104 protein-coding genes, 2 tRNA genes and 1 pseudogene (1 of these 107 only partly in view) are annotated in these 115059 nt (G+C 66.8%); 55 read left to right on the top strand and 52 right to left on the bottom strand.

Features of this window, described 5'->3' with window-relative positions; genetic code table 11:
- Positions 1 to 270: 270 nt before the first annotated feature.
- The 6 genes from ORI27_RS11290 to ORI27_RS11315 form a co-directional block, all read right to left on the bottom strand.
- Positions 271 to 990 carry a hypothetical protein gene (locus ORI27_RS11290; RefSeq protein ID WP_265996927.1) on the bottom strand — a complete coding sequence of 240 codons (720 nt, stop codon included), beginning with the start codon at positions 988 to 990 and terminating at the stop codon, positions 271 to 273.
- 68 nt (positions 991 to 1058) lie between these two features.
- Positions 1059 to 1538, bottom strand: coding sequence for a hypothetical protein (locus ORI27_RS11295; RefSeq protein WP_265996928.1), 480 nt, complete (start codon positions 1536 to 1538; stop codon positions 1059 to 1061).
- A 657-nt stretch (positions 1539 to 2195) separates the two neighbouring features.
- A tRNA-Val gene (locus ORI27_RS11300) sits at positions 2196 to 2270 on the bottom strand.
- Positions 2271 to 2317: 47 nt separating this feature from the next.
- Positions 2318 to 2776 (bottom strand): peroxiredoxin, encoded by a 459-nt coding sequence (locus ORI27_RS11305; protein WP_265997135.1) that lies wholly within the window; start codon positions 2774 to 2776, stop codon positions 2318 to 2320.
- A 2-nt stretch (positions 2777 to 2778) separates the two neighbouring features.
- The gene (locus ORI27_RS11310) at positions 2779 to 3207 is read right to left on the bottom strand and encodes a DUF3052 domain-containing protein (RefSeq protein WP_265996929.1); all 429 of its coding nucleotides are present in this window, start codon (positions 3205 to 3207) and stop codon (positions 2779 to 2781) included.
- A gap of 81 nt (positions 3208 to 3288) precedes the next feature.
- A complete protein-coding gene (locus tag ORI27_RS11315) occupies positions 3289 to 3858 on the bottom strand; it encodes a hypothetical protein (RefSeq protein ID WP_265996930.1) in 570 nt (189 codons plus the stop codon).
- Between the two features lie 152 nt (positions 3859 to 4010).
- Between ORI27_RS11315 and aceE the strand changes: the two genes are divergently transcribed.
- The 7 genes from aceE to ORI27_RS11350 all read left to right on the top strand — a co-directional run bounded on the left by aceE (position 4011) and on the right by ORI27_RS11350 (position 13740).
- On the top strand, positions 4011 to 6800 hold the full coding sequence (gene aceE, locus ORI27_RS11320; RefSeq protein WP_265996931.1) for a pyruvate dehydrogenase (acetyl-transferring), homodimeric type: 2790 nt from the start codon (positions 4011 to 4013) through the stop codon (positions 6798 to 6800).
- A gap of 153 nt (positions 6801 to 6953) precedes the next feature.
- Positions 6954 to 8234: a PucR family transcriptional regulator gene (locus ORI27_RS11325; protein WP_265996932.1), complete on the top strand. Its 1281-nt coding sequence runs from the start codon at positions 6954 to 6956 to the stop codon at positions 8232 to 8234.
- A 151-nt stretch (positions 8235 to 8385) separates the two neighbouring features.
- Positions 8386 to 9342 (top strand): ACP S-malonyltransferase, encoded by a 957-nt coding sequence (locus tag ORI27_RS11330; RefSeq protein WP_265997136.1) that lies wholly within the window; start codon positions 8386 to 8388, stop codon positions 9340 to 9342.
- Between the two features lie 78 nt (positions 9343 to 9420).
- Complete coding sequence (gene acpM, locus ORI27_RS11335; protein WP_071943413.1) at positions 9421 to 9717, top strand: meromycolate extension acyl carrier protein AcpM; 297 nt, start codon at positions 9421 to 9423, stop codon at positions 9715 to 9717.
- Complete coding sequence (gene kasA / locus ORI27_RS11340; protein ID WP_265996933.1) at positions 9714 to 10964, top strand: 3-oxoacyl-ACP synthase KasA; 1251 nt, start codon at positions 9714 to 9716, stop codon at positions 10962 to 10964. Before acpM ends, kasA begins: the two co-directional genes overlap by 4 nt.
- Before the next feature lie 36 nt (positions 10965 to 11000).
- Entirely contained in the window at positions 11001 to 12263 is a 1263-nt protein-coding gene (gene kasB, locus ORI27_RS11345; protein ID WP_323055596.1) for a 3-oxoacyl-ACP synthase KasB, read from the top strand.
- Positions 12264 to 12318: 55 nt separating this feature from the next.
- The gene (locus ORI27_RS11350; RefSeq protein WP_265996935.1) at positions 12319 to 13740 is read left to right on the top strand and encodes an acyl-CoA carboxylase subunit beta; all 1422 of its coding nucleotides are present in this window, start codon (positions 12319 to 12321) and stop codon (positions 13738 to 13740) included.
- Between the two features lie 74 nt (positions 13741 to 13814).
- Here ORI27_RS11350 and ORI27_RS11355 read toward each other — a convergent pair whose 3' ends face one another.
- On the bottom strand, positions 13815 to 14732 hold the full coding sequence (locus ORI27_RS11355) for an AraC family transcriptional regulator (protein WP_265996936.1): 918 nt from the start codon (positions 14730 to 14732) through the stop codon (positions 13815 to 13817).
- 117 nt (positions 14733 to 14849) lie between these two features.
- Between ORI27_RS11355 and ORI27_RS11360 the strand changes: the two genes are divergently transcribed.
- The gene (locus ORI27_RS11360) at positions 14850 to 15932 is read left to right on the top strand and encodes an aldo/keto reductase (protein ID WP_265996937.1); all 1083 of its coding nucleotides are present in this window, start codon (positions 14850 to 14852) and stop codon (positions 15930 to 15932) included.
- A 2-nt stretch (positions 15933 to 15934) separates the two neighbouring features.
- Here the strand turns inward: ORI27_RS11360 and ORI27_RS11365 are convergent, their stop codons facing one another.
- Positions 15935 to 17506 (bottom strand): glycerol-3-phosphate dehydrogenase/oxidase, encoded by a 1572-nt coding sequence (locus ORI27_RS11365; RefSeq protein WP_265996938.1) that lies wholly within the window; start codon positions 17504 to 17506, stop codon positions 15935 to 15937.
- Complete coding sequence (locus ORI27_RS11370) at positions 17503 to 18084, bottom strand: TetR/AcrR family transcriptional regulator (RefSeq protein ID WP_265996939.1); 582 nt, start codon at positions 18082 to 18084, stop codon at positions 17503 to 17505. The genes ORI27_RS11365 and ORI27_RS11370 overlap by 4 nt, the downstream gene beginning before the upstream one ends.
- Positions 18085 to 18134: 50 nt before the next feature.
- On the opposite strand from ORI27_RS11370, the gene ORI27_RS11375 reads away from it, so the two are divergent.
- The gene (locus ORI27_RS11375; RefSeq protein WP_265997138.1) at positions 18135 to 19712 is read left to right on the top strand and encodes an FAD-binding oxidoreductase; all 1578 of its coding nucleotides are present in this window, start codon (positions 18135 to 18137) and stop codon (positions 19710 to 19712) included.
- A complete protein-coding gene (locus ORI27_RS11380; RefSeq protein WP_265996940.1) occupies positions 19709 to 20611 on the top strand; it encodes a diacylglycerol kinase in 903 nt (300 codons plus the stop codon). The genes ORI27_RS11375 and ORI27_RS11380 overlap by 4 nt, the downstream gene beginning before the upstream one ends.
- Here ORI27_RS11380 and ORI27_RS11385 read toward each other — a convergent pair.
- Both ORI27_RS11385 and ORI27_RS11390 read right to left on the bottom strand, forming a co-directional pair.
- Positions 20608 to 21045 (bottom strand): SRPBCC family protein, encoded by a 438-nt coding sequence (locus ORI27_RS11385; RefSeq protein ID WP_265996941.1) that lies wholly within the window; start codon positions 21043 to 21045, stop codon positions 20608 to 20610. The two genes, ORI27_RS11380 and ORI27_RS11385, sit on opposite strands and share 4 nt — an antisense overlap.
- Before the next feature lie 17 nt (positions 21046 to 21062).
- Positions 21063 to 21635, bottom strand: a complete 573-nt coding sequence (locus ORI27_RS11390) for a TetR/AcrR family transcriptional regulator (RefSeq protein WP_265996942.1) — start codon at positions 21633 to 21635, stop codon at positions 21063 to 21065.
- A gap of 96 nt (positions 21636 to 21731) precedes the next feature.
- On the opposite strand from ORI27_RS11390, the gene ORI27_RS11395 reads away from it, so the two are divergent.
- Positions 21732 to 22607 (top strand): LLM class flavin-dependent oxidoreductase, encoded by an 876-nt coding sequence (locus ORI27_RS11395; protein ID WP_265996943.1) that lies wholly within the window; start codon positions 21732 to 21734, stop codon positions 22605 to 22607.
- A 36-nt stretch (positions 22608 to 22643) separates the two neighbouring features.
- On the opposite strand, the gene ORI27_RS11400 is transcribed toward ORI27_RS11395, so the two are convergent.
- From ORI27_RS11400 to ORI27_RS11425, 6 genes are all read right to left on the bottom strand, one after another.
- Entirely contained in the window at positions 22644 to 27725 is a 5082-nt protein-coding gene (locus tag ORI27_RS11400; RefSeq protein ID WP_266073944.1) for a beta strand repeat-containing protein, read from the bottom strand.
- A gap of 186 nt (positions 27726 to 27911) precedes the next feature.
- Positions 27912 to 28631 (bottom strand): hypothetical protein, encoded by a 720-nt coding sequence (locus tag ORI27_RS11405; RefSeq protein ID WP_265996946.1) that lies wholly within the window; start codon positions 28629 to 28631, stop codon positions 27912 to 27914.
- Positions 28632 to 28818: 187 nt separating this feature from the next.
- Positions 28819 to 29331, bottom strand: coding sequence for a DUF3145 domain-containing protein (locus tag ORI27_RS11410; RefSeq protein WP_265996947.1), 513 nt, complete (start codon positions 29329 to 29331; stop codon positions 28819 to 28821).
- Positions 29332 to 29439: 108 nt separating this feature from the next.
- On the bottom strand, positions 29440 to 30267 hold the full coding sequence (locus ORI27_RS11415; protein ID WP_265996949.1) for a serine hydrolase domain-containing protein: 828 nt from the start codon (positions 30265 to 30267) through the stop codon (positions 29440 to 29442).
- Positions 30268 to 30305: 38 nt separating this feature from the next.
- Positions 30306 to 31400, bottom strand: a complete 1095-nt coding sequence (locus ORI27_RS11420; protein WP_265996950.1) for a class I SAM-dependent methyltransferase — start codon at positions 31398 to 31400, stop codon at positions 30306 to 30308.
- 102 nt (positions 31401 to 31502) lie between these two features.
- Positions 31503 to 33125 carry a LuxR C-terminal-related transcriptional regulator gene (locus ORI27_RS11425; RefSeq protein WP_265996952.1) on the bottom strand — a complete coding sequence of 541 codons (1623 nt, stop codon included), beginning with the start codon at positions 33123 to 33125 and terminating at the stop codon, positions 31503 to 31505.
- 99 nt (positions 33126 to 33224) lie between these two features.
- On the opposite strand from ORI27_RS11425, the gene ORI27_RS11430 reads away from it, so the two are divergent.
- Together ORI27_RS11430 and ORI27_RS11435 are read left to right on the top strand one after the other, a co-directional pair.
- Entirely contained in the window at positions 33225 to 34310 is a 1086-nt protein-coding gene (locus ORI27_RS11430; RefSeq protein WP_265996953.1) for an S-(hydroxymethyl)mycothiol dehydrogenase, read from the top strand.
- Positions 34307 to 34930: an MBL fold metallo-hydrolase gene (locus tag ORI27_RS11435; protein WP_265996954.1), complete on the top strand. Its 624-nt coding sequence runs from the start codon at positions 34307 to 34309 to the stop codon at positions 34928 to 34930. The genes ORI27_RS11430 and ORI27_RS11435 overlap by 4 nt, the downstream gene beginning before the upstream one ends.
- 73 nt (positions 34931 to 35003) lie before the next feature.
- Here the strand turns inward: ORI27_RS11435 and ORI27_RS11440 are convergent, their stop codons facing one another.
- Positions 35004 to 35720 (bottom strand): SHOCT domain-containing protein, encoded by a 717-nt coding sequence (locus ORI27_RS11440; protein ID WP_265996955.1) that lies wholly within the window; start codon positions 35718 to 35720, stop codon positions 35004 to 35006.
- A gap of 14 nt (positions 35721 to 35734) precedes the next feature.
- Entirely contained in the window at positions 35735 to 36409 is a 675-nt protein-coding gene (locus ORI27_RS11445) for a TetR/AcrR family transcriptional regulator (protein ID WP_265996956.1), read from the bottom strand.
- Between the two features lie 65 nt (positions 36410 to 36474).
- Between ORI27_RS11445 and ORI27_RS11450 the strand changes: the two genes are divergently transcribed.
- The 3 genes from ORI27_RS11450 to ORI27_RS11460 are packed head-to-tail and all read left to right on the top strand — an operon-like array spanning position 36475 to position 38792.
- Positions 36475 to 37422, top strand: coding sequence for an SDR family oxidoreductase (locus ORI27_RS11450; RefSeq protein ID WP_265996957.1), 948 nt, complete (start codon positions 36475 to 36477; stop codon positions 37420 to 37422).
- Positions 37423 to 37471: 49 nt separating this feature from the next.
- Positions 37472 to 37708, top strand: a complete 237-nt coding sequence (locus ORI27_RS11455) for a DUF1049 domain-containing protein (RefSeq protein WP_265996958.1) — start codon at positions 37472 to 37474, stop codon at positions 37706 to 37708.
- Position 37709: 1 nt separating this feature from the next.
- Positions 37710 to 38792, top strand: coding sequence for a class I SAM-dependent methyltransferase (locus ORI27_RS11460; protein ID WP_265996959.1), 1083 nt, complete (start codon positions 37710 to 37712; stop codon positions 38790 to 38792).
- Here ORI27_RS11460 and ORI27_RS11465 read toward each other — a convergent pair.
- The 9 genes from ORI27_RS11465 to crtI all read right to left on the bottom strand — a co-directional run bounded on the left by ORI27_RS11465 (position 38784) and on the right by crtI (position 48193).
- Positions 38784 to 40595: an Hsp70 family protein gene (locus tag ORI27_RS11465; RefSeq protein WP_265996960.1), complete on the bottom strand. Its 1812-nt coding sequence runs from the start codon at positions 40593 to 40595 to the stop codon at positions 38784 to 38786. The genes ORI27_RS11460 and ORI27_RS11465 overlap by 9 nt on opposite strands.
- Before the next feature lie 103 nt (positions 40596 to 40698).
- Positions 40699 to 41769, bottom strand: coding sequence for an NAD(P)H-dependent amine dehydrogenase family protein (locus ORI27_RS11470; protein ID WP_265996961.1), 1071 nt, complete (start codon positions 41767 to 41769; stop codon positions 40699 to 40701).
- Positions 41770 to 41839: 70 nt separating this feature from the next.
- On the bottom strand, positions 41840 to 42820 hold the full coding sequence (locus ORI27_RS11475) for a DUF5914 domain-containing protein (protein ID WP_265997139.1): 981 nt from the start codon (positions 42818 to 42820) through the stop codon (positions 41840 to 41842).
- 14 nt (positions 42821 to 42834) lie between these two features.
- Entirely contained in the window at positions 42835 to 44370 is a 1536-nt protein-coding gene (locus ORI27_RS11480; RefSeq protein ID WP_265996962.1) for an FAD-dependent oxidoreductase, read from the bottom strand.
- Positions 44367 to 45095 (bottom strand): class I SAM-dependent methyltransferase, encoded by a 729-nt coding sequence (locus ORI27_RS11485; protein WP_265996963.1) that lies wholly within the window; start codon positions 45093 to 45095, stop codon positions 44367 to 44369. The genes ORI27_RS11480 and ORI27_RS11485 overlap by 4 nt, the downstream gene beginning before the upstream one ends.
- Positions 45095 to 45424: a lycopene cyclase domain-containing protein gene (locus ORI27_RS11490; protein ID WP_265996964.1), complete on the bottom strand. Its 330-nt coding sequence runs from the start codon at positions 45422 to 45424 to the stop codon at positions 45095 to 45097. Before ORI27_RS11490 ends, ORI27_RS11485 begins: the two co-directional genes overlap by 1 nt.
- On the bottom strand, positions 45421 to 45744 hold the full coding sequence (locus tag ORI27_RS11495; protein ID WP_265996965.1) for a lycopene cyclase domain-containing protein: 324 nt from the start codon (positions 45742 to 45744) through the stop codon (positions 45421 to 45423). The genes ORI27_RS11490 and ORI27_RS11495 overlap by 4 nt, the downstream gene beginning before the upstream one ends.
- Complete coding sequence (locus ORI27_RS11500) at positions 45744 to 46676, bottom strand: phytoene/squalene synthase family protein (protein WP_265996966.1); 933 nt, start codon at positions 46674 to 46676, stop codon at positions 45744 to 45746. The genes ORI27_RS11495 and ORI27_RS11500 overlap by 1 nt, the downstream gene beginning before the upstream one ends.
- Before the next feature lie 2 nt (positions 46677 to 46678).
- Positions 46679 to 48193, bottom strand: coding sequence for a phytoene desaturase family protein (gene crtI / locus ORI27_RS11505; protein WP_265996968.1), 1515 nt, complete (start codon positions 48191 to 48193; stop codon positions 46679 to 46681).
- A gap of 301 nt (positions 48194 to 48494) precedes the next feature.
- Between crtI and ORI27_RS11510 the strand changes: the two genes are divergently transcribed.
- From ORI27_RS11510 to ORI27_RS11535, 6 genes are read left to right on the top strand one after another with little or no spacing between them, the layout of a single operon-like run.
- Positions 48495 to 50021 (top strand): ABC transporter substrate-binding protein, encoded by a 1527-nt coding sequence (locus tag ORI27_RS11510; RefSeq protein ID WP_265996970.1) that lies wholly within the window; start codon positions 48495 to 48497, stop codon positions 50019 to 50021.
- The gene (locus ORI27_RS11515) at positions 50021 to 50962 is read left to right on the top strand and encodes an ABC transporter permease (protein ID WP_265997140.1); all 942 of its coding nucleotides are present in this window, start codon (positions 50021 to 50023) and stop codon (positions 50960 to 50962) included. The genes ORI27_RS11510 and ORI27_RS11515 overlap by 1 nt, the downstream gene beginning before the upstream one ends.
- The gene (locus ORI27_RS11520) at positions 50959 to 51843 is read left to right on the top strand and encodes an ABC transporter permease (RefSeq protein ID WP_265996971.1); all 885 of its coding nucleotides are present in this window, start codon (positions 50959 to 50961) and stop codon (positions 51841 to 51843) included. The genes ORI27_RS11515 and ORI27_RS11520 overlap by 4 nt, the downstream gene beginning before the upstream one ends.
- Positions 51840 to 53432 (top strand): dipeptide ABC transporter ATP-binding protein, encoded by a 1593-nt coding sequence (locus ORI27_RS11525; RefSeq protein WP_265996972.1) that lies wholly within the window; start codon positions 51840 to 51842, stop codon positions 53430 to 53432. Before ORI27_RS11520 ends, ORI27_RS11525 begins: the two co-directional genes overlap by 4 nt.
- 30 nt (positions 53433 to 53462) lie before the next feature.
- Complete coding sequence (locus tag ORI27_RS11530; protein WP_265997141.1) at positions 53463 to 53894, top strand: hypothetical protein; 432 nt, start codon at positions 53463 to 53465, stop codon at positions 53892 to 53894.
- A 36-nt stretch (positions 53895 to 53930) separates the two neighbouring features.
- Entirely contained in the window at positions 53931 to 54671 is a 741-nt protein-coding gene (locus tag ORI27_RS11535; protein ID WP_265996973.1) for an SDR family NAD(P)-dependent oxidoreductase, read from the top strand.
- 33 nt (positions 54672 to 54704) lie between these two features.
- Here ORI27_RS11535 and ORI27_RS11540 read toward each other — a convergent pair whose 3' ends face one another.
- Both ORI27_RS11540 and ORI27_RS11545 read right to left on the bottom strand, forming a co-directional pair.
- Positions 54705 to 55160, bottom strand: a complete 456-nt coding sequence (locus ORI27_RS11540) for an SRPBCC family protein (RefSeq protein WP_265996974.1) — start codon at positions 55158 to 55160, stop codon at positions 54705 to 54707.
- Between the two features lie 6 nt (positions 55161 to 55166).
- Entirely contained in the window at positions 55167 to 55505 is a 339-nt protein-coding gene (locus tag ORI27_RS11545; RefSeq protein WP_265996975.1) for a DUF732 domain-containing protein, read from the bottom strand.
- A 308-nt stretch (positions 55506 to 55813) separates the two neighbouring features.
- On the opposite strand from ORI27_RS11545, the gene ORI27_RS11550 reads away from it, so the two are divergent.
- Positions 55814 to 56245: an MmpS family transport accessory protein gene (locus ORI27_RS11550; protein ID WP_265996976.1), complete on the top strand. Its 432-nt coding sequence runs from the start codon at positions 55814 to 55816 to the stop codon at positions 56243 to 56245.
- Positions 56242 to 59124 carry an MMPL/RND family transporter gene (locus tag ORI27_RS11555; RefSeq protein WP_265996977.1) on the top strand — a complete coding sequence of 961 codons (2883 nt, stop codon included), beginning with the start codon at positions 56242 to 56244 and terminating at the stop codon, positions 59122 to 59124. Before ORI27_RS11550 ends, ORI27_RS11555 begins: the two co-directional genes overlap by 4 nt.
- Positions 59125 to 59145: 21 nt before the next feature.
- On the opposite strand, the gene ORI27_RS11560 is transcribed toward ORI27_RS11555, so the two are convergent.
- Entirely contained in the window at positions 59146 to 60273 is a 1128-nt protein-coding gene (locus ORI27_RS11560; RefSeq protein WP_407666284.1) for a phosphotransferase family protein, read from the bottom strand.
- An 88-nt stretch (positions 60274 to 60361) separates the two neighbouring features.
- Here ORI27_RS11560 and ORI27_RS11565 point away from each other — a divergent pair, with 88 nt between their 5' ends.
- Together ORI27_RS11565 and ORI27_RS33000 are read left to right on the top strand one after the other, a co-directional pair.
- Positions 60362 to 60835 carry an SRPBCC family protein gene (locus ORI27_RS11565; RefSeq protein ID WP_265996979.1) on the top strand — a complete coding sequence of 158 codons (474 nt, stop codon included), beginning with the start codon at positions 60362 to 60364 and terminating at the stop codon, positions 60833 to 60835.
- A 47-nt stretch (positions 60836 to 60882) separates the two neighbouring features.
- Positions 60883 to 61137: a hypothetical protein gene (locus ORI27_RS33000; RefSeq protein WP_323055597.1), complete on the top strand. Its 255-nt coding sequence runs from the start codon at positions 60883 to 60885 to the stop codon at positions 61135 to 61137.
- Positions 61138 to 61371: 234 nt separating this feature from the next.
- Here ORI27_RS33000 and ORI27_RS11575 read toward each other — a convergent pair whose 3' ends face one another.
- On the bottom strand, positions 61372 to 61977 hold the full coding sequence (locus ORI27_RS11575) for a hypothetical protein (protein ID WP_265996981.1): 606 nt from the start codon (positions 61975 to 61977) through the stop codon (positions 61372 to 61374).
- Here ORI27_RS11575 and ORI27_RS11580 point away from each other — a divergent pair.
- The 6 genes from ORI27_RS11580 (at position 61967) to ORI27_RS11605 (ending at position 68750) form a co-directional block, all read left to right on the top strand.
- Positions 61967 to 63205, top strand: coding sequence for a DUF4185 domain-containing protein (locus ORI27_RS11580; protein WP_265996982.1), 1239 nt, complete (start codon positions 61967 to 61969; stop codon positions 63203 to 63205). The genes ORI27_RS11575 and ORI27_RS11580 overlap by 11 nt on opposite strands.
- Positions 63206 to 63282: 77 nt before the next feature.
- Positions 63283 to 63774 (top strand): winged helix-turn-helix transcriptional regulator, encoded by a 492-nt coding sequence (locus ORI27_RS11585; RefSeq protein ID WP_265996983.1) that lies wholly within the window; start codon positions 63283 to 63285, stop codon positions 63772 to 63774.
- The gene (locus ORI27_RS11590; protein ID WP_265996984.1) at positions 63771 to 64577 is read left to right on the top strand and encodes an acyl-CoA thioesterase; all 807 of its coding nucleotides are present in this window, start codon (positions 63771 to 63773) and stop codon (positions 64575 to 64577) included. Before ORI27_RS11585 ends, ORI27_RS11590 begins: the two co-directional genes overlap by 4 nt.
- A 37-nt stretch (positions 64578 to 64614) precedes the next feature.
- Positions 64615 to 65304, top strand: a complete 690-nt coding sequence (locus ORI27_RS11595) for a TVP38/TMEM64 family protein (protein ID WP_407666295.1) — start codon at positions 64615 to 64617, stop codon at positions 65302 to 65304.
- A 79-nt stretch (positions 65305 to 65383) separates the two neighbouring features.
- Entirely contained in the window at positions 65384 to 65770 is a 387-nt protein-coding gene (locus tag ORI27_RS11600) for a DUF2237 family protein (protein WP_265996986.1), read from the top strand.
- A 118-nt stretch (positions 65771 to 65888) separates the two neighbouring features.
- Entirely contained in the window at positions 65889 to 68750 is a 2862-nt protein-coding gene (locus ORI27_RS11605; protein ID WP_265996987.1) for an MMPL/RND family transporter, read from the top strand.
- A 169-nt stretch (positions 68751 to 68919) separates the two neighbouring features.
- Here the strand turns inward: ORI27_RS11605 and ORI27_RS11610 are convergent, their stop codons facing one another.
- The 4 genes from ORI27_RS11610 to ORI27_RS11625 form a co-directional block, all read right to left on the bottom strand.
- On the bottom strand, positions 68920 to 70317 hold the full coding sequence (locus tag ORI27_RS11610) for an IS1380 family transposase (RefSeq protein ID WP_265996988.1): 1398 nt from the start codon (positions 70315 to 70317) through the stop codon (positions 68920 to 68922).
- A 202-nt stretch (positions 70318 to 70519) separates the two neighbouring features.
- The gene (locus ORI27_RS11615; RefSeq protein ID WP_265996989.1) at positions 70520 to 70903 is read right to left on the bottom strand and encodes a type II toxin-antitoxin system VapC family toxin; all 384 of its coding nucleotides are present in this window, start codon (positions 70901 to 70903) and stop codon (positions 70520 to 70522) included.
- Positions 70900 to 71115 (bottom strand): antitoxin, encoded by a 216-nt coding sequence (locus tag ORI27_RS11620; protein ID WP_265996991.1) that lies wholly within the window; start codon positions 71113 to 71115, stop codon positions 70900 to 70902. Before ORI27_RS11620 ends, ORI27_RS11615 begins: the two co-directional genes overlap by 4 nt.
- 262 nt (positions 71116 to 71377) lie before the next feature.
- Positions 71378 to 71944 (bottom strand): TetR/AcrR family transcriptional regulator, encoded by a 567-nt coding sequence (locus ORI27_RS11625; RefSeq protein ID WP_265996992.1) that lies wholly within the window; start codon positions 71942 to 71944, stop codon positions 71378 to 71380.
- Between the two features lie 94 nt (positions 71945 to 72038).
- Between ORI27_RS11625 and ORI27_RS11630 the strand changes: the two genes are divergently transcribed.
- The 4 genes from ORI27_RS11630 to ORI27_RS11645 all read left to right on the top strand — a co-directional run bounded on the left by ORI27_RS11630 (position 72039) and on the right by ORI27_RS11645 (position 78382).
- Complete coding sequence (locus tag ORI27_RS11630; RefSeq protein ID WP_265996993.1) at positions 72039 to 72473, top strand: nitroreductase/quinone reductase family protein; 435 nt, start codon at positions 72039 to 72041, stop codon at positions 72471 to 72473.
- Positions 72474 to 72699: 226 nt separating this feature from the next.
- Positions 72700 to 74190, top strand: coding sequence for a DUF3375 domain-containing protein (locus ORI27_RS11635; RefSeq protein ID WP_265996994.1), 1491 nt, complete (start codon positions 72700 to 72702; stop codon positions 74188 to 74190).
- Between the two features lie 96 nt (positions 74191 to 74286).
- On the top strand, positions 74287 to 74991 hold the full coding sequence (locus ORI27_RS11640; RefSeq protein ID WP_265996996.1) for a DUF4194 domain-containing protein: 705 nt from the start codon (positions 74287 to 74289) through the stop codon (positions 74989 to 74991).
- On the top strand, positions 74984 to 78382 hold the full coding sequence (locus ORI27_RS11645) for an ATP-binding protein (RefSeq protein ID WP_265996997.1): 3399 nt from the start codon (positions 74984 to 74986) through the stop codon (positions 78380 to 78382). The genes ORI27_RS11640 and ORI27_RS11645 overlap by 8 nt, the downstream gene beginning before the upstream one ends.
- Here the strand turns inward: ORI27_RS11645 and ORI27_RS11650 are convergent, their stop codons facing one another.
- Positions 78383 to 79795, bottom strand: a complete 1413-nt coding sequence (locus ORI27_RS11650) for a PE-PPE domain-containing protein (protein ID WP_265996999.1) — start codon at positions 79793 to 79795, stop codon at positions 78383 to 78385.
- A 156-nt stretch (positions 79796 to 79951) separates the two neighbouring features.
- Positions 79952 to 80608: a hypothetical protein gene (locus ORI27_RS11655; RefSeq protein WP_265997000.1), complete on the bottom strand. Its 657-nt coding sequence runs from the start codon at positions 80606 to 80608 to the stop codon at positions 79952 to 79954.
- A gap of 210 nt (positions 80609 to 80818) precedes the next feature.
- On the opposite strand from ORI27_RS11655, the gene ORI27_RS11660 reads away from it, so the two are divergent.
- Positions 80819 to 81214 carry a hypothetical protein gene (locus ORI27_RS11660; protein ID WP_265997001.1) on the top strand — a complete coding sequence of 132 codons (396 nt, stop codon included), beginning with the start codon at positions 80819 to 80821 and terminating at the stop codon, positions 81212 to 81214.
- A gap of 118 nt (positions 81215 to 81332) precedes the next feature.
- Positions 81333 to 81878, top strand: coding sequence for a DUF5666 domain-containing protein (locus tag ORI27_RS11665; RefSeq protein ID WP_265997003.1), 546 nt, complete (start codon positions 81333 to 81335; stop codon positions 81876 to 81878).
- A 57-nt stretch (positions 81879 to 81935) separates the two neighbouring features.
- On the opposite strand, the gene ORI27_RS11670 is transcribed toward ORI27_RS11665, so the two are convergent.
- Together ORI27_RS11670 and ORI27_RS11675 are read right to left on the bottom strand one after the other, a co-directional pair.
- Positions 81936 to 83447, bottom strand: coding sequence for a SulP family inorganic anion transporter (locus tag ORI27_RS11670; protein ID WP_407666285.1), 1512 nt, complete (start codon positions 83445 to 83447; stop codon positions 81936 to 81938).
- A gap of 336 nt (positions 83448 to 83783) precedes the next feature.
- Positions 83784 to 83857, bottom strand: a tRNA-Ile gene (locus ORI27_RS11675).
- Positions 83858 to 83931: 74 nt separating this feature from the next.
- On the opposite strand from ORI27_RS11675, the gene ORI27_RS11680 reads away from it, so the two are divergent.
- Both ORI27_RS11680 and ORI27_RS11685 read left to right on the top strand, forming a co-directional pair.
- The gene (locus tag ORI27_RS11680; protein ID WP_265997142.1) at positions 83932 to 84963 is read left to right on the top strand and encodes a threonine aldolase family protein; all 1032 of its coding nucleotides are present in this window, start codon (positions 83932 to 83934) and stop codon (positions 84961 to 84963) included.
- Positions 84960 to 85547 (top strand): histidine phosphatase family protein, encoded by a 588-nt coding sequence (locus tag ORI27_RS11685; RefSeq protein ID WP_265997005.1) that lies wholly within the window; start codon positions 84960 to 84962, stop codon positions 85545 to 85547. The genes ORI27_RS11680 and ORI27_RS11685 overlap by 4 nt, the downstream gene beginning before the upstream one ends.
- A gap of 3 nt (positions 85548 to 85550) precedes the next feature.
- Here the strand turns inward: ORI27_RS11685 and ORI27_RS11690 are convergent, their stop codons facing one another.
- The 3 genes from ORI27_RS11690 to ORI27_RS11700 form a co-directional block, all read right to left on the bottom strand.
- A complete protein-coding gene (locus ORI27_RS11690; protein WP_265997006.1) occupies positions 85551 to 86390 on the bottom strand; it encodes a carboxymuconolactone decarboxylase family protein in 840 nt (279 codons plus the stop codon).
- Positions 86391 to 86397: 7 nt separating this feature from the next.
- Positions 86398 to 87759, bottom strand: a complete 1362-nt coding sequence (locus ORI27_RS11695; RefSeq protein WP_265997007.1) for a metallopeptidase TldD-related protein — start codon at positions 87757 to 87759, stop codon at positions 86398 to 86400.
- Positions 87760 to 87831: 72 nt separating this feature from the next.
- Positions 87832 to 89346: a TldD/PmbA family protein gene (locus tag ORI27_RS11700; RefSeq protein WP_265997008.1), complete on the bottom strand. Its 1515-nt coding sequence runs from the start codon at positions 89344 to 89346 to the stop codon at positions 87832 to 87834.
- 39 nt (positions 89347 to 89385) lie between these two features.
- Between ORI27_RS11700 and ORI27_RS11705 the strand changes: the two genes are divergently transcribed.
- Genes ORI27_RS11705 through ORI27_RS11715 form a run of 3 tightly spaced genes read left to right on the top strand, consistent with a single transcriptional unit; the run spans position 89386 to position 92337 of the window.
- Entirely contained in the window at positions 89386 to 90267 is an 882-nt protein-coding gene (locus ORI27_RS11705; RefSeq protein ID WP_265997009.1) for a carbohydrate ABC transporter permease, read from the top strand.
- Positions 90254 to 91066, top strand: a complete 813-nt coding sequence (locus ORI27_RS11710) for a carbohydrate ABC transporter permease (protein ID WP_265997011.1) — start codon at positions 90254 to 90256, stop codon at positions 91064 to 91066. The genes ORI27_RS11705 and ORI27_RS11710 overlap by 14 nt, the downstream gene beginning before the upstream one ends.
- Positions 91063 to 92337, top strand: a complete 1275-nt coding sequence (locus ORI27_RS11715) for an ABC transporter substrate-binding protein (protein ID WP_265997013.1) — start codon at positions 91063 to 91065, stop codon at positions 92335 to 92337. The genes ORI27_RS11710 and ORI27_RS11715 overlap by 4 nt, the downstream gene beginning before the upstream one ends.
- On the opposite strand, the gene ORI27_RS11720 is transcribed toward ORI27_RS11715, so the two are convergent.
- Entirely contained in the window at positions 92334 to 93164 is an 831-nt protein-coding gene (locus ORI27_RS11720) for a CbiQ family ECF transporter T component (RefSeq protein WP_265997014.1), read from the bottom strand. The two genes, ORI27_RS11715 and ORI27_RS11720, sit on opposite strands and share 4 nt — an antisense overlap.
- A complete protein-coding gene (locus tag ORI27_RS11725) occupies positions 93161 to 95215 on the bottom strand; it encodes a DUF2232 domain-containing protein (protein ID WP_265997015.1) in 2055 nt (684 codons plus the stop codon). The genes ORI27_RS11720 and ORI27_RS11725 overlap by 4 nt, the downstream gene beginning before the upstream one ends.
- 128 nt (positions 95216 to 95343) lie before the next feature.
- Between ORI27_RS11725 and ORI27_RS11730 the strand changes: the two genes are divergently transcribed.
- Genes ORI27_RS11730 through ORI27_RS11740 form a run of 3 tightly spaced genes read left to right on the top strand, consistent with a single transcriptional unit; the run spans position 95344 to position 97961 of the window.
- On the top strand, positions 95344 to 95802 hold the full coding sequence (locus ORI27_RS11730; protein WP_265997016.1) for a MarR family winged helix-turn-helix transcriptional regulator: 459 nt from the start codon (positions 95344 to 95346) through the stop codon (positions 95800 to 95802).
- 13 nt (positions 95803 to 95815) lie between these two features.
- Positions 95816 to 97063, top strand: a complete 1248-nt coding sequence (locus ORI27_RS11735; protein WP_265997017.1) for an MFS transporter — start codon at positions 95816 to 95818, stop codon at positions 97061 to 97063.
- A gap of 25 nt (positions 97064 to 97088) precedes the next feature.
- A complete protein-coding gene (locus ORI27_RS11740) occupies positions 97089 to 97961 on the top strand; it encodes a TIGR03619 family F420-dependent LLM class oxidoreductase (protein ID WP_265997018.1) in 873 nt (290 codons plus the stop codon).
- Between the two features lie 4 nt (positions 97962 to 97965).
- Here the strand turns inward: ORI27_RS11740 and ORI27_RS11745 are convergent, their stop codons facing one another.
- Positions 97966 to 98853, bottom strand: coding sequence for a bestrophin family protein (locus ORI27_RS11745; protein WP_265997019.1), 888 nt, complete (start codon positions 98851 to 98853; stop codon positions 97966 to 97968).
- A gap of 99 nt (positions 98854 to 98952) precedes the next feature.
- Here ORI27_RS11745 and ORI27_RS11750 point away from each other — a divergent pair, with 99 nt between their 5' ends.
- Entirely contained in the window at positions 98953 to 100863 is a 1911-nt protein-coding gene (locus ORI27_RS11750; RefSeq protein WP_265997020.1) for an acyl-CoA dehydrogenase family protein, read from the top strand.
- A gap of 13 nt (positions 100864 to 100876) precedes the next feature.
- Here ORI27_RS11750 and ORI27_RS11755 read toward each other — a convergent pair whose 3' ends face one another.
- Genes ORI27_RS11755 through ORI27_RS11765 form a run of 3 tightly spaced genes read right to left on the bottom strand, consistent with a single transcriptional unit; the run spans position 100877 to position 105826 of the window.
- On the bottom strand, positions 100877 to 101302 hold the full coding sequence (locus ORI27_RS11755; RefSeq protein ID WP_265997021.1) for an SRPBCC family protein: 426 nt from the start codon (positions 101300 to 101302) through the stop codon (positions 100877 to 100879).
- Entirely contained in the window at positions 101303 to 104551 is a 3249-nt protein-coding gene (locus ORI27_RS11760) for a bifunctional cytochrome P450/NADPH--P450 reductase (protein ID WP_265997022.1), read from the bottom strand.
- 42 nt (positions 104552 to 104593) lie between these two features.
- Positions 104594 to 105826, bottom strand: a complete 1233-nt coding sequence (locus tag ORI27_RS11765; protein ID WP_265997023.1) for an MFS transporter — start codon at positions 105824 to 105826, stop codon at positions 104594 to 104596.
- 408 nt (positions 105827 to 106234) lie between these two features.
- Between ORI27_RS11765 and ORI27_RS11770 the strand changes: the two genes are divergently transcribed.
- From ORI27_RS11770 to ORI27_RS11780, 3 genes are read left to right on the top strand one after another with little or no spacing between them, the layout of a single operon-like run.
- Entirely contained in the window at positions 106235 to 106891 is a 657-nt protein-coding gene (locus ORI27_RS11770; protein WP_265997144.1) for a hypothetical protein, read from the top strand.
- Positions 106888 to 107475 carry a cytochrome c oxidase subunit 3 gene (locus ORI27_RS11775; protein WP_265997024.1) on the top strand — a complete coding sequence of 196 codons (588 nt, stop codon included), beginning with the start codon at positions 106888 to 106890 and terminating at the stop codon, positions 107473 to 107475. Before ORI27_RS11770 ends, ORI27_RS11775 begins: the two co-directional genes overlap by 4 nt.
- Positions 107475 to 107738, top strand: a complete 264-nt coding sequence (locus tag ORI27_RS11780) for a cytochrome C oxidase subunit IV family protein (protein WP_265997025.1) — start codon at positions 107475 to 107477, stop codon at positions 107736 to 107738. The genes ORI27_RS11775 and ORI27_RS11780 overlap by 1 nt, the downstream gene beginning before the upstream one ends.
- 11 nt (positions 107739 to 107749) lie before the next feature.
- Here ORI27_RS11780 and ORI27_RS11785 read toward each other — a convergent pair whose 3' ends face one another.
- Positions 107750 to 108403 carry a TetR/AcrR family transcriptional regulator gene (locus ORI27_RS11785; protein WP_265997026.1) on the bottom strand — a complete coding sequence of 218 codons (654 nt, stop codon included), beginning with the start codon at positions 108401 to 108403 and terminating at the stop codon, positions 107750 to 107752.
- A 29-nt stretch (positions 108404 to 108432) separates the two neighbouring features.
- Between ORI27_RS11785 and ORI27_RS11790 the strand changes: the two genes are divergently transcribed.
- Positions 108433 to 109227, top strand: coding sequence for a Coq4 family protein (locus ORI27_RS11790; RefSeq protein WP_265997027.1), 795 nt, complete (start codon positions 108433 to 108435; stop codon positions 109225 to 109227).
- A 96-nt stretch (positions 109228 to 109323) separates the two neighbouring features.
- Here the strand turns inward: ORI27_RS11790 and ORI27_RS11795 are convergent, their stop codons facing one another.
- Positions 109324 to 110736 carry a phenylacetate--CoA ligase family protein gene (locus ORI27_RS11795; RefSeq protein ID WP_265997028.1) on the bottom strand — a complete coding sequence of 471 codons (1413 nt, stop codon included), beginning with the start codon at positions 110734 to 110736 and terminating at the stop codon, positions 109324 to 109326.
- A gap of 183 nt (positions 110737 to 110919) precedes the next feature.
- On the opposite strand from ORI27_RS11795, the pseudogene ORI27_RS11800 reads away from it, so the two are divergent.
- Positions 110920 to 111303, top strand: a pseudogene (locus ORI27_RS11800) (LLM class flavin-dependent oxidoreductase); the annotation flags it as partial.
- 140 nt (positions 111304 to 111443) lie between these two features.
- Positions 111444 to 111938: an LLM class flavin-dependent oxidoreductase gene (locus ORI27_RS11805; protein WP_265997029.1), complete on the top strand. Its 495-nt coding sequence runs from the start codon at positions 111444 to 111446 to the stop codon at positions 111936 to 111938.
- Here ORI27_RS11805 and ORI27_RS11810 read toward each other — a convergent pair.
- Positions 111935 to 112843 carry an alpha/beta fold hydrolase gene (locus tag ORI27_RS11810; protein ID WP_265997030.1) on the bottom strand — a complete coding sequence of 303 codons (909 nt, stop codon included), beginning with the start codon at positions 112841 to 112843 and terminating at the stop codon, positions 111935 to 111937. The two genes, ORI27_RS11805 and ORI27_RS11810, sit on opposite strands and share 4 nt — an antisense overlap.
- Positions 112844 to 113010: 167 nt before the next feature.
- Between ORI27_RS11810 and ORI27_RS11815 the strand changes: the two genes are divergently transcribed.
- Together ORI27_RS11815 and ORI27_RS11820 are read left to right on the top strand one after the other, a co-directional pair.
- The gene (locus ORI27_RS11815; protein ID WP_265997031.1) at positions 113011 to 114405 is read left to right on the top strand and encodes an MBL fold metallo-hydrolase RNA specificity domain-containing protein; all 1395 of its coding nucleotides are present in this window, start codon (positions 113011 to 113013) and stop codon (positions 114403 to 114405) included.
- A gap of 361 nt (positions 114406 to 114766) precedes the next feature.
- Positions 114767 to 115059, top strand: partial view of an APC family permease gene (locus tag ORI27_RS11820; RefSeq protein ID WP_265997032.1) — the 5' end (the start) only. 928 nt of this gene lie beyond the right edge of the window; only the first 293 of its 1221 coding nucleotides appear in the window; its start codon is at positions 114767 to 114769; the stop codon falls past the right edge of the window.

A 115059-nucleotide genomic window follows, 5' to 3' on the forward strand; every position in this document is an offset into this window, starting at 1 on the left:
CGTCGAGGTCTTTCGGATGGCTGGCGTAGGAACCTCCATCCTCGGAAGACCTCGACCCCTATCCCGGCAACGACGCGCCGACCACCGCTACACCCTCAACTGCGAAGAGCCCGTTTACGTAGGGCATGTACTTCCACATCGTCCTCCCATGTGAGCATGAGAAAGCGGGCCTCCTTCGACTGGAGCTGTTGGCGTCAGACACCAGCAGCAGCATCGAGGGAGGCCCGCCCTTCTCGGCGGAGCCACACGGGTGGGGAATTTCGATGAGCGTCAGTGGGGAATTTCAGTGAGCGCGGTCAGTCCCGCGTAACTTGCGAAGCAATCCACTGCCTCGTCTTCCGTCATTTCGCCAACCTCAATGATTGGCGTGTTTGGCCACCAGTTCAAGCTGTTGTTAGAAGTGACGAGAACCGAACCATTACCCATGGATGGGATGTACTCGTCAATATCTTCGCGATTCTGAATTCCGTCGAAGACGAGCAGCCACGGACCGCTGCGGCGGCCAAGTACGCCAGCGAATATCGCCCCAGCGGCTGCATCACGCTCGACTTCAATTTCCCCTCGGGACAGTTGCGCAATGAGGTTGCGGACTTGGGCATCGATAAAACCGATGTCCCGACAATCTATCCAGCAAATGAACTCGTAAGAAACCGCTTCGACGTGGCAATAGTCGGACGCCAGGACCGTCTTGCCGTTTCCGGTTTGGCCAACCATCACAACTCTGGATGGCGTGCTCGCTTCTTCATTCGGGGCAAGGTGCTCTTGAATTTGTTCCAGGTAGTCGAGTCGAGGCACGGTCGACATGTAGTTAGGGATGTTGGTGATCGGGACACCCCAATCGAACGCACCAGCAACGTGGGCGATGCGTGCATCCGGCATAGCCAGCATTTCAAGCAGGTCGAGGGCGCTGATCCTGCTCGGCTGTTGCCCCGCAGCAGCAGAGAATATGTGGTCGAGCAGTATGGGAACGAGAAGCCGGGCAGAGACCACGCCTTGGCGTAGTTTCCGTTGGCCGCGAAAGAATCTAACGAGTTCGGCGATCGAGTTGCGGATGTCGACTAGCTGTCGAGAGTCGACGACGATGCTCGGCTGCGCCCCTGCTCATCGGGTTGCCTTTGCGGCCCTTTCGCCCAGGTGTAGGCGGTCGTTGAATCTGCGCTTTCCTCGGCGACTTCGACCTCGTCGAGTAAGCCCGGCGAAATCGGCTTATTAGTCAAGAGGAGTGTGTTCGAGGCCGGGTAGGCGACCAACCTCTCCAAAGCATCGCGTGCCGGAGCAGGTTGGAGCGGATAATCGTCAGGCTGCGACGAGGACTTCACCTGAACGCTGTACATCACCTCGCTGTCAACCTCAATTGCGAAATCGACTACGTCGTCGTCCTTGCCATCAGCTTTCTTGTGAAGAGGCTCGACCACTAGCGTCGCGCGAGAGATCAGCTCGGGGTTCTCACGCAGCAACTTGAGAAGAACGTCAGCGGTCTGCAGGTACTGATAGCTGAATCCGAAAGCCGCAACACCCCCGCCGCCGAGATCAGTCACGACGCGCTGCTTTTCGCAGGAAAAGACAGCAATGCCGCGCGCGCTCCGACAAGAAAATCCCCCGTGTTGTTGGCCAGGTAGCTAGACCGTTTCATCCCCGGGTCGGGTTGTCTACGGCTCCTACGCCGTCAATTTTCTTTTCGACGGTCGCGGGCCCGTGTCGCACCGCTGGCGATCAGCGCCAGCTGTGGGCTGCGGGGTCTCCCGCCTTCGGTGACGCCGAGGGCGGCCAAGCGGCCAAGACGTCGGCGTGACCGATCTCGTTGCCGGCGAACATCTGTGCCGCGAGCGCGGTGATCGGGCGCCAGCACCAAGTACGATCGGCAGAGTGGCGGCCAGCTTCTGCTAGTAATTCTCGGGGCTGTGGAACGTGGCCAGTCGAAGCTCCTCGCCATCGGCGTCGCCCGAGGTGTGCCTCGAGCCGGTGCATCGACGGCATATCGCCGTGGGAGAAGATCGCCGAGGGCACTGGCTCGGCAGCGGCGACCAGGGCGCGGTGGAGGCGCGTCGCGAACGACAGCGATGGGCTCACGGGTTGGGTTGGAGTCTCCGCCGACGCGACCAGCGCCTTGGGACGCTCTTGGGACACTAGCCCCCGATCGGGCTTCCGACCGGCACCCCGTCGCCGCACAAAATTGCCTTGAACTGGCCCAACGTTGGTGGGCGCGGACGGTATCGAACCGCCGACCGCTGGTGTGTAAAACCAGAGCTCTACCACTGAGCTACGCGCCCGTGCCCGGGCAGGTTACACGGCTGGCGCCGGTGCAGGGAAATCCTGGTCAGGCGCCCAGCGCGGCCAACGCCTGGGTCCACAGCGACTGATCGCGCGCCTCGCCAGGCTGCTTGCACTCGGCGAACCGGACGATGCCGGCGCGGTCGATCACGAAGGTGCCGCGGTTCGCAACGCCGGCGTCGGCGTTGAACACCCCGTACGCCTGTGCCACCGCGCCGTGCGGCCAGAAGTCGGAGAGCACCGGGAACAGGAATCCGCTCTGCGTCGCCCAGACCTTGTGCGTCGGCGGCGGGCCGACGGAGATCGCCAGCGTGGCGGTGTCGTCGTTTTCATAGACCAGCAGATGATCGCGAATCGCGTCGAGCTCGCCCTGACAGATCCCGGTGAACGCCAGCGGGAAGAACACCAGCAGCACGTTCTTGGCGCCGCGGAAGGCACCGAGCGTGACGGGCTGACCGTTCTGGTCCTTCAGCGTGAAGTCAGGGGCAACTGAACCGACCCCCATCGTCACGAGTGCCTCCCGGCCGCCTTCGATTTCGGCTGCACCAATCGGCTCGCACTCCAGTCCCCCAGATTGGCCGACGAGGTCTGCATCAAGCCCGCGGTAGGCGCCGACTCGGCGATCTCCGCGGGCAGCACGTGGCCGGGCTTTCCGGTCTTGGGTGTGAGCACCCAGATGATGCCGTCGTCGGCCAGCGGCGCGATCGCGTCCATCAGCCGGTCCACCAGGTCACCGTCACCGTCACGCCACCACAGCAGCACCACATCGACGACGTCGTCGGCATCCTCGTCGAGCATTTCCGAACCGCTGGCATCCTCGACGTCGGCACGGATGTCGTCGTCGGTGTCCTCGTCCCAGCCCAGTTCCTGCACGACCTGATCTTTATCGATACCCAGCTTCTGGGCGTAGCTCGGGGGTCCACCCTCCGCGACCACCGTCGGAACCTCCTTCAATCAGGGTCGGCTGTCAGGCCTATCGTCGCACGACAGCGACGATTACTCGCCGTGCGGTGGGAATCAGTACGTCGCGTCGCACAAGCTCAGCGCATTCGACCTGGTGTCGTTGAGGCTTTCGATGGTGTTGTTGAACTCGCCGGGCCCGGCATGTCCGGTGATCGCCTCGGCCGTGGCGTGGGCGCCGTCGACCCAGTCCCGGAACGCGGACTTCAACTCGTCGGGGATGGCTTCGGTGATGCTGGCGGCGACGGCGTCGGCGCTCTGGTTCAGGGAATCCACCGCCGGCCCCTCGGTGGCCGCCAAGTCGGCGGAGCCCTGGTTGAAGGCACTCACATAGGCGTTGACGGCGTCGATCGCGTCGGCGCTGGTGGTGGACAGGGTCTCGCAGGTGTCGTGCATGGCCTGCGTGGTCAGCAACGCCTGCCGCTCGGACTCCCGCGCGCTCGACGAGGCCGCCGACTCCGAGAGCGACACCGACACCGAGGTCCGATATGCGGGTGCGTCGCCGGCGTTGACCCCGGGCTTGCCCCCGGTGACGGTGGTGCAGCCGACCACGCCGGCGATCACCGCCGCGGCTCCGCCGACCAGCAGACCGCCGATCCGCAGCCCGCGGGCAGTTCTGATCAGCACAGCCCGGAAGATTACCGGGTGACGGCCCCGCTCGGCGCAGTGCAAGAAATTCACCGGTCCCCCGACTTTCTCTACTCGTCGGTATCGCCCCAAGTGCGGCACGATAGGAGGCAGAGGGCGCAAAACCTGCGCCAGCTACTAAGGAGCTGAAGTTGACCACCGAGTTCGCGCGCCACGATCTGGCTCAAAACTCAAGCAGCCCAAATGAATCCGATCGAGTCCGGGTGATCCGCGACGGCGTCGCGTCGTATCTGCCCGACATCGACGCCGAGGAAACCGGGGAGTGGCTGGAGTCGTTCGACCAACTTCTGGCCCGCTCGGGGCCCGCCCGCGCGCGCTATCTGATGCTGCGCCTGCTGGAGCGCGCCGGCGAACAGCGCGTCGCGATCCCCGCGCTGACCTCGACCGACTACGTCAACACCATCCCGACCGAGTTGGAACCGTGGTTCCCCGGTGACGAGGACGTCGAGCGCCGCTTCCGGCGCTGGATCCGGTGGAACGCCGCGATCATGGTGCACCGCGCGCAACGCCCGGGCGTCGGAGTGGGCGGGCACATCTCGACCTACGCCTCCTCAGCGTCGCTCTACGAGGTCGGCTTCAACCACTTCTTCCGCGGCAAGGCGCACCCGGGCGGTGGCGACCAGGTGTTCATCCAGGGCCACGCCTCTCCCGGTATCTACGCCCGCGCCTTCCTCGAGGGCCGGCTCACCGCCGATCAACTCGACGGCTTCCGCCAGGAGCACAGCCATCCCGGCGGTGGGCTGCCGTCCTACCCGCACCCGCGACTGATGCCCGACTTCTGGGAGTTCCCGACGGTGTCGATGGGGCTGGGTCCGATGAACGCGATCTACCAGGCCCGGTTCAACCACTATCTGCACGATCGCGGGATCAAAGACACCTCCGACCAGCACGTGTGGGCGTTCCTCGGCGACGGCGAGATGGACGAGCCGGAAAGCCGCGGGCTCATCCAGGTGGCCGCCAACGAGGCGCTGGACAACCTCACCTTCGTGGTGAACTGCAACCTGCAGCGCCTGGACGGGCCGGTGCGCGGCAACGGCAAGATCATTCAGGAGCTGGAGTCGTTCTTCCGCGGCGCCGGCTGGAATGTCATCAAGGTGGTCTGGGGCCGCGAGTGGGATGCCCTGCTGCACGCCGACAAGGACGGCGCGCTGGTGAACCTGATGAACACCACACCCGATGGTGACTACCAGACCTACAAGGCCAACGACGGCGCCTACGTGCGCGACCACTTCTTCGGCCGCGACCCGCGCACCAAGGCCCTCGTCGCCGACATGACCGACAACGAGATCTGGAACCTCAAGCGCGGCGGGCACGACTACCGCAAGGTCTACGCCGCCTACCGGGCTGCCATGGAGCACAAGGGCCAGCCGACGGTCATCCTGGCCAAGACCATCAAGGGTTACCAGCTCGGGTCACACTTCGAGGGCCGCAACGCCACCCACCAGATGAAGAAACTCGCACTGGCCGACCTCAAGGACTTCCGCGACGCCATCCGGATCCCGGTCAGCGACGCCCAGCTCGAGGAGGACCCCTACCTGCCGCCGTACTTCCATCCCGGTCCGGAGGCGCCCGAGATCCGCTACCTGCTCGACCGGCGCCGCGCCCTGGGCGGCTTCCTGCCCGAGCGGCGCACCAAGTCCAAGGTGTTGACGCTGCCGTCGCGGGATATCTACAAGCCGCTGAAGAAGGGGTCCGGCGCCCAGCATGTGGCCACCACGATGGCGACGGTGCGCACCTTCAAGGAACTGTTGCGCGACAAAAACATTGGCCCGCGGATCGTGCCCATCATTCCCGACGAGGCGCGCACCTTCGGCATGGACTCGTGGTTCCCGAGCCTGAAGATCTACAACCGCAACGGCCAGCTCTACACCGCCGTCGACGCCGAGCTGATGCTGGCCTACAAGGAGAGTGAAGTCGGCCAGATCCTGCACGAGGGCATCAACGAGGCCGGGTCGACGGCGTCGTTCGCCGCCGTGGGCACCTCCTACTCGACGCACAACGAGCCGATGATCCCGATCTACATCTTCTATTCGATGTTCGGGTTCCAGCGCACCGGAGACGGATTCTGGGCGGCCGGTGACCAGATGGCCCGCGGGTTCGTGCTCGGCGCGACCGCCGGGCGCACCACGCTGACCGGCGAGGGACTGCAGCACGCCGACGGCCACTCGCTGCTGCTGGCCTCGACCAACCCGGCGGTCGTCGCCTATGACCCGGCGTTCGCCTACGAGATCGCCTACATCGTGGAAAGCGGGTTGTCGCGGATGTACGGCGAGAACCCGGAGAACATCTTCTTCTACGTCACCATCTACAACGAGCCGTACGCGCAACCGGCCGAACCGGCCGATTTCGACCCCGAGGGGCTGTTGCGGGGTATCTACCGTTATCGGGCGGCCGAGCAGAAGCGCACGAACGTCGCGCAGATCCTGTCCTCCGGGGTGGCGATGCCCGAGGCGCTGCGGGCGGCCGATCTGCTGGCCGAGCGCTGGGACGTCGCCGCCGACGTCTGGTCGGTGACCAGCTGGGGCGAGCTCAACCGCGACGGGGTGTCCGTGGAGAAGGAGCTGCTGCGCCACCCCGACCATCCGGCCCGGGTCCCCTACGTGACGCAGGTGCTCGGCGAGACCGCCGGCCCGGCCGTCGCGGTGTCGGACTGGATGCGCGCGGTACCCGAGCAGATCCGGCCGTGGGTGCCCAACACGTACGTCACGCTGGGCACCGACGGGTTCGGCTTCTCCGACACCCGGCCGGCAGCGCGCCGCTACTTCAACACCGACGCCGAGTCGGTGGTGGTGGCCGTACTCGAGGCGCTGGCCCGCGACGGGGAGATCGACCCGTCGGTGGCGATCGCCGCGGCCCGGGAGTACCAGATCGACGATGTGATGGCGGCGCAGATCTCCTACGCCGACACCGGCAGCGCCTGAGCCGACGGCCTTCGCCGACCGTGGGGGCTATCGGTGCGATCCGAGGGGCGGATCCACCGACAAGGCCCACGGTCGATGCGCCGTGCCGGCACCGGCAGCGCCTGAGCCTGCACATTTGGCGGAACATCCAGAAAACCGGCGTAGATTTTAGGAGTGAGCGACAACCCGCTTCTTGATTCGCCGCGTTCTCCCCTGGAACTGCTCGAGAACGTGCCGGAGTCCACGCTGCGCCGGCTCAAGCAGTATTCCGGCCAGCTGGCCACCCAGGCGGTGCAGGCCATGCACGAGCACCTGCCGTTCTTCGGCGAGCTGGAGGCCTCCCAGCGGGCCAGCGTGCAATTGGTGCTGCAGACCGCGGTGGTCAACTTCGCCGAGTGGATGCGCAACCCGCTCAGCAACGTCGGGTACACCGCGGAAGCGTTCGCACTGGTACCGCAGGAGCTCACCCGTCACATCGCGCTGGCCCAGACCGTCGACATGGTGCGGGTCAGCATGGAGTACTTCGAAGCCGCCGTGCCCGCACTGGCCCGCAACGAGCAGCAGCGGGTCGCCCTGTCCGTCGGCATCCTGCGCTACAGCCGAGACCTGGCCTTCGCCGCGGCGTCCTCCTATGCCGACGCGGCCGAGGCCCGCGGCTCCTGGGACAGCCGGATCGAGGCCAGCGTCGTCGACGCCGTCGTCCGCGGTGACACCGGACCCGAACTGCTGTCCCGGGCCGCCGCGCTGAACTGGGACACCACCGCCCCGGCCACCGTGGTCGTCGGCACCCCGCCGCCCGGCCGGGAGGAACTCGCCGGCGAGGACGTTCGCGAGATCGCCGCACGGCACGGCCGGGCCGCCCTGGCCGACGTGCACGGCACCTGGCTGATCGGGATCATCTCCGGCCCATTGGCACCCACCGACCGGTTCTTCAACGACCTGCTGGCTGCCTTCGCCGATCAACCGGTGGTGATCGGGCCGACCGCCCCGATGCTCACCGCGGCCTATCACAGTGCCAGTGAGGCGATATCGGGGATGAACGCCGTCGTCGGCTGGACCGGCGCACCGCGGCCGGTCTTGGCCCGCGAACTGTTGCCCGAGCGCGCACTGCTGGGCGACACCTCGGCGGTCACCGCGCTGCACACCGAGATCATGCGGCCGCTGGCCGATGCCGGGCCGGCGCTGACCGAAACTTTGGACGCCTACCTCGACAGCGGCGGGGCGATCGAAGCTTGCGCACGAAAACTGTTCGTTCATCCAAATACGGTCCGCTACCGGCTGAAGCGGATCGCCGATTTCACCGGCCGCGATCCCACGCTGCCGCGAGATGCCTATGTGCTGCGAGTGGCGTCGACCGTGGGTCGCCTCGGTTACCCGGCGCCCTTCCACACCACGGCAAACAGTTCTGTTGCACAGCTCACACCCCCGCTGGTCGGCTCCACTGGGGCCAATTAAGGCCGTAGGTAGATCGCGGCACGATATCGGTGGAGTCGCATCACATGCACTTTTGTGGAGTCTCCACAAAAACATAAGACCAGGTTCATAATCTCTTACACCGCGCAAATCCGGTTTCACAATGTTTTCTTAATGAGTGCCTCAAGAACCCGTGATCGCACTGCTGGCTCCTGGCCAGGGGTCGCAGACGCCCGGAATGCTCGCCGAATGGCTCGAGCTTCCCGGCGCCGCCGATCAGATCAAAACCTGGTCGGAGATCGCCGGCCTGGACCTGGCCGGGCTGGGCACCACGGCGACCGCCGACGAAATCACCGACACCGCGGTCACCCAGCCCCTGGTCGTCGCGGCCACGCTGCTCGCCAACGCCGAGTTGGTCCAGCGCGGTCTGCTTTCCGGCGGGCAGGAGCGCAGCGACTCGGGGATTGGCTCGAGTAAGAAGACCGTGGTCGCCGGCCACTCCGTCGGCGAGATCGCGGCCTACGCGATCGCCGGCGTCATCTCCGCTGACGACGCGGTGAAGCTGGCCGCCGTGCGCGGCGCCGAGATGGCCAAGGCCTGCGCTGTCGAACCGACCGGCATGTCCGCGATCCTGGGCGGCGACGAGGCCGACGTACTGGAAGCGCTGGCACGTCTCGACCTGGTTCCCGCCAATCGCAACGCCGCAGGCCAGATCGTCGCCGCCGGAGCGGTGGCCGCGCTGGAGAAACTGGCCGAGGATCCGCCGGCGAAGGCCCGGGTGCGCCAGCTGGCCACCGCCGGAGCCTTCCACACCCATTACATGGCCTCCGCGCTCGACGGGTATGCCGCCGCGGCCGCCGAGGTCGCCACCAGCGAGCCGACCACCACCCTGCTCAGCAATGCCGACGGTCAGCCGGTGGCTTCCGCGGCCGACGCGATGGAGAAGCTGGTCGCGCAGTTGACCCGTCCGGTGCGCTGGGATCTGTGCACCGAAACCATGCGGCAGCTCTTTGAGAACACAGAGGGCTGCGCGATCGTGGAGTTCCCGCCCGCGGGAACTCTGGCCGGAATCGCCAAACGAGAACTTCGGGGGGTCCCGACGCGCGCCGTCAAGACACCCGCAGACCTGGACGGACTCACCGAGCTCTAACCCAGCCGGCGTACGTCCAGGACAACCACATAAAAAGCGTTTCACCCAAGTAACACAACCAATTACGAAGGAGCCACTGTGCCCGCCTCTCAGGAAGAAATCATCGCCGGTCTCGCCGAGATCATCGAAGAGGTCACCGGTATCGAGCCCTCCGAGGTGACCCCGGAGAAGTCGTTCGTCGATGACCTCGACATCGACTCGCTGTCGATGGTGGAGATCGCCGTGCAGACCGAGGACAAGTACGGCGTGAAGATCCCGGACGAGGATCTCGCCGGTCTGCGCACCGTGGGTGACGTCGTCTCCTACATCCAGAAGCTCGAGGAAGAGAACCCCGAGGCTGCTGCCGCCCTGCGCGAGAAGTTCGCAGCGGAATGACCAGGCCTTCCACTGCTAACGGCGGTTTCCCTAGCGTTGTCGTGACCGCCGTCGAGGCCACCACGGCTCTGGCCGCTGACGTCGAGAGCACGTGGAAGGGCCTGCTGGCCGGCGAGAGCGGCATCCGCGAGCTCACCGACGACTTCGTCACCAAATGGGACCTGCCGGTCCGCATCGGTGGTCACCTCGTCGAGGACATCGACAGCCACCTCACCCGCATCGAGCTGCGCCGCAATTCCTACGTGCAACGCATGTCACTGGTGCTGGCCCGACGGCTGTGGGAGAACTCGGGTGCGCCCGAGGTCGACCCGGACCGCTTCGCGGTCGTGATCGGCACGGGTCTGGGTGGCGGCGAGAAGATCGTCGAGACCTACGACGCAATGAACGAGGGCGGGATCCGCAAGGTGTCCCCACTTGCCGTTCAGATGGTGATGCCCAACGGTGCGGCCGCGGTCGCCGGTCTGGAACTGGGCGCCCGCGCCGGGGTCATCACCCCGGTGTCGGCGTGCTCGTCCGGGTCGGAGGCCATCGCCCACGGTTGGCGCCATATCGTCATGGGTGACGCGGACTTCGCCGTTGTCGGCGGTGTCGAAGGCATGATCGAGGCCTTGCCGATCGCGGCGTTCTCGATGATGCGTGCCATGTCGACCCGCAACGATGATCCGGCAGGTGCCTCGCGCCCGTTCGACAAGGATCGGGACGGCTTCGTGTTCGGTGAGGCCGGCGCCATGATGATCATCGAGACCGAGGAACACGCCAAGGCCCGTGGCGCTAAACCGCTGGCCCGGCTGTTGGGTGCCGGGATCACCTCCGACGCATTCCACATGGTGGCTCCGGCACCGGACGGCCTGCGGGCCGGCCAGGCGATGAAGCGGGCGATGGAGACTGCTGGCTTGTCCCCCAAGGACATTCAGCACGTCAATGCGCACGGAACGGCCACTCCGATCGGTGATACCGCCGAGGCCAACGCGCTTCGGGTCGCCGGATGCGAGCAGGCCGCGGTCTACGCGCCGAAGTCGGCGCTGGGCCACTCCATCGGCGCCGTCGGCGCCCTGGAATCGGCACTCACGGTGCTCGCGCTGCGTGACGGGGTCATCCCGCCGACACTGAACTACGAGACGCCCGATCCGGAAATCGATCTGGACGTCGTTGCGGGTGAACCGCGCTACGGGGATTACCAGTACGCGATCAACAACTCATTCGGATTCGGAGGGCACAACGTGGCGCTCGCGTTCGGGCGTTACTGAGGGCACTCCCAGGGGGGAAAGGACCAGCAAGAACCAATGGCAGGGTTGACTCAATTGTCAACGGGGAATGGCTTCCCCAACGTGGTCGTCACCGGTATCGCGATGACGACCGCCCTGGCAACGGATGCCGAGAGCACCTGGAAGAGGCTTCTCGACGGGCAATCCGGGATCCGTAAGCTCGAAGATCCGTTCGTCGAGGAGTACGACCTGCCGGTGCGTATCGGTGGGCACCTCCTCGAGGATTTCGACGGCGAGCTGAACAAGGTCGAGCTTCGCCGGATGTCCTATCTGCAGAAGATGGCGACCGTGATCGGCCGACGGGTGTGGCAGAACGCCGGGTCCCCGGAGGTCGACACCCGCCGCCTGATGGTTTCCATCGGCACCGGCATGGGCTCCTCCGAGGAGTTGGTGTTCGCCTATGACGGCATGCGGGCACGGGGTCTGCGGGCAGTATCGCCACTGGTGGTGCAGATGTACATGCCCAACGGCGCCGCCGCGGTCGTCGGACTCGAACGCGGCGCCAAAGCCGGGGTGTGCACCTCGGTCTCGGCATGTGCGTCCGGTTCTGAGGCAATCGCGAACGCCTGGCGGCAGATCGTACTCGGCGAAGCCGACATGGCCATCTGCGGTGGTGTCGAGACCCGGATCGAGGCGGTGCCGATCGCCGGCTTCGCCCAGATGAGAATCGTGCTGTCCAACACCAACGACGACCCGGCCGGTGCCTGCCGCCCGTTCGACAAGGACCGCAACGGATTCGTCTTCGGCGAGGGTGGTGCACTGCTGGTCATCGAGACCGAGGAACACGCCAAAGCCCGCGGAGCCGACATCCTGGCCCGCATCATGGGCGCTTCGGTGACGTCCGACGGGTACCACATGGTGGCACCCGACCCCAACGGTGAACAGGCGGGTCATGCGATCACCCGGGCGATCCAGCTCGCGGGTTTGCAGCCCTCCGACATCGATCACATCAATGCCCACGCGACGGGCACCCAGGTGGGCGACGTCGCCGAGGGTAAGGCGATCAACAATGCGCTCGGCAGCCACCGACCGGCGGTCTACGCGCCCAAATCGGCGTTGGGCCACTCGGTGGGTGCCGTCGGCGCCGTGGAGTCGATCCTCACCGTGCAGGCGCTGCGGGACGGCATCGTGCCGCCCACGCTCAACCTGCGCAACCTCGATCCGGAGATCGATCTGGACGTGGTGGCCGGCGAACCCCGGCCAGGCAACTACCAGTATGCGATCAACAACTCATTCGGATTCGGTGGTCACAACGTCGCGATCGCCTTCGGAAAGTACTGAAACACAAGCGTGTTGACGTATCGACTGATATCCAGTGCGCACCTAGGAGGTTTAGATGACGACCATCGCCCCTGAGACGGTCGGCGAATCACTCGACCCTCGCGACCCGCTGCTGCGGTTGACCACGTTCTTCGACGACGGCAGTGTCGAACTGCTGCACGAACGTGACCGCTCCGGTGTGCTGGCCGCCTCCGGCACCGTCAACGGGGTGCGCACCGTCGCCTTCTGCACCGACGGCACCGTCATGGGCGGCGCGATGGGAGTCGAGGGCTGCCAGCACATCGTCGACGCCTATGACACCGCCATCGCCGAGCAGAGCCCGATCGTGGGCATCTGGCACTCCGGCGGCGCCCGGCTGGCCGAGGGCGTGAAGGCGCTGCACGCCGTTGGTCTGGTCTTCGAGGCCATGATCCGGGCATCGGGCTACATTCCGCAGATCTCCGTCGTGGTCGGCTTCGCAGCCGGCGGTGCGGCCTATGGCCCCGCCCTCACCGACATCGTCATCATGGCGACCGAGGGACGCGTTTTCGTCACCGGCCCCGACGTGGTGCGCAGCGTGACCGGCGAGGACGTCGACATGGCCTCCCTCGGCGGTCCCGACACCCACCACAAGAAGTCCGGTGTATGCCACATCGTGGCAACCGACGAACTCGACGCCTACGCCCGGGGTCGCCGACTGGTCGGATTGTTCTCCCAGCAGGGGCATTTCGACCGCGACAAGGCCGAGGCCGGTGACTCCGACCTGCATGCACTGCTGCCGGCGTCGGCTCGCCGCGCTTACGATGTGCACCCGCTGGTGGAGGCGCTCCTGGATGCGGACACGCCGTTCGAGGAGTTCCAGGCCAAGTGGGCGCCCTCGATCGTGGTCGGCCTGGGCCGGCTTTCCGGCCGCACCGTCGGCGTCATCGCCAACAACCCGTTGCGCCTGGGCGGCTGCCTGAACTCCGAAAGCGCCGAGAAGTCGGCACGTTTCGTGCGGCTGTGCAATGCCTTCGGCATCCCGCTGGTGGTCGTCGTCGACGTGCCGGGTTACCTGCCCGGCGTGGACCAGGAATGGGGCGGGGTGGTGCGCCGCGGCGCCAAGCTGTTGCACGCCTTCGGCGAGGCGACGGTTCCCCGGGTGACGCTGGTGACCCGAAAGATCTACGGCGGGGCCTACATTGCGATGAACTCGCGGTCTCTGGGAGCCACCAAGGTGTTCGCCTGGCCGGACGCCGAGGTCGCGGTGATGGGCGCCAAGGCCGCCGTCGGCATCCTGCACAAGAAGAAGCTCGCGGCCGCCGAAGATCACGAGCGCGAGGCACTGCACGAGGAGCTGGCCGCCGAGCACGAGCGGATCGCCGGCGGTGTGGACAGTGCGGTCGAGATCGGCGTGGTCGACGAGAAGATCGACCCGGCGCACACCCGCAGCAAGCTGACCCAGGCGCTCGCCGAGGCCCCGGCCCGGCGCGGGCGGCACAAGAACATCCCGCTGTAACTTCTCCTGCGCGAGCAGTCGTAAAAGTCCCCGAACACACAGCGTGTCGGGGACTTTTACGACTGCTCGGCGGGTTAGATCACCGCGTGCTGCGGACCTTGCGCGTGGCCACGGATGCGCATGGCGTCCTGCCCTGGCGGCGCGCCGAACAGCCGGCGGTATTCGCGGGTGAATTGCGACGGGCTGTCATAGCCAACCCGATGTCCGACGCCCGCGATGTCGCCGGGCTCCGCGACGAGCATTGAGCGCGCTTCCTGAAGCCGAATGCGTTTCTGGAACTGCAAGGGGCTCATAGCGGTAACGGCGCGGAAGTGCCGGTGAAAGGTCGACGGGCTCATCCCGGCCAGCTGAGCCAGCTCCTCGATGCGCATCGGCGCGGCGTAGTTCTGCCGAATCCAGCCGATGGCCCGGCTGACATAGGACAGGTTGCTGTCGGCCAGGCCGATCTGGCGCACGGTCTCCCCCTGCGGCCCGGTCAACAGCCGCCAGACGATCTCACGCTCGATCAGCGGCGCCAGAATCGGTGCGTCCGAGGGCTTGTCGAGCAGGCGCAGCAGCCGGATCACCGCGTCGAGCAGCTCGGCGCCGGCATCGGCGGTCGAGATCGCCGGGGGCGGCGGAGTCCCCCGGGCCCAGCGCGCCGCGGGAGCCTGCAACACCAGTGCGGCCACCACCGTTGGCCGCAGGACCAGTGCCATCCCCAACGACGGTGCGCCGTCGCCGGCGTCGATGAAGTGGCCGGTGACGGGTAGGTCAGCCGTCACGACCAGGCACTGCCCCGCGCGATATTCATAGACCTCGTCGCCGAGCAACAGGCGCTTTCCGCCCTGAGCCATCACCACGACCAGCGGTTCGGTCAGTGAGTAGTCCGGCGAGGCGGTGGCCGTCACCTCCGACAGCAGCAGCCCATCGATCGACGTCTGCAGGTCCGCTCTGGCGTGGGCGGAGATCAACGCACGGAGCTCGGCCAGCCGGCTCGCGCAGATGGTCATGTCCGGATTTCAGCAAAGATGATCGGATTGTGCAAGAGCTTGCTTCCGTTGATCTACCAATTAACTGGTATTTCACGTTCGATGGAGATGTCAGACAGGACCATCAAGGAGCGATTCATGCCACTCGATCACTACGTCACCCTGGGTCGGTCCGGCCTGCGGGTCAGCCCGTTCGCACTAGGCGCCATGACGTTCGGTGAGGATGCCGGCGGCGCCGGCTGCAGCGTCGAGGAATCCGAGCGGATCCTCGACACCTATCTCGACAAGGGCGGGAATTTCGTCGACACCGCCAACTTCTACACCAACGGCCACTCCGAAAAGATCCTCGGCGACTGGTTCGCCGCCCGCCCGGGCCGTCGCGACCGGGTGGTGCTGGCCTCGAAGTTCTTCGCCAATCTGCACCCCGGCGATCCCAACGGGGGCGGCGCGGGTCGTACCGCGATCCTCACCCAGCTGCGAGAAACGTTGCGCCGCTTACAGACCGACTACCTCGACCTATACTGGCTGCACAACTGGGACCGCAACACACCCATCGAGGAGACCTTGCGCACCCTCGACGACCTGGTGCGCGCCGGGACCATCCGCTATATCGGGTTCTCCAACACACCGGGATGGGTGACCGCGCAGGCCCAGACGACGGCGGTGTTGCGTGGCTGGACGCCGTTGGTGGCGCTGCAGGTGGAGTACTCGCTGCTGGCGCGCACCGTGGAGGGCGAGTTGGCGCCGTTGGCGCTGGATCAGGGCATGGCACTGGTGCCGTGGAGTCCGCTCAGGAACGGATTCCTGTCCGGCAAATACCGGCGTGGAGCCGCCGTCGGCGACTCGCTGCGCGCCGGGTACGTCGGCCAGCCCAGCGATGACGAGTTCGTCGTCATCGACGCGGTCACCGCTGTCGCCGACGAGATCGGCACCTCCCCGGCCGCGGTGGCGCTGGCCTGGTTGCGCGCCCGGCAGGGCACCGTCGTGCCGATCCTGGGGGCGCGGCGGCTGTCTCATCTCGAGGACAACCTGGCCGCCGCCGACGTCACGCTCACAGCAGAACAGCTGTGCCGGCTCGACACGGTGTCGACGCCGACATTGAACTACCCGGCCGACGTGAACGGGACGACACGCTCGATGCTGCAGTTCGCCGGAACCACCGTCGATGGTGAGCCGTCCACCGTCTATCCCCCGCTACTGCACAGTGCGGCTCGGTACTGAATTCAGGCGCGGGCCAACAGATCCTCGGCGACGTCCAGTGCCCGGCTCCGGTCGGCGTCGACCAGCCCGATGCGGGTGCGCCGATCGACGATGTCGCCGACGGTCAGCGCACCCTCGTGGGTCACGGCGAATTCGAACTCCGCGCGAGTGACGTCGATACCCTCGGCCACCGGGTCGGTCGGCCGATCGCATCGCGCCGAGGCGATGACGTTCGGGGCCTCGGCACCGTATCGGGCGACCAGCGAACTGGGCAGATGGGTGGTAGTGCGCAGGGTGGCAACAGGATTGGCCGCCGCACCCACCAGAGGAAGATTGCGGGTGCGGCACGGCTGGGCGCTGATGGACCGGGCCGTCAGCGCCCGGTCGAGGGCGTCCTCGGCCATGTACCGATATTCGGTGAGCTTGCCGCCGACGACGCTGAAGACCCCGGACGCCGATTCGATGACGGCGTGTTCTCTGGAGAGGTCCGACGTCCTCGGCTTCTCCCCGGGTCGCTTCGCTCCTGCCCGCCGATCCTCCCCCGTCTCGATCAGGGGCCGCAGTCCCGCGTAGGCGCCCTTGACATCCGTGACCGACAGCGCGGTTCCCAGCGCGGTGTTGACGGTGTCGAGCAGGAAGCGGGTCTCGGCAGGGGTCGGTTCGGGCACATCGGGAATCGGCCCCGGGGCGTCTTCGTCGGTCAGCCCGAGGTAGACGCGGCCGAGCTGTTCGGGCATCGCGAACACGAAGCGGTTGATCTCGCCAGGGATCGGAATGGTCAGTGCGGCAGTCGGATTGCCGAAGGCCGCGGCGTCGAACACCAGATGCGTTCCCCGGCTCGGCCGCAGTCTGATCGCCGGATCCACCGCGCCGGCCCAGACCCCCGTCGCGTTGATCACCGCGCGCGCCGCGACCTCCAGCGACTCGCCGGTGAGTTCGTCGACCAACCGCACCGACGTCCCGGTGGCAGCCACCGCCGAAACCCGGGTCAGGATCCGCGCGCCGTGCTGTGCCGCGGTGCGGGCAACGGCGACAACCAATCTGGCGTCGTCGATCAGCTGCCCGTCATAGGCCAGCAGGCCGCCGTCGAGCCCATCGCGGCGCACGGTGGACACCATCGCCAGGGTCTGCGGAACACCGATGCGCCGGGACCGCGGCAGCGTCGACGACGGGGTGCCCGCGAGCATCCGCAGCGCGTCGCCTGCCAGGAAACCGGTCCGCACCAAGGCCCGTTGGGCGCGGCTCATCGATCCCAACAGCGGAACCAGCTGGGGCATCGCACTCACCAGATGCGGGGCGTTGCGGGTCATCAGGATGCCGCGTTCGACCGCGCTGCGCCGGGCGATGCCGACATTGCCGGAGGCCAGATAGCGCAGGCCGCCGTGGACCAGCTTGGAACTCCACCGGCTGGTGCCGAAGGCCAGGTCGTGCTTCTCGACCAGCAGCACCGACAGGCCGCGGCTGGCCGCATCCAGGGCGATACCGGTCCCGGTGATACCGCCGCCGATGACGACGACGTCGACACGACCGTCGTCACCGAGCTCGGCGAGGTCGGCGGCCCGCCGGGCGGCGGTGAGGGCGGTGAGATCACTCATGGGGCGAGGTATCCGTTCAGGGCGCGGGACAGCTCGGCGCTCAGCGCCTCGCCGTCGAGGATGGGTTCGACGATCTGGGCGGACTGAATCGCGGACTGGCCGATCAGCAGCACCATCGCCGACATCTGGCGGGCATCACCGGGCCGGACGGTGCCGTCGGCCTGCGCGGCCCGCAGTGCGTCGACGAACAGGTCGATCAGGATCTGCTGGCTGGTGCCCAGGCGTCCGGCGATGTACACCATCGCCAGGTCGGGGGCCGACCGCAATACCGAGGTGATGAGGTCGTCGTCGCGCAGCCGGCGGGCAACCTCGACGATCCGCTCGACCAGCGCGGTGCGGCCGGAACCGGTTACGCCGACGGCGCGCCAGGCGCCGGTGATCCGCTCGGTGAGCAGCGCGGCCACGATGGTGCGGGTGTCTGGCCAGCGGCGATACACCGTCGGGCGGCTCACGCCGGCGCGCCGCGCGATCTCGGCCAGGGTGACCCGTTCGACGCCGAAATCGCGGACGCAGCTGGCGGCGGCGGCCATGATCCGGTCGCCGATGTCCACCGATTCGTCGTTACTGATTGACAGCATCTGTAATACTGTAACGCATGAGCGATGACACCGGCACCCTGCTTCCTCCGATGGCCTGGAACGCGTGGGGCGATCCGGATGCCGCCAAACCCCTCTCCGACGGGATCCAGGCACTGCTCGAACAGGCGCTCGGCGTGACGGTCAGCGATATCCCGGCACCGGCTATCGACGAGGTGCAGGTGCGGCCGTCGACACTGGACGGGGTACACCGGGACGCGCTCGCCGAATTCGTGGGCGCCGACTACATCCGGACCGACGATCGCGACCGGTTGTTGTACGCGGGGGGTAAGTCCACCTTGGACCTGTTGCGCCGCAAGCAAACCCACCAGGATGCGCCGGACGCGGTGTTACTTCCCGGCAACGAGGACGAGATCGCGACCGTACTGCGCTACTGCTCACAGCACGGCATCGCGGTGGTGCCCTTCGGCGGGGGCACCAGCGTGGTCGGCGGCCTGGACCCCATCCGCGGCGAATTCGCCGCCGTCATCTCAGTGGACCTGCGCAGGCTCGACGCACTGCACTCGCTCGACGAGATCTCGATGCAGGCTGAGCTGGGCGCCGGCGTCACCGGCCCGGACGCCGAGCGATTGCTGGGTGAGCGCGGCTTCTCACTGGGGCATTTCCCGCAGAGCTTCCGGTTCGCCACCATCGGCGGGTACGCGGCCACCCGCTCGTCCGGGCAGGACTCCGCCGGGTATGGCCGGTTCAACGACATGATCCGGGGTCTGACCGTGGTGACCCCGGTCGGGGTCCTGGACCTCGGCCGAGCCCCAGAGACCGCGGCCGGACCCGACCTGCGCGAGCTGTTCTCCGGGTCCGAAGGCGTCTTCGGTGTCATCACCCGGGTCCGTCTGCGGGTGCACCCGGTTCCGGAGACCACACGCTACGAAGCCTGGTCGTTCCCCGACTTCGCCACCGGCGCTGCCGCACTGCGCGCCGTTACCCAGATCGGCACCGGGCCTACCGTGCTGCGGCTGTCCGACGAGGCCGAGACCGGCGTGAACCTGGCGACCACCGGAAGCATCGGCGAGCAGAGCATCACCGGCGGATGCCTGGCGATCACCCTGTTCGAGGGCAGCGCCGCGCACACCGAGAGCCGGCACGCCGAGACCCGCGCGGTCATGGCGGCCCAGGGCGGTACGTCGCTGGGCGACGCCCCCGCGCGGGCCTGGGAGCACGGTCGTTTCGACGCACCGTATCTGCGGGATTCGCTGCTGGCGGCGGGTGCCTTGTGCGAGACGCTGGAGACGGCAACGACCTGGGCCAATCTGGCCCCACTGAAAACCGCGGTCACCGAGGCGCTGACCAATTCGCTCTCCGAAAGCGGTACACCGGCGTTGGTGATGTGCCACATTTCGCATGTGTATCCCACTGGCGCGTCGCTGTACTTCACCGTTGTCGCGGGACAGCGCGGAGACGTCAGCGCGCAGTGGCGAGCAGCCAAAGTAGCGGCATCCGAAGCAATTTCGCGTACCGGCGGTACCATCACCCACCACCACGCGGTCGGGGCCGATCACCGGCCATGGATGCACGCGGAGGTCGGCGACCTGGGCGTCAGGGTGTTGGCGGCCGTCAAACAGGCGGTGGACCCGGCGGGAATTCTGAACCCCGGCAAGCTGATTCCATGATTTCCCATGTCACGGTCCTGACGAACCCGATGTCGGGTCACGGAAACGCGCCGCATGCCGCGGAGCGGGCGGTGGCGCGGTTCCAGGAGCTCGGGATCGACGTGACCGGGATCGTCGGCCGTGACGCCGCCCATGCCCGCGAGCTGGTCGATGAGGCGCTCACCCGCGAGACCGATGCGCTGGTCGTGGTGGGCGGCGACGGAGTGATTCGCCTGGCCCTGCAGGCGCTGGCAGGCAAAGACATTCCGCTGGGCATCGTGCCCGCGGGCACGGGTAACGACCATGCCCGCGAGTACCGCCTGCCGACATCCGATCCGGCCGCGGCCGTCGACGTGATCGCCGCCGGACACACCGACACCGTCGACCTCGGGCACATACAGGGTGCCGACGGCACCAGCACCTGGTTCGGGACGGTGGCCGCGACGGGATTCGACTCACTGGTCAGCGACCGCGTGAACCGGATGAGCTGGCCACACGGCCGGATGCGCTACAACGTCGCGATGGTCGCGGAGATCTATCAATTGCGGCCGTTGCCGTTTCGGATGGTGCTCGACGGGCAACGGGAGATCGTCACCGACCTCACCCTCGCGGCGTTCGGCAACACCCGCAGCTACGGCGGTGGAATGTTGATCTGTCCCGGGGCCGATCACTCCGACGGACTGCTGGACATCACGATGGTGGGTGCGTCGTCGCGCACCAGGCTGATCCGGTTGTTCCCGACGGTCTTCAACGGCACCCACGTGAACCTCCCCCAGGTCAGCACCGCCAGGGCCCGAACAGTCACCGTCGAGTCCCCCGGCATCAACGCCTACGCCGACGGCGACTTCGCGTGCCCGCTACCGGCCGAGATATCCGCGGTTTCCGGTGCGTTGAAAATCATTGTCCCGGAGGCTACCTAGGGCTCCAGTTCCTTCGCGCAAGCGTTCAGAATTGCGCGGAAGCTCCACGGCAGCAGCCGTCCGGTGAGCGCCTCCATCGCTTTGCCGCCGCCGCGAATCGGGTGGGTGTAGGCGCTGACCCAGTCCACATGGGTGCCGTCTCCATCCGGGGTGAACGTCAGAGTTCCGCCCTCGTGGTCGAATGCCGGTACCGATTTGACGATCAGATACGTATAGCTGTGCGGCGGGTCGTAGGCGGTGATCTCCTCACGGAACCACAGGCCGATCGCCAATCCGGTTCGGACCGCGCCCAGGCCGCTGGGTGCCGGCGAATCCTCCGCCCAGCCCGCCCTGAGAATCAGCGGAGCCGCCTCGAGGTTCGTCGGGTCGGCCAGCCAGGTGAAGACATCGTTGGGTGGTGCGAGGATCGTCTTCTCGACGTGGATGCGGACCATGGCCTCAGGCTAGGCGATCACGACCGCAAGCCGGTGATCATCAGCCCCACCAATCGGCGGGCGTCGTAGTCGGGATCCGCCTCGGCGCCGATGCAGAGATTGCCGATGCCGCGCATCAATTCGTATGCCTCGACGCCGGGGGCGATCTCACCCGCGGCGACCGCGGCTTCGAGCAGCTGCGCACACACGGGCATCAGGCGATCCAGGAAGTAGGCGTGCAAGGTTGTGAACGTCGGCGCATCGGATCGCAGCGCGGCGGCAAGCCCGTGTTTGGTGACCAGGAAGTCGATGAAGAGGTCGATCCAATCCGTCAGCGCCGCAACGGGCGAACTCTTCTGCTCGAGCAATGCCGGGCCGGCCTCGGCGCACGCTTCGACCTGGTGCCGGTACACCGCGACCAGGAGGTCAGCCCGGGTCGGGAAGTGCCGGTAGATGGTCCCCACCCCGACTCCTGCGCGGGCCGCGATCTCGCGCACCGGCACGTCGACGCCGGAAGCGACGAAGCTCGCGGCCGCCGCCGCGAGCAGGTTCTCCTCGTTGCGGCGCGCGTCCGAACGCTTGCGAGGCGGCGCGGCCTCGGATTCGGGCAAAGTCGACACCTCCCGCGTTGCAAAGCGGAACACTGTTCCGTAACGTTTACACGGAACAGTGTTCCGCTTCAGTGAAGTGTAAGGCCAGGGGTTTCGATGTCACATACAACATCACCGCGATTCGGGATCATGACCGCGCCGTCGCAGGTCACCTATGCCGACGTCCTCGACGTTTGGCGGGACGCCGATGCCATTGCCGAGATCGAGCACGCGTGGCTCTTCGATCACCTGCTACCGATCTTCGGGGACCCCGACGGGCCGATCTTCGAAGGTTGGACATTGTTGTCGGCATTGGCCGCCCAGACCGATCGCCTGCGGATCGGTCTTCTCGTCACGAGCAATCGCTTTCGACCGCCGGCGATTCTCGCCAAGATCGCCACCACCGTCGACATCGTTGCCAATGGCCGACTCGACTTCGGCATCGGCGCGGGCTCTCGTCCCGGTCACCCGATCGCCCGGCGAGAATACGAAGCCCACGGCGTGCCCTACGACGGCTTCGCGGACTCCATGGAAGCCCTCGACGAAGCGCTGACCGTGATCCGCCGGCTGTGGATCGAGGACGAATCGTTCGACTTCGCGGGCAATCATGTCCGGGTCACCGGTGCGTTCGGCAACCCGAAGCCTGTCCAGAATCCGCACCCGCCCATCATCACCGGCGGCCGTTCCGCCCGGTTGTTGCGCATCACCGCGCGCCACGCCGACCTGTGGAACATCCCGGGCGGCGATATCGAGGACGCCAGATCCCGCAGCGCCCTACTGGACCGCTACTGCGACGAACTCGGCCGGGCCCCCGGCAGCATCGTGCGCTCGATGCACATCCAGGTCGACTACGACCGACCCGCATCCACTCGCGAGGCGATCGACCGGGCGATCGGCGCCGGCTTCGAACACCTCGTGCTCGGACTGCCCGATCCCTACCCGACCGGCATAGCCCACTGGGTCGCTGAGGAACTCATCGCACCCAGCCGCTGAACAATCCTGGCGGCCAGCGCCGGGAGCCGGCCATGGTCACGGAACGAACAGCTTGAAGATTTGGTCGACCGCATAGAGCCCGCGCGGCAGATAGCCGATGTCCAGGAAGCCGGACGTGTAGGCGCCGATGTTGGCGATACCCGACAACTGGGTACCGAGGTTCAACACCCCGGAGTTGTCGACACCGAAGTCCAGCAACCCGGATACTCCGGCACCGATGTTGAGCAGCCCCGTATTCCCCAATCCGAGAAGCAGCAGGCCGGAGTTCCCCGCCCCCATCAGGAGCAGGCCGGCATTTCCCGGGCCGGGGTCGAGCAGGCCCGAGTTACCGAGGCCGAAGGTCAGATATCCGGAGTTACCCGCAAAGATGTTGAAGAAGCCCGAGTTACCGGCGCCGGAATTCAGGTTGCCCGAGTTACCGGCGCCCGGGTTGAGCGTGCCGGAGTTACCGAGCCCGACGTTGTAGCGCCCCGAGCTGCCCGCGCCGGGGTTCGTGGTGCCGGAGCTGCCGGCCCCGATGTTGCCACTGCCGGAGTTACCCGCCCCGGGGTTGTCCGCGCCGGAGCTGCCGGCGCCACCGTTGCGGTCACCGGAACTCCCGAAGCCGACATTGCCGACACCGGCGTTGCCGCCGCCGATGTTGGCGTCGCCCGAGCTGCCCGCGGTGCCGACGTTGTTGGTGCCCGAGCTCCCGCCGCTGGCGGCGTTGCCGGAACCCGAACCGCCCCCGTTGGCGGAGTTATTGCTGCCCGAACTGCCGCTGGCCGCATTGTTGTTCGTCCCCGACGTACCGGCCCCGCCGTTGTTCCCGGTCCCGGACTGGCCGGCGCTGCCGTTGTTGTTGGAGCCCGAGTTCCCGGCGGTGCCGTTGTTGTTCTCCCCGGAGGTCCCGCCTCCACCGTTGTTCCCGGTCCCGGACTGGCCGGCGCTGCCCTTGTTGCCGGAGCCGGAGTTCCCCGCGGCCCCGTTGTTGCCGGAGCCCGAACTCCCGGCCCCGCCTTGGTTGTTGGAGCCCGACTGCCCAGCCGCGCCTGCGTTGTCGGACCCGGAGTTGCCGCCACTGCCCGCATTGCCGGAGCCCGAGTTCCCAAGCGCGCCGCTGTTGCCGGTACCGGAATTTCCTGCGCCACCGCTATTTCCGGTGCCGGACTGCCCAACACTGCCACTGTTGCCGTAGCCCGAGTTGCCGCCGCTGCCGCCGTTGCCGATACCAGTGCTGCCCTGGCTTCCGGTGTTCGAGCTGCCCGCGTTTCCACCGCCGACACCACCGTTGTGGTCGCCCGAATTTCCGGCACCCAGACCGCTGTTGGACGATCCGGAGTTGCCGCCGAGGGCGCCGCTGTTGTTATCTCCCGAATTTCCGCCACCGACAACATTGTTGAAGGACCCGGAGTTTCCGCCGCCCGGACTGTTGTTGTGGTCACCGGAGTTCCCACCGTTGGCGACACCGCCATTGTCAGAACCCGAGTTTCCGCCGTTGCCGAAACCACCGTTGTTCGAGCCCGAGTTTCCGCCACCGACACCGTTGTTGCCATAGCCGGAGTTTCCGCCACCGACACCACCGTTGTTGTAGCCGGAAGTTCCACCCCCGAGACCGCCGTTGTTGTAGCCGGATGTGCCGATGCTGGGGAAGTTGTCGTATCCGGAGCTGGCAACCGGGAAGCCGTCGCCGGTGTTGTTGTCGCCGACGTTGAAGTTGCCCGAGTTGTTGTTCCCGGTGTTCAGGTTGCCTGAGTTGTCGTTGCCGGTGTTGGTGTCACCGGTGTTGCGGTCACCGGTGTTGGTACTACCCGAGTTGTCGTTGCCGGTGTTCGTGTTACCCGAGTTGCGGTCACCGGTGTTGGTACTACCCGAGTTGTCGTTGCCGGTGTTCGTGTTACCCGAGTTGCGGTCACCGGTGTTGGTGTTACCCGAGTTACCGTTGCCGGTGTTGGTGTCACCCGAGTTGCCGTTGCCCGTGTTGGTGTCACCCGAGTTGTCGTCACCGGTATTGGTCTTGCCGGAGTTGTAGTCGCCGGTGTTGGTGAAGCCCGAGTTGTAACTGCCGGTATTGGTATTGCCTGAGTTGTAGTCGCCGGCAGCGGTGTTTCTCAGGCTGTTGGTGTCACCGGAGTTGCCGTTGCCGGTGTTGGTGAAGCCCGAATTCTGGTTTCCGGTGTTGGTGCTACCCGAGTTGTAATCGCCAGTATTCGTGAATCCCGAGTTCCCGTCACCGGTGTTCGTGTCACCTGAGTTATAGCTGCCGGTGTTGGTTTTTCCCGAGTTGGCGTCACCGGTGTTGGTTGCGCCCGAGTTCTGGCTTCCGGTGTTGGTTGCGCCCGAGTTCTCGTCACCGGTGTTGGTATTACCGGAGTTTCGGTCTCCGGTGTTGGTATTGCCCGAGTTCGCGTCGCCGGTGTTGGTTGCGCCCGAGTTCCCGTCGCCGGTGTTGGTGCCACCCGAGTTGTAACTGCCCGTGTTGGTGCCGCCGGAGTTGAAGTCACCGGTATTCGTACCGCCCGAGTTATAGCTGCCGGTATTCGTGCCACCGGAGTTGTACCGACCGGTGTTCGTGCCGCCCGAGTTGTAGGCACCCGTGTTCGTGCCACCGGAGTTGTAGGCACCGGTATTCGTGCCACCGGAGTTGTAGGCACCGCTGTTGGTGCTGCCCGAGTTGTAGGCACCCGCATTCGTGCTACCCGCGTTGTACCGGCCGGTGTTCGTGCCGCCGGCGTTGAAGTCGCCGGTATTCGTACCGCCCGCGTTGTAACTGCCCGTGTTGGTACCACCGGCGTTATAGCTACCGGTATTCGTACCACCGGCGTTATAGCTACCGGTATTCGTGCCACCGGCGTTGTAACTGCCCGTATTGGTACCACCGGCGTTGTAGTCACCGGTATTCGTGCCCCCGGCATTGAACCAACCCGTGTTCGTGCCGCCGGCGTTGAAGTTTCCGGTGTTGGTACTGCCCGAGTTGAAGCTGCCGGTATTCGTACTGCCCGAGTTGAAGTTGCCGAAGTTGGTACTGCCCGAGTTGTAGTCGCCGAAGTTGGCACTGCCCGAGTTATAGATCCCGGTGTTGGTGGATCCCGAGTTGCCCAGACCCGTGTTGTACCCGCCGGAATTCCAGAAGCCGGCGTTGAGACTCCCCGAGTTCCAGAACCCCGTGTTTCCCAGGCCGGCATTGAAGAAGCCGACGTTTCCATCACCGGAGTTGCCGAAGCCGATGTTGTAGTTGCCCGAGTTGCCGAAACCGATGTTCCCGACGCCGGAGTTGCCGAAGCCGATGTTGAAGTTGCCGGCGTTCCCGAGACCCAGGTTGAACCAGCCCGAGTTCAGGCCGCCGATGCCGACCAGGTTGTCGCCGACCAGGCCGATACCGACGTTGTTGTTCCCGGTGTTGCCGAACCCGACATTGTTGTTGCCGACGTTGCCCCAGCCGATGTTGTCGTTGCCGATGTTCCCCCAGCCGCTGTTGGTGTCACCGGTGTTGCCGTTGCCGGAGTTGCTGTCACCGGTGTTGCCCCCGCCGGTGTTGCCGTCACCGGCGTTGCCCCCACCGGAGTTGCCGTCACCGGCGTTGCCCCCACCGGAGTTGTCGTCGCCGGTGTTGCCGTGGCCCTGATTTGAATTGCCGGTGTTACCGCTACCGGTGTTGGCGTCGCCGGTGTTACCGCTGGCGGTGTTCCCGTTGCCGGTGTTGCCACGACTCTCGTTGTCGTTGCCGGTGTTACCGCTACCGGTGTTGGCGTTTCCGTTATTGCCGCTGGCCTCGTTGGCGTTTCCGATGTTGCCGCTACCGGTGTTGCCGTCCCCGACATTGCCCGAACCCTCGTTGTTGTCACCGAAGTTCCCGCTGCCGGTGTTGTCGTCGCCGACATTCCCGCTGCCGGTATTCGTCGAGCCGACATTGCCCGAACCCTCGTTGTTGTCACCGAAGTTCCCGTTGCCCGCGTTGAGATCTCCGAGATTGCCGCTGCCGGAGTTGATGTCGCCGAAGTTGCCGTCGCCCGAGTTGTTGTCACCGAGGTTGCCGTCCCCGGTATTGCCGTCCCCGAAATTCCCGTCACCCTCGTTACCGCTACCCAGGTTGCCGCTCCCGGAGTTGTCATCGCCGTTGTTCCCGTCCCCGGTGTTGGCGTTGCCCAGGTTTCCCGAGCCCGAATTACCGTCGCCGAGATTCCCATCGCCGGAGTTGTTGTCACCGAGGTTGCCGTCCCCGGTATTGCCGCCGCCGAGATTCCCGTCACCCTCGTTACCGCTACCCAGGTTGCCGCTCCCGGAGTTGTCATCGCCGTTGTTCCCGTCCCCGGTGTTGGCGTTGCCCAGGTTTCCCGAGCCCGAATTACCGTCGCCGAGATTCCCATCGCCGGAGTTGTTGTCACCGAGGTTGCCGTCCCCGGTATTGCCGCCGCCGAGATTCCCGTCACCCTCGTTACCGCTACCCAGGTTGCCCGAGCCCGAGTTTCCGGTGCCGGTGTTCCCGTCGCCGACGTTGGAGTTACCGTGGTTTCCGTTGCCCTCGTTGGCATTGCCGGTGTTCCCGCTGCCGGGATTGCTGCCCCCGCGGTTGCCGTCACCGTCGTTTCCACTGCCCCGATTGCCGTTGCCCCGGTTGCTGTTTCCGGTGTTCCCACTGCCGGGGTTGTAGTTCCCGTGGTTGCCACTACCCGAGTTACCGGTCCCGGTGTTGCCGCTACCCGACCCGGTGTTGTTGTTCCCGGTGTTGTCGTTGCCCCCGTTGTCGTTGCCGCGGCTACCGTTGCCGGTGTTCCCGGTGCCCTGATTGCCGCCGTTGAGGGTCGCCGCCGCGGATCGCACCACACCCTGAGCCGCCACTGCCGACGCCGGCGTCCGGCGAGCCGGCGCGGCGTGGCCCCCGGCACTGCCGCGCCCACTGGCGCCGGCGGCCGACCCGGCCGGCCCGGCCGGCCCGGTCGATACCGCCGCTGTTGCAGTGCCGCTGGCATCACCGTCGGGTGCGGCGGTGGCGATTCCGTAGCCGACGGTCAGCGCGGCACCCATGCCGGCAACCGCCGCCCCCGCACGCAACCAGGCCACCACCGGCAACGGGCGCGCCGCCCGGTTCCTCCCCTGTCGTGCCGGCTGTCCTTGGCGGGAGCGTCCTCCGGCAGACATTCGAATACCTCGTTCCAGGCACAGCGCCGGCATCGTGCGCGGGGCACCGGCTATTCGCGAGAATTATTGACGCTCGCAAACAATATCGGCATCAGCCGTAGTCCGCGCGGTCTTGGCCTAACGGTTCGCCGAATAGCCGGCAAACTTCCGGGCGGTCGGCCCCACGCGCGTGATTGTTGCCCCGGGCTAATTGGACTGGCCCCGGTTACCGGTAGCCCGAGCGGACCGGCCGGTGCCGGATTTGGCAGTTCCGCTGCCCTTCACCTCGTGCGCGGCGCTCGCACCGTCACCATGTCCCCGCCTTGCGGCGGCACGGTTTCCGGTGGCGCTTTGCGCACCACCGGCAATCGTCACATCGGCCGTGGCCAGGGCGCGAACGCTGGCGGCGCTGGCGCGCCGCGAACCCGCGACGCCGGGATGTTTGTCAGCGCGCGAGTGATCCCCCACCGACGGGTCCGTCGAATGACGCCGGGGTGACTGGTCCGCGGCCGGTGCGGAGGCAGCCGGCAACAGCTGTACAACGCTGGCGTAGACAGCAAATATCGGCACCCCGGCGAAAATCACGATGCTGGTGACGAGCGGGTTCAGCGTGGGGCTCCCGTACTCGTACAAGATGCCCGCGACAAAGATGCTCAGCGGCAGCGTCACCGGGAATCCCACGTACCAGAGCGGGGTCAACCCGATGGCCAGTGCGGCTCTGACCCATTTGTCCGCCAAGAGGGCGCTGCCGACCTCCCAGGGAGTCGGTACCGAGGCGGCGTCGGCGGTTGCCGGCCGCAACGCTGCGGCTGGCCTGTCCACCGCGACACCGGTGCGGATGTCCACGCTGCTGACGGCGGCGAGTTGGACCGCGCGCACCTCGGGACGGGCGACGACGACGCCTGCCTCGGGTGGCGGGGCAGTCACCAGCCCCAGCGTGAGGATGACCGCGCCAGCGACTGCCGAACCAGCGGTACCCGAACACATCCACCCGTACATGACCTACCCCCAACAGCGTGACGCACCCCGAGTTCGGCCACGCGGACAGCGGAAATCATCGCACGCGTCACCGATCAGGCGATCGCGAAACGCGCCGAATCGATCGTGAACGGGCCTAGCCGACTCCCCGGCTCAGCCAGCTGACCTCGCCACCGTCACCGCCGTCGCGGTAGGGCTCGAGCGCCTCGTCCCACGCGGTGCCCAGCACAGAGTCCAGTTCGGCGGCCAGGGTATCGGCGCCGGAGGCCATCAGGGAGCGCAGCCGCATCTCACCGACCATGATGTCGCCGTTGGCGCTCATCGCCCCGTTCCACAGTCCCAGCTGCGGCGTATGGCAGAACCGCTGACCGTCCACGCCGGCGCTGGGATCCTCGGTGACCTCGAACCGCAGGACCGACCACGAGCGCAACGCATTCGCCAGGCGGGCGCCGGTGCCGACCGGACCAATCCAGTTGGTCACCGCGCGCAGCTGCCCCGGCATGGCCGGTTGTGGGGTCCATTTCAGATTCGCCCTGGCGTTCAGGGTCGACGACAGGGCCCATTCGACATGCGGGCACACCGCTGCGGGAGAGGCGTGGATGTACACCACGCCAGTCGTCGCATCGGCGAACTGGTTCGAAGCACGCATCACCTACTCCTTCGGCTCCACGAGGGACGTCTTCCCCAACGACCTGGTGTTTCCGAGGATGCAGTTGTGTCGTGCGTGTTTATTGTGCCTTGTGGGGCCCCTGTTGCGCTAGTGGGCTCCGTACACTCTCAGAACTTCATCAGAGAGCGCGGGCCACAGCGGCTTGGCCCACTCGTCGAAATCCCGATCGGTCAGCACGACCAGCGACAATGCCCGGTCCGGATCCACCCAGAGGAACGTGCCCGTCTGGCCGAAATGACCGAATGTCCGCGGTGAGTTGGCCGAGCCGGTCCAGTGCGGCGACTTCCCGTCACGGATCTCGAAGCCGAGACCCCAGTCGTTGGGCCGCTGCACGCCGAAACCCGGCAGCACCCCGCTCAGGCCCGGGAACTGCACAGTGATCGCGTCATCGTGCAGTTGCGTCGACACCGTCCGCGGCGCCAACAAGTCGGATGCGAATACCGCCAGGTCAGCGACGGTGGAAACGGCGCCGTAGCCGGCCGCCGTGGCACCGCCGTCCAGCCGCGAGGCGGCCATGCCCAGCGGTTCGAAGACGGCCTCGGCCAGATACCGGCCGAATTCGATGCCCGCTGCTGTTTCGATCGCCTCGGCCAGCACCTGGAAACCGTAGTTCGAATAGACCCGCCGCTTGCCGGGCTCGGCCATCACCTCTGCCGAGTGCATCGACAGCCCCGAGGCGTGCGCCAGCAGATGCCGGACCGTGCTGCCCGGTGGTCCCGCCGGGGTGTCGAGCTCCACGACACCCTCTTCGATGGCCACCTGGGCCGCGCGTGCCGCCAGCGGCTTGGTCACCGACGCCAGCCGGAAACGACGAGCCGTGTCCCCGTACTCGGCGACCACCCCCGCGCTGCCCACCACAGCTGCGGCCGCGGCGGGAACCGGCCAGTCGGCGATCAGGTCGAGTGGCGTCGGCACATCGCAAGCCTAGTGGCAGCCCACCCGGCCGCGGCCCGTCACTTCCGCGCGATGTAGTACAGGTTGATCGGGTCGGACTCGACCTCGGCGACGGCGACCTCGGGGAATCCCGCATCAGCCAGCATCGATATCGCCAGCTGCCGGCCCCACGCCGTACCCAGTCCGGCACCGTCGTAGGCCAGCGACACCGACATGCAGTGCATGGTCGACACCGCGAAGATGTACGGACTCAGCGGCACGCCGATGTTCTCCTCCAGCTTGCTGGATGCCTTGATGTCCACCATCAACAGCACGCCTCCCGGCCGCAGAGCGCGATGGATATTGGCCAGCACGCGCGCCGGCTGCGCCTGATCGTGGATTGCGTCGAACACCGTGATGACGTCGTAGGCGTCGGCAACGTCGACAGCCGCGAGATCGCCGCGCACGAATGTCGCGTTCGTCAGCCCGAGCCGGGCGGCCTCCGCGGTTCCCGTCGCGACGCCCTCCTCCGAGAAGTCGATACCGGTGAACCGGCTGTTCGGGAAGGCCTGCGCCATCACATTGATGGCGTGGCCGCTGCCGCAGCCCCAATCGGACACGTCGGCACCGGCGCGCAGTCGCTCGGGCAGCCCCTCGGCCAGCGGCAGGATTCCGTCGACCAACGCCGCGTCGAACACCTCACCGCTCTCTTCGGCCATCAGCGCATGGAACCGCGGGTAATCGGTGTACGGCAGGCCACCGCCGGTGTGGAAGCACCCGACGATCTTCTGTTCGATCTCGCCGAGCAGGGGGATGAACTGCGCCAGCCGGGACAGATTGTCCGGACCGGCCGCCCGGGTCAACACAGCGGCACGATGTTCCGGAAGGCGATACGTCGCCGAGTCGGCGTCGTAATCCACGATGCCTCCAGTCACCATGCCGCCCAACCATTCTCGGACGTAACGTTCGTTGAGTCCAGCCGCATCCGCGATCTGGGTGCTGGTCGCCGCGGGCAGCTGTGACATCGCGTCGAACAAGCCGGTCTGGTGTCCGATGCTGGCCAGGATCGTCACGCTGGCCGCATCGATGGCCCCGACCATCCGGCCGGCGAACTCTTCGGTTGTCTCGCCCTCGAAAATCGGCTTCGTCGATGTGGATTCATTCGTCGTCGTCATGTCCACGAGCCTAGGGAGGCGGCGATGGCACGGGCATCGGCCAAATTATGCAGATTCGCCGTGTCAGCGATGGCACAACCTGCACAACCTACGCAGAAACGATCAGGCGGGGCCCGAGCCGAACTGGTCGTGCGCCCAGGCCGCCGCGGCGGTGCGCGACGAGACCCCCAGCTTGGCGTAGATATTGGCCAGGTGGCGGGCGACGGTTCGCTCGCTGATGAACAACGTCGACGCCACCTGCTTGTTGGTGTCACCGCCCGCGATGGCCTTGACGATTTCGATTTCCCGTTTGGTCAACCCGCCCGGCGATGGGGTACCACAGGTCGGCGCCGGCTCCACCGACAGTTGGCGATAGATGCTCGCCGCCGTCGCCTCATCCGCGGCGGCCGCCTCGTCGGCGCCCATGCCCCGGTGGGCCAGGGCCATCCATTCGTATGTCTCGGCGATCTCGTATCGCGACTCCTGCACGCGGTACTCCCGTAGCGCCGTTTCCAGCGACACCAGCGCATCGGCATACCGACCGCGCCGGACCAGCAGAACGCCTTGCGCGTGGGCGGCCCATGCCTTGAAACCGGGCGTGCCGAAGCGATCCGCCCCGGCCGTCAGATCCTGGCAGTGCCGTTCCGCCTCGTCGAGATCGCCTCGTGCCAGCGCGATCTCGACGGCGGCACGCAACAGGCGCATACGACCGAACCGGTCCGCGGCGGCCAGGGCGAGGCGGAGTTCGGTCCAGGCCGTCTCGGTGTCGCCCTGACTGCACCGCAACAGGGCCTCGCCCGGCTGCGGGTCGATACCGGACTCCCGGGCCAGCGCAAAAGCCTGGAAGGCGCCGTCGACGTCGCCACGCAGCCTGCGCACCTCGCCGAGCTGGTAGTAGCCCTCCCCGCCGGCCCAGGTATTCACGTCCCGCAGCGACCGGCTGGCCGTGGCCAGCCGATCCTCCAGCAGCCGGAAGTCCTCGCTGGCGGCCAGGATCTGCAACCGGTGCACCTCACAGACCCCGCCGTAGGTGGCCGTGCCGACGCCGTCGCACCACTGCTCCATCGACAGCGTCCACGCCCGCATCTGCCGGAGGTCGGCGATCCGATGGCAGTAGTGCAGCACGATGCAGTAGATCTCGCCCGCCCATTCCACCGGGACCTGGTCGGCCAACAGCGGCAGCATCGCTTCGTCGAACATGCCATAGGCCTCGCCGGTCCGACCCTCGAACAATGCGGACATGCCCTCGGCCACCAGGCTGAGCGAGTCCAGGGCCGGCACCTCCGTGCGGTCGGCCAACTCGCGCAATGCCGCCGCCCGGTCGACCAGAACGCCGACATTCTCGGTCAGCACCGCCACCACGGTGTCCAGGTACATCAGGTACCCGTGCGCGGGAGTTTCCGGCGCCCCGGCCAACAGGCGGCGCGCGCGACTCGCCCAGCCCTCACCGATGGTGATGTGGCCCCGCATCAACCATGCCAAGGCGAGTTCGACGGCCTTCATCGCCGCGGCATTGGGGTCGGTTCTGGCCAGTTGGGCGAACACCAATTCCGCAACCCGCACGGCTTCCCTGCCGTGACCGACGCGCCACGCGGCAGTCGCCATCGCATCGAGGTCGTCGACGACGAGCGGACCGACGCCGCTGGCTCGCTCGAAAGCTCGGTAACTGGCGGACCAATCCCCCCTGCGGTATGCCGCACGTGCGGACACCAACAGGTCACCAATGGGTTCGGCTCTTACGCTCACAGACCTCAACGGTATCCCGCAGACGCCCTGTTCGGGACGGAGATCGGCCAGTAAGACACCGTGGCCTATCGGTAATGCCGTCGCGCTAGTGTTTGGCCCATGAGCCAGACAGCGCGCGGTGTGATCTCCCGGTCCAAGAAGCAGCCCGTCGAATTGGTCGACATCGTCATCCCCGACCCCGGCCCCGGCGAGGTGGTCGTCAAGGTCATCGCGTGCGGCGTCTGCCATACCGACCTGACCTACCGGGAAGGCGGTATCAACGACGAGTACCCCTTCCTTCTCGGCCACGAGGCGGCCGGCACCGTCGAGTCGGTCGGTGCGGGTGTCACCAACGTCGAGCCGGGTGACTTCGTCATCCTGAACTGGCGCGCGGTGTGCGGTCAGTGCCGGGCCTGCAAGCGCGGCCGTCCGTGGTATTGCTTCGACACCCACAACGCCACTCAGAAGATGACGCTGACCGACGGCACCGAGCTGACCCCAGCGCTGGGCATCGGCGCCTTCGCCGACAAGACGTTGGTCCACGAAGGACAGTGCACCAAGGTCGATCCCGAAGCCGACCCCTCGGTGGCCGGTCTGCTGGGCTGCGGTGTGATGGCCGGCCTGGGGGCCGCGGTCAACACCGGTGCCGTCGGCCGCGACGACACCGTCGCCGTGATCGGTTGCGGCGGTGTGGGAGACGCCGCGATCGCCGGAGCCGCCCTGGTCGGCGCCAAGAAGATCATCGCCGTCGACACCGACAACAAGAAGCTGGAGTGGGCCCGCGGGTTCGGCGCCACCCACACCATCAACGCCAAGGAACTCGACGCCGTCGAGACCATCCAGGACCTGACCGACGGCTTCGGTGCCGACGTGGTGATCGACGCCGTCGGACGCCCGGAGACCTGGAAGCAGGCGTTCTACGCCCGGGATCTGGCCGGAACCGTTGTGCTGGTTGGTGTTCCGACCCCGGATATGAAGCTGGAGATGCCGCTGGTGGACTTCTTCTCCCGCGGCGGGTCGCTGAAGTCGTCCTGGTACGGCGACTGCCTGCCCGAGCGTGACTTCCCCACGCTGATCAGCCTGTACCGGCAGGGCCGACTGCCGCTGGAGAAGTTCGTCTCCGAACGGATCGGGCTCGACGCGATCGAGGACGCCTTCCACAAGATGCACGCCGGCGAGGTGCTGCGCTCGGTGGTCGTGCTGTGACGGGCATCGAGCGGGTGGTCACCCACGGCACCTTCGAACTCGACGGCGGCAGTTGGGAAGTCGACAACAACATCTGGATCGTCGGCGACGAGTCCGAGGTGATCGTCATCGATGCCGCCCATGACGCCAAAGCCATCGAGGATGCCGTCGGCAACCGGCACGTCGTCGCGGTGGTGTGCACGCACGGCCACAACGACCACATCACCGTCGCACCGCAACTGTCCGCCGACCTCGACGCTCCGATCCTGCTGAATCCCGCTGACGACATGTTGTGGCGAATGACGCACGGCGACAAACAGTTCCGCGCCATCTCCGACGGCCAGGTGCTCAAAGCCGACGGCATCGAGCTGCACGCCATCGCCACTCCCGGGCACTCCCCCGGCTCCACCTGCCTCTATGCCCCGGCACTGGGTGCGGTCTTCTCCGGCGACACCCTTTTTCAGGGTGGCCCCGGCGCGACCGGCCGCTCGTTCTCCGACTTCCCGACCATCCTCGGCTCGATCAAGGACAAGCTCGGCAAGCTGCCCGCCGACACCGTGGTCTACACCGGCCACGGCGACACCACCCGAATCGGCGACGAACTGGTCAACTACGACGACTGGGTGAAAAGGGGCTCCTGAGGAGCACTCGCCGCGCTGCGCGGATCGACGAGGATCTTCGCGACTGCCTTCACGCCTGCCGAGTGTAGACGCCCTACTCGCCGAGGATTCTGCGCTTCTCCGCGTCGAACTCGGCCTGCGTGAGTGCGCCGGAATCACGCAGGGAAGCCAGGGTTTTCAGCTGTTCGAGGCGAACACCCTGATCGGTCGGCGTATACGCCGTATGCGGTGCGTGGAAGTCGAACGGAGGATGTGCGTCGAGAGCCACGGACCCGCCGCCGCGCCCGCGCACAACCCTCGACATGATCAGGTCCAGCAACCCGAGCCCGAACACCGCCGCGAAGACCCACTGCAGGTAGCCGTAGTCACTTTCCTTGCCGAAGGCCAGCCGCGGGTTGATGTAGCCGTTCACCTGGCCCTCGGTGCGGATCTCGTAGGTGCCGGCCGCGGGAATCTCGGCGGTCCAGATCCGAATGTGGGTGTCGCTGTTGATAGTGGTGAGGGTGCCGTGGTCTTCGGTGAGCACCGGATCGCCGACGCCCTGCGGCGGGACGATGTTCAGTCGCAGCGCCGGCATCGGGAACCCGCTCGAGGGCGAGCCGGTCACCGCGGTGTGGAAGCTGATCTGGGCCTGCCCCGCGGGCAGCTGCAGCTGCCCCGAGCCGGGGATGGGCACTTCACCGTAGGCGTCGAAGTCATCGAGCACGAAGGCGTTGAGGGCCATCACGGTGACGAAGCCGATGCCGCCGATCAGCATCATGAGAATCCCGGAGACCGTCAGGACGCGGGAGACGGATTTGGCGCCGGCCATGGTGAGAAAGTGTGTCACGCCGGGCGTTGCGCCGCTGCTCCAATCAGCCAGGTCGTCAACCCCATTCGCAGCCCGTCGACGAACCGGTCTCGCGGGTCTGGGAAGCCGAGCTCCCCGATCACCCGTCGCACCGGCTCGGTGGGTACCGAGAACGGGTACATGCCCGCCACCAGACTCAGCGCACCCTCGCCGAAAAACGCCAGAAATTCCTCGGGCAGCCACGGCAGTTGCCGCCCGGTCAGTTCGGACAACGCGGCGATACTTGCCATGGCCCGGACCTTGAAATCGCGGGCGAAGTCTCCGGAGATGTTGCGTTCCAGCACACCGGCCATCGCGCCGAGCAACTCACACATCAGGCGCCGCTCCACCAGCGTGTCGGTGACGATGTCGGCAAATCGGATCTCGTTGACAAAAGGCGATTTTCGCGCCCGCGGCGCGCCGAGCCGACGCTCGAGTTCGGCCAGCCAATCCCGGCACTCCTCGTCGAGCACCTCCAGGAAGATCGCTTCCCTGGTGTCGAAGTAGCGCAGCACATTGGACTTCGCCAGGCCGACCCGCTCGCTGATGTCCCGCAGCGTGACCTCGTCCACGCCCCTTTCGGCGAGCGCGTCGCGGGCCGCCGTCAGGATTGCCGAGCGGCGGGCGGCCAACTGCTCGGGACGCCGGGCGCGCTGGAACGTCGAGCTCACAGCACACAATTTAGCAGACCACCGTTCTCTTGTTATCAGACCGTTGTTCTGTTAACGTCGCCGGCATGACTGATCTCGCGCTCACCGTCCCCGACCTCTCCGGGAAATTCGCCGTCGTCACCGGCTCCAACAGCGGGCTGGGACTCGGTGTCACCAAGCGCTTGTCCGCGGCCGGCGCCGAGGTGCTGATGGCGATCCGCAACCGCGCCAAAGGCGAGGCGGCGATCGCCGAAATCCGTGCCGACGTACCCGACGCCAAGCTGACCATGAAGATTCTCGACCTGTCGTCGCTGGCCAGCGTCGCCGCGCTCGGCGAGGAGCTCAATTCCGAGGGCCGGCCGATCGACATCCTGGTCAACAACGCCGGTGTCATGCAGCCGCCCCAGCGAGACACCACCGCCGACGGTTTCGAGCTGCAATTCGGTAGCAACCACCTGGGCCACTTCGCGCTCACGGCTCGTCTGCTGCCGCTGCTGCGTGCCGCTGACAATCCCCGGGTGGTGTCGTTGAGCAGCTTGGCGGCCCGGTTCGGGCGGATCAACTTCGACGATCCCAATTTCGAGCGCGGTTACTCGGCGAATCTGTCCTACGGCCAGTCCAAGATCGCCACGCTGATGTTCGCCCTCGAACTCGACCGGTTGTCCCGCCAGCACGGCTGGGGCCTGTTGTCCAACGCCGCCCACCCCGGGCTGTGTAAGACCAACCTGCAGATCAGCGGGCCGTCGCACGGCCGCGACAAGCCGACGGCGATGGCGCGGTTCTACCAGTTCAGCTGGCGCTACATGCCCTTTATGTGGCAGGAGGTCGATGCCGGAATCCTGCCGGTGCTGTACGCCGCCGTCGATCCCAAGGCTCGCGGCGCCGAGTTCTACGGCCCGCGCGGCTTCCAGGAGCTGGCCGGCGGCGGGGTCATCGAGGCGAGGATCCCCGGTCGTGCCGCGAACCCCGAGGACTGCCGTCGGCTGTGGCAGCTGTCGGAGAAGCTCACCGGGGTCAGTTATCCGCCGAATTAGCTGACAGCGACTAGCGTCAACGTCAGACAGCAATGACGGGAGGGTCGCCATGTCGCCTGACGAAGTCTCCAAGCCCGCCGGTGGTGCGATCGGACGTTTCGCCCTGCGGTACTGGCTGGCCATCACCCTGGTGGTGCTGGCGGCGGTGTTCATCGCCCAGAACCGCGATCGCCAGAGCGTGCACGTCCTGTGGATCACCGTCGAATCCCCGATGTGGTTGTTGTTGACCGCGATGCTGGTCGTTGGTGTCGTAGTCGGGTTGTTGGTGCGCCGCCGCCGGAGTTGAGATGCGCGAGTCCAGCATCGTGGTGCGTCCAGAACCGATGGGCAGCGCCAACTACACGGAATCGTCCCGACTCCAGGCAGCCGGATTGCGGCCCGCCATGCGCCTTTTCGAGGAAGCGGCCCGCACCGTCGCCATCCCGAGGGCACCGCAGCCCATCGCCATCGTCGACTACGGCGCGGCGACGGGGTACAACTCGCTGCTGCCGATCAGTGCGGCGATCGCCATCATCCGCAGGCGCACGCGTTCCGACCACGCGATCCTGGTCGCCCACACCGATGTGCCCGACAACGACTTCACCGCGCTGTTCAGCACCCTGAGCGACGACCAGGACAGTTACCTCAAGAAGGACTCCGCCACCTACGCCTCTGTGGTGGGCCGATCGTTTTACACCCAGATCCTGCCGTCGGACAGCATCGCGCTGGGCTGGAGTTCATGGGCTACCCACTGGCTGCGGCGCACGCCGATGCCGATCCCCGATCACATAGAGGTTTCCCACAGCGCCGACGAGACCGCCCGCCGGGCCTACGCCCGCCAGGGCGCGGAGGACTGGCACGAGTTCATCGCCTTCCGTGGTCGCGAACTTGCGCCCGGGGGCCGGTTGGTGGTGCTGACCGTCGGCCGAGATGCCGACGGCAGTTCAGGATTCGAGACCGCGTTCGCGGCGATCATGACCGCGCTGGACCGGTTCGTCCGCGAGGGCCTGGTCACCGCCGACGAGATGCACCACATGTCGATCCCGTCGACCGGCCGCGACGAGAAGGACTTCCGGGCACCGTTCGCACCGTCGGGACGATTCGAGGGTCTCTCGATCGAGCACCTGGAGCTATTCAACGGCGAAGACCGGTTCTGGTCGCAGTTCTGCGCCGACAAAGACGCGACAGCCTTCGGTGCGAACTGGGCTCAATTCCTTCGTGCTTCGATGTTCCCGATGCTGGCCGCCGCGGTGGACGCGGACGGCGACCGGCGCCGGCTGTTCGTCGAGCAGCTGGAGGCCGCGGTGGCCGAGCAGCTGGCGGCGACGCCCACACCGATGTCCATCCCGCTGGCCCTGGTGGTCCTGGGTAAGCAGCGCCGCTCAGCCTGACGGCGGCTGCAGCACGATCTGCGGCAGACCCGGAATGGTCGGAATGGGCGGGATCGTCGGGATGAACGGCGGCTGTTGAGCCGGCGGTGACGGTGTCACGGTCGCCGTCTGGGTCTGCGTCACCGGCGGCGGCGTGGACACCTCGGTGCTGACGACGGTCGTCGTCTGGGTCTCGGTCACCGGCGGCGGGGCCTGCTCGGTCACCGGTGGTGGTGGCGGCGCCTGGACGACCTCGGTCCGGGTCACCGGCGCGGGCGTCTGCACGACGGTTCGGGGCGCGGGCGCCTGGGTGGCCTGTTGCACCGCCTGGTTCTGCACCGGCGTCGATGTCGGATCGGCGGTCGGTGCGGCGGGGGCAGGTGAGGCCTGCGGGGTGGTGGTGACGCTCGGTGTCGGCGCGATGGGGGCGGTGCTGCTGTCGGCGCTCAACGCCACCGCCGTTCCGGCCCCGGCGCCCACAATCACCAGCAGGGCGGCGGCCACCACCGGCATGGGCCGCCGGTACCACGGCAGCGCGCCGTCCTCGGAACCGGTGTGGTCGACGGGGTCTGGATCGAAGTCGACGACGGGACGGGCGCTGGGCTGCGGCACCGGCTCGGCCCGCGGTGCCAGATCCGGGACATCGGGTGCTTCGGACCAGGCCAGGGCGACGCCGGTCGCGGGCGCGGATGCGACGGCCGCGGCGGGCGCCGCCGGCGCGGGTGCCAACGCGGTGGCACTGTCGTCGGCCGGGCCACGCGCGGCCCGCAGCGCCGCGCCGATCGCACCGGTGAGGCCGGGGCGCGGTGTGGTGATCACCGGAACCCGCAGGTTCTCGGACAGCGTCGTGGTGATCACGGGGATGGCCGCACCGCCGCCGACCGAGGCCACCGCGGCGAGGTCGGCGGGCCGCACCCCGGCCCGTTCCATGCTGTCCTGCAGCACGGTGATGAACTCACCGAGGGAGCGGCCCATCGCGTCGTCGAGCTCGGTGCGGGTGAGCCGGACGTCGCCGTGGAAGTCGGGCAGCTCGGCGGGCAGCGCGGTGACAGTGACGGTGGACAGTCGCTCCTTGGCTGCCCGGCACTGCCCCCGCAGCCGGGTCAGCGACCCGATCGCCGACGTTCCGGTGACGTCCAGCGTCCCCCCGGCCGACAGTTCCGCGATGACGTGCGCCAGCAGGCCCTGGTCGATGAGGTCGCCGGAGAAGTCGACGTGCCGCAGAGTCGGCGCGATCGCGCTCAGCCAGTGTCCCGGGTCGCTTCGTTCCTGCCCTCCGATCGAACCGTCGACCAGGGTGATGGACGTCCCGGTGCCGCCGAAGTCACACAGGGCGATCACCCCGCTCGTCGGCAGGCCGGGATTGGCGGCCAGCGCGGTCAGCGCTGCGGCGGTGTCCGGGATCAGCAGCGGCTCGTCGGCCGCCCACTCGGGAATCTGCGAAATCGCGCGGCGCAGCGACTCGACCGCTGCCGGCCGCCAGTGAGCCGGGTGGGTGATTGCCGCGTTCGGCGGCAGTGGACGTCCCGAGGTGGCGGCATAGGCGATCGCCCGCAACGCGTCGGCGAGTAAGGTCTCCGCGCGGTGCACCGAACCGTCGCAAGCCACGATGCCGACCGGGTCACCGACACGGTCGACGAAGTCGGCGATGACCAGGCCGTCCTCGTCCAGGGCGGGGTTCTCCGCCGGCACCCCGACCTCGGGCGGGCGATGCCGGAACAGCGTGATCACCGGCGTTCGGGTGACCGAGCGCTCGGGTGTCACCGCGGTCAGTGTGGTTGCGCCGACCGACAGGCCGACCGCCGGCCTAATTGGGTCTGTCATGTCGTCCAATCCGGGCTCCCAACCTGATCTCCAGGCATACGGGTACCCCCGCGCCACTCTTCGGATTCACCAAAGATGTCGGTCCGGACAGACCGGACGTTACTCAGCGAATGGTGCCGCGACCTGGGATCAAGGGCAGGTCCAGCGGTGTCACCCAGCCCGGCGGAAAGTCGTTGACGGCCGGCACGGCGTTGAGCGCGCGCAGCCCGGTCGACAGGCAGCCCGCGGCCGCGGCGTCGCGGCCGGAACCGTCGGTGAACCGGAACGCCGTCTCCTGGAAGATGCTGGGCGTGCCCTGGATATCGACCCGGTAGACATCGTCCTGGGTGCCCGACGGCCAGTCCGGCGCCGCATCCTGGCCGATCCGGTTGACGTGCTCGAGCTGGATCCGGGTCTCGCCCCGGTAGACGCCGTTGATGGTGAACCGCACCGCCGCGACGTGGCCGGGCGCGATGACGCCCTTGACGGTCTTACGTTCGGTCGGGGTCACCCACTTGTCCCAGGTGGTGGTGATCTCGTCGAGCTCGATGCCGGCGGCGTAGGCGATCATCGGGACCGTCGCCCCCCAGGCGAAGACCAGGATGTCGGAGTTCTCCAGCAGCGGCTTGAATTCGGGCTCGCGACCGATGCCCATCTCGAACTCGTAGTCACCCTCGTAGTTGGTGTAGTCCAGCAGCTCGGACGCCCGCACCTGGCGTACCTGAGAGGTCAGGCCCATCAGCGTCATCGGGAACAGGTCGTTGGCGAAGCCGGGGTCGATCCCGGTGGTGAAGCACGACGACTGGCCGGCCTCGCAGGCCTGGGTGATCGGGTCGATCCAGTTCGGCGGGTTCAGATGCATCTTCGGCCACACCCACGGCGTCATCGCGGTGGAGCACACGTCGATACCCGCGCGCAGGAACCGCGAGATGAGGTCGATATTGGCATCGGCGTGCGCGGCGGTCGGACCGTAATGCACGAGCGCGTCGGGCTTGAGCGCGATCAGCGCGTCCACCTCGTCGGTGGCCTCGAGGCCGACTTCACCGATATCGCAGATCTTCCCGACGTCGACGCCGACCTTGGCGGGATTGCTGACACCGACGCCGACCAGTTCGAACTCGGGATGCGCGAGCACTTCGGGGATGACCATCCGGCCGACAAAACCGGTACCCCAGATCACGATTCGCTTGGCCATTGCCTCACCTTCCGTTCCGGCCCCCGCCGGCGAGCCTAGCCGCGGCGTCGCACGAGACAGGCCAGAAGTCTCAGTGCGCGGACCCGGAGTCCCGAACGGCGAATCGGCGCTCGGCGTAGGCCAGGTCGTCACGCCACAGCCGGGTGGCCGCAAAGCGCATCAGCGGGGTGATCAGCGGCGCCGCGCGCAACGAGTTCCGAAACCCGGTGCGGTCGGATTGCGCGACAACGGCTTCGATCACCGCGGTCCGGGGGCGCCCGTCGGGTCCCGGCCCCACCGGGGTGGCGTGGGTCTCGACGACGCTGCCGGTGCCCTCGCCGTCGACGATCCGCATGACGATGGTTCGCGGTTCCGGTGCGGTGAATTCGGCGATCACCGGCACTCCGAGCCGTCCCATCCGGAAGGTGACCGCCACCAGGAACCGGTCGGCATCCTCCGACGCGTCGACCGAGGGGGCGCTGAGCACGTCCAGCGCCGTGAACGAGTACGGGTGAAACCACGCGCCATGCCACGGGTCGAGGCGGTTGGCGATGATGTCGGACGGTTCGCACACCCCCTCCAGGCGGGTCACCGCGGCCAGTCGCACCCCGCCGGGGCGGGCCGGGATGACCGGTGCGTCCAGTGCCGGCTCTCCGCCGATCCGGTCGAGGCGGACCCACGCCAGCACGCCGTCGTCGAAGGCCGGCAACGGCTTCCAGCCGAACTCTCGCCGACCCCCGAGTCGCAGACCGTGCCACGGGCAGATCAGGTCGCCGCACTCCACCTTCCCGGTGGCGAGATCGGCGCCCAGATGGGGGCAGGCCGCCGGCCCCACGCGCAACGCCCGCTGCTGATCGCGCCACGCGACGATTTCCATCCCCCCGACCCGGGCGCCGAACGGCCGACCGGACCTGATGTCGGCGCTGGCCGCAAAGACATACCAGTTGCCGCTGGGCCGCGCCTCGGCGCGCCGCAGCGCGGCGTTGATCAGCGCCGGCTGGGCATCGGAGTAGGTGGGCCGCTGACGGGCCCAGTCAGCCTTCGGGATGATCTGCAGCGGAAGAGCTTTCATCCGCGACCTGAAGCTCACGACACTCGCCCCTCCCGGCTGGCCAACCGGCGCAGCACCGGTGACCGGCCCTGCACCGGGACGGTGTGCAGCGTGTGCCCGCCGACTCCCCAGCCGGCCAGCAACCGGTTGGCCGCCGACCACCCAGTGGTGGCGGCCCGCTCCATCAGCGCCACCGGAAGGTCGATGCGGATACCGTCGCCGGCCAGCACCAAACCGTCCACCGGGGTGTGCACCGTCGGCCGGTCGGCGAAGCTGCCCGGGTTGAACAGCGGGCAGTCGTCGCGAACCAGCAGCGTCTCCCCCACGATGCCGGCGTCAGCGGTCTCCGGATACAACTGGTGCAGCCGGGCCAGCATGCGCTGCCGCAGGTCGGGAACTCGCTGCGGATCGGCTACCGAATAGGAGTGCACCTCCACCACCGAACCATGGTGTGCCCGTGCCCATTGCGCGGCCTCGCTTTCGTAGCTGCTGACCACGCTGATGTTGTCCACCGGCTCCAGACCGCCGGTGCCCAGGAACGCCGGCCGGTCCGATTCCACCGGCGCGTCCAGCCACAACCGCTGCACCGCGAACGGGGGTGCGGTCTGCAACCGCGCCACCCGAGTGCGCCAGCGATCATCGCCCAGCCCCGGGGATGCGGCCACGATGCGTTGCAGCGCGCCGACGTCGGTCGCCAGCACGACGCCGTCGGCGTCGACGGTGGTTCCGGAGCCGTCGTGCACCTGCAGCAGCCTGCTCCCCCCGATGCTGATCGATTCGGCGGTCACCTCGGTCCGCAGCCGCACTCCGTGCTCGATCAGGTACTGGCCCAGCGGGTCCCACAGCGCGGTGCTGAAGTTCGATCCGGCGACGTCGAACACCAGCCCTTCGCTGGATCCCAGGAAATAGATGTGGAACATGGTCGCCAGCTCGGCGGCCGAGAGCCGCTCGGGCCGGGCGAAGAAGCTGCGGGCGAACACCTCGAACGCGAGGTGGCGCGCGGCCACCGGAAAGTTGATGTCGCGCAGGAAGGTCTCGGCATCGACGTCGTCGAGCTGCTCGTAGGTCTCGGGAACCGACACCGCGGCGAGCGGAGCGGCCGCACCCGCGTTGAGCCGCACCAGGTCCCGCATCCGGAAGGTGGGGCTGCGCAACGCGAAAACCAGTGCGTTCCACGGCGGCGTCTTCGGCAGTCCCCGAAAGGTGTCACGACGCCCCTGCGCGTCGACGAGCGGATAGTCCTCGACGGCCCGCAGCCGCTCGAGGCCCGGATCGGTGCGGCGCAACAATGTCCGCAGGTTGTAGTACTGCCGGAAGAAGGCGTGGAAGCCACGGTTGTTCGCCACTTCCGCGCCGTCGCCGAGCCGCTCGGTCCACCCACCGACCCGCCCGCCGAGGTAGGCCTGTCGTTCCAGGATTTCCACGGAGACACCGCGTTCGGCGAGTCCGGTGGCCGCCGCCAACCCCGCGATGCCGGCTCCCACGACGACGACATGCGGCCGGCGCGCAAGGGAGTTCGCGTTCGGCACCCCGCGGGGTCCGGGGTGGGTGACGCGGCGCAGATCGATCATCGCGGTGCGTCCGCCAGAAACGTGTGCACGATATCGCGCTGCCACCCGGGCATCGTCTCACTGTGCACGCCGGTGAAGCCCGCTGCGGTCAACCGCCGTTGGAACGCGGCGGCACCGTCGAACGCGTTGACGCTGCGCCACAGGTGGCGGTAGAGCGCGCTGTCCCTGGTCTGCCGCCAGCCGGCGGGAATGATGACACCCCAGCACACCGCATTCCAGATCGCTGCGGCGGCCCGGGAATCACGCACCGAATACTCGTGCACGGCCAGCGTGCCGCCGGGCCGCAGCACGTCGCGAAACGCACGCAGCTGAGCATCGGGGTCGGCGAGGTTGCGCAACAGGTAGGCCGCCAGGATGCCGTCGAACGGGCCATGCACCCCCACCTCGGCGATCGCCTCGATCGGGCTGTGCACGAACCGGACGGTGGCGGGCCAGGACTTCGCGGCGGCTTGCGCCAGCATGCCCGCCGAGGCGTCGACCGCGACGATCTCGGCGTGTGGGGCCGCCTCCAGCAGCGCGGCCGTCGACGCTCCGGTGCCGCAGCCGGCATCCAGTAGGCGCAGCCCGCTGCCGCCGCCCGGAATACGCATTCTGCGTGCCGAGATTCGCAGATGGTCGTGATAGCCGGGATTGGCACCGACCAGCTTGTCGTAAGCGTGCGCGCCGATGTCGAATGCGCCCGGGACCTCCTCCCGTGGCAGGCCCCGGTTGCCCACACTCACCATCACCGTTCACCCCTGTCTTCGGAGCGGGGACGCTGCTTCTCCCAGAGCAGCAGCACCGCGGTGACCATCGCCCAGCCGAACAGGAAATCCTCCACCGGGATATCCCACGGAAATCGCAGTCCGGTGCTGTGCTGTTCGTTGTAGATGACGATCGGTGCGGACAGCTTGGTCAGCCATCCGTCGACGATCACCTGGAATCCCATCACGATAGCCATCGATATCCAGTATTCGACCTTGCCGAACAGCCCGGTGCGCAATACCGCCAACTCGAGCGCGATGACCACGAGGACGGCGACGACGGCGGGCACGGTGTAGCCGAGTCCGGTCATCGGCGGCCGCGCAACGTCGCGAGCATCGCGGTGACCGCCGAATACGTCAGCAGGCCACACACCGGGATCACGATGAAGAACAGCAACTCCTCCAACGGCATCGAGAACCCGACGTCGACGCCGCTGATATAGCGCGGGTTGTAGGTCCACACATGCCCGGCGATCGCGATCACGTCCCAGACGACGAATACCACCGCGACCGGTCCGACCGATAGCAACAGCCGCAGGGGCTGGCGGTAAACCCCGGATCCGAAAATCTCCAGCGGCGCGGTGATCAGGAGGCAGGCGCCCAGCACGATCAGGTACTGCCAGCGATCCATCAGGCCACGCTATACCCGCGGGCACGGCGAGCTCGAACGAGACCGGCGACGAAGACCTGCAACCGCCTTCCCATGCTCACCGAGGCGCGCTGGTCGAACACCGCGAAGTCGATGGCTTCGATACGGTCGAGAATCTCCGAGTACAGCGTGAACGCCGTCGCCACACACGGTCTCGACTGTGGGGCGAGCAACGCGATCCCCTTGCGGGCCTCCCGGTACACCTTCCGGGCGATCGCGTGCTGGGCGATCAGCGCACTGCGGACCTTGGGGTCGGTGTGGCGGTGTTCGTGACACCAGATCAACACGTCACGGTCCACGCCGAACGCGGCGAGTTCGTCGGCGGGCAGATAGACCCGGTTGCGTTCCAGGTCTTCATCGACGTCGCGCAGAAAATTGGTCAACTGGAAGGCCCGGCCCAGCGCCTCCGCGTAGGGCGCGGCTTCATCGGGCGGTCCGACCGTGCCCAGGATCGGCAGCATCTCCAAGCCGATGACGGCTGCCGAGCCACGCATGTAGCGGTTGAGCGCCGCACGGTCCGGATAGTCGGTGACGGTCAAGTCCATCCGCATCGACGTGAGGAACTCGTCGAACAGGTCCAGGGGGATGCGGTAGGTGCGGGCGGTGTGCAACACGGCGGCCAGCACCGGTTCCGTGTCGTCGGCGGTGCCGCTGAAGAACTTCGCCGACAACCGGTCGAGCCGCTGCTCACGCTCGGCGGCGCTGGCGCCGGCGTCCATGTCGTCGAGGATGTCGTCGGCATAACGCGCGAACCCGTAGAGCGCGTGCACTGCCGGCCGCTGCGAGGGCGCCAACAGCCGGGTTGCCAGGAAGTAGGTCCGGCCGTGCTGGGCGTTGAGTCGCCGGCAGTATCGGTACGACTCGCGCAATCGGGAATCGGCGATCCCGGCGGCGTGCAATTCGGTGTGGATCATCGCTACCTGCTTCCGGAGCTGACGATGGTGCGCTTGGCGTAACGATCACCGGTGTGGCCGGTGACACGGTCGGCGGCCAGCCGGCCGGACAGTAGCGCGGTGGGCATGCCCACGCCCGGGACCGTGGACCCGCCTGCCAGCACGGCATTGTCGACACCGCGAATCATGTTGGCGGGCCGGAACGGCCCGGTCTGGGCGAAGGTGTGTGCCAACGCGAACGGCGTACCCGCTGCCATGCCCAGGCGGCCCCAGTCGGCCGGAGTCACGACGTCGAGAATCTCGGCATCGAGCCCGGGCATCAGCCGTGCCGCGGCGGTGGCCACCATCTGACGGGCGTAGTTCGCCCCGATCGAATCCCAATCCAGCACGCCGACTTCAAGATTCGGCGCCGGAGCGAGGATGTAGAGCAGATCGCGGCCAGGCGGGGCGAGGGTCGGGTCCCCCGCCGTCGGCCTGGTCACCAGCAACGACGGGTCGCTCATCGGCACGCCGTCGCGGATGATCTCATCGAATGTGCGGGCCCACTGGCGACCGAAGCTGATGTTGTGGTGCGCGAGGCGGTCACCCACCGCCGGAACCCCGACGTGGGCGACGACCGCCGACGGGGCCGGGCGAATCCTGACCGGACGCCGCGGTGTACGCCCCAACAGCCGGTAGGTCAGCGGCAGTTCGGTTGTGAGAACAACAGCGTCACAAGCAATTCGATCGTTCTCGGTGCACACCGCGGTCACTCGCGAGCCGGTGCGCTCCAGCCCGGTGACGGTCGCGCCGTACTGGAATCGCACCCCGGCCGCAGCCGCAGCGGCGGCCATGGCTTCCGGCACCGCACGCATACCGCCGCGTGGAAAGTACACGCCGGCAACGGTGTCCATGTAGGCGATCACCGCGTAGGCGGCCAGCGCCTGCTGTGGCGGAACGCCCGCATAGAGCGCCTGGAAGGTGAAGATCCGCTGCACGCGTTCATCGGTGATGAACCGGCTGACCATCCGTTCCCAGCCGCGGAACCCGCCGATCGCGGCCAGCCGGGCCAGCTGCGGGGTCAGCAATGACAACGGCGAGGAGAAGTTGGCGGCGATGAAGCCGTCGAACTCCAGCCGGTAGAGCGAAGTCAGCCAGGCGCGCAGCCGCAGATAACCGGCGGCCTGCTCGGGGCCGCTGAATTCCTCGACCGCGGCGGCCATGGCAGCGGCGTCGGAATGGACGTCCAGCGCGCTACCGTCGGCGAAGGTGGCGCGGTAGGCGGGCTCGACCGGCAACAGCTCGAGGTGGTCGGTCATCGAGGCGCCGACCGCGTCGAACGCATCGGCGATGATGTCGGGCATGGTCAGCACCGTCGGACCAGTATCGATGCGATAGCCGTTGATGTCGGCTTGGCCCATCCGGCCGCCCGGGAACGGGTGGCGCTCGAGCACGGTGACCGAGCGTCCGCGGCCGGCCAGTTGCAGCGCCGCTGACAGGCCGGACAGACCCGCACCGACGACCACGACCTGGTCGGTGGCGCCCGGAACGGTACGCATCAATCGCTCCTCTCCCCGCCGAGGGCTTGGTTCGCCCGTACCGGGCACTGCGTGGCGATACCCAGTTGGATGAACGTGCAATCAGATGCAGTTGTGTGGGTTTGGCCCTAGGGGCTCTAGCTGCAGATATCGAGCCGGCTGCACTGCAGCGGACAGCGCGACGCATTCAGGGCTGCCGAACGCGCTAAGGTAGCCATATCCCCTCCGGTCCCCGACCCGTGCCGATTATTTCAGTTCGGCGTTTAGGAGATCAACGGTTCGGGAAACTCGATCGCCGCGACCCCGACCCGGAGACGAGCAGATGAGACGACCAGCGGTCCTGACCGCTGTTTTCGTAATCGCCGCGGTGCTCGCGGCCTGCTCGATGGGTCAACGGGTCGATCTGGGCGGGCCGTCGGCCGGCAATCTGATCGCCGCGATCGCCGGCGAACCCGATCAGCTCGATCCGCAGAAAACCACCGCGTATTTCTCGTTCGAGGTGCTGGAGAATGTCTTCGACACGCTCGTCGAGCCGGACGAAAACCTCGAGATGAAGCCCGCGCTGGCCGAGTCGTGGCAGGTTTCCCCCGATCACCTCACCTGGACCTTTCACTTGCGCCCCGGGGTGACGTGGCAGGACGGCTCGCCATTCAGTGCCGATGACGTCGTGTATTCCTATCGGCGCATCATCGACGACAAGCTGGCCAACGCCGACAAGCTCGGCGCCGTGCGCGAGGTCAGCGCGCCGGATCCCGCCACCGTGGTCATCACGCTGGCGCGGCCGACTCCCAATCTGCTGACGAACCTCGGCGGATTCAAGGGCATGGCGATCGTGCAACGCCACAATGTGGAAAGTGGCCAGATCGCAACACATCCGGTCGGGACCGGACCGTTCGCGTTCGCCGGTCGCAAGAGCGGCGACTCGATCACCCTGATGGCGAACAAGAAGTACTGGGGACCCGCACCAAAGCTGCCCGGTGTGACGTTCCGGTTCATCTCCGAGCCGTCGACGGCGTTGTCGGCGCTGCAGGCCGGCGAGATCGACTGGACCGACAACATTCCTCCGCAGCGCGTCGAGCAGTTGAAGGGCGACGACTCCATCCATCTGGCCGTCATACCGAGCAACGACTACTGGTATCTGGCGCTCAACGAGGCCCGCAAGCCCTGGAACGACGTGCGGGTCCGCCAGGCCATCGCCTACGCCATCGACCGTGCCGCGATTGTGCAAGCCACCAGCTATGGCACGGCGACGGCCAATCAGCTTGCGATTCCCAAAGGCAACCCGTGGTACACGCCGTATGACCGGTATCGGCATGACGTCGGCCGCGCCACGGACCTACTCCGGCAGGCCGGGGTCGGCCACCAGAGCTTGGACATGCTGGTCACCGGTGACTACCCGGAGACGGTCACCGCGGCCCAGATCATCGCCGACAACCTTGCGGCGGTGGGTATCACCGTGAACATCCGCACCGTCGACTTCGCCACCTGGCTCGACGAACAGAACAGCGGTCATTTCGACATGCTGATGATGGGTTGGCTGGGCAACATCGACCCTGACGACTTCTACTACGCCCAACACCACACCGACGGTTCGAGCAACGCACAGAAATTCTCCGATCCCGAGGTGGACCGGCTGTTGGACGCCGGGCGCTCCGAGGTCGACCGCACCGTCCGCAAGGACGACTACGCACGGGCTGCGACGATCATCGCCGACAAAGTGAGCTACATCTTCCTCTACAACGCGTCGGTCATCCAGGCCTGGACGACGAATCTGCACGGGTACACCGCCCGCCGGGACGGCGCGGTGCGCTTCCGCACCGCCTGGTTGGAAACCGGGAGTACGCCGTGATCCGGTTCCTGCTGCGCCGGCTGTTGTATTCGGTTGTCGTGTTGATCGGTGTTCTGATCGTGGTCTTCGCGCTGGTGCACGTTGTTCCCGGCGACCCGGTGCGCATCGCGCTGGGCACCCGCTACACACCCGAGGCCTATCAGGCGCTGCGGTCGGCCAGCGGATTGGACCGGCCCCTGATCGAGCAGTTCTTCTCCTATGCCGGCCACGCGCTGACCGGCGATCTCGGGGTGAGTTTCCGCAACGGCGAACCAGTGACCGCCACCCTGCTGGAGCGGCTACCCGCATCGGTGTCACTGGCAGTGGTGGGCATGCTGATCGCATTGATCATCGCGCTGCCGGCCGGTATCTTCGCGGCGCTGCACCGGGGCCGCATCGGTGACGGGATCGTCCGGGTGGCAAGCCAATCCGGCGTCTCGGTCCCCGACTTCTGGATGGGCATCCTGCTCATCGGATTGTTCGCCTCGACGCTGGGTTGGTTGCCCACGTCGGGCTACCGCCCTTTTCTGCAGGATCCCGGGGGCTGGTTACGCCATGTCGTCCTGCCCGGCCTCACCGTCGGGCTGGTGGCCGGCGCGATCATGACCCGCTACGTCCGTTCGGCGGTGTTGGACGTGGCCGAGGCCGGCCACGTGCGGACTGCCCGCTCCAAAGGCCTTGCGCCCGTGGTCATCACATCACGGCACATTGTGCGCAACGCGCTGGTTCCGATCCTGACCATCACCGGTATCCAACTGGCCACCATCCTCGGCGGTGTCATCGTCGTCGAAGTGGTGTTCGCCTGGCCGGGGCTGGGCCGGTTGACCTACACCGCCGTCGCGGCCCGCGACTACCCCCTGATCCAGGGCGCGGTGCTGCTGATCGCGGCGTTGTTCCTGCTCATCAACCTCGCGGTGGACGTCCTGTACGCGGTGGTCGATCCCAGGATCCGGTTGTCATGACCGAACCGACGACGGACGACGCCGCGCGGGTGTCGAACTGGCGGCTGTTGTTCGGCAATCCCGTGACTGCGATCAGCGTCGTGCTGTTGGCGGTGATCGTCGTGGCGGCCCTCGGCGCGCCCTGGTTGGCCCCGTCCGGCGTCAATGACGTCGACGTGCCCAATGCACTGCAACCACCAAGCGGCGCACATTGGTTCGGCACCGACGAGCTTGGCCGAGACGTCGCGTCCCGGGTGCTGGCCGCCGCTCGGGCCTCATTGCTGGTGGCCGTCGTCAGCGTCGCGTTCGCCTTGGTCGTCGGGGTGAGTGTGGGACTGGTCGCCGGCTATCGGTGCGGATGGCTGGACACCGTCGTCATGCGGTGTGTCGACGTGATGTTCGCTTTCCCGGTTCTGTTGCTGGCGTTGGCAATCGTCGCCGTTCTCGGCCCCGGCTTGACGACGACGATACTGGCCATCGGCATTGTGTACACGCCGATCTTCGCTCGGGTGACCAGGGCCAGTACTTTGGGAGTGCGGGTCGAACCGTATATCGCGGTGTCCCGCTCGATGGGCAGCCCGCACCGCTACATCATGGCGCATCACGTATTGCCCAATATCTCCGGTCCACTGATCGTGCAGACCTCGTTGTCGCTGGCGTTCGCGATCCTCGCGGAGGCGGCGCTGTCGTTTCTGGGGCTGGGTCTGCAACCTCCGCAACCGTCGTTGGGCAGGATGATTTTCGACTCGCAGGGCTTCGTCACGCTGGCGTGGTGGGTGGCCGTCTTCCCCGGCGCCGCGATCTTCCTGATCGTGCTGGCGTTCAACCTGCTCGGTGACGGGCTGCGAGATGTTCTGGATCCCAAGCAGCGCACCTCGGCCGAAGCGGAGCGCAACCGATGACGCCGGTGCTCAGTGTGCATGATCTGCGGGTGCGGATCGGGCGGCGAGAGATCGTGCGGGGTATCTCGTTCGACGTCGAGCCCGAGCAGACGTTGGGAATCGTCGGCGAATCCGGGTCCGGAAAGACGATGACCGCGCTGGCCGCCACCGGGCTGCTGGACACCCCGGGTGCGGTGATCTCGGGCTCCAGTGAGATTGCCGCCAAAGGTGATTCGGGCGCCACCCAACTGGTCGGCGCGACGGCTCGCGTGCTGCGCAGCGTGCACGGTGGGCGCATCGGGTTCGCGTTCCAGGATCCGGGCACCTCGCTCAATCCCCTGCTCACCCTGGAGCGCCAGATCACCGAATCGCTGCAGGCGCACGGCAACCTGACCCGCAGACAGGCCAGAGCGCGAGCCCTCGAGTTGCTGGAGGCGGTCAGGTTGCCCGATGCCGAGCGACGGCTGACCAGCTATCCCCATCAGCTCTCCGGCGGCCAGCGGCAACGGGTCATGATCGCGATCGCGTTGGCCTGCAATCCCGAACTGCTCGTCGCCGACGAGCCGACCACGGCGCTGGACGTGACGACCCAGGCGCAGATCGTCGACCTCGTCAAAGACCTGCAACGCGACTTCGGAGCCGCCGTGGTGTGGATCAGCCATGACCTGGGACTGGTGGGTCAGGTCGCCGACACCGTCGCGGTGCTGCGGGACGGCCTCGCCGTGGAACAGGCCCCCGTCCTGGACGTGTTCGACCGGCCCCGCGAGGCCTACACCCGCCAGCTGCTGGAAGCCCGCCCGCTCATCGGGGCGGGCGGACCGCCACCGCCGCCGGCCGACGCGCAGGTGCTGCTGGACGTGGCCGGACTCGAAGTCGATTTCGGCGGGGTGCGGGCCGTCAAGGATCTGACGTTTCAGATCCGCTGTGGCACCACACTGGGCCTGGTCGGCGAATCAGGCTCGGGTAAGTCCACGGTCGCCGGCGCGCTGACCGGATTGGTCATCCCGAGATCGGGCACGGCCACGCTGACCGGGACGGGCCTTTTCGGCATCCGCGGCACCGCCGAGAAAGCGCTGCGGCGGCGGATCAGCCTGGTCCTTCAGGACCCGTTCTCGGCGCTGAACCCGCGGGCCCGGATCGGCTCGGCGATTGCCGAACCCCTTGTGGTGCATCGGATCCGGCGAAGCCGACCGGCCCGCGCCGAACGGGTGGCCGAGCTGCTCGACCTGGTCGGGTTGCCGGCCGAGTTCGCGTCACGTTATCCGCACGAGCTCTCTGGCGGTCAACGTCAGCGGGTCAGCATCGCTCGCGCGCTGGCGGTCGAGCCGGAACTGGTGATCCTCGACGAGGCGACGGCGTCGCTGGACGTCTCGGTGCAGGCCCGTGTCCTGGACCTGCTCACCGATTTACAGCGCGAGCTGGGGTTGACCTACCTGTTCATCTCCCACGATCTGGCGGTGGTTGAGCGGATGAGCCACGACGTGCTGGTGCTGTGCGACGGCGCCGCCGTCGAATACCGGCCGGCCGCCGACCTACTCAGCGCACCCGAGCAGGACTACACCCGCACCCTGCTTGCCGCCGTACCTCCGGCGCGACCGCGCGCAAGCTGACATGCTCGTCGGGTGAAATCACTCGCCGTCATGAGTCCGCCCGAGTCGCCGACTGTGGCGGGCGCGGTCTCCACCACCGACAGCGCGGTCGTGGCCGGCTCGGTTTCCACCGTGCGCAGCGCAGTCGTCGCCGGATCCATCGCCACCGCCGGCAGCGCAGCTATCGCCGGCTCGATCGCCACCGCGGGCAGCGCGGCCATCGCCGGCTCGATCGCCACCGCCGGCAGCGCGCTGGTCGCCGGCTCGGTCGCCACCGCGGGCAGTGCTCTCATCGCCGGTAGCGTGCTCACCGTTGCGTCGGTGCGACTGCGGAAGTGCGTCGCGTGCCTGGCCTGCGTCGCATGCCGTCGCTGTACGGCGTGCGTGGGTTGTGTCCGGTGCACCGACTGCGTGGGTTGTGTCGGGTGCTACAACTGCTCGGGATTGCGCAACGCGGTAGGTCTCCGCGACGTCCACGCCTAGGCCGGTCGTGGTGGAGACCCCAGAAAGGGTCGGGCCATGACACAGCTGAACGGGAAAGTCGCCCTGGTGACGGGCGCATCGTCGGGCCTGGGTGCCGCGACGGCGCAGTTGTTCGCCGAGCGGGGCGCGACGGTGTTCGGGATCGCCCGTGACGCCGAGCGTATGGCGTCGGTGTTCGACGCGGTGCCCGGCGGCGGGTATGCGTCGGTCGACATCACCAGCGCGCAGGCCTGCCGGGACGCGGTGGCGCTGTGCGTCGAGCGATTCGGCAGACTCGACGTGCTGGTGAACGCGGCGGGCTTTCACCAGATGCGGCACACCGCGTCGGTGACCGACGAGGATTGGGATTACGACCTCGCGGTCAACCTCAACGGGCCGTTCTATCTGTGCCGGGCCGCCCTGCCGCACTTGCTGGAGGTCGGCGGCAACATCGTCAACGTGGCCTCCATCGCCGGCGTCGAGGGCGAGGTCTATTCGGCGGCGTACTGCGCCGCCAAGCACGGGCTGGTCGGGATGACGCGGGCGATGGCCATCGAGTTCACCAAGGAGCAGTTGCGGGTGAACGTGGTGTGCCCGGGTGGGATGCTCACCCCGCAGGTGACCGACTTCAAAACCCCCGACGACGCCGACTGGAACCTGATCATGCGGATCGCCGCACCCCGCGGGATGATGGCGCCGGTCGATGTGGCGAAGGTGATCGCGTTCCTGGCCAGTGACGACGCCGTCACCGTGCATGGTGCGGTGTACAACGTCGACAACGGCAAGACGGCGGGTTAGATCCGGCGGGTTGGAGCGAAGCGACCCGGGAAACTAGGTACGCGCCTCGAAGTGGCGGCGGATGCCGGCCAGCATCTCCTTGTGGGCCTGAACCGCCTGGCGGACCGTGACGCCGAGAAGCGGCCACGGCGCCCTGAACCGGATCCGTTCGGTCAGCCGGGTTCCCGCCGCTGTCGGGTCGAAGGAGACCACCGAGTCCAGCCGAACCGCCGGGAACTGCCGGGCCTGGGTCAGGACCGGACCGACCGACGGCACCTCGAGCCGCGCCGTGTAGGTGATGGGCAGCGTCAGGATGCCCAGCGGGATACGGTCGCGCACCCGGTAAACCTGCACATAGCCGTCGCCGGTATCGGTGCGCGACAGGCTCGCGACAGCCACCACCAACGGGTGCACGTCGGAGATGTTGGTCAGATCGACGTAGTGGGAGCGGACCTCGTCGGGCGCACCCGGGACGTCCTCACCGAGAACCCGATCGACAGGACCGGCCATCGGCAGCTACTCGACAGCCGCTCTCTGCAGTACGCCGACCTGATCCGGGCAGTAGGTGCCGATCGCGGCGCCGAGGAACTGCAGCGCCTGGGCCTGGGTGCTGCCCAGCGGGAGGTTGGTCAGGATGAATTTGGCGGAGGCGTAGGTGTCCTGATCCAGGCCGGTGGCCAACCGCTTGCAGGTGATCTTGCCGATCCACGCGTTGTAGTCACGAGGCCCGTAGATCCCGAAGGTGTGCAACTGGTTGGCGAAATCGGTGTCGGGATCGGCGTGCGACGGCGCGGCCAGCACGATCGGCGCCGCGACGGCCGCAACGGCGGCCATGGCAAGCCTCGTAACGTTCATGGTCGCTGATTGTAGGACAGCTAAACACCGCCGCACGAGCCATCCCGCACAATTGACGTCGTGACGCCGGCAGGAATTTCGGAGCCGATGTGACCTCCGGCACGAATGGCCGAGGCGAATCGATTGCCTGAGCTACTGGGGGGTATCGTCCGATCAGTTAAGTGAGCTAATCTCTTACGTAAATCAGCTAAGCTGTCGCGACGCGATGAAGATGGGGATCAGATGAGACGGACGGTCACGCTCACGAATGGCGCAGAAGGAGTCACCGCGCTGTCCGTGTCGGCGTCGTAGTCTCGTCGGGGAAACCTATGGTCAAGGCACTGAGGCGGGCGTGGTTACCGCTGGTCATCCTGATCGTGGTGGCTATCGCCACGTTCGGCGTGGTCCGACTTCACGGAGTCTTCGGCAAGACCGAGCTCACTCGTCCCGGCAGCGGCCTCGCCAACGACACCAAGCCGTTCAACCCCAAGCAGGTGACGTATCAGATCTTCGGCCCCGAAGGCGCGGTGGCAACCATCAACTACCTCGACCTCGACGCACAGCCGCAGATCGCGCGCGACATCACCCTGCCCTGGTCGCTCACCCTCACCACAACCGCCCCGGCCGCCAGCGCCAACATCGTGGCGCAGGGCGACACCGACACCATCGGCTGCCGCATCCTGGTCGACGGGGTGCTCAAGGATGAGAAAACCTCGACCGGTGTCAACGCCCAGACCTTCTGCCTGGTGAAGTCGGCATGACCAATCATCACGTCGGCGCGCACCCGATCATTCCCCGCTTGGTGCGGAAGTTCTCGGTACCGATCATCCTGTGCTGGCTCGGGCTGGTCGTCGTCCTGAGCGTCGCGGTGCCGCCGCTGGAACAGGTCAGCCAGGAACACACGGTGTCGTTGTCGCCCGACGACGCGCCGTCGATGCAGGCCATGAAACAGGTCGGCAAGGTCTTCCAGGAATTCGACTCCAACAGCAGCGCGATGATCCTGCTGGAGGGTGACCAGCCGCTGGGCGCCGAGGCGCACCACTACTACGACGGCTTGATCAAGAAGCTGGAGGCCGATCCCAAGCACGTCGAGCACGTGCAGGATTTCTGGGGCGATCCGCTGACCGCCGCCGGGTCACAGAGCGCCGACGGCAAGGCCGCCTACGTCCAGCTCTACCTGGCCGGCAACCAGGGCGAGAGCCTGGCCAACGAGTCGATCGACGCCGTCCAGAAGATCGTCGAGGCGAATCCGCCCCCGGCCGGAATCAAGGTCTACGTCACCGGCCCGACGGCGCTGAGTCACGACCAGCACAACGTCGGCGACGCGGCTGTCCGGACGGTCGAGATGGTGACCATCGCGGTGATCTTCGTGATGCTGCTGTTGGTCTACCGCTCGATCGTCACCACCATCCTGGTGCTGCTGATGGTGTTCCTGGAGCTCACGGCGGCCCGGGGCGTCATCGCGTTCCTCGGCAACGTCGAGTTCATCGGCCTGTCGACATTCGCGGTGAACCTGCTGGCGACACTGGCCATCGCGGCGTCCACCGACTACGCGATCTTCCTCATTGGCCGCTACCACGAGGCGAGACTGGCCGGCGAAGACCGCGTAACGGCCTACTACACGATGTATCACGGCACCGCGCATGTGATCCTGGGCTCCGGCCTGACCATCGCCGGTGCGACGTTCTGCCTGCACTTCACCCGGATGCCGTACTTCAAGTCGCTGGGCTTTCCGTTGGCCATCGGCATGCTCGTGGTCGTGCTGGCGGCACTGACCCTCGGTGCCGCGGTGATCGCGCTCGGCGGCCGCTTCGGCCTGTTCGAGCCGAAGCGCAAGATGAACACCCGCATGTGGCGCCGGGTGGGAACGTCGGTCGTGCGCTGGCCCGCACCGATCCTGGTCGCCTCGGTTGCCCTGGCCCTGGTCGGGTTGATCGCGCTGCCGTCCTACACGACCAACTACAACGACCGCAATTACCTACCGGCTGACATCCCCGCCAACCTGGGCTACGCGGCCGCCGACCGGCACTTCCCGCAAGCCCGGATGAATCCCGAGCTGCTGCTCATCGAGACCGATCACGACGTGCGCAACCCGGCCGACATGCTGGTCATCGACCGGATCGCCAAGACGGTCTTTCACATTCCGGGGATCGGCCGGGTGCAGACCATCACGCGCCCCCTCGGTACCCCGATCGAGCACACCTCGATTCCCTTCATCATCAGCATGCAGGGCACCAACCAGACGATGAACATGTCCTATCTACAAGACCGCATGAAGGACATGCTGAAGATGGGTGACGAGCTGCAGGTCACCATCGACACGATGGAACGCATGCTGGCCCTGACCAAAGAGATGGTCGGGATCACCCACGACATGGTCACCAAGACCAAGCAGATGGTCGCCGATACCAACGAGATCCGGGACAACATCTCCAATTTCGACGATTTCTTCCGCCCCATCCGCAACTACCTCTATTGGGAACCGCACTGCTTCGACATCCCGATTTGCTGGTCGATGCGGTCGATCTTCGACTCACTCGACGGAATCGACACGCTCAGTGACGATCTCGCCGCGATGGTCGTCGACATGGACAGGCTCGACGTCCTGATGCCGAAGATGGTCAAGATCATGCCGCCGATGATCGCGACCATGAAGACGATGAAGACCACCATGCTGACCATGCAGTCCACCATGAGTGGCCTGCAAGACCAGATGGACGCCATGCAGCAGAACGCGACAGCGCTGGGGCAGGCCTTCGACGCGTCGAAGAACGACGACTCCTTCTATCTGCCACCCGAGGTGTTCGACAACCCGGAGTTCAAACGCGGCCTGAAGATGTTCGTCTCACCGGACGGAAAAGCGGTGCGGTTCATCATCGCCCATGAGGGAGACCCGGCCACACCCGAAGGCATCTCGCACATCGGCAAGATCAAGAACGCCGCATTCGAGGCGATCAAGGGCACCCCACTGGAAGGGTCGAAGGTCTACCTCGGCGGTACCGCATCGGTGTACAAGGACCTGCAGCACGGCGCCAACTACGACCTGCTGATCGCCGGAATCGCAGCGCTGGGACTGATTTTCATCATCATGCTGGTCCTAACCCGAAGTGTGGTGGCGGCGGCGGTGATTGTCGGAACGGTCGCGCTGTCCCTGGGCGCTTCGTTCGGCCTCTCGGTGCTGCTCTGGCAACACATCCTTGGTCAGCCCCTGCACTGGATGGTGATAGCGATGGCGGTGATCATCCTGCTGGCGGTGGGGTCGGACTACAACCTGCTGCTGGTCGCCCGGTTCAAGGAAGAGATCCATGCCGGAATCAACACCGGGATCATCCGGTCGATGGCGGGCAGCGGTTCGGTGGTGACGTCTGCCGGACTGGTCTTCGCGTTCACCATGGGCTCCATGGCGATCAGTCCGCTGGTGGTCGGCGGTCAGGTCGGAACGACGATCGCCTTGGGCCTGTTGTTCGACACTCTCGTGGTCCGTTCGTTCATGACACCGGCGATCGCGGCTCTCCTCGGGCGCTGGTTCTGGTGGCCGCAACGGGTGCGTCAGCGCCCGTTTCCGCAATCGTGGCCGTCACCAAGGGATTCCACGGACCGGCCGTCGGTCGGGGTTGACGCGCCCGGTAGCTCGACCTGACGGATCGGCCCGGCGTTCGGGTCAGCCCGCCCGCTGCAGTGCGGCGACGGTATCGAGTTCCTCCAGCGCGGTCACCGCGCGGCGCAGGCCCTCCAAAGCGACCCCGTCGTCTTGCAATCCGCCGAGTCCGGCGGTCGCCAGACTCGAAACATACGGGTGCACAACGGCTTGCCGATAGCGGGTCCACAACTCGTCGCGATCCAGCTGTGGTCCACCCTGGGTCGCCAGTGCGCTGCGGTAGGCATCGAGCAGGTCGCGTTCGACACCGAGCCGGTCGCCGGCCGGCGTGCCCAGGACGATCGCGTACGCGAGGTCGCGGGAAGGGTGGCCGCGGCGGACGACCTGCCAGTCCAGCAGGCCGGCCCGGCCGCCGCGGAAGTAGGTGTTCCCGGGATGGGAGTCACCGTGCAGGACGGTGTGCGGTCCGCTGTCGATCGTGGCGGTGGCTGCCGCGAAGTGCTCCCAGATGTAGCGGCCGGCGTACACCGGTATCGACGTGGAACGAGCCAGCCGGCGTGCCGACATCCGCATCACCGAGGGCGTCATCAGGTTTGCCGGGTCATCCGAGGGCGCCAGCAGCCAGCCGAATCGATCACCGCCACCGCGCTTTTGCGGCAACCGGCCCCAGAACGTCGCGTGCAGGCCGGCCAACACCTCGACGAGTTGCGCCATTTGATCGCCTGCCAGTGGGTGCAAGGTGTCGGGGAACTGACACGGCGAGGTCGCCATGTCCTCGAGCACGACGATGTAGCGCCCGGTGAGCTTGTCGAACGCCGAACCGTACGCACGCGGAACGCCGGCAGGAAGTTCGGGCGCCAGCTCGCGGTAGAACCGGGATTCGGTCTCCCCCAAGCCGGCCAGTTCTCCCAGCATCCGGATACCGGCGGTGGCCGCGGACATCTTCACGAACACCGAGGACGGCACGTCATCACCGGTGAGTCCGAGCCGCACCCGGCTCGACGTGCCTGCCGTGCCGTCCAGATGGGTCACCGACTCAACGCGTCGGCCGATGATCGTCGACAGCGTCGCCGGCGTGAGGTCACCGATTCGGCGCGGGAACGACCTTCGACCGCCCAGAGCCGTGTCGAGGGCAAGGCGCCGCACACCGCGGCCAACATGAGCGCCGAAGCGCACCACCGAACGCACCATTGGACCATACCGCCACTAGATACCGTGCAGTTACAAATTCGCATGAAAGTGTAAACTGCCCGCACAGCACACAAGAAAGGCAACGCAATTGGGCATCGTGACCACGAGCTCGGAGACGGCCTTCAGCCAGTCACCGGAGACGCTCTACGATTTCGTCACCAATCCCGCCAACTGGACCAAGACGTATCCCGGTAGCAACTATGTGGGCAAGCTCGACACGCTGCCGCTGGCGATCGGCGACACCTGGGAGGAAGGTGGCCCCGATGGGGACCGCATCTTCACCTGGCACCTGGCCATGGCCGTGCGCCCCACATTGTGGGTGTTCAACTCGGTGGGCCGGCTCGGCCACGACCGGGAGGGCAATGGTGGCATGGAAGGCCGGATCACCGTCCAGTACCACTTCACTGCACCCGGTGAGGGCATCACCTTGTTCACCCGCACAATGACCATCGAGGCGCCCAAGGAAGCCCCGATGCCCGACGCGTTTTTCCGAATCGTCAACCCGGCCAACATCGACCGCTATCACGCCGCGATCGCGCGGGAGCTCACCCTATCCCGTTGAGACCGTGATGATGGTGGCCGCCCGACTCGGTCGGCGCCGGCGGCGCGATGACCGTTGGGCTGAAACTGTTCGGGTTGGAGGGGCTGAGCTCCTTGTCGGTGGGCACTGCCGGCGCACTGGTCGACGGCGTGGTTGTCGTCGTTGACGACGGTGGCGCGGGGGGCTCGGCCGTGCTGCACGAAGCGACGAACGAGGCCATGGTGAGCAGAGCGGCAACTGCGGCAATGCGGGCACCAACCGAGGGTGAACTCATGAGATTCCTTGTCCAGAAAGCAGTGAACCCGCCCTCGTCGGAGCCGTAGATAGGCCTGAATGCCTGTTCAGGCGAAAATGGTCCCAGACATGCCGTGAAATGGCAACCTGCGAAGTTTCCTCTCTTGCGGCGTGATGGTCTCGTACGGATTCGCCGAAATCGGGGCCTGACGACCGTGATCGCCGATACCGGCTGGCTTCTCGCAACCGCTTGAGGTGTGAATTTGTTTGCAGACTTGTGACCAGAGTGGGCCATGAGGTTTGCCAGATGCGGTACCGTCTGCTCAGAACACTGACCGCATTCGCATCAGTACGCAGGCCGGGGGGTTTGCGATCGAGTCGGTGGCTGGAACCGAGCCGACCAAGGGGGAAGTGATGGGTCCGACGAACAATGCCTCGGCGTATGTGGGTCGCCTCGGCGGCCTCGCTGTGGGCCTGGGTGTGGGGGTGGCGATCCTCGCCGGCGCCGGTGCGGCATGGGCGGACACCGGGGGCTCCGGGGATTCGGGCTCGTCGACGCCAAGTTCGTCGGCCAACAAGTCGGCCGGCACCGGTTCCCCGTCATCGGCGAAACCCAAGCCCAAGGCCCACTCGCCCCGCACGTCGACCAAAGTCAGGACCCGCACCGTCTCCAGCACCGCCAGCTCGAGCACGGTGACGGCACCCGCCGCCGCCTCGGTGGCACGGGCGAGCGCAGTCAGCGCCCCGGCGACGCCCTCCCCGGTGCGGGCCGCCGCCCGATTGCTGTCCGCGGTCGGCCTCACACCGGTGGGCGGCGGTGATTCCCCGGACTCCCCCGCTGTGGCCGCCGCGTCGGGGTTGGCGACCTCGGGCCGGCGGGTAACCGCGCCCGCCGCGGCCTCCGTGTCGTCAGCCGCCGTGGTTTCCACGGCCGCCGTGGTGACCTCCCCGCCAAGCAGCCTCGCCTCATCGCCGGTCGGGTGGGTGACGGGTCAGTCCAACACCGCCTACCCCGGGATCGGGTGGCCGCAGACCAACAACACCGCCAGCTTGGGAATCTGGGGCACCGACCTCGGAATCATGTGGGAGAACGGGCTGACCGGCAAGATCCAGCTGGCCTTCGGGGACACCTTCAGCGGGCCGAACATGACCGGCGACTGGCGCTCCAACGTCCTGCTGCTGAGCACCGACACCAACCTGACCAACGGGCTGACGCTGTTGAAGACCGGCTACGCCTACCAGTTCATCCCGAGCTCCGCCGGCGCGCTATTCCCGATCTTCGGATCCGAGGTCACGATCATCCCCACCTCGGCCGTTTCGGTGAACGACGAGCAATACGTCAACTACATGTCGGTCAGGTCGTGGGACACCCCCGGCCGGTGGACCACCAACTATTCGGCTGTCTCAATGTACGACGAGGACACCGACAAGTGGGTGCTGCAGTCATCGACCATCCGCTCGGCGAGCTGGTTCGGGTCATCCAGGCCGTACGTTCCGGGTAACCAGAACTTCCAGCAGGCGGCCTACGTGCTGGAACCCGCCGATCAGGTCGCCGAGGGCGATACCCAGTACCTGTACGCGTTCGGCACGCCGTCGGGGCGCGCCGGCTCGGCCTACCTGTCCCGGGTCGCCGTCGACGACGTGACGAATCTCGCCAAGTACGAGTACTGGAACGGAACCGATTGGGTCACGGGCAAACCCGTGGCCGCCACCCCGATCATCGGCGATTCCACCCATTCCGCAGGCCTTTTCGGGCCGATCATCGACTGGGCCAACAACCCCCGCGTGTTCGGTGGGATGCTCGGCGGTCTGTTCGGCGCCAAAACAGGCGGCAACGTCAGCGAGATGTCGGTCCAGTACAACGAATACCTGGGCAAGTACGTGATGATGTACGCCGACGGAAAGAACAACATCCAGCTGCGTTACGCCGACGTACCCAACGGCGAGTGGTCGACACCGATCACCGTGGCGACCTCGACGACGTACCCGGGTCTTTACGCCCCGATGATTCATCCGTGGTCGGGCACCGACAAGCTGGTCGACAACAACGGCGACCCCGATGACAGCACCCTCTACTGGAATATGTCGCTGTGGGGCAACTACAACGTCGTGCTGATGGAGACCGACCTGTCCTCGTTGAAGGCCACACTGGTCTGAGCCCGGCCCCCCGGGGCCACCGGTGCAGTGACGTTCCCTTCTGAGTCTAGAATTCAGACTCTGCTAGGCTGGCGAGCGTGCCCCCCGCCCGCGACCTGCTCAGCGCCGAAAACTGTTCGGTCAAGCGGGCACTGGACATCGTCGGCGAGAAGTGGACTCTGCTGGTCCTGCGGGAGGCCTTCTACGGCGCGCGACGGTTCGAGTTGTTCCAGGCCCGCATCGGCTGCCCCCGCCAAGTCCTGACCGACCGGCTCAACACCCTGGTCGAGGCGGGCGTGCTGCGACGGGTGCCGTACCAGGATCCCGGCCAGCGGGAACGCCACGAGTACCGGCTCACCGAGAAGGGCCGCGACCTGCTGCCCGCCGTGATCGCGTTGATGCACTGGGGCGACAAGTGGGCGGCAGACCCGGCCGGACCACCGGTCGAGGTCGTCCACCGCGAGTGCGGCCAACCCGTCGAGCTGACACTGCGGTGCAGCGCCGACCAGACCCCCCTCACCGCGTACGACACCGAGCCGAGACCAGGCCCGGGTGCCCGCCCCGCCAAACCCGGAAGGACGAGCCGATGACCGCCACCCACGCATTCGACACCGCAATTCGCCTGGCGCACAACGGTATCGGAAGCTACCGTGGGCAGACCACCCCCGAGTACGCCAACATGGTGGGTCCGTTCGGCGGAGTGACCGCCGCCGCGATCGTGCGGGCGATCGAGGACCACCCGGACCGGATCGGCCAACCCGTCGCCCTGACCGTCAACTACCTCGTCCCGGTCGGCGACGGCAGTTTCGACATCGCGCTGCGCGCCGTGCGCACCAACCGGACCAATCAGCACTGGACCGTCGAGGTCGCCCAGGAACATGGCGTCACCACGACCGCCACCGCGGTCTTCGGGATCCGCCGCGACGCCTGGTCCGACACCGAGGCGACGATGCCCGCGGCTCCGGATCCAGAAGGCCTGCCGCGGGCAATCCTTCCCGAGGGTGTGCGCTGGATGCGCAACTACGAAATGCGGTATGTCGCGGGTGAAGTACCGGCCGTGGCGAGCGAAAGCACCTCGTCCACCACGACGCTGTGGGTACGTCAGCGTCCCGCCCGGGCGCTCGACTTCGCCGCGCTCAGCGCACTCAGCGATGTGTTCTATCCGCGGGTGTTTCTGCGCCGCGGGCGCATGCTGCCGGCCGGCACCATCTCACTGACGACGTACTTCCATGTCGACGGTGCGGAGCTGGCCCGACAGGGCACCGACTATGTCCTGGCCAGCGCACACGCCCAGCGCTTCGCTCGCGGGTACTTCGATCAGACCGCACAGATCTGGGGCCGCGACGCGACCCTGCTGGCAACCAGCCACCAGATCGTCTACTACAAGGACTGATCAGGCCGGGGTGCCGTCGGGGACAATGAGGCTCACCATGCTCGACGACACCCATCCGCCGGCCGTTCGCCGGTGGCCGCACCTCCTGCGGCTGGCGCTCTTCGTGGTCGTACTGCTGAGCCTGTTCTATCTGGTGGCGGTGTCCAGGGTGATCGACGTGGGACAGGTTCGCGATGCGGTGGCGGCGACGGGACCCGTCGCTCCCCTGGTCTATCTCACGGTATCGGCGATGCTGGCCGCGGTGTTCGTCCCGGGTCCGCTGCTGGCCGCCGGCAGCGGCGTGTTGTTCGGGCCGGTGCTGGGCACCCTGGTGACGCTGGCCTCGACGGTCCTGACGGCGCTGATCGCCGCCACGCTCGGCAGGCGAGCGGGCCGGGACAGCGCCCGCGTGCTGCTCGGAGCGGACTGGTCGGCACGGATCGACGCGCAGGTCCAGCGCCGCGGGTTGTGGGCGGTGGTGGGCCAGCGCTTCGTACCGGGTATCTCCGACGCGTTGGCCTCGTATGCCTTCGGCGCCTTCGGGATGCCGTTGTGGCAGATGGCGATCGGGGCGTTCATCGGATCGGCGCCCCGGGCGTTCGTGTACACCGCCTTGGGGGCGTCGATCTCGGACCTCTCCTCGCCGCTGGCCTACGCCGCGATCGCGGTCTGGTGCATCACGGCCATCATCGGAGCATTCGCCGCCCATCACGGGTATCGCGGCTGGCGTAACCGCGCCGCCCGGTAGCCGGCGCCGCTGCGGATCCGTCGCCGTCAATACCGACTGACCCGCAGCGTCGTTTCCCGAAGCGCCGGATACTGGCACGATGGCAGATCGCAACGTGCTGGGCGGCCCGCTACAACCGTGCGGGACCGACCCGATGACGGGCTTCTACCGCGATGGCTGCTGTTCGACCGGCCCGGACGATGTCGGCCGGCACACCATCTGCGCGGTCGTGACCGCCGAGTTCCTCGACCACCAGCGCTCGATCGGCAACGACCTGTCCACCCCGATGCCCCAGTACCGCTTCCCCGGGCTGGTGGCCGGCGACCGATGGTGCGTGACGGCGCTGAACTGGCTGCGCGCCCACACCGACGGGCACGCCGCACCGGTGGTGCTGGCCTGTACCCATGAACGGTCTCTGGAGATCGTCCCGTTGGAGACGTTGCGGGAATACGCCGTCGACGTGCCCGACGACCTCACCGGCCTCTAGCCGGCCGGGCCGCCGGCCTGCGCGGCCGGGTAGAACGACGTTGACGACCGCACCCTGACACCCCCACGTCTGGTATGACTGTCTAAGTAATTCGCACCACAGTGAGGACCTGGGCCTGGTGAGCGCCCCGACCCAAGTGCAGGCAGTCGCCGCAGAGCAGCCGCAGCGAGCGGCTTTGGCCAAGTGGATCCGCCGATTGGCGGTGCCGATCATCCTTGCGTGGATCGGCCTCATCATCGTCCTGAACTCGGTCGTGCCACAGCTGGAAGAAGTCGGCAAGCTGCGGGCGGTCTCGATGTCCCCCAAGGACGCGCCGTCGGTCATCGCCATGATGCGCTCGGGCAAGGTCTTCGAAGAATCTGACTCCGACAGCTCGGCGATGATCGTCCTCGAGGGCGACAACCCACTGGGTGACGATGCACGTCGCTTCTATATCGACATGGTCGGCAAGCTTCGGGCCGACACCACGCACGTCCAGCACATCCAGGACTTCTGGGGTGATCCGCTGACCGAGGCCGGTGCGCTGAGCGCCGACGGGAAAGCCGTCTACGTGCAGGTGGCCCTGGCCGGGAACATGGGCGAGACGCTCGGCAACGAATCGGTCGAAGCGGTCCAGAAGATCGTCAGGGGCCTGTCCCCGCCGCCGGGAGTGAAGGTGTTCGTTACCGGCGGCCCGGCGCTGCAGGCCGACCAGCAGCTCGCCGGCGACAAGAGCATCCGGATCATCGAGATCACCACCATCGCCGTCATCCTGACCATGCTGCTGTTCTTCTACCGGTCGATCGTCACGGTCGGCCTCGTCCTGGTGATGCTGATCCTGGGCCTGACGGTCACCCGCGGCGCAGTGGCATTCCTGGGTTATCACAACCTGATCGGTCTGTCACCATTCGCGACCCAATTGCTCGTCACCCTGGCGATAGCCGCGACGACCGACTACGCGATATTCCTGATCGGGCGATACCAGGAGGCCCGATCAATCGGGGAGAGCCGCGAAGACGCCTACTACACGATGTACCACGGCACCGCCCATGTGGTGCTGGGCTCGGGCATGACCATCGCGGGCGCGACGTTCTGCCTGTCCTTCACCCGGTTGCCGTATTTCCAGTCGCTGGGCGTTCCGCTGGCGGTCGGGATGGTCGTCGCGGTGGTGTCGGCGCTGACACTGGGCGCGGCGATCGTCACGGTGGCCAGCCGCTTCGGCCTACTCGAACCGAAGCGGGCCATGCGGATTCGGTTCTGGCGCAAGCTGGGAGCAGCCGTGGTGCGCTGGCCCGGCGGCATTCTGTTCTCGACGATCATGATCGCCTTGATCGGGCTGATCACGCTGCCCGGCTACCAGCCGAACTACAACGACCGCAAGTATCTGCCGGCCGACCTGCCGGCCAACGAGGGCTTCGCGGCGGCGGAGCGGCACTTTCCGATCGCCAGGATGAACCCCGAGCTGGTGTTGCTCGAGACCGACCAGGATCTCCGCAACTCGGCCGACTTCCTGGTGATCGAACGGATCAGCAAGGCCATCGCCAAGGTTCCGGGCATCGGCCGGGTGCAGTCGATCACCCGCCCGGCAGGAAAACCATTGGAGTACAGCACGATTCCGGCCCAGATCAGCATGGGCGGAACCAACCAGACGATGAACCGGTCCTATATGGAGGACCGCATGGCCGACATGCTCGTTCAGGGCGAGGACATGCAGAAGACCATCAACACGATGACGCAGATGATCAACTTGATGGAGGAGATGAGCGGCACCATGCACGGCATGGTGACCAAGATGGACGAGATGGCCCTCGACATCGCCGACCTGCGCAACCACATCGCCGAGTTCGACGACTTCTTCCGGCCGATCCGTAATTACCTGTACTGGGAGCCGCACTGCTACGACATCCCGCTGTGCTGGGCGTTGCGCTCGACGTTCGACACGCTGGATGGGGTCGACACCATGGTCGACGACATCCAGGAACTGCTGCCCGATATGCATCGACTGGACGCGATGATGCCACAAATGGTTTCGCTGATGCGTCCGACGATCGAGTCGATGAAGCGGATGCGGATCATGATGCTGACCCAGCAGGCCACCCAGGCTGGTCAGCTGGATCAGCAGGCCGCGTTGAGCGAGAACCAGGCGGCGATGGGCGCCGCGTTCAACGATTCACTCAACGACGACACGTTCTACCTGCCGCCGGAGATCTTCGACAACGACGAATTCAAGCGCGGCATAAAGAACTTCATCTCCCCCAACGGCCATGCGGCCCGGTTCATCATCTCCCATGAGGAAGACCCGCTGTCGGCCGACGGCATCAACCGGATCGACGCGATCAAGAACGCCGTGTTCGAGGCCATCAAGGGCACGCCACTGGAGGGATCGCAGGTCTATCTGGGTGGCACCGCATCGGCGTTCAAGGACATGCAGGAAGGCAACGAGTACGACTTGCTGATCGCCGGCGTCGCCGCGTTGTCGCTGATCTTCATCATCATGTTGATCATCACTCGCGCCATCGTGGCCGCGGCCGTGATCGTCGGCACCGTCGTGCTGTCCCTCGGGGCGTCATTCGGGCTGTCGGTGCTGCTCTGGCAGCACATCCTGGGCATCGAACTGCAGTTCATGGTGATGGCGATGGCGGTCATCATCCTGTTGGCGGTGGGCGCCGACTACAACCTGCTGCTGGTCGCCCGGATGAAAGAGGAGATACCCGCCGGGATCAACACCGGCATCATCCGCGCGATGGGCGGTAGCGGGTCGGTGGTGACGGCCGCTGGACTGGTGTTCGCGTTCACGATGATCTCGATGTCGGTCAGCGCCATGGTGGTGGTCGCCCAGGTGGGTACGACGATCGGACTCGGCCTGTTGTTCGACACCCTGGTGGTGCGGGCATTCATGACGCCGGCGATCGCCGCCCTGATGGGGCCGTGGTTCTGGTGGCCGAGGATCGTGCGCCGCAGGCCGCTGGCAACGCGGCCGGCCGGACAGTTACTCCGTTAGCCCGGATTTTTCGCCGGGTTGGCGTGGACGGTGTTCGGTGGCGCTGCGGGTGTGATGAGCCGCGTGAGTGGGTCGGGGTCGCGTTGGGGTGATCCCTTGTCGCCGGGTTGGGCGGGCTTTCCCAGGGCCAGTGAGTCTTTCGTGGTAGTTCGGTCACGGGATGTCGGGGTCAGCCGAATGCGGTGCGGATGGCCTGCCAGGCGGTCGCGATGATCGCGGTCCAGCGCCAGGTGGCGTCGATGCGCAGCCGTACCTGTCGTGCGCTGCGGGTGATGCGGGCGGCGACGTGCAGGACTCGGTAGCGGAAGGTGGTGATCTCGGCGCGGGCCAGGTCGGGATGGGCGGCGAATCCGATGAGTCGGCACCAGGTGACGAGGTCAGCGGCTGCCAGCACGATTTCCAGCCAGGCGGCGTTGGCCGAGAAGGCGTGGCACGGCAGGTTACGCAGGCCGGTGTTCTTGAGTTCGCGGATGCGGTCTTCGACACGGGCGTGCTGACGATGCCGTAGTTCCAGGCCGGCGACTTGGCCTGCCACGACACCGGTCGGGGTGTCGGTGATGAACGCGGTGACCCGCATGCCGTCGGCGTCGGTGAACCGCAACTGCGCTCCGGGGTGGGGGCGTTCCTTGCGCAGGATCAACCGGGTGCCCGGCGGCCAGCTACTGAGGTTGACCAGATCGGTGGCTTCGGCGACCCACGCGCCGTCACGCAGGCCGCCGTCGGCGTCGATTGCCGGATACCAGGCATCGCCGAGGTTGAGGGTGTCCACCGCGTCCTGCACGCGCCAGTCAACGGAATAGCCGAAGGAGAACCCCACCCCGGCCGCCCGGCACGCATCAGCGAAGTCGTGGGTGGACCCGGCGGTGTCACAACGCACCAACACCCTCGGCGCAGCGGGGTTGTGCGGGTCGGGACGCCAGTGCGGCGGCAGGGCCGCCAGCGCCTGGGCAAGAACGGTGATGTGGTCGGCGGCGGTGTTGGAGCCGGCACGGCCGGTGCGCAGCAGTCCGGCCAGTGCTTCACCCCCGGAGATTTCCGGGCGATCCAGAAACGCCAGGAGTGGATGCAGGCCGAAGGTCTTCTTCCAGGTCGGCGTCGCCAGCTCCTTGTTGTCGGAGTGATCAGCCACCAGGGTGGCGTCGATGTCGATGTGCAACCACTGACCAGCTGCGGGCGCGGCTCCCGCCGACCACGCCGCCGCCCTGGCCACGCCTCGGGCAGTGCGGATACCGGGCAGGTGAGCGGAGTCGATCCGCTGGTCGACCAGCCGCCACATCGTGGTCGTCGAGGCCTTCGCCCCGAACACGTGCTCACGATCGCCACACAACTGGCCGACGCCGTCGATGCAGTCTGCGCCGTCGGCGACCGCGGCGACCAGATCGGCGAAGACATCGCCGGGCGCATACACCCACGGGCCCCGGTACGTGTCGGCCAACACCCCGGTGACCTGCGCCGATAACCCGGTACGGTCGGCTAGTTCGCGCAGCATGCCCATGCCCGCGTGCGACACGACGCCGTGGCCGTCAGCCGACACTTTCACCCGTGATCCGGCCGCGATATTCTTCACCCGCGAGGTGCCTTCCCGTCAGCGATATCGAACCCTAGAGAAGTCCGATTATCCCTTGCAGGACAGGCACTTTCGCGCATCTACACCCCGAAACTCACAACATCATGCGAAAAATCCGGGTTAGCCGCGAGCGTGCGTGTCGGTCCCGCGACACACCGTGGCAGCCGCACCTAAACGCACACTCGCGACGGTGAGGTGGCGATCACCGCGGCACGACCGTGACCGCGCACCGAGGTCCGTTTGCTCCGGACAGCCGAGCATCTGCCGTGACAAGGGCACAGTCCAAATTCTCCGCGAGCGCGACATACATTGCGTCGTAAGCTGTTACAGCAGAGCGAAGTTCCCAGATACGCGCGAGTAGAGGTGCAGCAGCGTAACGTGTCAACCCGAGCCCCGTCCAGACAGTCAGTGCCCGGCGCGCGTGGTCTGAAGCCAGCAAACCGGCAAGGACCTGGCGACGCAATACGCTGACCACCTCCGCATCTACCAGGTGTGGCGCATGGACGGATTCGACTGCGAGGAGTCGGCGTGCCTGACCCTCATTCAACAGCGCCGAAACTGCGGCCGACGCGTCGATGACGATCATCTGCGTTCGGACTCCAACTGATCGATGATGACTTCGGTCGGGATGCGCAGATCAGGCAAGGTGGCGATCAGCGCGGCGTTGTCGACCCGGCGAGTTGCGGCGTCGAGTTCGCGGATCGCGACAGCTGTTACCGAGGTACCGGCAGCGCGCGCCATCCGTTCGAGTCGATCCATGACATCGTCAGGGACGTTACGAAGGTGCAGAGTGCGCATACCTCGAGCGTATCCAGCGTGCATGCAAATTGCTAGCAGATCGCTAGCGAACAGATAGCTTCTAGACCGCATCCTCGTAACCCCACCGCGCCGCTTGCCGCAACACCTCTCGCTTGTAGCCAGACCGCAAGGCGTCAATCGTGGCGACGGTCGTTGATGTCAGTTCGTCTCGAATCCCACTCTGTGCGTGAGCAAATGGAACAAAGGCACGCAGACCATAGTGCCCGATTCCGCAATACCCGGTGGCACGCCGCAACCCGGATCAACCGCCAGCAAGCCTCGCGCCGACCAGCACCGCGAGGTCTCGCCCCGCTCGCTGCAACGGAATCGGCGAGCGAGCCGCCACCGACATGATCACGGCCCCTTCGATGGCTGCGACGACGGTGGTGGCAAGATCCTGCGCCGCCGCCGGGTCCAGTCCGGCCCGCTCGAATCGCGACGCCATGAGGCCCACCCACTGCGCAAACGCGTTCGCCGCGACTGCAGCCGCCGCTGGCGCCTCCGAACCCCCCAGTGTCACGGCCACCATTGGGCATCCGGCCAGGTAGTCACTGTCGCCCAGCACGGCCTCCCACGCCCGCACGAACGCATCGACGGTCGCGATCGGATCACCGTCGGCGACCATCTCCTCGAGCATTGACGTGAAGGACGCCGCGGCGGATTCGGTTGCCGCGGCGATCAATTCGGGCTTGCCGTCGGGAAAGTTCAGGTACAGCGTCCGGCGGGCCAGGCCACTGTGTTCAAGAATCTGCGAGACGCTCGTACTGCCCACGCCATGTCGGCGGACCAGCTCGATGGTGGTGTCGATCAACCGTTGCCGAGCAGACACCGCCGCCTCCGTCCGTTGCACTAGACCAATCAGTCTACTATCGTCAGGCTAGTAGATCGATCGGTCTACTCTCGATACGAGGAAGGAAGCCGCCATGACCGATCCGGCCCTGCGAAAATTCCGGCGCGAACGGATCGTCGGCCGATACGTCGCCAATCCGACCGTGGGATTGCTTCGCCGCCTGGGGGTGCGCACCACCTTCGCGACCGAGCTCCAAACGATGGGCAGGAAGTCGGGCCGCTGGCGATCGGTACCCGTCTCCGCCCGCTTCGACACGACCGGCGCGTGGGTCATCTCCCAGCACGGACACCGATCCGGTTGGGCGCTCAACGTCGCCGATGATCCGCAGGTGCGCATCCGCCAAGGACATCGGTGGCGCAGTGGCACCGCACGTTTCGTCCCCGACGACGACCCGGCCGCGCGGGCACGGACCTTCGCGACGTCGCCACTATTGGCACCCCTGGTGACGGCCACATTCCGGGCACTGCAGTCCGATCCCATCAGCGTCCGCATCGACTTCGTGGACTGACCGCTCAAGTGTGCGACGAGTGTGCGTGTCGGGCCGGCGACACGCCGCGGCAGCCGTCCCCAACCGCACGCTCGCGAAGGTCCACCTGGGGCCGGCGTGGCCTCTGGGACGCCTGTGACAGACCTTTTCCGACACGCCCTCGACACCCACCCACGGCGCGGTCCGATGTCGGCGCGGTGGCCTATCTTGGAGCGTCCGACCAACTACATCGAGGAGGGGAACCCGGGTGGACGACGACACCAGCTTGTCGGCCGCTGACCTCCTCGACATCAACCGCGACATCCAGGCCTCCCCCGCGATCCGGCTGCTGGCCACACTCAATCTCGGTGCCTACGCCACCCTGATGGAACGCCACCTCAGCGCGGGCGTCATCAGCGAAACCGAACTGGTGGTGCGCCTCGAACGCGACCTCGACGCGCTCGGCCGACCCGGCGGCGAGCAGTCCGGCCTGGGTCTGATCAAGAGCTGGGCCAGCCAGGGCTGGTTGCATCGGGTGGCCGATCAGCGCACCGGCATCGAACGCAATCTGTGCTACCTGACCCAGGAGGCGCGCCGGGCCCTGGACTTCCTGCGCGGCCTGCGCCGCCAGGACACCATCGCCACCGGCGGGTCGATCAACGGCATCGCCTCGCGCCTCAAGCAGATCGCCCTGCGGGTGGGCAACGACCCAGTCCGGATCCGCGCCGGGATCCAGGCCGAAATCGCCGCCCTGCAAGCCGAACTCGATGCGCTCGAACGCGGCGAGGACATCACCGACCGGACCGCCGACGTCGACATGACCGACATGTACGACGAAGCCCACGCGATCGCGTTGCAGATGGAGCGGCTGATCACCGACATCGGCCAGTACGGCACCATGATCGAACGGGCCACCGCCGCTCTCGACGAACCGATCGATTCCAACGTCGCCTACCGCGACCGGCAGCGCCAGATGTACGCCGACTACCAGGCTGCATGGGACTCCCAGGGCCGGGACTCGCACCGCGCCTTCCTGCGGATGATCAACGACCCCGACCAGCGTGCCGAATTCGAGGCCGACGTCGCCGCCGTCGCCCACGCGCTGCCCGCCCTGGATCCCGCACTACGCAAGGTGATGGCCGGCTTCTTCGAGCTCGTCGGACAGCAGATCGACGAGGTGGAACGCATCCAGCAACGCTGCGCCCAGCGGGTCAAACGGTTCACCGCATTCGGCACCCTGGAACAGAGCCGCGGCGTGGCCCGTCAGCTGGGCGACGCGATCGGCGCCGCGCGCGCCCTGCTGAAGAGCTCACTGACCGACTCGCGTCTGGATATCGAGCTCCCCCTTGCCCGGCACACCATCAGTTCGATTGGCGCACTGAGCTTCCGGATCGGGGACCTGTCCAACCCGAAACCCGCCCAGGCCGCTGAGGGCGAGCTCGATCTGTCCAGCTTCGCCGCACTGACCACCCAGGTCGACGCCCCGGCGATGTCGGAGATGATCAACACCGCACTGAACGCCGGTGGGCCGGTGTCCCTGCCCGAGGCTGTCCAGATGCTCGATGCCGCCTACCTGGGACACGTCATAGTGTTGTGGTCCTGGGCGCTCAAACAGCCCTCACAAACGGACACAGCCGCACGGGCGACCGAGTCGGTCACCGTCCGGTTCCAGTCGCTGGACGGCCGCGACCGCGAGATGGAGGTTCCGCACCTGGTGTTCACCGAACCGATCTCCAGCCTGTTGGGGGCCAGCACATGACCCCGCCGGCGACGATGCAGAGCGAAGCGATGAGGAGGAGCGGCGCGTGACCCCGCCGGCGACGATGCAGAGCGAAGCGATGAGGAGGAGCGGCGCATGACCGACGTCTCCGAGGTGGACATCACTGCGCTCAGTTCGCTGCCCCAGGTCGATCAGACCGCGCGCACCCCACACCAGCGCCGTCCGCGCTTCGACGGCGATGTCAGCGAGTTGCCCGACCGGGCGTGCTGGGCCTTGCAGCAGCTGCTGACCCGCCGCTATATCAGCGCCGAGGCCGACCCCGACGTGTACAGCTGGGTGCTCGAATACCGCGCGCAGCTGTCGGTACGGCTGTCCGAGCTCGACCTGCTGTTGCGTATCGTCGACGGTACCGACATCGCGTTCATCGAACAGGCCCGCTACGAATCCGCCAGGGGCGTCAAGCTTTTGCGGCGCGAGCCGCTGGGCACCTACGACTCGATCCTGGCGCTGCACCTGGCGCAGATGATGCGCGCGGCGGGCGGCCAGTCCGTGCTGATCAGCCGCGAGGAGGTGCACGGGCTGTTCTCCGGCGTACTCAATGACGTCGACCGGGACACCGTCACCTTCACCGCGCGCATCGACGCGGCGATCGCGCGCCTGGCAGCGCTGGAGATCCTGCGCAAGACCCGCGACGACGAGGACAGCTACACCGTCAGCCCGGTGATCAACGCCGTGATGACCGCCTCGGTGATCACCGAATTGCATCAGCAGTTCGAGATGCTGCTGTCCGGCGGTGCCGCACCGGACCGCGACGAACAGGAGACCCCGCAGGATGGCTGAACAGTTCCACTTGTCGCGGCTGCAGGTCATCAACTGGGGTGTCTTCGACGGATACCACGACATCCCGTTCAGCGTCGGCGGCGCGCTGATCGCCGGCGCCTCCGGCAGCGGGAAATCCTCACTGCTCGACGCGATTTCGCTGGGCTTTCTGCCGTTCAACCGGCGCAACTTCAACGCCTCCGGCGACAATTCGGCCGCGGGATCCAATGCAGGCCGGCGCACCGTCGACAAGTACGTTCGCGGCGCCTGGGGTCAGCGCAGCGACGCCGGCGCCAGCAAGGTGATGTACCTGCGCGGCGAGGGTACCGCCTGGTCGGCGGTAGCCGTCAGCTACACCAGCAATACCGGCCGGACCGTCACCGGCCTGGTGCTGAAATGGCTGACGGGCGAGTCCAGGTCGGACTCGTCGAGCCGGTTCGTCCTCGCCGACGGCGACCGCAACATCGAGGACGTCTGCAACCGCTGGGCGGCCGGACGATTCGACTCGACGGTGTTCAAGGACGACGAGTGGCGATTCTCCACCAAGGTCGAGTCGCAATACCTGGCCCAGTTGTACGCCACCATCGGCATCCGCGCTTCTGACGCAGCGCAGCAGTTGCTGGGCAAGGCCAAGTCTCTGAAAAGTGTTGGTGGGCTGGAACAATTCGTTCGCGAATTCATGCTCGACGAGCCGAGTAGCCTGACCCGGTTACCCGAGGCGCTCAAGCAGATCGACCCGCTGGTGGAGGCCCGCGAGTTGCTGGCCGTCGCGCAGCGCAAACGCAAGATCCTCGGCGATATCGAGAAGATCCAGCAGCGCTACGCCTCGGAGTCCTCCGACCTGGGCATCATCGACCTGGTCGATCAGCCGATGGTGCGGGCCTATACCGACCACGTGCGGCTGGCCCAGTGCGCGCCGCAGATCGCAGCGCTGGACACGACTATCGACCAGTTGGGCAACGAGTACGAGGACGTCACCCGCCAGCTCAATCTCGCCAAGGCCGAGGGAGATTCCCTCAACGCCCAGATCAGCGGGTCCAGCGCCAGCCTGGGACCGTTGCAGTCACAGGTTGCCGGCGCCGAGGCGCAGGCCGAGCAGGTGTCCCGGCGGCGGGCCGCCTACGAATCGATGCTGACCGCGCAGGACATCGATGTACCCGATCACGCCGACGAGTTCTGGAATCTGCGCGAGGAACTCAGCACCGAAGTCACCGAACTGCAGGCCAAACTGGACCGCGGCCGGGAGGCGTCCACCGACGCCGAGTACGCGCAGAAGGCGGCGCGCATCGCCCGCGACGACGCCGCCAAAGAGCTCAAACGCGTCGAGCACGTCGGGTCGGCACTCCCCGAGTTCGCGATCAGCATGCGCGAGCACATCTGCGCCGCGGTCGGTGTCGAGCCGAGCGAGCTGCCCTACGTCGCCGAACTGATGGATCTGCGACCCGATCAGAGCCGCTGGCGGGTGGCGGTCGAGAAGGTGCTGCGCGGCGTGGGGCTACGGCTGCTGGTCCCCGACGAGCAGTATGCCGCGGTCCTGCGGTTCGTCAACGAGACCAACATGGGCGGGCGACTGCAACTGCACCACGTCCGCGCCGGGCTGGTCGGTACCGCTCCCGTCGATGCCGAGCCGAACACGTTGGCCGGCAAGCTGTTCGTCGTCGACCCGGCTCATCCGTGCGCCGCCGAGGCCGCCGATGTCGTCGCCGCGGCGGGCGACCACATCTGCGTGGACACCCCCGATGTGTTCTCCCGCTTCCGGCGCGCGGTCACCGACGCGGGCCTGTACAAGGACTCCGAGCGGCTGGCCGTCAAGGACGACCGGCGCCCGTTGCGGCAGTCCGACTACATCTACCAAGGCGATGTGCGAGCCAAGATCGACGCGCTGACCGTCGACCTCGCCTCCGCCGAAGAGGCCTATCAACAGGCCCGCCGCGCCGCCGATGAGATTGCGGCCCAACGCCAGCGCTGGCGTGACCGCGCCGCGGCGTGCAAGGCGATCTGCGATCAGTTTCCGCAGTGGAATCAGGTCGATATCGACACCGCCGACTGGCACGCCGACCGGCTGCGCGAACAATACGAGCTCTTGTTGGCCGACAACCCCGATATCGAGGCGCTCAACGCCCGTGCCGACGAGGTGTGGGAGGACATCCAGACGCTGATGACGCGCCGCGGCGCCATCCAGACCCGCCGCGATGATCTGGACAGCCGGCGCACACAGCTGCTGGAACTGCAGGACCGGCTGGCCCCGGCGTTCGTGTCCGAACCGCTGACCGAGCTGCTGAACCGCTACGCCGCCGACGTCCCCGTGACGTTGGAGGTGCTCAGTCCCGAGCCGCACCGCGAGGCGGTGTTCACCGCCATCCGGCGCGAGCGTGAGCAGCTGCGCGAAAGTCGCAGGCGCTCCTACGATGAGCTGGCCCGCATCCTGAACACCTTCGACACCGCGTTTCCCGATGCGATCCCCAACGACAGCGACGTGTTCGACGAGCGGGTGCACGACTATGTGGCGCTGTGCCGGCACATCGACGAACGGGAACTGCCGGAGGCCTACGAGCGGATGATGCGGCTGGTCACCGAACAGGCACCCGACGCGATCCTGACGCTGCACCGGGTGGCCGAGCAGGAGGCCCGACGGATCAGCGACCAGATCGACCGGGTCAACACCGGTTTGGGGGCGGTGGAGTTCAACAGCGGCACCCGGTTGACGCTGCGCGCGACGCCGCGCAGCCTGACCGCGGTCGCCGAACTGACCGAGATTGTGCGGGCCATCTCCCGGCGCATCGCCGAGGTCGGACTGGGCGACAAGCAGGCGATCCTCGACCAGTACGCCGACATCCTGCGGCTGCGCAACCGGCTGGCCTCCACGGCGCCAGAGGACAAGGCCTGGACCCGCGACGCGCTGGACGTTCGCAACCGGTTCACCTTCGACTGCGCCGAATGGGATGTCCGCACCGAGGAATTGATCCGCACCCACAGCAACGCCGGGGACAACTCCGGTGGCGAGCAGGAGAAGCTGATGGCGTTCTGTCTGGCCGGGGCGCTGAGCTTCAACCTGGCCAGCCCCGCGCAGTCCCAATTTTCGGCTACCGCCGAGAGTTCGGACAACAAACCGGTTTTCGCGCAGTTGATGCTCGACGAGGCGTTCTCCAAGTCGGATCCGCAGTTCGCCCAGCAGGCGCTGCAGGCGTTCCGCAAGTTCGGCTTCCAGCTGGTCATCGTGGCAACCGTGCAGAACGCCACCACGATTCAGCCCTACATCGACAGTGTGATCATGGTGTCCAAGACCGAAGCCAGCAGCCGCAACGCGCGCCCGGTGGCCACCGTTGCCGCCAAGACGATTTCGGACTTCACCACATTGCGGACCGAGATGCGTAACGCTGTGGCGCGGGAGCGGGTGCCGGCGACGGTGTGATCAGTGCGCGAGCCGATGTGGTGAGCGCGACTTGCTCACTGTGCTGTGCGGGACGCGCGCGCGACCGGACCCCGCCAATCCCGGCGCTGCCCGGTTGCCCGGGCGGCTGGCGGGCGCCTGCCGCGTGGGCCGATGACGGATCGCGGCGACCGGCCTGCTCTGCTTCTGCTCGCGCTGACTGGTGGCGGCAGACGATGCGGGGGGCAGGGGTGCCGGCGTGTACGGCGTCGGCGGACCATAGGGATCCACCGCTCCGGTGTCGACCGGCGGGCCGCCGACACCGTATGTCCCCTGGGGTTGGGTATGAAACGGGCGGTTCGCCGGATTGCCGGTGATCGCAGCGATTCCGTTGTCCCATCCCGTCGGGATCGCAACCAGAAAGTTGATCGCGGTCTTGAGGGGGCCCGGGAAGTAGAGGTACTTGGCCGGCGTCGGTTGGCCCGGGTTGACGGTGCGGTCGTAACCCGCTTCCACCAGGACCCGCAGCGGCGGATCGAGCGTCGCCGCCAGCGGTGGGCCGATGAGCGGAATCTGCTCGATCGGCATCAGCAGCGGCAACGTCTCGGCGGGCGCCAGATAGTAGGTCGTGTCTTGGTATTGGCCTTGGAGCTCAACGGTATTCACGGCGAAGTAGGCGGTTTCGGGGTGGAAGTACAAGAACCCGAACAGCGCGTTCAGGTCGGCTACCAGATTGAGCGGATTGGTCGGGAAGTCGGCGACCGGATCGTATTGGTGAGCCACGTCGACGGTGGTCAGCGGCGTCGGCTGTGGCGAGTTCGTGGTCATCGCCCCGTCGAAGGTCACGCCGAGTAGGGGTATGTAGGCGCCGACGAAGCGTTCGAGGATTCCGCCGTTGGGCCGGTTCGGGTTCGAGGTCTGCACGAAACTGATCGTCGTACCGACCGGCGGCGGGTGGGCGATGAGGTCGTATTTCTCCTGCGCGGAGATGGTGGCGCTCTGCGAATACCCGTACACGACATAGGAGGTGTCCGCCACCACCTCCGGCGGCCCGGTCGTGGTGAACGGTGGTTTGGTGACGGTGCACGGCGCGCCACGCAGGCAGCCGTCGAGATTCGCCAGGCCGATCGCGACGGACTCGTCGAACGTCAGGGACGGCAGACCCGTGGCGATCGGAAATTGTTCGGGGGTGTAGACCGCCACCGGGGAACAGCCCGGGCTGCCTCCCACGCACAGTCCCGACGGCGCGACGTACGTGGTGCCCGCGTCGTCCACGTAGCTTGCGATGTAGGCGGGTGTGTCCTGCGGAACACTCAACGGATGGCCGGTGCCGCCCATGTACAGCGCCGTCGCCGCGAGAGCGATCGCCACCGAGGTGATCGGCATGAACGCCAAGAGCATCGCGACGCCGAGCGCCGTCACGCTCAACGCGATCGATAGGCCGGCCTTGCGCATGGCGACCCCCCGTCCCCGGCGTGACCGCCGTCTCGTCCGGCGGCCCGCTAATCCGACTCTGGCAAGCATCGCGACGGGCGGCTATGGACTTTGGTCATCGGTGTCGCGGACCAACGGTCCGAAGGCGGCAGCGCTGGGTTTCCCGCCACCGAGTACTCACTCCAGGTCGGGCAGAGCGGACTCGATCGCGGCGACCTGGGCCTTCCCGACGGTCTCGATGTAGTCCTGCGGGACCGGGCTGAGGTCATCGGGTCCGCTACCGAACACCATCACCACGACGGTCCGGTCCACCGTGAACAGCAATGCCGCCATCGCGGACTTGCCGTCCGGCGACGTGCCGATGGTGGCCTGCGCGTCGGGGGTGATACCCGGCAGCGGTGTCGGCGTGCCGGTCACCTGAGACGGCACGCTGTTCGCGGCGCCGGTCAGCGCCGTGGCGGCCTGCGAGGGGTCGTCGGCGATGATCACCGAGACGTTGATGGCATTGGTTCCCGACGTGAAGGTCTGGGTCACGTCTGGTGGCGGCGGCGTCATGGTCACCTTCGGCTCATCGCCCGTCCACGGCGACGTACCGATGGGCGGAAGGTCGGCGGCGGTGATGAGCAGCGACGCGTAATCCGGCGTGGCCTCATCCGCTGTCGCCTCAGCGCTGGCGGTCTCGGCCGCCGAGGTGGTCGTCGTTGTCGACGTCGTCGTGCTCGTCTCCGATGACGAGGACGAACTGTCGTCCTTACCGCAACCGGCGACGACCAATCCGAGCGCCACGGCGGCCGCCGTGACCCGCACGATCGCTCGCGTGCTGACAATTTCCATAGCGGCGCGCTCCTTCTGGCCACACCCCGCTGGTAGGCCAGCTGCAGCGTAAGCGAGCAGGGCCGCAGGTCAGCGCGGATTTCGCAGAATTGTCGGCGGTACTTGCCCGCACTTCTGGATGACTAATTCATGCCGGACCTCGACGATGCCGCGTTGTCCTTCAGAGACACGTCGAATTTGTAGCGCTCAGGCCTCCACAACTCGATCCTGTTGCTGCCCCAGGAAGGGTCGGACACCGACAACACAGTGATCAATCACTGCCGCTGGGACAAGCTGCGCAACATCCTGCCGTCCTTGGTGTTCAAGCCCTCGTTCCGCCGCTATGTGCTGGCCAATTTCGAGGCGAACAACACGGCTGCGATACCGATCCTGTACCGGCTCGCTGATCTGAGCTGGACCAGCCGCGCTCACCGCCGCAACGGCGGTGACCGAAATTCGCGCGTTGTTCAATTCAGCGCGTCACAGCCAGGCAGTGCCGCCGATAGTGTCGATTCACCAACGTCGGTGAGGAGCAGCCATGCCAAAAGCAGCGATCACCCGCTACTCGATGCTAGCGATCGTCGGGGTCACCGCATTGTCGGCCGTCGCCTGCAACTCATCCAATAACGTTGCGCCAAGCTCATCTTCGACGACACCGAACACCACATCGGCTGTGGCGCCGAGCACCACATCGGCGGCAGCGTCGCCCCCATCTCAAGAGAAGGTCAACGGTGAGGACGAGGTCGTGGGGTCGATCGCATCGGTGTCGGGCACGACGATCCAGGTGACCGGGCCGCAGGGATCCTCGGCGGTGGCCTTCTCCCCGTCGACGAAGATCATGGAGTTGACACCCGCCAAGCTGACGGACATCACCACGGGCTTGTGTGTCACCATCAGGCCCGCAAGCGGAGCAGAAGGCAGCACCGTCACCGCGGCGGCGGTCGTAGTCGGCGCGTCCAGTAGCGGTAAGTGCGAGAAGACCGGTGGCGCTGACAACGGAGGGCTGCCGCGCAGTCCGCTGGGCGGCTTCCGCGGCACGGTCGATTCCGTCGGTGACAACACGGTCGTCGTCACCACCATCGGCGCCGACGGAAGCACTGAGACAACCACGGTTCAGGTCGACGACACGACCGTCTTCGCCGATCGGCACCGCGCGAGCGCTGACGCCATCGTCGAGGGCAAATGCATCATGGCGGGCGGCACCAACGACACCGGGGGCACGTTGCAGGCGTTGACGATCAACCTGCCGTTGGTCATCGACGGCAAGTGCCCGCAACCCACTGCCAGCTGACATCGGGGCCGGAAGGCCTCTTGAAGTAGGGCGGGCTTTCGCCGTTCCTCACCGATCTCAGTGCGCGGCACCCAGCATTCCGGAGAGCCGGTCGTGCCGGTCGGCGGAATCGGTATTGAGGCCGACGATCTCGACGTGCTTTCCCCTGGCGTGATACTTCGTAGTCACCGCATCCAGGGCGGCCACGGTCGAGGCGTCCCAGATGTGCGACTGCGACATGTCGATCACTACGTTGGGCGGGTCGTCGGTGTAGTTGAACTGATAGACCAGGTCGTTACTGGATGCGAAGAACAGCTCACCTCTCACCCGATATGTCACGGAGTCGACGGCGCGACCACTACCCTGCTCGTCGGGCTCGGTGATTTTCTCGACGGTGACCAGGTGGGCGACGCGGCGAGCAAAGAGCACGACGGCGGTCAGCGCCCCGACGATGACGCCGTACGCGAGGTTGTGCGTGGCAACGGTGACCGCGACCGTGGACAGCATCACCAGCGTTTCGCTGCGCGGCATCCGACGCAGCGTTGTCGGCGCGATGCTGTGCCAATCCATCGTGCCGACCGAAACCATGATCATCACGGCCACCAGTGCGGCCATCGGAATCAGCGCCACAATATCGCCCAGACCGACGACCAGACCCAACAGGAACAACCCGGCCAGAAACGTCGAGATGCGGGTGCGGGCACCGGAAACCTTGACGTTGATCATGGTTTGGCCGATCATCGCGCAACCACCCATGCCGCCGAATAGGCCGGTGACGACATTGGCGACGCCTTGGCCCCAGCCTTCGCGGGTCTTGTTGCTGTGGGTGTCGGTGATGTCGTCGACCAATTTGGCCGTCATCAGCGACTCCAACAGGCCCACCAGCGCCATCGCCAAGGCGTAGGGCGCGATGATCGACAGGGTGGCCCAGGTGAACGGCACATCGGGGAAGAACAGTGTCGGCAGGCTCGACGGCAATTCACCCTCATCGCCCACGGTGGGTATTCGCACTGAGAAGACAATCGCGACAACGGTCAGGAGCACGATCGCGATCAGAGGGGCTGGAACCATCGTTGTCAGTTTCGGCAGGAAAACCATGATGACCAGACCGACGGCTACGAACGGATACACCAGCGTGGGCACGCCCAGCAGATGAGGCAATTGTGAGGTGAAGATCAGAATCGCCAGCGCGTTGACGAATCCGACCATCACGCTGCGCGGAATGAATCGCATCAACCGGGCGACACCCAGCACGCTGAGCAGAATCTGCAGAACTCCCGCGAGCAGAACCGCCGCCACGAGGTAGTCGAGACCATATTGGCGGGCCAGAGGCGCGATCACTAGGGCGATTGATCCGGTCGCTGCTGAGATCATCGCGGGGCGACCACCGACAAGGGCGATGGTCACCGCCATCGTGAACGAGGCGAACAGCCCTACGCGGGGATCGACCCCGGCAATGATGGCGAACGATATTGCCTCCGGAATCAACGCGAGTGCCACCACCAACCCGGCGAGCACTTCGGTCTTGAGTCGCGTGGGTGACCGCAGCGCCGCGATCACCGATGTACTGGGATCGCCTGCCTCGCGCACAGTCGGCGCAGGCGAAAGCTCTCGAGAAGACACAGCATTCCGTTCGATTGAGTGCGAACCGCAGGGCGCAGCCACAGTTCCAATGCGCAGAATTGACAGTCTCGACGCTGCGAAACCCGTCGGGCCTTGCGGCCGATTCGGCGTGGGTGGCGTCGGCCTCTGCCGGTCGGAACCCTACCCCGGCCTCAGGCACGACTAGAAATTTCGTAAGCCACGTCACTGAACTCGCTTCGCCACCGGAGCCGGCTGCCGTGGGTCGACGCGGGTGGGCAGCCACGCACCACTCCCTCGTCCAGAGAGCGCCAAACGTCAGCCGAGGTCAAACAGGCTCTGAAGTAGGGCGGGCGGGGCTCGAACCCGCGACCAATGGATTATGAGTCCACGGCTCTAACCAACTGAGCTACCGCCCCCTGGCGCATATCGCGGCCACCATGGTCCCATGCCGCGCCGCGCCCACGGTACTCCGCCCACGGGCAGTGACATCATGGACAGGGTGCCCGCCGTGTCCACCGCCTTCGCCTCCGACAACGCCGCCCCCGCACATCCCAAAGCGCTCGACGCGATCCTGGCCGTCAACGACGGCACCACCCCATCCTACGGCGACGACCCGATCACCGAGCGCGCCGCCGAGCGGATCAGAGAAACCTTCGACTGCCCCAACGGCGACGTCCTGTTCGCGTTCACCGGCACCGGCGCCAACATCATCGCGCTGACCGCCGCGGTCCGGCCCTGGCACGAGATCCTCTGCAGCGACATCGCCCACAGCCTGCTCGACGAGGCCGGCGGTCCCGTCCTGGTTTCCGGCGCCAGCCTGGTCGCGCTGCCCAGCGACGACGGCATCATCGACCGCACCCTGCTGGATCGCCGCGTCACCCGCCGGGGCGACGTCCACCACTCCCAACCGCGCATCGTCACCATCACCCAGTCCACCGAGAACGGGCGGGTCTGGCAGACCGAGGCCATCGCGGAGTTCGTCGACCACGCCCACGAGCTCGACCTGCTGGTCCACGTCGACGGCTCACGTGTCGCCAATGCCATTGCCGCCCTCGATGTCCCGCCGGCACAGGCAGTCGGTGACGCCGATATCGTCACCATCGGCGGCACCAAGAACGGCATGCTGTTCGGTGATGCGATCCTGGTGCGCCGTCCCGAGCACTTCGCCGGTATCGAGTTCGTGCAGAAGCAGATCGGCCACCTGGCGAGCAAACACCGCTATGTCTCAGCGCAATTCGACGCCATGTTGGCTGACGGTGAATGGCTCGAAGCCGCCGCCCATGCCAACGCCATGGCCACGCGGCTCAGCAGCGGGATGACGGCCCTGGGCCTGCACCTGAGCTCCCCGACCGAAGCCAACGAAGTGTTCGTCGACCTGACCCCCGAAGCGTTGATCGCTGTACGCCAGCAGTTCGCCGTGCACGCACCGGACCCACACAAGCCGGCGGTACGGTTCGTCTGCTCGTGGGCCACCACCGACGACGACGTCGACGCCGCGTTACGCGCGTTGGCTCAGCAGTGAAGGAGTCCGAGATCACCCACCCCGCAGTGACCACCGTGTATCTGGCCCGCCATGGCCGCACCGCACTCAACGCCGAGGACCGGATGCGCGGGCTCAGCGATCCGCCGCTCGACGAGGTGGGGGTAGCCGAAGCAGCCCGGCTGGCTGCGGTCCTCGGCCCGACAAGGCCGGTGGCCGTGATCAGCAGCCCCCTGAAGCGTGCGGTGGCCACCGCGCAATCAATCGCCGACGCCGCCGGGATCGCGGCCACCGTCGACGATCGCCTCAACGACCGCGACTACGGACCGCACACCGGGGCCAAACGCGCGGATGTCATCGCCCACTACGGCAGTATCGACAACGCGCCGGGAGTCGAGCCGCTGGCTGCCGTCCGCCAGCGCGCGGTGTCCGCCTTCACCGAGTTGGTCGCCGAATACGACAGCGGTCCTTTGGTTCTCGTCTCGCATGACGCGTTCAACCGGGCGTTGCTCAGCCAGCTCGACCCGACCCTGATCGACGCGCCGCAGCGCACAGCCTGCTGGAACCAGCTCAGCGTCGTCGACGGCACCTGGCGCGTCGATGTCTACGACCAGAAGCCGGAATAGGACTCAGGCGAACTGCGTCTGACCGTCCGCGTCGATGAAATAGCGTTCGGTCCCCTCTTCGACGCGGGCCGCGTCGGCCTTCAGCGCCACCGCGATCTTGTTGCTCGCGTTGCGCATCACATCCAGAGTCAGCTCGCGGGCCTGCTCGTGCGAGAAGTGCTCGCGCACACCGGATGCCACCGACTGGCTGATGCGGGCCGGCGACCAGATCAGCGCATCGGCGTACCGCAACGCCGCCTTCTGCCCGTCGGTCAGCAGCTCCGAGGACTCGTAGTGCTCGATGTCCTGATACAGCGACTCGCTGCCGCCGGCGTCCAGGGCGTTGCCGTCCCGCAGCGATTTGCACAGCCGGCAGTTATGCGCGACCGCCCCGCGCAACCGCACCACCTCGGTGGTCACCGGATCCAGCGACCGCAGCCGCGCCACCCCGGGCAGCAGGCGGTTGAACAGCACGTCGGCGGCGTCGATGCCGGCATCCCACACCGGCGCGGCGGGCACCCAGTCGACCGGCAGGCCGAGCACCTCCAGACCGCCCCGCACCCGCGGCAGGAAGTCGGCGACGAACATCTGCACCACCGCCCCGAACATCGCCGGGCCCAGGGTGGTCAGCGATTCGCGCTGGCGATCCGACACCGCCGACACGTCGACGCTGAACTGCTCGGCGAATTCGGCCACCACCTTCTCGGCGTCCGTCTCCGGCGCTCGCACCGGCGTCTGCGCGGGCAGCGGCGGCAGCGACAACGTCTGGCCGCAGGTCGCACGGACCAGTCCCACCAACCGCTGCTGGTCGACCGGTGACTGCACCACCAGGTCGGCCAGCACTACGTCAAGATCGTCAGCCATCCTTGGATTATTGCGCCTGGCTGACCGACGACATGTGGAAGTCGGGGATTCGCAGCGTCGGCATCACCGCGCGGGTCGCCCAGTCCCCCCACTCGCGGGGCAACGTCTGCTCGGCCACGCCCGCCTCGGTGGCCCGCCGCAGCAGATCCAACGGACTCTCGTTGAACCGGAAGTTGTTCACCGCGGCGGTGACCTCACCGTCCTCGATCAGGTAGACACCGTCGCGGGTCAATCCGGTCAGCAGCAGGGTGGTCGGATCGACGGTGCGGATGTACCACAGCGTGGTCAACAGCAGGCCACGTTCGGTGGCCGCGATCATGTCGGCCAAATCGGCGCTGCCACCGGTCATCAGCAGGTTGTCGGCGGGCACCGCCGGCGCCGTCCCGAACTCGGCCGCCGCCGCGCGCGGGTAGGCCAGCGCGTTGATGACGCCGTCGCGGATCCAGTCGACCCGGCCGATGTCCATCCCGTTGTCGAACACCGAGACCGATTCCGAACTGCCGGCGGCGGCGACGAACGGTGCGCACTGCAGGCCCGCGGCGAACGGGTCGGAGTACATCGTCAGCGGGAGCCCGGTGAGCTTCTCCCCCACCCGGGTGCCACCGCCGGGGGCCGACAGTGCGGTGCGGCCCTCTTCCGCGCCGCGGCCATCCATCGACCAGCCCAGGTAGATCATCATGTCCGCCACCGTCGAGGGCGGCATCAGTGTCTCGTAGCGGCCCGCGGGCAACTCGACGGTACGGCTGGCCCAACCCAGGCGCATCGCCAGATCGTCCAGCAGCGCATCGGTTCCGACCTCGACGAACCACGGTGTGCTCACCCCCGCCCACGCGCTGGCGCCGTCGCGTTTGGCGTTGATCTCCACGGTCCCGGTCGGCTGGGTGAAGCGTCGGCGGATCCCGGTGGAGGTGGCCAGGAAGGTGGTCTCGACGAGGTGGTGGGCGTAGCCGTAGAGCCGGTCGGCACGCCCGAAACCCGCCGACAGCGAGTCGGCGACGTCGGCGAACACCGCGGCACCGGTCTCGGGCACCGGTGCGTTCCAGTCGTCCGGGATCCCCTCGCCCGGCAGCAACGGTGCGCTGTCGCGGGCGTTGGGCGCGGCGTGCGCGGCCTGCTCGGCGGCGGCCACCAGGAGCGGAATCGCCGCCGGATCGACGTCGCTGGTGCGGATCGCGCCGGTGTGCGAGGTATCGCCTTTGCGCACAATGGAAATCACCGTGGTGATACGCGTCGTCGAGACACCGTTGGTGGTCATCGAATTGCCGGCCCAGCGCAGGGAGGCTTCGGCGCGGTCGGTGACGATGACGACGGTCTCGTCGACGGTGGCGGCCTGCAGCGCCAGTTCGACGACCTGCTGTGCGGGGATCATCGGCTCCACCCCGATTTGGCCTCTTCGCTGGCGCTCATCGACTCCACCCCGATTTGGCCTCTTCGCTGGCGCTCATCGACCGGCCTCCTCACGGGTGTTGAGCACGTTCACCCCGCGGAACAGCGCCGACGGGCAGCCGTGGCTGACGGCGGCGACCTGACCGGGCTGGGCCTTGCCGCAGTTGAACGCCCCGCCCAGACGCCAGGTCGACGGCCCGCCGACGGCTTCCATCGAGTTCCAGAAGTCGGTGGTGGTGGCCTGGTAGGCGACATCGCGCAGCTGGCCGTCCAGCCGACCGTTCCGGATCCGGTAGAACCGCTGGCCGGTGAACTGGAAGTTGTAGCGCTGCATGTCGATCGACCAGGACTTGTCGCCGACGATGTAGATGCCGTCATCGACCCGGCCGATCAGATCGTCGGTGCTCAGATCCTCGGCGCCGGGCTGCAGTGAGACATTGGCCATCCGCTGGATCGGGACGTGGTGCGCCGAATCGGCGTACGAGCAGCCGTTGGATCGGGCCTGACCCAGCCGCGGCGCGAACACCCGGTCGAGCTGATAGCCGACGAAAATGCCGTCGCGCACCAGATCCCAACTTTGGGCTGCCACCCCTTCGTCGTCGTATCCGATTGTGGCCAACCCGTATTCGACGGTACGGTCGGCGGTCACGTTCATCACCGGGGAGCCGTAGCGCATGGTGTTCAGCTTGTCGGGGGTGGCGAACGAGGTGCCGGCGTAGGCCGCCTCGTAGCCGATCGCACGGTCGTATTCGGTGGCGTGCCCGATGGATTCGTGAATGGTCAGCCACAGGTTGGTCGGGTCGATCACCAGATCGGTCGGGCCGGCGACCACGCTGGGCGCCTTGGTTTTCTCCGCCAGCAGGATGGGCAACTCGGCCAGCTCCGTGCTCCAGTCCCACACGTCGTCGCCGGCCAGGGCCTCCCAGCCGCGGGCCATCGGCGGGGCAAGCGTCCGCATCGACTCGAAGCTGCCGGCGGCGGCGTCGACGGCCACCGCCTCCAGCGCCGGCATCACCCGCACCCGCTGCTGGGTGATCGACGAGCCGAAGGTGTCGGCGTAGAACACCTGCTCCTTGACCGTGTTGGCCATCGCCGATACGTGGTCGACCCCGTCGGAAGCCAGCAGCCGGCCCGAGTACTCCCCCAGCAGCGCGATCTTGTCGGCGGTCGGCACCGTGAACGGGTCGATCACGTAGGTCGACACCCAGGTCGCGTCGGTGTAGACGGGCTCGTGCGCCAGCTCGATGCGCTCGGCGTTCAGCACCGCCAACGAGGTCGCCACCTCGACCGCGCGGCGGGCGGTATCGGCGGCGACCCCGGGGTCGAGTTCGGCGTGCGAGGCCAAGCCCCAGGTGCCGTCGACGATCACCCGCACCGCCAACCCGATCTCCCGGTCGGTCACCGCACTCTGCAGCTCACCGTCGCGCAGCTGCACCACTTCGCTGGTGATGGCGTGAATACGCAGGTCGGCGTAGCTGGCGCCGGCCGCGCGGGCCGCTGACAGGGCCGCGTCGGCGAGCGCATGGCGGGGCAGGGCCAGGAAGTCGGCGTCAACATCGCGTGGGCTCACGTGCTACACCGTATCGGGCGGGTCGCCGAACCCGCTTTAATGGCGAGGGTGAGGACGCGGCGTGTGCACTCCACCCTGCTCGGGTATGGATTGCTGGCGCCGAGCCTGTTCGGGGTGGTGTACTTTCTGCTGCTGCCCATGCTGGTGGTGCTGTGGCTGAGCCTGCACCGCTGGGACCTGCTGGGGCCCATCCGTTATGTGGGGCTGGACAATTGGCGTTCGGTGCTCACCGACGCCAGCTTCGGCAACTCGCTGATGGTGACGCTGGTCTTCATCGCGATCGTGGTACCCGCCCAGATCCTGCTCGGCCTGCTGGCAGCCGGGCTGTTGGCTCGCGAGCTGCCGGGAAGTGGTGTGTTTCGCACGGTGTACGTGCTGCCGTGGGTGTGCTCGCCGCTGGCGGTGGCGGTGCTGTGGCATTGGATCCTGGCGCCGACCGACGGCGCGGTGAGCACCGTGGTGGGCCACCGCATCGAATGGCTCACCGATCCGGGGTTGGCACTGCCGGTCGTCTCCGCGGTCACCGTGTGGACCAACGTCGGGTATGTGACCCTGTTCTTCCTCGCCGGCATCCTGGCGATTCCACCGCAGATCCACGCCGCGGCTCGCCTCGACGGCGCGACGGGCTGGCAGCGGTTCTGGCACATCACGCTGCCGATGCTGCGTCCCACCCTGTTCTTCGTCTCGGTGACCGGCATCGTCAGCGCGGCCCAGGTCTTCGACACCGTGTACGCATTGACCGGCGGCGGCCCGGCCGGACGCACCGATCTGGTGGCGCACCGCATCTACGCCGAGGCGTTCGGGGCCGCCGCGATCGGGCGGGCGGCGGTGATGGCGCTGGTGCTGTTCGTCATCCTGGTCGGCGCGACGGTCGTCCAGCACCTCTATTTCCGCCGGCGGATCAGCTATGACCTCACGTAACGCGCTGATCTACCTCGGGCTCCTGGCCGGTGCACTGATCACCTTGGCGCCGTTCGGGTTGGGCCTGCTGACGTCGTTCACCTCCGCGCAGCAGTTCGCCACCGGAACCCCGCTGTCGCCGCCCAGCCCGCCGACCCTGGCCAACTACGCCGGGCTCGGTGCCGCGGGCTTCGGCCGGGCACTGGCGGTGACCGCGCTGATGACGGCGATGATCACGCTCGCCCAGCTGACGTTCTCGGTGCTGGCAGGGTATGCGTTCGCCCGCCTGGAGTTCCCCGGCCGAGATGGCCTGTTCTGGATGTACGTCGCCACCCTGATGGTGCCGGGCACCGTCACCGTCGTGCCGCTGTATCTGATGATGGCCGAGTTGGGACTGCGGAACACGTTCTGGGCGTTGGTGTTGCCGTTCCTGTTCGGCTCTCCGTATGCGATCTTCCTGTTGCGTGAGTACTTTCGCGGCATCCCCGCCGATCTGGTCAACGCCGCCCGCCTGGACGGGGCCAACACCCTGGACGTGATCGTGCACGTGGTGCTTCCGGCCAGCAAGCCGATTCTGGTGACACTGACATTGATCACCATTGTGAGTCAATGGAATTCGTTCATGTGGCCACTTGTCATCACCAGCGGCGGCACCTGGCGGGTGCTGACGGTCGCGACGGCCGGGCTGCAGACGCAGTACAACGCGCAGTGGACGTTGGTGATGGCGGCGACGACGGTGGCGATCGTCCCGCTGATCGCGCTGTTCCTGGTGTTCCAGCGCCAGATCGTGCGCTCGATCGTCGTCACGGGGCTGAAATGAGCTGGCCGCCGCGGTCATCCAGCAGGATGTTGGCGGGGTTGGTCGCGGTCGCACTGCTGCTGGTGGCCGGCGTGCTGGTGTTGGGCCGGGCCGGCGAATCGTCCGGCAGGATCGTGATCACCGTGCGGCTGTGGGACCCCGCGGTGGCCGCCGCGTACACCGCGTCCTTCGCGGAGTTCACCCGCACCCACCCCGACATCGACGTGCGCACCAACGTCGTGCCCTACGCCAGCTACTTCACCACCCTGCGCACCGATGTCGCCGGTGGTGGCGCCGACGACATTTTCTGGATCAACAACGCCAGTCTCGCCGAGTACGCCGACAGTCACCGGCTGCTGGCCATCGAGCCCAGTCCGGACTGGGACCCGTCAGTGATCGAGCAATTCACCCGCAACGGCGCACTGTGGGGTGTGCCGCAGTTGACCGACGCCGGAATCGCCCTCTATTACAACGCCGATCTGTTGGCCGGCGACGGTGTCGAGCCAGCCGAACTGGACACGCTGCGCTGGGATCCCGACCCGGGCATCGACACCCTGCGGCCGATGTTGACGCGGCTGACCCACGGCCGGCAGTGGGGTTACAACGCGGCCAACGACCTACAGGCCATCTATATCAACTACATCGGCTCGGCCGGTGGGGTGTTCACCGACGGTGACCGGTTCGCCTTCGACAACCCGCCGGCCGTCACCGCGTTCGCCTACATCGTCGGCCTGATCAACACCGATCACGTCGCCCCGCCGGCGTCCGACACCAACGACAACGGCGACTTCTCCCGCAACCAGTTCCTGTCCGGGCGGATGGCGCTGTTCCAGTCGGGCACCTACAACCTGGCCCAGGTCGCCGAACAAGCACCGTTTCGCTGGGGTGTGGCGCTGTTGCCCGCCGGCCCGTCGGGCCGGGTCAGCGTGACCAACGGCATCGTCGCCGCCGGCAATCCGGCCAGCCGTCACCCCGCCGCGGTCCGCGAGGTGTTGACCTGGCTGGGCAGTACCCGCGGCAACTCCTATGTCGGCCGCCATGGCGCAGCCATCCCCGCGGTCCTGCCCGCCCAACAGGTGTACTTCGACTACTGGTCGGCCAAGGGTGTCGACGTGACACCCTTCTTCACGGTGCTCGACGGCCCCCGGATCGCCGCGCCGGGCGGCGCCGGTTTCGCCGCCGGCTACCAGGCGATCCAGCCCTACTTCGACGAGATGTTCCTCGGCAGAATGCCCGTCACGGAGGCGTTGGCCACCGCCCAGAGCGCGGCCAACACCGCCGCCACACGCTAGATGCCGACGTTGGCCAGCACCGTCACCTGCAACACCACCGACACCGCACACACCGTCGCCGAGATCGCCAATACCACCCAGTCGGCCCGTCGCGGACCTGACGGTGCCGCCGAGATCTGTCCGGTCCCACCTCGCGCGGTGATCGCGTCGCCCATCTCGTCGGCGCGCCGCAGCGCCACCGTGATCCCCGCCGCCATCAGGTCCACCATCTCGATGGCCCAACGCCGGCGCCGGGCCCGGCGACTGGTCAACACCGGCCGGGGGCGCAAGCGACGCGCGGCGTAGAGCAAGCGGAACTCGTCGAGCAGCATCGGAAAGGCCCGCAGCGACAACGCCAGTGCCACCGCCCAATCATCGACCGGGATGCGAAGGAACCGCAGTGGGCGGCCCAGCCGCACCACCGCGGGTGCGACGTCGGCGACGTTCGTCGTCCACGACACCAACATGCCCAACCCCAACAGCACGACCGACACCACGGTGATGCGCACGAATTTGAGCAGCCCGCCGAGCGCGATGTCGTAGGAACCCAGATGCAGTACCGGAGTCCCGCCGCCCAGCGTCGCGGTGACCGCGCCGAGAAGCAGCAGGAACCACAGCCACTTCGGCACCGACGGCACGACACCGCGCGGGATGCGGGCCAGCCGGACCGCGACAGCGATGAGGATGGCAACCAGCGCGATCGGTACCCAATCCGGATAGAACGCGAGCAGGGCGGAAAATCCCAGCACGACGATCAGTTTGGTGCCCGCCCAGAGCTCGTGGATCGGCGAGGTACCGGGCACCGGACGCAGCAGCACCACCGGGCGGTTCTGACGGGCGGTGGTCATGACGGCCCCTCGGTCAGCACACCGTCGCTCAGGTGCAGGGTGCGCGGGCACAGCTCTTCCAGACCGACGAAGTCGTGCGAGATCACCACGACGGTCAGGCCGCTGTTGCGGCGCAGGTCGCTCAGCAACCGCAGCAGACCACGCTGGCTGGCGGCATCCAGGCCGGCCAGTGGCTCGTCGAGGATCAGCGCCTGCGGTGAGCGGGCCAGCAACCCGGCGATCACCACCCGGCGCATCTGCCCGCCGGAGAGCTGGTCGATGCGTCGTTTCGCCAGTGACGCATCCAGGCCGACCTTCGCCAGTGCGGCGATCACCCGGGACTGATCATGGGGCGAAAACCCAGCTGCAGAAGCAACTTCGAGGTCGACACGGCTGCGCATCAGCTGCAACCGGGCGGCCTGGAAGGCGATCGCCACCTCGCCGACACATTCGGCGGCGGGGCGCCCACGGACCAGGCAGGATCCGGTGGTCGGCGTGCTCAATCCGGCCATGATCCAGGCCAGGGTGGACTTGCCGGAACCGTTGCCGCCGTGGATCAGGACACCGTCGCCGTCATGGACGGTGAAGCCGACATCGCGCAGAGCGGTCTTGGCCCACGGTGTGCCGCTAGCATATTCGTGGCCGACATGCTCCAGCCGCAACACCGGTTCGGCGGCCGCACGCGGGCTCACGCTGACCGTCGGTGCGGGCGCCGCGGCGATCTCCACCATGTCGGTGTTGTCCAGCGACTCGCTGAGGTTGACGATCCGGTCGGCGGTGTCGGCCTCGTTGTTGTAGTGGGTGATCTGTAAGAGCGCCATCCGGTGACGTTCGGTGAGACCGGCCAACACCGTCAGCAGCGCCTCCCGCCCGCGCTGGTCCACCATGCTGGTGACCTCGTCGGCGATCAGCATCGCCGGCTGGCGTGCCAGCGCCGCGGCCACCGCCAACCGTTGCAGCTCGCCTCCGGACAGCCCACCGGTGTCACGCTCTTCCATACCGGCCAGCCCGACCTCGCCGAGCAGTCCCGCGATGTCGGTGTGAGTGCCCGGCGGCAAGCCCCACACCACGTCGTCGGCGACTCGGGTTCCGAGCACCTGGCTTTCCGGGTGCTGCATGATGACCGCCGTCCCGCCGAGCTGACCGAGGCCGACAGCCCCGGGCCGTTCGATCGAACCGGAGGAGGGTTCCCGGCCGGACAGCAGCAGCATCAGCGTGGTCTTACCGGAGCCGTTGGCGCCGGTGATCGCGACGTGTTCCCCGGCGTCGACGGTCAGGGTCAGCGGCGCAAGCGCGTCATGCGCGGCGTTCGGGTAGCGGAACCGGGCGTCGACCAGCCGCACCGGAACCGGCGCGACCGGGCCGGATTCGTCGAGGGTCTCGAGCTTGTGCACGTCCGGGATGCCGCGCAGCCGCTCCAGTACCCGCGACAGCGCCCACCACCCGACCAGGGTCACGACCATGATCGAGAAGATCGCGTAGACCATCAACAGCACCGGCCAGTACTGCAGACCGAGGCCGAACAGGTGCCGAGCGTCCTGCGCGGCCGGCCGGAACGGTTCGAAACGCGAGACCACCCTGATCACGCCGTCGAAATTGGCGGTCATCGCCGCGAAGGTCAGGTTGCGCAGCCGCACCAGCACGGTCAGGGCGGCGATGATGAAGAGTCCGAAGACCACTCCGGCCAGCAGACCGACCGCGATGACGGTCGGGGTGCCGCGCCGGCGGCGCTTCATGATGCCGGCCAGGCCGCCGACGTAGGCGCAGTTGACGACGACCATCAGGCCGCTGACACCGGCGATCAGGAACGCGACGATGCTCGCCGCGACGGTGGAGGCCAGCAGGACGCGGAGGCGGTAGCGGTAGCCGAGCAGTCCCATCGGGACGGTGGTGAGCAGCGACAGTCCCCCGGCGAAGGGCACGACGACGGAAATGATCGACAGTGCGGCGGCCAGTGCGGCCATCACCGAAGCCTGGGCCATCTCGACAGGTGACAGCGAGCGGCCCCGACGGCGATCGATCGACGGGCCGGAGGGTTGCTGCGCGGGCGCCTCCGGTCTCGTCGCGGTCATCACCCGATTCTGCCAGCCGTCGCGGGCGGGGACTCGGTTCGACCGGCCGCCACCCCGGGCGGCTGTGGACGTGCTGTGAGAAGAACCACCGCCTCGGACCAAGACAAACATAGTACTTCTATGTAAATATGGACCGCATGCGCCCGCCACCGTCGCAGACAGGACTGGGGTCCGAGCTGCTCTCCGTCGTCGCGCGGCTCAACCGGCTGGCCACCCAGCGCATCCGGTTGCCGCTGCCGTGGGCACAGGCCCGCCTGCTCAGCACCATCGACGACCAGGGTGAGGCACGCATCTCCGACCTGGCCGAACTCGACCACTGCTCGCAGCCGACGATGACCACCCAGGTCCGTCGCCTCGAGGACGCCGGCCTGGTGGCCCGCACCCCCGATCCCGACGATGCGCGTGCAGTCCGCATTCGCATCACCCCCGAGGGCCAGAAGATCCTGGCCCGGGTCCGCGCGGACCGCGCCGCGGTGATCGATCCGCGCATCGAGCGGCTCTCCGGCGAGGACCGCGAAATTCTGTCGAACGCCGTCGGGGCACTGCATCGCCTCCTCGACGACCTCGACACCTCCCCGAGAAGTTAGGAGTGAGCCACTCGTGTGGCGCCAACCCAAGGCCGTCTGGGCCGTCGCGTTCGCATCCGTCGTCGCCTTCATGGGCATCGGACTCGTCGACCCGATCCTGAAACCCATCGCCGACAACCTGGACGCCACACCGTCACAGGTGTCCCTGCTGTTCACCAGCTACATGGCGGTGATGGGCGTGGCAATGCTCATCACCGGCGTGGTGTCCAGCCGCATCGGCCCGAAACGCACACTGCTGCTGGGCCTGGTGATCATCATCGCCGGCGCCGGGCTGGCCGGGATGAGCGACACCGTCGTGGGCATCGTCGGCTGGCGCGCGCTGTGGGGCCTGGGCAACGCCCTGTTCATCGCGACCGCGCTGGCCACGATCGTCAACTCGGCGCGCGGCTCGGTAGCCCAAGCCATCATCCTCTACGAGGCGGCGCTGGGCCTGGGCATAGCGGTCGGTCCGCTGGTCGGCGGTGCGCTGGGGTCGATCTCCTGGCGCGGCCCGTTCTTCGGGGTGTCGGCCCTGATGGCCCTCGCGTTGGTGGTGACGGCGCTACTGCTGCCGGAAACCCCGCGCCCGCAACGGATGACGACACTGGCCGATCCGTTCCGGGCGCTGCGGCACCGGGGTCTGTTCGGCGTCGCGGTCACCGCGCTGCTGTACAACTTCGGCTTCTTCACGCTGCTGGCGTTCACCCCGTTCCCGCTCGATATGACGGCGCACGAAATCGGCCTGATCTTCTTCGGCTGGGGCGTGGCACTGGCGTTCACCTCGGTGGTCGTCGCCCCGCGTCTGCAGCACCGGTTCGGCACCGTGCGGGTGCTGCTGATCAATCTGCTGTGCTTTTCGACGCTGCTGGCGGTGATGGCCGTGTTCACCGAGAACAAGGCGGTGCTGGCCGGGTGTGTGGTGGTGGGCGGATTGTTCATCGGCATCAACAACACGCTGATCACCGAGACCGTGATGAAAGCCGCACCCGTCGAACGTGGGGTGGCCTCGGCGGCCTACAGCTTCATGCGGTTCGGCGGGGCCGCCGTCGCCCCCTGGCTGGCCGGGGTGCTCGGCGAGCGGGTCAGCGTGCACCTGCCGTTCTGGGTGGGTGCCGGCGCGGTGCTGCTCGGCGCGGTGGCGCTGGCGGTGACGGCCCGGCATCTGAGCGCTATTGACACGTCCGGCGGGCAGGAGCGAAGCGACTCGGGGCATGTGAAGCATGATGAGCTGGAGGAGATCACCGACCAGGCCACTGCGGTGACCGTCGGCAACGACAGCTGACCTAGGGCCGACCCCGAGGAGAACGATGCAGTTCTGGTGCGGCACCCCGTTCATGAAGCCGACGGAAGCTCCGGCGGTGGCACGCATGGTCGACGAAGCCGGCTACGACGGCATGATCTGCGCCGATCACCTGATCTATCCGCGGGACCTTCGCTCGCCCTACCCGTCGCCGACCGGGAAGCCGGGCTGGCCGCCGGAGACCGTGTGGCCGGACACCTGGGTACTGATCGGGGCGATGGCCGCGGTGACGACGCGACTGCGGTTTTCCAACGCGGTCTATATCGCACCGGCCCGCCCGCTGCTGGAAGTCGCCAAGCAGGTGGCGACGGCGGCATCGCTGTCCCACGGCAGGGTGTCGCTCGGCGTCGGAATCGGTTGGATGCGTGAGGAATACGAGCTGCTGGGCCAGGAGTTCGCCAACCGCGGCAAACGCCTCGACGAGATGATCCCCGCCCTGCGGGCGCTATGGCAGGGCGGCTGGGTGTCGTGGAGCGGCCAGCATTATCAGGTGCCGGAGATGATGATCGAGCCGCATCCGCCCGAGCCGGTACCGATCCTGTGCGGCGGCGAGTCCGACGCCGCGCTGCGCCGCGCCGCGCGATTGTGCGACGGCTGGATCGGCACCGCATATGCCTGGGACGATGCCGTGGCCCACGTCGCCAAGCTGGATGCGCTTCGCCGCGAATTCGGTCGCGCGGAGGACCCTTTCGAGATCATGTTGGCGCTGATCGATCCACCCTCGCCCGATCTGTACAAGCGCGCCGAGGACATCGGGATCACGGCGGTGATGTGCGCGCCGTGGATGTCGGAGCCCACCGTCGCCGCCGGCGGCGACGTCGAGCGCTACCGCGGCCCGATCGAGAAGTTCGCCGAAACCGTGGTCGCCCAATGCCGGTGAGCGCTCACATCCAGACGGTGGCCTTCGCGCTCTCCCTGGGCTGAGCCATCCGATGGCCGGCGCCCAGCAGGTTGCCGGTGATGGTCGCGCAGAACCGATACATCGAGATGTCGAAAACGGTGTTGCTCATCGGCTGCTCGATGAAGTGGCCCAGCCGCTCGGCGGTGATGAACACGATCATCAGCAGCAGGCCGATCACCACGCCGGTGACCGGGTGGGCGGACCCGTCCAGGCGGCTGAAGGCCATCACCGCGAAGAACCACGCCAGCCCACGAATGAAGATCTCGTAGATGATCGGGATCGGTTCGTTGCGGATGCGTTCCAGCCCACTCTGGGCACCCACCAGCGCGGTGTTGACATTCATCAGCATCACCCGGGCCTGGTTGTCGATCGATCCGGTCGCCGACAGGGTTTGGACATCCTCGGCCTGCCGGGTCAGCAGATTGGTGGCCGAGGTGCCCGCGGGGTCCTCCGGTGTGAGGTCGGCGGCTTCCGGTATCGGGGCGATTCCGCGCAGCTCGGCGGCGAGCTGCCAGCAGTAGCGAGCCTGGCGTCGGCGCATCCGGTCCAGGATCTCGACCATTCCGGGCGCACCGGAGTCGACCGAACACAGCGTGTTGTGGGTGGCGCGGGAGTTGATGATGACGCTGCCCCACAGGGTGCGCGCTTCCCACCAGCGGTTATAGGCGGTGGTGTTGCGGAAGCCGATGAACACCGAGGCGCCGATACCGAGCACCGACAGCACCGCCGAGGCGTAGTCGATCTGGGTCGGGTCGGGCACCGGCAGCAACACGCCGGCCACCACCACGATCGCCAGCAGGTCCCAGCGCAGCCGCCACGCCACGATCCCGGCGATCTTGACCGGCCCCAGCGTGCCGACGCTTCGGATCACCGCGTCAGCGTATTACTTCCGGACGACTGCGCCGGCGAAGGCGGACGGATATCTGCCACATCGGCGTTTGCGCGAGCAAGCACGGGGCTACTTTCAGGTATGACCACCACTGCGGAGCATCTGCGTAACGCGCTCGACGGCCGCTGGCGAGACGTCAAGAACGCCGTGCGCACCGAACTCGCCACCGAGGTTTTCCGTCCGCACTACACGCCCAACACCGTCATCGCCCGCGCGAAAGTGGCCGAGCAGTTGAAGATCATGGCGGCCGCCGGGGCCGCCGAAGACGGCTTCCGCAAAGAACACGGCGGAAACGGCGATGTCGGTGCGGCCGTCACCCGCATCGAGATGCTCGCGATGTCCGACCTGTCACTGATGGTCAAGGCGGGCGTGCAGTGGGGGTTGTTCGGCGGGGCCATCGAAAACCTGGGCACCGAGCGCCATCACAAGGCCTACGTGCAGCGCATCATCGACCTGGATCTGCTGGGCTGCTTCGGGATGACTGAGACCGGCCACGGCAGCGACGTGCAGTCGCTGGAAACCACAGCCACCTACGATCCGGCCACCGAGGAGTTCGTGATCAACTCCCCCACCCCGAGCTCGCGCAAGGACTATATCGGCGGCGCTGCCGAAACCGCACGGGTATCAGCGGTTTTCGCGCAGCTGATCACCGGCGGCCAGTCGCACGGGGTGCACTGCTTCGTCGTGCCGATCCGCGACGAGGACGGCAACGATCTGCCCGGCGTCACCACCTCGGACTGCCACTACAAGGGCGGGTTGCCCGGCGTCGACAACGGCCGCATCATGTTCGACCACGTTCGTGTGCCGCGGGAGAACCTGCTCAACAAGTACGCCGACGTCGCCGCGGACGGCACCTACTCCTCCCCGATCGAGAACCCCAGCCGGCGATTCTTCACCATGCTGGGCACTCTGATCCGCGGCCGGGTGACGGTCGCCGGCAGCGCGGCCGCCGCGGCGCGGGTGGCGCTGGACATCGCCGTCCGATACGCCTTGCAGCGCAAACAGTTCAGCGCTCCCGATGACGAGGGCGAAGTGCTGATCATGGATTATCTGGTGCATCAGCGCCGCCTCTTCCCGCTGATCGCACGGTCTTATGCCTTGCAGTTCGCCCAGAACGAGCTGGTGGCCAAGCTGCACGATGTGCAGACGGCCGACAGTCCCGATGCCGAGGAGCAGCGCGAACTGGAGTCCCGGGCGGCCGGCCTGAAAGCCTCGAACACCTGGCACGCCAGTGCCGCGATCCAGGAGGCCCGCGAAGCCTGCGGCGGCGCAGGGTATCTCGCCGAGAACCGGTTGATCGCGCTGCGCGCCGACACCGACGTGTTCACCACTTTCGAGGGTGACAACCATGTGCTCACCCAGCTGGTCGCCAAGGAACTACTGACCGCCTACGCCGACGACATCAAGGGGATGAGCCCGGTGGAGTGGGTGCGGTTCGCGGCCAACTTCGCCGGCGACCGGGTGCTGAAAAGGACTGCGGCCGAGACGATCATGCAGACCATCCTCGACTCCCGGCAGGACAACGAGGAGGAAGGCAGCCTGTTCAACCGCGGCACCCAGGTCACGATGTTCGAGGACCGGGAGGAGTATCTGCTGTCCACCGTGGCACGCCGGCTGCAGAGCAAAACGAAGGAGATGGAGGCGTTCGACGCGTTCAACGCCGTGCAGGATCACGTGCTGCACACCGCCAGGGCACACATCGACCGGATCGTGCTCGAGGCATTCGTGGCCGGCATCGACGCCTGTGAAGACGAGGAGGCCCGCCACATTCTGGGCCTGGTGTGCGACCTGTACGCGCTATCGGTGATCGAGGAGGACAAGGCCTGGTTCATCGAGCACCGTTTCCTGTCCACAGAGCGGGCCAAGGCCGTCACCCGCGGCATCAACGAGCGCTGCCGGTCCCTGCGCCCGCACGCCGAACTGCTTGTCGACGGCTTCGGGATCCCCGAGCAGTTGCGCTACGCCGAGATGCTGCACCCCGAACATCTGTAGCCGACGGTCCGGCTCAACCCGTTTCGACGCGTCGCTTCAGGGCCGCCAGGGTCGCGTCGACGATCGTGGCTTCGAGTCGGGACCGGATGCACGGGGGTAGCCAGACGCCGATCCCGAGCGCGAGTTGGTACTCCACGGTGGTGGCGCCCGCTGGGGCCGGGGACAGGCGATAATGCCCGTCCTCCTTCTTCAGGATCCGGCCCTGCACCAGCCGCCAGCTGACACCGGTGTCACCGTCCCACTCGTAGCGCAGCACGAACTCGTCCGGTAGCGGCCCGTAGTGTTCGCGCCAGCGGGCCAGTACCGGGCGTGCCTGGGCGTCATACTCGATCACCTGCACCGAATCGGCGGCCGACCAGTCGAGCATTCCCGGCAGGTCGGCCAGCACCGCGATGATCTCGGCCGCCGGCGCGGTGATCGTGGTCTGTGCGGTCGCCACTTAGTGCGCCGCCCACACGTCTTCCAGGTAGTGGTTGGTGGCCCGCAGGTCCTCCAACCACGCCGTGCCCTCCTCGGCCGACACCGCGTTGTTCTTCGAGTAGATCTCGGCGAAGGCGTCGCGCAATGCCGGGGCCACCGTGCCCGCCCCGCCACACACATAGGTGATGCCGCCGCGGCCCATCAGGTCCAGAATCTGATCGGCGTTGGCGCGCACCGCATCCTGGACCCGTGCCCGGGTGCCGTCGGACACCCTGGAGTAGGCGGTCACGATCGACACGACACCGTCGGCCTCGAACTGGCGGATCTCGTCCTCGTAGATGAAGTCGGCGTCGGGCATCCGGCACCCATAGATGAGCAGCGCCGGGCCCAGCGCGGCGGAGGTCCCCTGGGCCGCCCGCTCCTGGAGGAACCCGCGGAACGGCGACAGACCCGTACCGGTGGCGATCATGATCATCGGTGTCGCCGGGTCCTCGGGTACATCGAAGGGAAGTCCGGGCGGCCGGATGAAGCCGGGCACCAGGGTGCCCGGCTCGGTGCGTGCCAGGAAGTTCGACGACGTTCCGTGGTAGATGCCGCTGCCGCTGCGGGCGGGCGCCCGCAGCACGCCGACGGTGATGCTGCACCGATCGGGGTAGGCCGTCGGCGACGACGAGATGGAGTAATAGCGGGGTGCCAGCCCGGGCAGCAGATCCAGGCAGGTGTTGAGCGGGACGTCGATCGACCGGTAGCGCTGCACCATGTCGAGCAGCGACACCCGCTTGAACAGGACCTCTTCCCGATAGCGGGTGACGTTGTCCGCACCGTCAGCGGCCAGCGCAGCCAACTCCGCCTGCTCATCGGCGTCGGTCGCGAACTCCGCCAGGGTGCGGATCTGCGCCCGGGTCAGCGGAGCCTGCAGCTCGACCCGGGCGGCCAACAACTCGGAGACCACGAACGGTGTGTCCAGCGGCAGGTGGCTGGAGGCGCCGGTGTTGGCGCGGATCATCACCAGCTCGTCGAGGTCCAACTCGGCCAGCGCGGCGGCCCGCCCGATCAGTTCGGCCGCGTTGCGCGGCAGCAGTGCGATGTGGTCACCGGTGCGATACGTCACGCCCTCGGGCAGTGCGAACTCGATGTGACGGGTGGACTGGGCGACCGGCCCCGACGGCACGACCCTGGTGAGCAGCTCCCGGTTCTCGAGCATCCGGTAGGGCGTCGCGTCCAGCGAGGAGAAGAACGAACCGTGCAGGCGTTGCCCGGTGGGGGCGATCTCGTAGCGGTTCATGTCGGTGGCGACGTCGACCTGCGGAGCCAGGCCCAGGGCATCGCCGGCCTGCGGCCAGAATCCGCCGTACCAGTCGCGGAACATGCCGTCGAAGTCGTCGGAGGCGTCGGCGGCCCCGCGGGGCGCGAAGCGGGTCGCGCCGGCGGCGGCGAGCATGTCGTCGATCTCGGCGGGCACCTTCTGGAAAGTGGAGGCCCACACCCGGTCCCCGGCCCCGAACACGGTGTAGGTGACCCCCGCCAATGCGTCGGGTGCCCGTCCACCGCCGAGCCAGCGGTGGAAGTCGATGGCGTTGTCGGGCGGATTGCCGTTGTAGGACGACGTGCAGATCACGACGAGACCGTCGGTCGGTAGGGCGTCGACGTAATCGTCGAGTGCGCCCTGGGTGACGGTGAATCCGCGGGCGCGGCCGTCCTCGGCGATCTCGGTGGCGATCCGCTCGGAGGTGCCCAGGTTGGAGCCGAACAGCACCAGCAGGTGGTTGCCCGCGCCGTAGTCGGAGACCACCCGGGTGGGCGCGGCCGCCTGGACCGGGGCTTCGGTGGGCGCGGCCGCTCGTGGGCCGGAGATGACCGCGGCTTCGCGTCCCTCGCGGGGCGCCACCGTGATGGTCAGGTTGTTCGGCTTGATGGAGAAGAAGTCCTTGATGTCGAGCTGGTAGTCGAACGAATCGAGCAGTTTGAAGCGCTGCAGGATCAGCCCGAGCAGCAGCTGGGATTCGTAGAACGAGAAGTGCCGTCCGATACAGGCCCGCTGACCGCTGCCGAAGGGCATGAACGCCCATGCCGGGCGCGACGCCTCGAGCTCAGCGGTAAACCGGTCGGGGTCGAACCGCTCGGGATCGGGGAAGACCGACGGATCGCGCTGCAGCTGCGGGGTCAGCAGCAGGATCGGCTGGCCCTTTTTGATCCGGTACTTGCCGCCGAGCACCTCATCGGCCAGCGGGCGTACCTGGAATCCGGCGCCCACCGGCCACAGCCGCAGCGCCTCCTTCATGCACTGCAGCAGGTATTGCAGTTTGGGGATCTGCGTCTCATTCGGCAGGACCGACAGATCGTCGCCGAATACCTCATCGACCTCGGCGTAGCACTTGGCCAGGACGTCGGGATTCTTCAGCAGGTGATAGACCGTCCACATCAGCATTCCGCTGGTGGTGTCGTAACCGGCCGCCAGGAAGGTCAGCATCTGCTGGCGGATGTTGAGCCGGTCCAGTTTCTGGCCGCTGTCCTTGTCCGGCTGGCTCAGCATCAGGTCGAGCACGTCACCGTTCTTGCCGACCTCGGCGCTGCGGATGCGCTCCTCGATGATCGTGTCAGCCAGGTTGTTGAGGAAGCTGACCTGCTCCTTGTATTTGCGGCGACCCTTGATCGCTTCGTAGATGTCCTGACCGGGCAGCCGGCTGGGCCGGTTGACGCACTCGGCGATCGCCTCTTCGAGCGCCGTCACGATCGGTGGCATGTCCTGGCGGTAGAAGGAGCCGGGCCGGTAGCTGAAGCAGACCAGGCAGATGGTGTCGAACGTCAGCTTGGTCATATCGGTGACGATGTCGACCGGATCGCCGGGGTTCAGCCGCGCCCACTTCATCACCAACTGGTCGGCGATGTCGGCCATCTTCTCGGTGTAGCCCTTGATCGCCTGCGGCGCGAACGCCGGCAGCAAGATGTTGTGCGCTTTCTTCCACGCGGGTTCCTGGGTCCACGAGGTGAAGATCGCGTCCCCCACGACTTCGCGCATCGCCACCAGCTCGGGTGCGACGTTCTTCTCGAACCGGGTCTCGTCCAGACACTCGGCGGCGATGTCCCCGCCGGAGACGACGATCATGTCCTGGCCGGGAGCGATCAGGCTGTAGATCGGGCCGAGTTCGCCGGCCAACTCCATCAAGCTGCGGGTGGGATGAGTGCCGTCGAGGTGGAGCGCGTCACCCAGGATCGGCACTCTGTTCTTCGGCTGCGGGACATCGTCGTACACGTCCTGGTCTGTCATCTCCTAGCAGCACCTTTCTTTTCGGTTGGCGGGCAGGTCAATTCAGGTCGTCTGGTCGTCAGCGGCAACCGCCGCGCGATGTTTGGCCGCGCGAACCGGAACGGTCAGCAGGGGCAGGGTCACCACGGCGACGAGCAAGGCCGTGACACCCAGCCGGGACCATTGCCCGCCCGCCCCGGCGATCCAGCCTCCGACGGCGGGCGCGACCGCGCCGGCCACCAGGCTGATGCCACCGGCCACGACGACCAGTCGGCCCGAACTCGTGTCGAGTTCGGCCGCGAGCGCCAGCAGCAGCGGGGTCAGGCAGAAGAACGCGAGGTTGATCGCGAGGAAGCCGATCATGTAGGAGGTGGGGCCGGTCGCGGTGCCGACGAGCAGATTGCCCACGCCCAGCACGACGACGGCCGGAGCGATGAGGTACATCTTGGCGACCCTGCTCCCCAGGGCCAGTGTGATGCCCGATCCGATCAGGCCGATCAGTTGGGAAAGCCCCAGGAACGTCGCCGTGAATTGCACAGAGAGCCCGGCCTTCTCCCCGATCGACTCGGCGAAGGTCCAGATCATCACGTTGCCGACTTCCATCAAGAACAAGGCGCCCACCAGGATCGCCGCCGGTACGAGCGACCCGATCCGCGCGGACGGATCCGGGTCGGCGTCTGCGGATTGGCCTTCGTGTTCGGGCAGGGTCCGCACATCGGGTAGGCGCACGATGAAGATGACGCACACCAACTCCGCGACCGCCATACCCAGGTAGACGCCGACCTTGGGCCACAAGTCGTGCAAGGTGGGCCCCGCGGTGAGCATGGCCGCACCGACCAGCATCCACGCGATCGTGACGATGCTGAACGCTCGCTCCGGAAAACGCGCGTAGGCCAGCGCGGAGTTGGCGCAGGCGTAGCAGAGGCCGGCGCCGAGTCCCATCGCGATCTGCAGCACCAGCACCATGCCGAAGCTGGTGGCGAATCCGGTCAGGGCAAGACACAGAGCCGCGACGATCGCCCCGGCGATCCCGACCCGCTTGCGGTCAAGGCGCGGCAGAAACGGCAGAATTCCGAACGCCGAGAGCGCCACTCCGCCCTGCCCGAGCGCCACCAGAAGGCCCGCCGACTGGATCCCGAAGTTGAACTCCCGCGCGAACGACACCGCTAGGAGCGGTGAGAGCAGAGTGGTGAGGAACCCGGCGACCATCATGGCGGCGGCGCCGACCACCAGCCCCCTGTGTTCCTTCACGGCGGGGAGGTCCGCCGATGTCGCCACCCCCGGGTTCGCCCCCATCAGATGTCTCCCAGCCGGCCGTCACAACGCGACCGTCGAGCCGCCCTGCGAGGTTTCATCAGTATCCGGTTTCGGTGTCGGCAATGGTTCTGTATCCACAATGGTTCGACGTTGGCAACAATTGATCAAGCACGTTCGACTCGCAACGCAGCTTAGAAGGCGGCACCGAACATCGCTCGGCAAAGACCGACATTCGCCCGCGGCGTTTACGCACCGATTGGCTGTGCGCCACTTCGGGACGGCCCAGTTCGCTTCGCCGACACCCGGCACCCGGCCAACCCTCGCGGCACCGTTTTGGCAATTTTGACAAAACATTGGCGATTCCGACCCCTGCAGCGGGACCGGGACAGTATCGTCGCCGCCGTGGAACTGAGGCTGCAGCGCATCGGCGCGTGGTGCGGAACGATCATGATCATCCTGTACGGCACCTGCATGTCGGGGTTGGCGCGGCTGTTCCCGCCGATATCGCCGGTCTGGTCGCCGACGGAGGTCGCCGACTTCTTCGTCGATCACAAGATCTGGATCCGCATCGGCATCGCCGGGTGCCTGCTGACGTCGGTGATCGCGCTGCCGTTCCTGGCCACCATCGTGCTGCGCATCCGCCGGGTCGAAGGGCAGTGGGGGATGCTGACGGTCACGCAGCTCTTCGCGGCGACGATTTTCGTTCCCGCCCTGCTGTTTCCGTTCCTGGTGCTGGCCGCCGCCGCGTTCCGGCCCGAGTCCCGGTCGCCGGAGATCACCCAGGCCCTCAACGACGTCTTCTGGCTGATGTTCATCGGCATCGTCGGGACGATCATCGTGCAGAACATCACCCTGGCGATCGCGTCGTTCATCGACAAGACCGAGCCGCAGACGTTCCCGCGCTGGTACGGCTACCTCAACCTGTGGGTGGCACTGCTGTCGCTGCCGGGCTGCGTGGTCGTGGTGTTCAACGACGGGCCGCTGGCCTGGCACGGGGTGTTCGCGTTCTACATTCCCGGCTTCGCGCTGGTGATCTGGCTGTTCACGACAACGCATGTGCTCAACCGCGGCATCAAGGCCCAGCAGCGTGCCGAACAGTCATGACGGCGGTGGGCGAACCGGCACCACCTGACGCCCGACGCATCCCCGGCGAACAGGGCACCTGGGTGTTCCTGCTCGGCGACATGTTGGTGTTCGCGGCGTTCTTCGCCACGTTCATGGTCGAAAGGTCAAAAGCCCCAGAGGTTTTCGACGCGGCCCGAAAGACGCTGCACGTCAACATCGGCCTGGTCAACACGCTGGTACTGCTGACCAGTTCACTGTTCGTGGTGGCGGCCATCGGGGGTCTGCGAACCGGCGCGCGCGCCGTCGCCGGCCGGGCGCTGCTGGCCGCGATCGGCTGCGGCGTGGTGTTCGTGATGTTGAAGGTCACCGAGTACGTCTTGCTGGTGGGCGCCGGACACACCGCGGGCGTCAACCACTTCTACCTCTACTACTTCATCCTGACCGGGCTGCACCTCCTGCACGTCTGTATCGGCATCGTCGTGCTGGTGGCGCTGTTCACCCAGACCCGGCGCACCGAGCTGTCAGCCACTCGGCTCGCCGTGATCGAGGGCGGCGGCTGCTTCTGGCATCTGGTCGACCTGCTCTGGATCGTCCTGTTCCCACTCCTGTACCTGGTGAGCTGATGCTGGCATTGATGCGCAACCGCGCCGGCGTGAGCTGGCTGATTCTGGTGGTCTTGACGCTGGCGTCGTTCGCGCTCGGCGCCGACCATGGCACCGGGTCTTTGATCGCCGTTGGCGTCCTGGCGATCGCCGCCGTCAAAGTACGGCTGGTGGGCCTGGACTTCATGGAATTACGGAACGCCCCGATCCCCCTGCGGGTGGCCTTCGAGGTGTATTGCGCGGCGTTGTGGGCGTTGCTGTCGGGTTTGTATCTGTGGCTGTGAGGCGCCAGTCGTCAGAAGACCGGGGTCGCTTCGGGTGGGACGAGCACAATCGCGGGTAACACGAAAGTCCGCACATATCGCCGTACTGTCGCGGCATCGTCGGACCCCGGGATGACGTCCATCAACAACGCCAGAGCGACGCTGAGGATGTAGCGTCCGACGTCGCCGGGCCGCAGACCCGGCCTCAGGTCGCCCTGGAAGAGGACGAAGACCTGCTCGTACAGCCCGCTCACTTTAGCGCTGAGAACAGGCGAGTTTGCGATGAGACTCGCCAAGCCGTGCTCCACGCCGGACGCCAATATCGTCAGGAGCGGATCTCGGCTGACGACGGTCGCAACGAAAACCAGCGACTCGGTGATCAGGCCGCTGACATCGTCGGTCGGCATCAGGTCCTCGATCACCTGAGCGACGTAGCGGTCCATCACCTGGGCCGCCACGGCCACGAGAAGCTCGTCACGACCGCCGAAGTGCCGGTACAGCACCGCCCGGGTCACGCCCGCCCGCCGTGCGACCTCGGCGACGGTTACCTCCAGGCCCTGTTCGGCGAAGCACAGCTCGGCGGCGTCGATCAGTGCCTGGCGGGCTTGTTCCGGAGTATTGCCACCCCCCGCTGGTCGGCCCCGGCGACGGGGTTGGCCGTCCGGCGCCTCCGAGATAATTGACATCAATCCCACTTTGTCTATTATTGCCCTGTATGGACATTCCACGCAAAATGGAACGGTACGGGCAATTGCGGGTCGGCCTGCGGGCTCTGACCCGGATCTTCGGAGTCAAGTTCAATCACGACCAGGTCTTCGAGACTGTGATCGCGTTCGGGTTTCCCACCCTCGAGCGCGAGTTCGACAAACTCACCCGGCTGCCGCAGGGGCGTCGGCTATTGCGGGACAAGCCCGATCTCATGGCCCTCCTCGGTGACGACGACTACCTCGCCGCCTTGCCTCCCGGCTCACTGGGCGCCGCCTACCGTGACTTTCTTCGTCAGCACCGCCTCGACGCCGGCGTGTTCGACGCGGCAAGCGTGATCCAGCCGGTCATCGACCGAAACGGCTGGGACCCGGACTTCGGCTACATGATCGCCTGCGGCACGGTGCTGCACGACATGTTTCACGTCCTGGGCGGACCCGACCCCGGCGGCGAGATCGGCAATCTCGGATTCCACCACGGACAGCTTGGGCAGTGCCGAACGACAGCGGTGTTCGGGCTCATCCTCTGCGCGATCATCGGTGGTGGATCCTGGCGGCGCAAACGCCGGTACTGGCACGAAGCGGTCGATCGAGGGCGCGCAGCGGACAATCTGATGGCCGCACCGTACGAAGAGCTTCTCCCCTTGCCCCTTACCGAGGTACGGGCCACGTTGGGCATACCGCCGACGGACATCGCGCACCCGACGGGACACTTCTTCACCCGATGGCAGCTGCCGGCCAGCGGGATCGCTCCCTATGAGCCGTGGAATTACGAAGCTTCACTGGTCGAGAGCGCGGCAACCTGATCCTGATCGGGCTCTGCGGCAACCAACGGCACGAAATCGGCGATCGCGAACGGGGATTCGGGCTGAAGCTGGAGAGTTCGCGGAAGGCACGCCATATCAGCAAACAGCACGGAGCACGTGCCGCAGCTTCCCGTTACGGGGATTCGTTTGGGGGCGCTCGTGGGCCAAGTCGATGGTCACCGCACCCGCTCCCTGTGCGGCAAGGAACGCTTCGAGCCGTCGGTGCACCTGTGTCCAGACCGCGGACCGGTCTGCACCCCCGTCTTCATCCAGTCGAACGGTGAGGCCCGCCGGGGCGGTTTGGATGACCTGATAGCGCAACACGCCGGGTGTTTCCTCGACCACGGTGGCGATCGCCATCGGAACCACCACCACCTCACCACCCTCTCGCGCGGGGAACGTCACCAACTCGTCGGTCCGTCCCTCAGGCGTGACCGTTGGCAGTGGACTGCCGCATGGACATGGGTCGGCGCCGATGACGACACTGTCACCCATCTCGTACCGGATCAGCGGCTGCACGAAGTTGGCCAGGTTGGTCAGCAGCAGGGAATCGGATCGCTGGCCGGCGGGCACCACATCGCCGGAACTGTCGATGGGCTCGACCAGATACCAGTCGGTGTTCAGGTGCAGGTTGCCCAGGCGGCAGGGCAGCGACAACGGGGTGGCTTCCGAGGCATTGTAGGTCTCGGTCACCGTGCAGCCGAACACCTCCTGCGCGCGTTGTCGCACGGCGGGCAGCAGCAGTTCACCGCCGCTCGAGATGACGAGCGGACGGATGTTGAGCCGCCCGGCCTCCTGCTCGCCGATGAGCACGCTGAGCATGCTGGCGTAGGTGCCCAGTAGCGCCGGCTGGAATTCGTTGAGGTTGGCGACAAGCTCCGGCAAGGGGTCCAACACCGAGAAGAAGCGAGAGTAGCGCCGGCGCACCGGATGCGCGCGCAGCCCTCGTTCGTACATCACGGTCGACACGAAATGCCCGCCGGTGGCGAACACCGCGGCCTGCCGCGCCCCGCGGGCGAGAACTCGAAGCAGCAGCCCAGGCGGCAACACCCCGGCGGAGCGGGCATAGGTCAGCCCGAACATCACCGCCATCGCCGGACGATCCTGGACCAGCAGCGCCGGCTCGGCCGTCGACCCGGACGTGGTGAAGACGACGTATTCGCCGAACAGGTCGCGTCCGGTATTGGCGGGATCGGCGACGAACGCCGAGACACCGATCCTCGTCAACCGGGGATCGGTGACCCACTCGTCGAAACGGGCCATCAGTTCAGGCTTGTACACGGCGGGAAGCGACGGCAGAGCCGCCAGGCTCACCGCACCGTCCGGGACACCCCGATAGTGCTCGGCGTAAAACCGCGAATGCGCGCGAGCGTGCGCAACCAAAGCCTGCAGACGGTTCTCCTGCCGGGTCGTGACCGCGGGGACGCCACCCCGGGTGGTCCGCCAGGCGTCCCAGGCGACCCCGAAAGCCTTCATAGCGCCATCAACATACGACAAAATCAGCGCCATGGGAGCCTCGGTGCTGCTCGCTGGTTTGTCGGCTCGGCAGGCCGCACGGCGACCGAAAGAAGGTGTGCACCCGTGACGAGAGTTCCGGCGGTCGCGGTAGGTCTGCAGCTCGGCACGCAACCTCCGCTCAGGACGCTGCACACCGCACTGCTCGGAGCGCGAATGATGCGGCTGGACTCGGTGATGGCCATCGACCACTTCCAGAACGTCTTCCCCACCGCGATCTGGGATCGCGAACTGACTTGGCTCGCCGCACGACGGTCAACCCCGCACGAATTCTTCGACTACCAGGTCCTGCTGGGCCATCTCGCCGCACGCGTCGGGTCGATGCGGCTGGGAGTCGGGGTGACCGAACCCATCCGGCGCCACCCGCTGGTCATCGCCCAGGCGATGGTGACGTTGTCACACCTGGGCAAGCGCGCACCCATCCTCGGCATCGGGGCCGGTGAACGGATGAACATCGATCCCTACGGCCTGGACTCCTCCAAGCCGGTCAGCCGTCTGGAGGAGGCGTTACAGATCATCCTGCAGTGCTTCCGAGGGTCAGGACCGATCACGTTCTCGGGCAAGCACTACAAGCTCGAGCGGGCGACGATGGACCTCAAACCGGCCACCGGAACGTACCCCGCAGATCTGGGTTGCCGGACACGGTCAACGCATGCTGGGCCTGACGGGGCCGCTACGGAGACGGGTGGTACCCGGCCGCGGTGGTCTCCGCCGACGAGTACGCCACCAAACTGGAGTCCGTGCGGATGGCCGCCCGTCACGCCGGGCGCGACCCGGCGTCGATCACCCCTGCGTTGCATCGCTTCGTGGTGGTCGGCCGGTCTGAACCGGAGGTGCGGGCCATGCTGGACACCAAGGTGATTCGCTCGTTCGGGCTTATGGCGCCGGCCGAGCTGTGGCGACAAGCCGGAGTGACGCACCCGTTCGGGGAGCAGTTCAATCCGCTTGTCGACTTCGTGCCCGACTGCTATGGCCGCCAGACGATTAACGACGCCATCGACGCCGTGCCGCACGAGGTGATGACCGAGGGGCCGCTCCTGTGGGGCACTCCCGAGCAAGTAGTGGCGCAGTTGCGGAGATTCCACACAGCCGGCCTACGGCACGTGGTCCTCGCACCCATCTCGGGGTTGGTGTCCAAGCGTGCGGCCCTCTACAGCCTTCGTGCCATAGGCAAGATCGCCCACGCGCTCAACTAGTGAGCATCAAGGTGCGTGACGAGTTCGGCGATGCGACCGAGCACGAGCGGCAGACATTCGTTGAACAGCAGGTGGTGATCGGTGTCGAACACGACAAGTTCCTTGGTAGGGGCGGCGATCCGGGCAAAGACCTTCCGCGTGTAGTCGAGGCTGAACAAGGGATCTCCCCGGCCCGCGACGACCACGACGGGACAGGTGATCGTGCCATCACGGACGGCGCTCATGTCGGCGGTCAACAGGTCGGCGAGAAAGGCCAGCGGATACGTGCGCAGGCTCAGCGGGTCCATCAAGAATTGCTCGGCTGTCCAGGGCTCGCGGCATACCCGAGTCATGTCGAGGTAGACGCCGAACCCAATCGGCAGCCGGGGCAAAAGCGTGGCCAGCACCTGCAAACCTCGCATGACCGGGTGATAGATGCCCTGTAGGACGGCCGGAAACCGCGACACCGTGATGGAGGCGGGGAGTTCGGGGTCGAGGATGTTGTGTGCCACCACGCCGGCCAGCTGATGATCGCGGGTAGCGACGATCATCGCCAGGACGCCGCCCTGACTGGAGCCCACGACAATGGGCCGTCGCCCGAATCGCGCCCGCGCCCACGATGTCGCGTCCATTGCGTTGGCGACCAGGCTCGCCAAGCGCAGAAGCCGCCCAACGCGCGGGCTCTTGCCGTGCCCCTCGAAATGAACGCCCACGACGTTGATCCCCTGGGCGGCAAGTCCGTCGCAGAACTCCTCGTAGAACAGCGGATGGGTCATGGTCCCGGGCAGGAACACCACCACCGGCCCACCGGATTGGCCATGCCATACCGACAGCACTATCGGCACACCGGACGAGGTGACCGTCACCTCCTCGTAGCGTTCAGGGTGCTCAACCTCATTGCGCAGGCGTTGGTCTCTGTCACGCATGCCGATCCCTCCGTCGTCGTCCCGCCGGCCTTCGAGCGGCACATCGGCAACCCCCACCGTCCGCTTGGCCCCGGTACCGGGGCCAGGGCCACAAGTCCCAGACCCAGTAGCCCTTCATCACCCGAAGAAGACGGCACCCGCTGGCCCCGCTCTGAGAGACTGACGAGATGGCCGCTGGTCACCGACGATCGCAGAAAGTCGAACTCAGCTTGCGCAGCCTGGGTGCGGCGAGCACGGTCACGGGCTCCAAACACCTGCTGGAAGCCGAGGGCAAGCGGATCCTGGTGGACTGCGGCCTGTTTCAGGGTGTGAAGAACCTGCGTGAGCTCAATTGGGCGCCACTGGCGGTCGACCCCTCGAGCATCGACGCGGTCGTCGTGACCCACGCCCACCTCGATCACACCGGATACCTGCCCCGGTTGGTGCGCGACGGCTTCAGCGGGCCGATCGTCTCCACCGAGGCAACCGCCGCTGTCGCCGAGATCATTCTGCGGGACAGCGCTCACTTGCAGGAACGTGACGCGGCGTTCCTCAACAAGCACAAGGCCACCAAGCATCACCCCGCCCTGCCCCTGTATGACAGCAAGGACGCCGACCGGGCAATCGAATTATTCGACACCCATCCATTCGGACGCGAGTTCACCCTGCCGGGTAACGGGCCGATGGTGACGTTGCGCCGTGCCGGGCACATCCTCGGGGCGGCGACCGTCGAGGTGGTGTGGCACGGCCGCCGCATCGTGTTCACCGGTGACCTGGGGCGCTACGACGACCCGGTGATGCTCGACCCGGACCAGGTGGCGGCCGCGGACTACCTGGTCATGGAGTCGACCTATGGCGATCGCCTGCATGATCGGGCCGATCCCGCCGACGCCATCGCCGAGGTCATCGACGCGACGGTGGATCGCGGCGGCACCGTGGTGATACCGGCGTTCGCTGTAGGCAGAGCCCAGACCCTGCTCTACCACCTGTGGCAGCTGCGCTCGGCGGGCAGGCTGCCGGATATCCCGGTCTACCTGGACAGCCCGATGGCGATCAATGCCAGCGACCTGCTGGGCACCTATCGCAGCGACCACCGCCTGCCCCCGCAGGTCTACGAAGGCATGTGCGCCATGGCCACCTACACCCGCGAAGCCGACCAGTCCATGAAGATCTCGGCCAGCCGCGAGCCGAAGATCGTGATCTCGGCCAGCGGGATGGCCACCGGCGGCCGAATTCTGCACCACCTCAAGGTGTTCGCCCCGGATTCGCGCAACACGATCATGGTAACCGGTTATCAGGTGCCCGGTACCCGTGGCGCCGCCATCGCCGCCGGCCAGCGCGACGTCAGGATCCACGGCGAGTGGATCCCGATCAACGCCCAGGTCGCCCACCTCGCGATGCTGTCTGCGCACGCCGACGCCGACGAACTCATCCGCTGGGCGTCCGGATTCAGCACGCCGCCGCGACAGGTGTTCGTGGTCCACGGCGAACCTCAGCCGGCGGACACCCTCCGCACCCGCCTTGACCACGAGTTCAGTTGGCAAGCAACAGTTCCCAGGCCCAATCAACTTTTCAGCCTCTGACACACCGAAGCGGCGAGATACAGAGCAGCCACGATCCACGCGTCCCATGTCTTCCAACTATGTGCAGAGCTGCCTCACGCTCACGATGGCCCTACGCCTGAAACTGAGGTCGAGCAAGAGGCGCTCGAGTCGGTGTGTCCAAGGCGAGGAAGAAGTCGTGGCGAAACGCCGGGGCCGTTAGCCCCAGATATCACAGCGCAATTCGGCGGCCGCGGCGGGTGACGAGGCCAAGAGCTATCGTCCCGAATAGACTTCGGCGCATGGGCGCCACCGGCCGTGTCGAATTGGGGGCCGCCAATTCGCCGAGCTGCCTCATCGCACTCGGCATCAGTGCCGTCACACTCGAATCGCGCGTCCGACCGTGACGGAACCCAAAGGCGATGGCGCCAGGTTGAACCGGACTCTGAGCCTGCCAATGGTCACCCTCTATGGGTTGGGCAACATCGTCGGCGCCGGTATTTACGTGCTCGTCGGGAAGGTGGCAGGGTTCGCTGGATACAGCACCACCTTGGCCTTCCTCATTGCGATGGTCACCGCCGCTGTCACCGCGCTGTCGTACATGGAGCTCGCGGGCCGCTACCCGGTCAGCGCCAGCGTTTCGGTCTACCTGCACCGAGCGTTTGGAAAGCGCTGGTTCTCAACGGCGATCGGCTT

Source organism: Mycobacterium pinniadriaticum, from assembly GCF_026242045.1.
Taxonomy (GTDB): Bacteria; Actinomycetota; Actinomycetes; order Mycobacteriales; family Mycobacteriaceae; genus Mycobacterium; species Mycobacterium pinniadriaticum.

What these genes read in the sequence shown, in the direction of transcription:
- ORI27_RS11465 (WP_265996960.1), bottom strand. Translation starts at nt 40,595, where the DNA reads ATGACAGACCCAATTAGGCCGGCGGTCGGCCTGTCGGTCGGCGCAACC.
- ORI27_RS11815 (WP_265997031.1), top strand. Translation starts at nt 113,011, where the DNA reads ATGGCCGCTGGTCACCGACGATCGCAGAAAGTCGAACTCAGCTTGCGC.
- ORI27_RS11720 (WP_265997014.1), bottom strand. Translation starts at nt 93,164, where the DNA reads ATGACCACCGCCCGTCAGAACCGCCCGGTGGTGCTGCTGCGTCCGGTG.
- ORI27_RS11520 (WP_265996971.1), top strand. Translation starts at nt 50,959, where the DNA reads ATGACCGAACCGACGACGGACGACGCCGCGCGGGTGTCGAACTGGCGG.
- ORI27_RS11640 (WP_265996996.1), top strand. Translation starts at nt 74,287, where the DNA reads ATGACCGACGTCTCCGAGGTGGACATCACTGCGCTCAGTTCGCTGCCC.
- ORI27_RS11430 (WP_265996953.1), top strand. Translation starts at nt 33,225, where the DNA reads ATGAGCCAGACAGCGCGCGGTGTGATCTCCCGGTCCAAGAAGCAGCCC.
- ORI27_RS11410 (WP_265996947.1), bottom strand. Translation starts at nt 29,331, where the DNA reads ATGCGTGCTTCGAACCAGTTCGCCGATGCGACGACTGGCGTGGTGTAC.
- ORI27_RS11715 (WP_265997013.1), top strand. Translation starts at nt 91,063, where the DNA reads ATGAGCTGGCCGCCGCGGTCATCCAGCAGGATGTTGGCGGGGTTGGTC.
- ORI27_RS11365 (WP_265996938.1), bottom strand. Translation starts at nt 17,506, where the DNA reads ATGAGTGATCTCACCGCCCTCACCGCCGCCCGGCGGGCCGCCGACCTC.
- ORI27_RS11615 (WP_265996989.1), bottom strand. Translation starts at nt 70,903, where the DNA reads ATGATCGTCATCGACGCGTCGGCCGCAGTTTCGGCGCTGTTGAATGAG.
- ORI27_RS11785 (WP_265997026.1), bottom strand. Translation starts at nt 108,403, where the DNA reads ATGTCAATTATCTCGGAGGCGCCGGACGGCCAACCCCGTCGCCGGGGC.
- ORI27_RS11780 (WP_265997025.1), top strand. Translation starts at nt 107,475, where the DNA reads ATGCTGGCATTGATGCGCAACCGCGCCGGCGTGAGCTGGCTGATTCTG.
- kasA (WP_265996933.1), top strand. Translation starts at nt 9,714, where the DNA reads ATGACCAGGCCTTCCACTGCTAACGGCGGTTTCCCTAGCGTTGTCGTG.
- ORI27_RS11790 (WP_265997027.1), top strand. Translation starts at nt 108,433, where the DNA reads ATGGACATTCCACGCAAAATGGAACGGTACGGGCAATTGCGGGTCGGC.
- ORI27_RS11760 (WP_265997022.1), bottom strand. Translation starts at nt 104,551, where the DNA reads ATGACAGACCAGGACGTGTACGACGATGTCCCGCAGCCGAAGAACAGA.
- ORI27_RS11775 (WP_265997024.1), top strand. Translation starts at nt 106,888, where the DNA reads ATGACGGCGGTGGGCGAACCGGCACCACCTGACGCCCGACGCATCCCC.
- ORI27_RS11530 (WP_265997141.1), top strand. Translation starts at nt 53,463, where the DNA reads ATGAGTCCGCCCGAGTCGCCGACTGTGGCGGGCGCGGTCTCCACCACC.
- ORI27_RS11645 (WP_265996997.1), top strand. Translation starts at nt 74,984, where the DNA reads ATGGCTGAACAGTTCCACTTGTCGCGGCTGCAGGTCATCAACTGGGGT.
- ORI27_RS11770 (WP_265997144.1), top strand. Translation starts at nt 106,235, where the DNA reads ATGATCATCCTGTACGGCACCTGCATGTCGGGGTTGGCGCGGCTGTTC.
- ORI27_RS11455 (WP_265996958.1), top strand. Translation starts at nt 37,472, where the DNA reads ATGTCGCCTGACGAAGTCTCCAAGCCCGCCGGTGGTGCGATCGGACGT.
- ORI27_RS11730 (WP_265997016.1), top strand. Translation starts at nt 95,344, where the DNA reads ATGGACCGCATGCGCCCGCCACCGTCGCAGACAGGACTGGGGTCCGAG.
- ORI27_RS11650 (WP_265996999.1), bottom strand. Translation starts at nt 79,795, where the DNA reads ATGCGCAAGGCCGGCCTATCGATCGCGTTGAGCGTGACGGCGCTCGGC.
- ORI27_RS11475 (WP_265997139.1), bottom strand. Translation starts at nt 42,820, where the DNA reads ATGAAAGCTCTTCCGCTGCAGATCATCCCGAAGGCTGACTGGGCCCGT.
- ORI27_RS11555 (WP_265996977.1), top strand. Translation starts at nt 56,242, where the DNA reads ATGACCAATCATCACGTCGGCGCGCACCCGATCATTCCCCGCTTGGTG.
- ORI27_RS11590 (WP_265996984.1), top strand. Translation starts at nt 63,771, where the DNA reads ATGACCGCCACCCACGCATTCGACACCGCAATTCGCCTGGCGCACAAC.
- ORI27_RS11695 (WP_265997007.1), bottom strand. Translation starts at nt 87,759, where the DNA reads ATGATCCCCGCACAGCAGGTCGTCGAACTGGCGCTGCAGGCCGCCACC.
- ORI27_RS11370 (WP_265996939.1), bottom strand. Translation starts at nt 18,084, where the DNA reads ATGCTGTCAATCAGTAACGACGAATCGGTGGACATCGGCGACCGGATC.
- ORI27_RS11795 (WP_265997028.1), bottom strand. Translation starts at nt 110,736, where the DNA reads ATGGCGCTGATTTTGTCGTATGTTGATGGCGCTATGAAGGCTTTCGGG.
- ORI27_RS11810 (WP_265997030.1), bottom strand. Translation starts at nt 112,843, where the DNA reads ATGCGTGACAGAGACCAACGCCTGCGCAATGAGGTTGAGCACCCTGAA.
- ORI27_RS11460 (WP_265996959.1), top strand. Translation starts at nt 37,710, where the DNA reads ATGCGCGAGTCCAGCATCGTGGTGCGTCCAGAACCGATGGGCAGCGCC.
- ORI27_RS11495 (WP_265996965.1), bottom strand. Translation starts at nt 45,744, where the DNA reads ATGGATCGCTGGCAGTACCTGATCGTGCTGGGCGCCTGCCTCCTGATC.
- ORI27_RS11535 (WP_265996973.1), top strand. Translation starts at nt 53,931, where the DNA reads ATGACACAGCTGAACGGGAAAGTCGCCCTGGTGACGGGCGCATCGTCG.
- ORI27_RS11470 (WP_265996961.1), bottom strand. Translation starts at nt 41,769, where the DNA reads ATGGCCAAGCGAATCGTGATCTGGGGTACCGGTTTTGTCGGCCGGATG.
- ORI27_RS11630 (WP_265996993.1), top strand. Translation starts at nt 72,039, where the DNA reads ATGACCGATCCGGCCCTGCGAAAATTCCGGCGCGAACGGATCGTCGGC.
- ORI27_RS11360 (WP_265996937.1), top strand. Translation starts at nt 14,850, where the DNA reads ATGCCACTCGATCACTACGTCACCCTGGGTCGGTCCGGCCTGCGGGTC.
- ORI27_RS11420 (WP_265996950.1), bottom strand. Translation starts at nt 31,400, where the DNA reads ATGACGACGACGAATGAATCCACATCGACGAAGCCGATTTTCGAGGGC.
- ORI27_RS11500 (WP_265996966.1), bottom strand. Translation starts at nt 46,676, where the DNA reads ATGATCCACACCGAATTGCACGCCGCCGGGATCGCCGATTCCCGATTG.
- ORI27_RS11560 (WP_407666284.1), bottom strand. Translation starts at nt 60,273, where the DNA reads ATGGTGCGTTCGGTGGTGCGCTTCGGCGCTCATGTTGGCCGCGGTGTG.
- ORI27_RS11600 (WP_265996986.1), top strand. Translation starts at nt 65,384, where the DNA reads ATGGCAGATCGCAACGTGCTGGGCGGCCCGCTACAACCGTGCGGGACC.
- ORI27_RS11440 (WP_265996955.1), bottom strand. Translation starts at nt 35,720, where the DNA reads ATGGCCGGCGCCAAATCCGTCTCCCGCGTCCTGACGGTCTCCGGGATT.
- ORI27_RS11380 (WP_265996940.1), top strand. Translation starts at nt 19,709, where the DNA reads ATGATTTCCCATGTCACGGTCCTGACGAACCCGATGTCGGGTCACGGA.
- ORI27_RS11595 (WP_407666295.1), top strand. Translation starts at nt 64,615, where the DNA reads ATGCTCGACGACACCCATCCGCCGGCCGTTCGCCGGTGGCCGCACCTC.
- ORI27_RS11395 (WP_265996943.1), top strand. Translation starts at nt 21,732, where the DNA reads ATGTCACATACAACATCACCGCGATTCGGGATCATGACCGCGCCGTCG.
- ORI27_RS11655 (WP_265997000.1), bottom strand. Translation starts at nt 80,608, where the DNA reads ATGGAAATTGTCAGCACGCGAGCGATCGTGCGGGTCACGGCGGCCGCC.
- ORI27_RS11450 (WP_265996957.1), top strand. Translation starts at nt 36,475, where the DNA reads ATGACTGATCTCGCGCTCACCGTCCCCGACCTCTCCGGGAAATTCGCC.
- ORI27_RS11355 (WP_265996936.1), bottom strand. Translation starts at nt 14,732, where the DNA reads ATGACCATCTGCGCGAGCCGGCTGGCCGAGCTCCGTGCGTTGATCTCC.
- ORI27_RS11510 (WP_265996970.1), top strand. Translation starts at nt 48,495, where the DNA reads ATGAGACGACCAGCGGTCCTGACCGCTGTTTTCGTAATCGCCGCGGTG.
- ORI27_RS11680 (WP_265997142.1), top strand. Translation starts at nt 83,932, where the DNA reads ATGGACAGGGTGCCCGCCGTGTCCACCGCCTTCGCCTCCGACAACGCC.
- ORI27_RS11305 (WP_265997135.1), bottom strand. Translation starts at nt 2,776, where the DNA reads ATGGGGGTCGGTTCAGTTGCCCCTGACTTCACGCTGAAGGACCAGAAC.
- ORI27_RS11545 (WP_265996975.1), bottom strand. Translation starts at nt 55,505, where the DNA reads ATGAACGTTACGAGGCTTGCCATGGCCGCCGTTGCGGCCGTCGCGGCG.
- ORI27_RS11350 (WP_265996935.1), top strand. Translation starts at nt 12,319, where the DNA reads ATGACGACCATCGCCCCTGAGACGGTCGGCGAATCACTCGACCCTCGC.
- ORI27_RS11710 (WP_265997011.1), top strand. Translation starts at nt 90,254, where the DNA reads ATGACCTCACGTAACGCGCTGATCTACCTCGGGCTCCTGGCCGGTGCA.
- ORI27_RS11540 (WP_265996974.1), bottom strand. Translation starts at nt 55,160, where the DNA reads ATGGCCGGTCCTGTCGATCGGGTTCTCGGTGAGGACGTCCCGGGTGCG.
- ORI27_RS11690 (WP_265997006.1), bottom strand. Translation starts at nt 86,390, where the DNA reads ATGGCTGACGATCTTGACGTAGTGCTGGCCGACCTGGTGGTGCAGTCA.
- ORI27_RS11725 (WP_265997015.1), bottom strand. Translation starts at nt 95,215, where the DNA reads ATGACCGCGACGAGACCGGAGGCGCCCGCGCAGCAACCCTCCGGCCCG.
- kasB (WP_323055596.1), top strand. Translation starts at nt 11,001, where the DNA reads ATGGCAGGGTTGACTCAATTGTCAACGGGGAATGGCTTCCCCAACGTG.
- ORI27_RS11385 (WP_265996941.1), bottom strand. Translation starts at nt 21,045, where the DNA reads ATGGTCCGCATCCACGTCGAGAAGACGATCCTCGCACCACCCAACGAT.
- ORI27_RS33000 (WP_323055597.1), top strand. Translation starts at nt 60,883, where the DNA reads ATGACCGTTGGGCTGAAACTGTTCGGGTTGGAGGGGCTGAGCTCCTTG.
- ORI27_RS11620 (WP_265996991.1), bottom strand. Translation starts at nt 71,115, where the DNA reads ATGCGCACTCTGCACCTTCGTAACGTCCCTGACGATGTCATGGATCGA.
- ORI27_RS11485 (WP_265996963.1), bottom strand. Translation starts at nt 45,095, where the DNA reads ATGGTGAGTGTGGGCAACCGGGGCCTGCCACGGGAGGAGGTCCCGGGC.
- ORI27_RS11740 (WP_265997018.1), top strand. Translation starts at nt 97,089, where the DNA reads ATGCAGTTCTGGTGCGGCACCCCGTTCATGAAGCCGACGGAAGCTCCG.
- ORI27_RS11490 (WP_265996964.1), bottom strand. Translation starts at nt 45,424, where the DNA reads ATGACCGGACTCGGCTACACCGTGCCCGCCGTCGTCGCCGTCCTCGTG.
- ORI27_RS11705 (WP_265997009.1), top strand. Translation starts at nt 89,386, where the DNA reads ATGGCGAGGGTGAGGACGCGGCGTGTGCACTCCACCCTGCTCGGGTAT.
- ORI27_RS11765 (WP_265997023.1), bottom strand. Translation starts at nt 105,826, where the DNA reads ATGGGGGCGAACCCGGGGGTGGCGACATCGGCGGACCTCCCCGCCGTG.
- ORI27_RS11375 (WP_265997138.1), top strand. Translation starts at nt 18,135, where the DNA reads ATGGCCTGGAACGCGTGGGGCGATCCGGATGCCGCCAAACCCCTCTCC.
- ORI27_RS11750 (WP_265997020.1), top strand. Translation starts at nt 98,953, where the DNA reads ATGACCACCACTGCGGAGCATCTGCGTAACGCGCTCGACGGCCGCTGG.
- ORI27_RS11550 (WP_265996976.1), top strand. Translation starts at nt 55,814, where the DNA reads ATGGTCAAGGCACTGAGGCGGGCGTGGTTACCGCTGGTCATCCTGATC.
- crtI (WP_265996968.1), bottom strand. Translation starts at nt 48,193, where the DNA reads ATGCGTACCGTTCCGGGCGCCACCGACCAGGTCGTGGTCGTCGGTGCG.
- ORI27_RS11525 (WP_265996972.1), top strand. Translation starts at nt 51,840, where the DNA reads ATGACGCCGGTGCTCAGTGTGCATGATCTGCGGGTGCGGATCGGGCGG.
- ORI27_RS11480 (WP_265996962.1), bottom strand. Translation starts at nt 44,370, where the DNA reads ATGATCGATCTGCGCCGCGTCACCCACCCCGGACCCCGCGGGGTGCCG.
- ORI27_RS11400 (WP_266073944.1), bottom strand. Translation starts at nt 27,725, where the DNA reads ATGTCTGCCGGAGGACGCTCCCGCCAAGGACAGCCGGCACGACAGGGG.